At 44.5% G+C, this 115,343-nt stretch carries 96 protein-coding genes and 1 pseudogene (1 of these 97 running past the window's edge); 36 read left to right on the forward strand and 61 right to left on the reverse strand.

The genetic code is table 11. The features are described 5' to 3' along the window. Positions 1 to 436, forward strand: the 3' portion of a protein-coding gene (locus ACXHJ2_RS22195) for a GNAT family N-acetyltransferase (RefSeq protein ID WP_165083217.1). The gene continues 110 nt to the left of window position 1, outside the view; only the last 436 of its 546 coding nucleotides appear in the window; its start codon lies beyond the left edge, outside the window; the stop codon is at positions 434 to 436. Positions 437 to 486: 50 nt separating this feature from the next. On the opposite strand, the gene ACXHJ2_RS22200 is transcribed toward ACXHJ2_RS22195, so the two are convergent. Continuing rightward, the gene (locus tag ACXHJ2_RS22200) at positions 487 to 819 is read right to left on the reverse strand and encodes a hypothetical protein (protein WP_016820215.1); all 333 of its coding nucleotides are present in this window, start codon (positions 817 to 819) and stop codon (positions 487 to 489) included. Between the two features lie 186 nt (positions 820 to 1,005). On the opposite strand from ACXHJ2_RS22200, the gene ACXHJ2_RS22205 reads away from it, so the two are divergent. Continuing rightward, positions 1,006 to 1,830 (forward strand): alpha/beta fold hydrolase, encoded by an 825-nt coding sequence (locus ACXHJ2_RS22205; RefSeq protein WP_017425678.1) that lies wholly within the window; start codon positions 1,006 to 1,008, stop codon positions 1,828 to 1,830. 82 nt (positions 1,831 to 1,912) lie between these two features. Here the strand turns inward: ACXHJ2_RS22205 and ACXHJ2_RS22210 are convergent, their stop codons facing one another. The 3 genes from ACXHJ2_RS22210 to ACXHJ2_RS22220 form a co-directional block, all read right to left on the reverse strand. Then, positions 1,913 to 2,128 (reverse strand): cold-shock protein, encoded by a 216-nt coding sequence (locus ACXHJ2_RS22210; RefSeq protein WP_007428291.1) that lies wholly within the window; start codon positions 2,126 to 2,128, stop codon positions 1,913 to 1,915. Between the two features lie 131 nt (positions 2,129 to 2,259). Then, a complete protein-coding gene (locus tag ACXHJ2_RS22215; RefSeq protein ID WP_007428290.1) occupies positions 2,260 to 2,460 on the reverse strand; it encodes a cold-shock protein in 201 nt (66 codons plus the stop codon). A gap of 384 nt (positions 2,461 to 2,844) precedes the next feature. Then, positions 2,845 to 5,280 (reverse strand): LamG-like jellyroll fold domain-containing protein, encoded by a 2,436-nt coding sequence (locus ACXHJ2_RS22220; RefSeq protein WP_165083219.1) that lies wholly within the window; start codon positions 5,278 to 5,280, stop codon positions 2,845 to 2,847. 429 nt (positions 5,281 to 5,709) lie between these two features. Here ACXHJ2_RS22220 and ACXHJ2_RS22225 point away from each other — a divergent pair, with 429 nt between their 5' ends. Next, a complete protein-coding gene (locus tag ACXHJ2_RS22225; RefSeq protein WP_016820212.1) occupies positions 5,710 to 6,051 on the forward strand; it encodes a DUF805 domain-containing protein in 342 nt (113 codons plus the stop codon). Between the two features lie 291 nt (positions 6,052 to 6,342). Further along, complete coding sequence (locus tag ACXHJ2_RS22230) at positions 6,343 to 6,741, forward strand: hypothetical protein (protein WP_016820211.1); 399 nt, start codon at positions 6,343 to 6,345, stop codon at positions 6,739 to 6,741. 76 nt (positions 6,742 to 6,817) lie between these two features. On the opposite strand, the gene pyk is transcribed toward ACXHJ2_RS22230, so the two are convergent. Beyond that, positions 6,818 to 8,233, reverse strand: a complete 1,416-nt coding sequence (pyk, locus tag ACXHJ2_RS22235; RefSeq protein ID WP_137077650.1) for a pyruvate kinase — start codon at positions 8,231 to 8,233, stop codon at positions 6,818 to 6,820. A 178-nt stretch (positions 8,234 to 8,411) separates the two neighbouring features. Between pyk and ACXHJ2_RS22240 the strand changes: the two genes are divergently transcribed. Then, the gene (locus tag ACXHJ2_RS22240; RefSeq protein WP_165083221.1) at positions 8,412 to 9,200 is read left to right on the forward strand and encodes an AraC family transcriptional regulator; all 789 of its coding nucleotides are present in this window, start codon (positions 8,412 to 8,414) and stop codon (positions 9,198 to 9,200) included. 129 nt (positions 9,201 to 9,329) lie between these two features. On the opposite strand, the gene ACXHJ2_RS22245 is transcribed toward ACXHJ2_RS22240, so the two are convergent. The 5 genes from ACXHJ2_RS22245 to ACXHJ2_RS22265 all read right to left on the reverse strand — a co-directional run bounded on the left by ACXHJ2_RS22245 (position 9,330) and on the right by ACXHJ2_RS22265 (position 15,731). Next, positions 9,330 to 10,748, reverse strand: coding sequence for a sucrose-specific PTS transporter subunit IIBC (locus ACXHJ2_RS22245; protein WP_013368965.1), 1,419 nt, complete (start codon positions 10,746 to 10,748; stop codon positions 9,330 to 9,332). 67 nt (positions 10,749 to 10,815) lie between these two features. Continuing rightward, complete coding sequence (locus ACXHJ2_RS22250; RefSeq protein ID WP_165083223.1) at positions 10,816 to 12,291, reverse strand: glycoside hydrolase family 32 protein; 1,476 nt, start codon at positions 12,289 to 12,291, stop codon at positions 10,816 to 10,818. Positions 12,292 to 12,472: 181 nt separating this feature from the next. Next, positions 12,473 to 13,495: a LacI family DNA-binding transcriptional regulator gene (locus tag ACXHJ2_RS22255; RefSeq protein WP_165083225.1), complete on the reverse strand. Its 1,023-nt coding sequence runs from the start codon at positions 13,493 to 13,495 to the stop codon at positions 12,473 to 12,475. Between the two features lie 165 nt (positions 13,496 to 13,660). Continuing rightward, positions 13,661 to 14,503: an aldo/keto reductase gene (locus ACXHJ2_RS22260; RefSeq protein ID WP_025674348.1), complete on the reverse strand. Its 843-nt coding sequence runs from the start codon at positions 14,501 to 14,503 to the stop codon at positions 13,661 to 13,663. 31 nt (positions 14,504 to 14,534) lie between these two features. Continuing rightward, a complete protein-coding gene (locus tag ACXHJ2_RS22265; protein ID WP_058712124.1) occupies positions 14,535 to 15,731 on the reverse strand; it encodes an MFS transporter in 1,197 nt (398 codons plus the stop codon). A 140-nt stretch (positions 15,732 to 15,871) separates the two neighbouring features. Here ACXHJ2_RS22265 and ACXHJ2_RS22270 point away from each other — a divergent pair, with 140 nt between their 5' ends. Further along, positions 15,872 to 16,237 carry a winged helix-turn-helix transcriptional regulator gene (locus ACXHJ2_RS22270; RefSeq protein WP_013368959.1) on the forward strand — a complete coding sequence of 122 codons (366 nt, stop codon included), beginning with the start codon at positions 15,872 to 15,874 and terminating at the stop codon, positions 16,235 to 16,237. Between the two features lie 77 nt (positions 16,238 to 16,314). Here ACXHJ2_RS22270 and adhP read toward each other — a convergent pair whose 3' ends face one another. Beyond that, positions 16,315 to 17,331 carry an alcohol dehydrogenase AdhP gene (adhP, locus tag ACXHJ2_RS22275; RefSeq protein WP_013368958.1) on the reverse strand — a complete coding sequence of 339 codons (1,017 nt, stop codon included), beginning with the start codon at positions 17,329 to 17,331 and terminating at the stop codon, positions 16,315 to 16,317. A 241-nt stretch (positions 17,332 to 17,572) separates the two neighbouring features. Here adhP and ACXHJ2_RS22280 point away from each other — a divergent pair, with 241 nt between their 5' ends. Beyond that, complete coding sequence (locus ACXHJ2_RS22280; RefSeq protein WP_165083245.1) at positions 17,573 to 18,409, forward strand: carbonic anhydrase; 837 nt, start codon at positions 17,573 to 17,575, stop codon at positions 18,407 to 18,409. 122 nt (positions 18,410 to 18,531) lie between these two features. Here ACXHJ2_RS22280 and ACXHJ2_RS22285 read toward each other — a convergent pair whose 3' ends face one another. Beyond that, positions 18,532 to 19,818: a Gfo/Idh/MocA family protein gene (locus ACXHJ2_RS22285; RefSeq protein ID WP_165083247.1), complete on the reverse strand. Its 1,287-nt coding sequence runs from the start codon at positions 19,816 to 19,818 to the stop codon at positions 18,532 to 18,534. Positions 19,819 to 19,955: 137 nt separating this feature from the next. On the opposite strand from ACXHJ2_RS22285, the gene ACXHJ2_RS22290 reads away from it, so the two are divergent. Beyond that, entirely contained in the window at positions 19,956 to 20,792 is an 837-nt protein-coding gene (locus ACXHJ2_RS22290; protein ID WP_013368955.1) for a helix-turn-helix transcriptional regulator, read from the forward strand. Between the two features lie 10 nt (positions 20,793 to 20,802). Here ACXHJ2_RS22290 and ACXHJ2_RS22295 read toward each other — a convergent pair whose 3' ends face one another. The 10 genes from ACXHJ2_RS22295 to ACXHJ2_RS22340 all read right to left on the reverse strand — a co-directional run bounded on the left by ACXHJ2_RS22295 (position 20,803) and on the right by ACXHJ2_RS22340 (position 30,248). After that, positions 20,803 to 21,633, reverse strand: a complete 831-nt coding sequence (locus ACXHJ2_RS22295; RefSeq protein ID WP_165083248.1) for a carbohydrate ABC transporter permease — start codon at positions 21,631 to 21,633, stop codon at positions 20,803 to 20,805. Beyond that, a complete protein-coding gene (locus tag ACXHJ2_RS22300) occupies positions 21,623 to 22,495 on the reverse strand; it encodes a carbohydrate ABC transporter permease (RefSeq protein WP_165083249.1) in 873 nt (290 codons plus the stop codon). Before ACXHJ2_RS22300 ends, ACXHJ2_RS22295 begins: the two co-directional genes overlap by 11 nt. 38 nt (positions 22,496 to 22,533) lie before the next feature. Beyond that, positions 22,534 to 23,832 (reverse strand): ABC transporter substrate-binding protein, encoded by a 1,299-nt coding sequence (locus tag ACXHJ2_RS22305; protein WP_165083251.1) that lies wholly within the window; start codon positions 23,830 to 23,832, stop codon positions 22,534 to 22,536. A gap of 268 nt (positions 23,833 to 24,100) precedes the next feature. Further along, a complete protein-coding gene (locus ACXHJ2_RS22310; RefSeq protein ID WP_165083253.1) occupies positions 24,101 to 24,658 on the reverse strand; it encodes a GNAT family N-acetyltransferase in 558 nt (185 codons plus the stop codon). 125 nt (positions 24,659 to 24,783) lie between these two features. Further along, on the reverse strand, positions 24,784 to 25,812 hold the full coding sequence (locus ACXHJ2_RS22315; protein WP_165083255.1) for an iron ABC transporter permease: 1,029 nt from the start codon (positions 25,810 to 25,812) through the stop codon (positions 24,784 to 24,786). 276 nt (positions 25,813 to 26,088) lie between these two features. Beyond that, entirely contained in the window at positions 26,089 to 26,538 is a 450-nt protein-coding gene (locus ACXHJ2_RS22320) for a hypothetical protein (RefSeq protein WP_165083334.1), read from the reverse strand. 48 nt (positions 26,539 to 26,586) lie between these two features. Beyond that, positions 26,587 to 26,730 carry a hypothetical protein gene (locus ACXHJ2_RS22325; RefSeq protein WP_013368947.1) on the reverse strand — a complete coding sequence of 48 codons (144 nt, stop codon included), beginning with the start codon at positions 26,728 to 26,730 and terminating at the stop codon, positions 26,587 to 26,589. Further along, positions 26,731 to 27,093: a DUF1304 domain-containing protein gene (locus ACXHJ2_RS22330; RefSeq protein ID WP_165083257.1), complete on the reverse strand. Its 363-nt coding sequence runs from the start codon at positions 27,091 to 27,093 to the stop codon at positions 26,731 to 26,733. A gap of 131 nt (positions 27,094 to 27,224) precedes the next feature. Next, positions 27,225 to 28,736: a methyl-accepting chemotaxis protein gene (locus ACXHJ2_RS22335; RefSeq protein WP_165083259.1), complete on the reverse strand. Its 1,512-nt coding sequence runs from the start codon at positions 28,734 to 28,736 to the stop codon at positions 27,225 to 27,227. Positions 28,737 to 28,994: 258 nt separating this feature from the next. After that, positions 28,995 to 30,248, reverse strand: a complete 1,254-nt coding sequence (locus ACXHJ2_RS22340; RefSeq protein ID WP_013368944.1) for a cation:dicarboxylate symporter family transporter — start codon at positions 30,246 to 30,248, stop codon at positions 28,995 to 28,997. Positions 30,249 to 30,459: 211 nt separating this feature from the next. Between ACXHJ2_RS22340 and ACXHJ2_RS22345 the strand changes: the two genes are divergently transcribed. Together ACXHJ2_RS22345 and ACXHJ2_RS22350 are read left to right on the forward strand one after the other, a co-directional pair. Beyond that, complete coding sequence (locus ACXHJ2_RS22345; RefSeq protein ID WP_165083261.1) at positions 30,460 to 31,764, forward strand: sensor histidine kinase; 1,305 nt, start codon at positions 30,460 to 30,462, stop codon at positions 31,762 to 31,764. A gap of 5 nt (positions 31,765 to 31,769) precedes the next feature. Continuing rightward, positions 31,770 to 32,699 (forward strand): response regulator, encoded by a 930-nt coding sequence (locus ACXHJ2_RS22350; RefSeq protein ID WP_165083263.1) that lies wholly within the window; start codon positions 31,770 to 31,772, stop codon positions 32,697 to 32,699. 102 nt (positions 32,700 to 32,801) lie between these two features. On the opposite strand, the gene ACXHJ2_RS22355 is transcribed toward ACXHJ2_RS22350, so the two are convergent. Together ACXHJ2_RS22355 and ACXHJ2_RS22360 are read right to left on the reverse strand one after the other, a co-directional pair. Further along, the gene (locus ACXHJ2_RS22355; RefSeq protein WP_013368941.1) at positions 32,802 to 33,284 is read right to left on the reverse strand and encodes a MarR family transcriptional regulator; all 483 of its coding nucleotides are present in this window, start codon (positions 33,282 to 33,284) and stop codon (positions 32,802 to 32,804) included. A 97-nt stretch (positions 33,285 to 33,381) separates the two neighbouring features. Next, a complete protein-coding gene (locus ACXHJ2_RS22360) occupies positions 33,382 to 34,881 on the reverse strand; it encodes a monooxygenase (RefSeq protein ID WP_165083265.1) in 1,500 nt (499 codons plus the stop codon). A 309-nt stretch (positions 34,882 to 35,190) separates the two neighbouring features. Between ACXHJ2_RS22360 and ACXHJ2_RS22365 the strand changes: the two genes are divergently transcribed. Together ACXHJ2_RS22365 and ACXHJ2_RS22370 are read left to right on the forward strand one after the other, a co-directional pair. Continuing rightward, positions 35,191 to 35,688 (forward strand): DinB family protein, encoded by a 498-nt coding sequence (locus ACXHJ2_RS22365; protein ID WP_165083267.1) that lies wholly within the window; start codon positions 35,191 to 35,193, stop codon positions 35,686 to 35,688. Positions 35,689 to 35,878: 190 nt separating this feature from the next. Continuing rightward, on the forward strand, positions 35,879 to 37,078 hold the full coding sequence (locus ACXHJ2_RS22370; protein ID WP_165083269.1) for an MFS transporter: 1,200 nt from the start codon (positions 35,879 to 35,881) through the stop codon (positions 37,076 to 37,078). A 25-nt stretch (positions 37,079 to 37,103) separates the two neighbouring features. On the opposite strand, the gene ACXHJ2_RS22375 is transcribed toward ACXHJ2_RS22370, so the two are convergent. Together ACXHJ2_RS22375 and ACXHJ2_RS22380 are read right to left on the reverse strand one after the other, a co-directional pair. Then, a complete protein-coding gene (locus tag ACXHJ2_RS22375) occupies positions 37,104 to 37,925 on the reverse strand; it encodes an endonuclease/exonuclease/phosphatase family protein (protein WP_165083271.1) in 822 nt (273 codons plus the stop codon). Between the two features lie 5 nt (positions 37,926 to 37,930). Further along, positions 37,931 to 39,595, reverse strand: a complete 1,665-nt coding sequence (locus ACXHJ2_RS22380) for a PTS transporter subunit IIBC (RefSeq protein ID WP_165083273.1) — start codon at positions 39,593 to 39,595, stop codon at positions 37,931 to 37,933. 244 nt (positions 39,596 to 39,839) lie between these two features. Between ACXHJ2_RS22380 and ACXHJ2_RS22385 the strand changes: the two genes are divergently transcribed. From ACXHJ2_RS22385 to ACXHJ2_RS22425, 9 genes are all read left to right on the forward strand, one after another. Further along, positions 39,840 to 40,847 (forward strand): LacI family DNA-binding transcriptional regulator, encoded by a 1,008-nt coding sequence (locus tag ACXHJ2_RS22385; RefSeq protein WP_165083275.1) that lies wholly within the window; start codon positions 39,840 to 39,842, stop codon positions 40,845 to 40,847. A gap of 155 nt (positions 40,848 to 41,002) precedes the next feature. Continuing rightward, complete coding sequence (locus tag ACXHJ2_RS22390) at positions 41,003 to 43,285, forward strand: glycoside hydrolase family 65 protein (protein WP_165083277.1); 2,283 nt, start codon at positions 41,003 to 41,005, stop codon at positions 43,283 to 43,285. A gap of 24 nt (positions 43,286 to 43,309) precedes the next feature. Further along, entirely contained in the window at positions 43,310 to 43,975 is a 666-nt protein-coding gene (gene pgmB, locus ACXHJ2_RS22395) for a beta-phosphoglucomutase (RefSeq protein WP_165083279.1), read from the forward strand. 162 nt (positions 43,976 to 44,137) lie between these two features. Beyond that, positions 44,138 to 45,616 carry a spore germination protein gene (locus tag ACXHJ2_RS22400; protein WP_165083281.1) on the forward strand — a complete coding sequence of 493 codons (1,479 nt, stop codon included), beginning with the start codon at positions 44,138 to 44,140 and terminating at the stop codon, positions 45,614 to 45,616. Between the two features lie 4 nt (positions 45,617 to 45,620). Next, on the forward strand, positions 45,621 to 46,775 hold the full coding sequence (locus ACXHJ2_RS22405) for a Ger(x)C family spore germination protein (protein WP_165083283.1): 1,155 nt from the start codon (positions 45,621 to 45,623) through the stop codon (positions 46,773 to 46,775). After that, positions 46,775 to 47,893: a GerAB/ArcD/ProY family transporter gene (locus ACXHJ2_RS22410; RefSeq protein ID WP_165083285.1), complete on the forward strand. Its 1,119-nt coding sequence runs from the start codon at positions 46,775 to 46,777 to the stop codon at positions 47,891 to 47,893. The genes ACXHJ2_RS22405 and ACXHJ2_RS22410 overlap by 1 nt, the downstream gene beginning before the upstream one ends. Positions 47,894 to 48,083: 190 nt before the next feature. Further along, positions 48,084 to 49,739 carry an SWIM zinc finger family protein gene (locus tag ACXHJ2_RS22415; protein WP_165083287.1) on the forward strand — a complete coding sequence of 552 codons (1,656 nt, stop codon included), beginning with the start codon at positions 48,084 to 48,086 and terminating at the stop codon, positions 49,737 to 49,739. Continuing rightward, complete coding sequence (locus tag ACXHJ2_RS22420) at positions 49,736 to 52,699, forward strand: DEAD/DEAH box helicase (protein ID WP_165083289.1); 2,964 nt, start codon at positions 49,736 to 49,738, stop codon at positions 52,697 to 52,699. The genes ACXHJ2_RS22415 and ACXHJ2_RS22420 overlap by 4 nt, the downstream gene beginning before the upstream one ends. A gap of 145 nt (positions 52,700 to 52,844) precedes the next feature. After that, a complete protein-coding gene (locus tag ACXHJ2_RS22425; RefSeq protein ID WP_016820169.1) occupies positions 52,845 to 53,189 on the forward strand; it encodes a hypothetical protein in 345 nt (114 codons plus the stop codon). Between the two features lie 87 nt (positions 53,190 to 53,276). Here the strand turns inward: ACXHJ2_RS22425 and ACXHJ2_RS22430 are convergent, their stop codons facing one another. Then, on the reverse strand, positions 53,277 to 55,370 hold the full coding sequence (locus ACXHJ2_RS22430; protein ID WP_165083291.1) for a pectate lyase family protein: 2,094 nt from the start codon (positions 55,368 to 55,370) through the stop codon (positions 53,277 to 53,279). Between the two features lie 339 nt (positions 55,371 to 55,709). Here ACXHJ2_RS22430 and ACXHJ2_RS22435 point away from each other — a divergent pair, with 339 nt between their 5' ends. The 8 genes from ACXHJ2_RS22435 (at position 55,710) to ACXHJ2_RS22470 (ending at position 67,093) form a co-directional block, all read left to right on the forward strand. Continuing rightward, entirely contained in the window at positions 55,710 to 56,231 is a 522-nt protein-coding gene (locus ACXHJ2_RS22435) for a ClbS/DfsB family four-helix bundle protein (RefSeq protein ID WP_165083293.1), read from the forward strand. Between the two features lie 75 nt (positions 56,232 to 56,306). Next, entirely contained in the window at positions 56,307 to 56,942 is a 636-nt protein-coding gene (gene udk, locus ACXHJ2_RS22440) for a uridine kinase (protein ID WP_013368919.1), read from the forward strand. Between the two features lie 236 nt (positions 56,943 to 57,178). Beyond that, the gene (locus ACXHJ2_RS22445; RefSeq protein ID WP_165083295.1) at positions 57,179 to 58,744 is read left to right on the forward strand and encodes a response regulator transcription factor; all 1,566 of its coding nucleotides are present in this window, start codon (positions 57,179 to 57,181) and stop codon (positions 58,742 to 58,744) included. Between the two features lie 39 nt (positions 58,745 to 58,783). After that, positions 58,784 to 60,598 carry a cache domain-containing sensor histidine kinase gene (locus ACXHJ2_RS22450; RefSeq protein WP_165083296.1) on the forward strand — a complete coding sequence of 605 codons (1,815 nt, stop codon included), beginning with the start codon at positions 58,784 to 58,786 and terminating at the stop codon, positions 60,596 to 60,598. Between the two features lie 290 nt (positions 60,599 to 60,888). Beyond that, a complete protein-coding gene (locus ACXHJ2_RS22455) occupies positions 60,889 to 62,178 on the forward strand; it encodes an ABC transporter substrate-binding protein (protein ID WP_013368916.1) in 1,290 nt (429 codons plus the stop codon). Between the two features lie 101 nt (positions 62,179 to 62,279). Continuing rightward, a complete protein-coding gene (locus ACXHJ2_RS22460) occupies positions 62,280 to 63,176 on the forward strand; it encodes a carbohydrate ABC transporter permease (RefSeq protein WP_165083298.1) in 897 nt (298 codons plus the stop codon). Next, positions 63,173 to 63,997 carry a carbohydrate ABC transporter permease gene (locus ACXHJ2_RS22465; protein WP_013368914.1) on the forward strand — a complete coding sequence of 275 codons (825 nt, stop codon included), beginning with the start codon at positions 63,173 to 63,175 and terminating at the stop codon, positions 63,995 to 63,997. Before ACXHJ2_RS22460 ends, ACXHJ2_RS22465 begins: the two co-directional genes overlap by 4 nt. A gap of 51 nt (positions 63,998 to 64,048) precedes the next feature. Next, positions 64,049 to 67,093: a glycoside hydrolase family 2 TIM barrel-domain containing protein gene (locus ACXHJ2_RS22470; protein ID WP_165083300.1), complete on the forward strand. Its 3,045-nt coding sequence runs from the start codon at positions 64,049 to 64,051 to the stop codon at positions 67,091 to 67,093. Positions 67,094 to 67,210: 117 nt separating this feature from the next. Here the strand turns inward: ACXHJ2_RS22470 and ACXHJ2_RS22475 are convergent, their stop codons facing one another. The 3 genes from ACXHJ2_RS22475 to ACXHJ2_RS22485 all read right to left on the reverse strand — a co-directional run bounded on the left by ACXHJ2_RS22475 (position 67,211) and on the right by ACXHJ2_RS22485 (position 69,533). Continuing rightward, on the reverse strand, positions 67,211 to 67,609 hold the full coding sequence (locus ACXHJ2_RS22475) for a hypothetical protein (RefSeq protein WP_165083336.1): 399 nt from the start codon (positions 67,607 to 67,609) through the stop codon (positions 67,211 to 67,213). After that, on the reverse strand, positions 67,587 to 68,525 hold the full coding sequence (locus ACXHJ2_RS22480) for a YwqG family protein (protein ID WP_165083302.1): 939 nt from the start codon (positions 68,523 to 68,525) through the stop codon (positions 67,587 to 67,589). Before ACXHJ2_RS22480 ends, ACXHJ2_RS22475 begins: the two co-directional genes overlap by 23 nt. Before the next feature lie 114 nt (positions 68,526 to 68,639). After that, entirely contained in the window at positions 68,640 to 69,533 is an 894-nt protein-coding gene (locus tag ACXHJ2_RS22485; protein ID WP_016820157.1) for an AraC family transcriptional regulator, read from the reverse strand. Between the two features lie 130 nt (positions 69,534 to 69,663). On the opposite strand from ACXHJ2_RS22485, the gene ACXHJ2_RS22490 reads away from it, so the two are divergent. Then, positions 69,664 to 71,919: a glycoside hydrolase family 127 protein gene (locus ACXHJ2_RS22490; RefSeq protein WP_165083304.1), complete on the forward strand. Its 2,256-nt coding sequence runs from the start codon at positions 69,664 to 69,666 to the stop codon at positions 71,917 to 71,919. Between the two features lie 117 nt (positions 71,920 to 72,036). Here ACXHJ2_RS22490 and ACXHJ2_RS22495 read toward each other — a convergent pair whose 3' ends face one another. Both ACXHJ2_RS22495 and ACXHJ2_RS22500 read right to left on the reverse strand, forming a co-directional pair. Beyond that, complete coding sequence (locus tag ACXHJ2_RS22495; RefSeq protein ID WP_064962699.1) at positions 72,037 to 73,185, reverse strand: RDD family protein; 1,149 nt, start codon at positions 73,183 to 73,185, stop codon at positions 72,037 to 72,039. Beyond that, a complete protein-coding gene (locus ACXHJ2_RS22500) occupies positions 73,163 to 74,035 on the reverse strand; it encodes a LysR family transcriptional regulator (RefSeq protein WP_165083306.1) in 873 nt (290 codons plus the stop codon). The genes ACXHJ2_RS22495 and ACXHJ2_RS22500 overlap by 23 nt, the downstream gene beginning before the upstream one ends. A gap of 134 nt (positions 74,036 to 74,169) precedes the next feature. Between ACXHJ2_RS22500 and ACXHJ2_RS22505 the strand changes: the two genes are divergently transcribed. Continuing rightward, positions 74,170 to 75,159 (forward strand): zinc-binding dehydrogenase, encoded by a 990-nt coding sequence (locus tag ACXHJ2_RS22505; RefSeq protein ID WP_165083308.1) that lies wholly within the window; start codon positions 74,170 to 74,172, stop codon positions 75,157 to 75,159. Positions 75,160 to 75,245: 86 nt separating this feature from the next. Here ACXHJ2_RS22505 and ACXHJ2_RS22510 read toward each other — a convergent pair whose 3' ends face one another. The 3 genes from ACXHJ2_RS22510 to ACXHJ2_RS22520 form a co-directional block, all read right to left on the reverse strand. Beyond that, positions 75,246 to 76,637: an MATE family efflux transporter gene (locus ACXHJ2_RS22510; RefSeq protein ID WP_025675836.1), complete on the reverse strand. Its 1,392-nt coding sequence runs from the start codon at positions 76,635 to 76,637 to the stop codon at positions 75,246 to 75,248. A 276-nt stretch (positions 76,638 to 76,913) separates the two neighbouring features. Then, a complete protein-coding gene (locus tag ACXHJ2_RS22515; RefSeq protein ID WP_165083310.1) occupies positions 76,914 to 78,284 on the reverse strand; it encodes a glycoside-pentoside-hexuronide (GPH):cation symporter in 1,371 nt (456 codons plus the stop codon). 26 nt (positions 78,285 to 78,310) lie between these two features. After that, positions 78,311 to 80,254: a glycoside hydrolase family 127 protein gene (locus tag ACXHJ2_RS22520; protein ID WP_165083312.1), complete on the reverse strand. Its 1,944-nt coding sequence runs from the start codon at positions 80,252 to 80,254 to the stop codon at positions 78,311 to 78,313. Positions 80,255 to 80,447: 193 nt separating this feature from the next. On the opposite strand from ACXHJ2_RS22520, the gene ACXHJ2_RS22525 reads away from it, so the two are divergent. After that, positions 80,448 to 81,323, forward strand: a complete 876-nt coding sequence (locus tag ACXHJ2_RS22525) for a helix-turn-helix transcriptional regulator (protein WP_040102368.1) — start codon at positions 80,448 to 80,450, stop codon at positions 81,321 to 81,323. A gap of 99 nt (positions 81,324 to 81,422) precedes the next feature. Continuing rightward, positions 81,423 to 82,820, forward strand: a complete 1,398-nt coding sequence (locus ACXHJ2_RS22530; RefSeq protein ID WP_165083314.1) for a phytase — start codon at positions 81,423 to 81,425, stop codon at positions 82,818 to 82,820. Between the two features lie 79 nt (positions 82,821 to 82,899). Here the strand turns inward: ACXHJ2_RS22530 and ACXHJ2_RS22535 are convergent, their stop codons facing one another. From ACXHJ2_RS22535 to ACXHJ2_RS22570, 8 genes are all read right to left on the reverse strand, one after another. Next, positions 82,900 to 86,640, reverse strand: a complete 3,741-nt coding sequence (locus ACXHJ2_RS22535; protein ID WP_165083316.1) for an alpha-L-arabinofuranosidase C-terminal domain-containing protein — start codon at positions 86,638 to 86,640, stop codon at positions 82,900 to 82,902. A gap of 260 nt (positions 86,641 to 86,900) precedes the next feature. Next, entirely contained in the window at positions 86,901 to 87,893 is a 993-nt protein-coding gene (locus ACXHJ2_RS22540) for an SPFH domain-containing protein (protein WP_165083318.1), read from the reverse strand. Between the two features lie 21 nt (positions 87,894 to 87,914). After that, a complete protein-coding gene (locus ACXHJ2_RS22545; RefSeq protein WP_165083320.1) occupies positions 87,915 to 88,709 on the reverse strand; it encodes a TPM domain-containing protein in 795 nt (264 codons plus the stop codon). Continuing rightward, complete coding sequence (locus ACXHJ2_RS22550; RefSeq protein ID WP_165083322.1) at positions 88,706 to 89,740, reverse strand: TFIIB-type zinc ribbon-containing protein; 1,035 nt, start codon at positions 89,738 to 89,740, stop codon at positions 88,706 to 88,708. The genes ACXHJ2_RS22545 and ACXHJ2_RS22550 overlap by 4 nt, the downstream gene beginning before the upstream one ends. Before the next feature lie 26 nt (positions 89,741 to 89,766). Beyond that, on the reverse strand, positions 89,767 to 90,426 hold the full coding sequence (locus ACXHJ2_RS22555; RefSeq protein WP_165083324.1) for a PspA/IM30 family protein: 660 nt from the start codon (positions 90,424 to 90,426) through the stop codon (positions 89,767 to 89,769). A gap of 178 nt (positions 90,427 to 90,604) precedes the next feature. Further along, positions 90,605 to 91,447, reverse strand: coding sequence for an aldo/keto reductase (locus ACXHJ2_RS22560; protein ID WP_165083326.1), 843 nt, complete (start codon positions 91,445 to 91,447; stop codon positions 90,605 to 90,607). Positions 91,448 to 91,716: 269 nt separating this feature from the next. Then, on the reverse strand, positions 91,717 to 94,101 hold the full coding sequence (locus ACXHJ2_RS22565) for a phosphoketolase family protein (protein ID WP_185156544.1): 2,385 nt from the start codon (positions 94,099 to 94,101) through the stop codon (positions 91,717 to 91,719). Between the two features lie 303 nt (positions 94,102 to 94,404). Beyond that, positions 94,405 to 95,127: a GntR family transcriptional regulator gene (locus ACXHJ2_RS22570; protein WP_058711433.1), complete on the reverse strand. Its 723-nt coding sequence runs from the start codon at positions 95,125 to 95,127 to the stop codon at positions 94,405 to 94,407. Positions 95,128 to 95,443: 316 nt separating this feature from the next. Here ACXHJ2_RS22570 and ACXHJ2_RS22575 point away from each other — a divergent pair, with 316 nt between their 5' ends. Together ACXHJ2_RS22575 and ACXHJ2_RS22580 are read left to right on the forward strand one after the other, a co-directional pair. Then, on the forward strand, positions 95,444 to 96,595 hold the full coding sequence (locus ACXHJ2_RS22575; protein WP_040102387.1) for a glycosyltransferase: 1,152 nt from the start codon (positions 95,444 to 95,446) through the stop codon (positions 96,593 to 96,595). A gap of 128 nt (positions 96,596 to 96,723) precedes the next feature. Then, positions 96,724 to 97,487, forward strand: a pseudogene (locus ACXHJ2_RS22580) (IS5 family transposase). Positions 97,488 to 97,639: 152 nt separating this feature from the next. On the opposite strand, the gene ACXHJ2_RS22585 reads toward ACXHJ2_RS22580, so the two are convergent. The 11 genes from ACXHJ2_RS22585 to ACXHJ2_RS22635 form a co-directional block, all read right to left on the reverse strand. Next, complete coding sequence (locus ACXHJ2_RS22585; protein WP_165084553.1) at positions 97,640 to 98,590, reverse strand: ring-cleaving dioxygenase; 951 nt, start codon at positions 98,588 to 98,590, stop codon at positions 97,640 to 97,642. A 75-nt stretch (positions 98,591 to 98,665) separates the two neighbouring features. Then, positions 98,666 to 99,064, reverse strand: a complete 399-nt coding sequence (locus tag ACXHJ2_RS22590; protein WP_165084551.1) for a DoxX family protein — start codon at positions 99,062 to 99,064, stop codon at positions 98,666 to 98,668. A 71-nt stretch (positions 99,065 to 99,135) separates the two neighbouring features. Beyond that, a complete protein-coding gene (locus ACXHJ2_RS22595) occupies positions 99,136 to 99,363 on the reverse strand; it encodes a DUF896 domain-containing protein (protein WP_090737404.1) in 228 nt (75 codons plus the stop codon). 338 nt (positions 99,364 to 99,701) lie between these two features. Next, the gene (locus tag ACXHJ2_RS22600) at positions 99,702 to 100,118 is read right to left on the reverse strand and encodes a DUF4280 domain-containing protein (protein WP_165084549.1); all 417 of its coding nucleotides are present in this window, start codon (positions 100,116 to 100,118) and stop codon (positions 99,702 to 99,704) included. Further along, a complete protein-coding gene (locus ACXHJ2_RS22605; RefSeq protein WP_165084555.1) occupies positions 100,119 to 100,637 on the reverse strand; it encodes a hypothetical protein in 519 nt (172 codons plus the stop codon). It lies immediately after the preceding gene. 14 nt (positions 100,638 to 100,651) lie between these two features. Continuing rightward, positions 100,652 to 101,902, reverse strand: coding sequence for a pentapeptide repeat-containing protein (locus tag ACXHJ2_RS22610; protein ID WP_165084547.1), 1,251 nt, complete (start codon positions 101,900 to 101,902; stop codon positions 100,652 to 100,654). Between the two features lie 77 nt (positions 101,903 to 101,979). Next, a complete protein-coding gene (locus ACXHJ2_RS22615) occupies positions 101,980 to 103,395 on the reverse strand; it encodes a contractile injection system protein, VgrG/Pvc8 family (RefSeq protein ID WP_165084545.1) in 1,416 nt (471 codons plus the stop codon). Next, complete coding sequence (locus ACXHJ2_RS22620) at positions 103,392 to 104,066, reverse strand: hypothetical protein (protein ID WP_165084543.1); 675 nt, start codon at positions 104,064 to 104,066, stop codon at positions 103,392 to 103,394. Before ACXHJ2_RS22620 ends, ACXHJ2_RS22615 begins: the two co-directional genes overlap by 4 nt. Positions 104,067 to 104,620: 554 nt before the next feature. After that, complete coding sequence (locus ACXHJ2_RS22625; protein ID WP_064962682.1) at positions 104,621 to 105,112, reverse strand: GNAT family N-acetyltransferase; 492 nt, start codon at positions 105,110 to 105,112, stop codon at positions 104,621 to 104,623. A gap of 386 nt (positions 105,113 to 105,498) precedes the next feature. Next, positions 105,499 to 106,497 (reverse strand): restriction endonuclease, encoded by a 999-nt coding sequence (locus tag ACXHJ2_RS22630; RefSeq protein WP_165084541.1) that lies wholly within the window; start codon positions 106,495 to 106,497, stop codon positions 105,499 to 105,501. Positions 106,498 to 106,567: 70 nt separating this feature from the next. Next, on the reverse strand, positions 106,568 to 106,894 hold the full coding sequence (locus ACXHJ2_RS22635; protein WP_165084539.1) for a hypothetical protein: 327 nt from the start codon (positions 106,892 to 106,894) through the stop codon (positions 106,568 to 106,570). 61 nt (positions 106,895 to 106,955) lie between these two features. On the opposite strand from ACXHJ2_RS22635, the gene ACXHJ2_RS22640 reads away from it, so the two are divergent. Then, positions 106,956 to 107,600 carry a hypothetical protein gene (locus tag ACXHJ2_RS22640; protein WP_165084537.1) on the forward strand — a complete coding sequence of 215 codons (645 nt, stop codon included), beginning with the start codon at positions 106,956 to 106,958 and terminating at the stop codon, positions 107,598 to 107,600. Between the two features lie 207 nt (positions 107,601 to 107,807). Here the strand turns inward: ACXHJ2_RS22640 and ACXHJ2_RS22645 are convergent, their stop codons facing one another. From ACXHJ2_RS22645 to ACXHJ2_RS22675, 7 genes are all read right to left on the reverse strand, one after another. Next, entirely contained in the window at positions 107,808 to 108,572 is a 765-nt protein-coding gene (locus tag ACXHJ2_RS22645) for a hypothetical protein (protein ID WP_165084535.1), read from the reverse strand. A gap of 181 nt (positions 108,573 to 108,753) precedes the next feature. Further along, entirely contained in the window at positions 108,754 to 109,557 is an 804-nt protein-coding gene (locus ACXHJ2_RS22650; RefSeq protein WP_165084533.1) for a hypothetical protein, read from the reverse strand. Positions 109,558 to 109,834: 277 nt separating this feature from the next. Further along, positions 109,835 to 110,956 carry a PIN-like domain-containing protein gene (locus ACXHJ2_RS22655; RefSeq protein ID WP_165084531.1) on the reverse strand — a complete coding sequence of 374 codons (1,122 nt, stop codon included), beginning with the start codon at positions 110,954 to 110,956 and terminating at the stop codon, positions 109,835 to 109,837. Positions 110,957 to 111,296: 340 nt separating this feature from the next. Further along, a complete protein-coding gene (locus tag ACXHJ2_RS22660; RefSeq protein WP_165084529.1) occupies positions 111,297 to 112,022 on the reverse strand; it encodes a hypothetical protein in 726 nt (241 codons plus the stop codon). A gap of 799 nt (positions 112,023 to 112,821) precedes the next feature. After that, complete coding sequence (locus ACXHJ2_RS22665; RefSeq protein WP_165084527.1) at positions 112,822 to 112,992, reverse strand: hypothetical protein; 171 nt, start codon at positions 112,990 to 112,992, stop codon at positions 112,822 to 112,824. A 162-nt stretch (positions 112,993 to 113,154) separates the two neighbouring features. Continuing rightward, positions 113,155 to 113,829 (reverse strand): hypothetical protein, encoded by a 675-nt coding sequence (locus tag ACXHJ2_RS22670; protein ID WP_165084525.1) that lies wholly within the window; start codon positions 113,827 to 113,829, stop codon positions 113,155 to 113,157. Between the two features lie 172 nt (positions 113,830 to 114,001). Then, positions 114,002 to 114,439 (reverse strand): immunity protein YezG family protein, encoded by a 438-nt coding sequence (locus ACXHJ2_RS22675; protein ID WP_165084523.1) that lies wholly within the window; start codon positions 114,437 to 114,439, stop codon positions 114,002 to 114,004. Positions 114,440 to 115,343 lie beyond the last annotated feature (904 nt).

Raw genomic sequence — 115,343 nt, forward strand, 5'->3', positions numbered from 1 at the left:
AGAGACTGAAAATTTAGACAGAGAAAAGGGAGAAGCATTCATAAGTACATCCGGTTTTGAACAGCTTATTAAAGCCGATACAGAGCACGCCAAAAATCTATTTTTAGTTGCGGTCGTTCATGATAAAGTCGTTGGATTTTCAAGATGTGAAGGTCATGTTCTGCGTCGATTCGCTCATAAAGTTGAATTCGGTGTGTGTGTACAAAAGGATTTCTGGGGGTATGGAATCGGGACGAATCTTCTGAAAGAATCCATTTCCTGGGCAGACTCTAACGGCATCCAGAAAATGAGCCTACAAGTTCTAGAAACCAATAATAAAGCCATTGAACTTTATAAAAAGCATGGATTTGAAATCGAAGGGTTATTAAAAAACGACAAGATTCTCTCAGATGGTCAATACTACAACACCATAATCATGGGAAGATTCCATAACTAAAAAAGATCCTGTTCCACAGGATCTTTCATCATTTCGAGGCGATATTGGCCCTAATAACGATAATCATCGTAGGGATTGCGATTACGATAATGGTCTCGCGGCTGTTGGGCTGCGGTAATCATCAAAAATATGCCTGAGAGCAGGTGCATTAACCAGCCTACAAATGGAATCCACCCAACAACCGAGGTCACAATCCCTAAAATAGATCCATAATAAGTCTCTTTATTAGTTACCGATAGCACCAACGTCACAATGTGGAAAATCAACATAAAGAACAATACAGTATACGCAGAATTTATGACGAGCAGCCCGCCCAAAACAGGAATAGCAAAAAATAGCTCCAATCCGCCCGTAATCCATTTTAATGTTTTTGATGGTGTCATTGTTCCACTCTCCCAATGCTGTTTCATTCCATAAGTATATCCTATCCCCATGCAGGATGACATACATATTTTACTAATTCTATACTTGTATAGCGGCGATCTCACCCCTTTTCCGAATGAGCTAAGCCCTGACTACATATATGTGAGAGAGAACGAAATTTCGTGATTTTTAAAGGGGGGAGCATCATGGGATATTATATTGAAGTGGAACGTGGCGTTAAGCTGTATGTAGAAGATATAGGAGAAGGCATCCCTGTTTTGATGGTGCACGGCTGGCCGCTGGACCATCGAATGTACGAATACCAGGTTGCCCAGTTGCCTGCTTACGGATACCGCTGTATTCAAGTTGATCTTAGGGGGTTCGGGAAGTCTGATCGACCATGGCATGGCTACAATTATGATCGACTGGCAGACGATCTCCTGGCTGTTATACAGGCCCTCCAATTAAGCCATATACGGCTGATCGGTTTTTCTATGGGGGGAGCAATTGTCACGCGCTACATGAGCAGACATAGGGGATGGGGTGTTGATCAGCTAATTTTGATCGGAGCTGCCACGCCTCGGTTTACCCCAACCAGCGACTTTCCTTACGGCACTCCTGTCGCAGAGGTAGATAAACTCATCACACAAGCCTATACAGATCGTCCGCAACTGGTAACATCATTTGGCGAAATGTTGTTCGCCAAACCCGTCAGCCAGAGTTTACGTGACTGGTTACGTGATCAGGGCTTTGCGGCTTCGGTTCATAGCATGGCTTGTACTTTGTATTCACTGCGTGACTCTGATTTACGGCCCGATTTGCCATGTATACACGTGCCTACGTGGATTCTACACGGCAAGCTGGATCGGGTCTGCCCTTTCCCTCTAGCGCTCCAAACTCAAAAAGGAATTGCCGGCTCCAGGCTTATTCCTTTCGAACGAAGTGGTCACGGTGTATTTTATGAGGCACTACCTGAATTTAATTCCACCTTACTGAGCATACTATCCCCATCCTCTATACACCCTAATTGAAAGCCTGTTCTCAGAAAAACAAAAAAGACGCCTCAGCGCCGTTATGGCTATGGGGCATCTTTTACTACAAACATGTATCCGCTTAGGATTGTTTGGTATGATTAAAGCTCGTATTGTTTAAAACAGCCAGCTTTTTCTCGCCCTTCACCATGGCAGAACCGCAAATGGGGCATGTCGGCTCGACAGAAAAAGCGAAGTTATCCCGCATCCAGCCGTTGCATGTATCACTGGCGCAATTCCAAACAGCTGTAATTTCCTCAGGAATTTCATCCATTGGCTTTTTCCGTGAATTGTACATAAACATCCCTCTTTCTTCATGATTTATAAAGCGATAAGATGTAATCAGTTCAAAAACGGTCTTGTGAACAGATAAAAACAAATGCCCCAAACGCTATGTTCGGGGCATCTGAAGTAGGCTGTAATTTAAAATTACAGTTTTACAACGTTCTCAGCTTGTGGTCCACGGTTTCCTTCAACTACGTTGAATTCTACGCGTTGGCCTTCGTCCAAAGATTTGAAACCTTCGCCTTGGATTGCGGAGAAGTGTACGAATACATCGCTTCCACCTTCAACTTCGATGAAACCGAAACCTTTTTCTGCGTTAAACCATTTAACTGTACCTGTTTGCATGGAATTACCTCCAAAATATATTTATATGACCTTTATTTTTTACAAATAAAAATTCACATATTGCACAAGGTTATTTCAACCTAAAACAATAACCCTCTACAATATGTGAATCTCAGGTCACAATTTCAATATACTCATATTACCATAAGTGTATTGAAAACGCAAGCACTGGAGAATTTAATTTATGCAGAGTGCTTATGTCATCTATTGCTGCCTCAAGCTGTCTTCATTAGACAAGAGTGAGTCATTAACGCCTACCTAAAACATTATATCCGCAATTGCTTCCTATTATACCAGTAATCAAGAAATAAATATACACAACGTTGCGCAGGAGATGAACTTCTTGAGAAAAAGTCCATCCCCTGCTTTGTTTGCTCATTTTAATTACAAATCCGCTAGTGCTTTAATTTCCTCTGCTGTCAGCGCTTTGTTATATAACTGTACCTCGTCCATGCTGCCGTTAAAGTAGGCATCAGCGATAAAGCGGCTTTTACCGAGATACGCCTCGTTTGTCAGCAACTCATTAGGGTTAAAGGTAATACCGTCATTTACAGCTACTTCTTCACCATTTACATACAGCCTCCCTGTATTCCCCTCCAGTGTAACCGCCACATGGGTCCACTGGTTTAGAGGTAATGATGATTTGGAGAGCAGGCTCTGATCCGTACCTTCATGGATTGTAAACTGGAGTACACCGCTTCCTTGGGAAGGGGTGAGGAACATATGGCGAGCCTGGCCGTTGCCGAAGTCAAAAATCCGTTGCCAAGCGGCTCCGCCCTTCCAGTTCACCCAAGCGGAAAAGGTAAAGTCCTTCGCATCCGTTACCGTGTTAGGCAGCTGCACGTAACCATCCTTGCCGTTCAGGGCAAGAGCACCGCCAAGCTTCCCATCTTTATCCCATGTGGCACCACCATAGGCCTTACCGTCGAGTTGATTATATGTGCTGTCGACAACCGAAGTTCCTTGGTCCTCACTCCACGAGTAACGTGCGAGCTGAGGGCCTTGAGCCTGCTCGGGAACAATGGCACTAAAACTTTTCTTTGCTGTAGCTTTGTCCTTTTTAATAGTCGCCGTCAATGTAACTGCTGCAGGCTGGGAACCGGCTTCTGGACGGTACACTTCACCAGTGACAGAAATAATCTCAGGACGGGAAGATTCCCACGAAATCGTGGTATCTTGTGCAGCTTGAGTAGGTAGCGTGAGATCATAAAAAACGTTGCTTGTGTCTCCTAGACTCAGATCCTTCTGCACCGCAGCTACAATCTTGCTGGCCTTCAGATCAGGCTTTAGCGAACCCCATACTGCAACACCCTTGGAGGACAGTGCGGTAAAAGCAAGGGTTTTGGCTCCCGTGTCTGGATCACGGTGCCGCAGGAATACCCCTTTGTACTTCGCACCATCTGCTGTAACTTCCAGCTGATTGTCTGCCCCCAGCTTCCATGTACCGTTCACTCCGCCAGACAGTTTGCCACCGTGATCCAGATTGACGGTAACAGCTTGCTTAATATTGGCCGAAATTTCCTTCCCGTGATTTACATACGAGTATTGGCCGATGACATCCTTCTCTGACAGCTTTTTCAGTGAATCCTCATCTCCTGAATAACGATAAGGAGCAACTACAGGCCAACCGTCAGCGTTCATGAACATTTCATGTACACGCACTTCAAACTGCTCACCTCTCCCCGGAAAACGGGAATGAAAAATGACAAAATGCTTTTTCGTCTTGGGATCATAATAAGCCGAGTTGTGTCCGGGCGACACATAGCCTGTACCCAGCCCTGTTCCCGGATCACCAATTTCTCTTGGAATTAGGTAATTACCTATTAACTTGACGCCGTATGGCTCAATGGAAGCGTCATCAAAAAGAGGTTTGTCAGGATTCGCTTTAACCTTGATCATGTCGTTGCCTTCAGCATCGTAGAAAGGACCATCCGGTGTTTTGGACCGAGCCACACGCAAGTTATATCCGCCATCCGCTGACAATCCGCCATAGGACAGGAACAAGTAATAGTAGTCCGTTTGTGGACTGTATTGTATGTACGGCCCCTCCATACGAGCATGGTTACCGCCCGTCAGTTTTTTCCCGTAGCCTTGGCCTGGTAAAGGCTTCCCTGTTTTTTCATCCATCTGCATAATGAAAATGCCTCCGGAGTAGGAGCCATATACCATCCACAGCTTGCCGTTCTTATCATAGAAAGTGTCAGGGTCTACGGCATTGGGATGCTTGGTTGCGTCATAGATCGTCCCATCTTCACTCGGTTGATCCCACATACCGGACTTCAGGAAAATTCCTTTATTCTTATAAGGTCCTTCAATTTTATCAGCAACCGCTAGGCCCATAGCTGAACGCGGGGAGTCTCCTTTACAAGCGTTATAGTACATATAGAACTTGCCATCCGCCAGTTGAATGACATCCGCTGCCCACAGCGTGTCTGTCTGCGCCCAATCCAGCGCTTCCTTTAATTCCTCTTTGACGTTGGGAATCAATGCATTACCATTTGCCACACCTGTCGCAATTGTATCCCAATTCATGAGGTCTTTGGATTTGGCAGCCGCCAGATGTGAACCAAAAATGTAAAATGTATCTTTCACTTTCAGGATGGATGGATCATGTACGGAAGTCTCCTTGAAGGAAACAGCCTTTTTACTTTGGCTTAAAATGTTATCCAGACCTTGAGCTTGAAGGGTGGTTTGCTCCAGACTTTGAATCCCAGCTGTATCTGAATTGAGTGTGGACTCGGCGCCCACCAAAGAAGCAGGCAACAACAGTGCACCTGCCAGAGAAGCAGCCGTTACTTTACGAACAAATAATTGCTTCATAAATCAATCTCCTCTCGTTTTGAACATTCCTGCTAACATAAAACAATAATGAATAAGACGTTCAGGATTATGTTTGTATTAACATCTCCACTCTTAAATTAAATGTTGATCATCCTCCTCTCTGAATTAAAGCGCTTTCAACCAATATGAAAAATAAAACCTCCTTTGTTAAGAAGGACGATTCAAACCTGACGGTTAATCGTATCTCTATATTATTCAATGAATATGGAAAATTCAATATGTAATTTTATATTTTTATGAATTATTCATTTAATTATTAACCTTAATAAATGTGTTGCTTTAATTCCTAGTTTAAAGTTATAATTTGACAAGTAAAATTCTATATGTTACCTGCCGATATATCTAAAAATAATTGTTTTACGATGAATATAATACAAATATTTACATTTTATGAGGAGGTGAAAATATATGCAATGGTATTTAAAAGTGCTTCAAAACTATGTAGGATTTCAAGGTAGAGCAAGACGTACAGAATACTGGATGTTTACTCTGTTCAATGCGATAGCTGGTCTGGTATTATACTTGTTGGATTTCCTCTTGGGACTTCCTTTCGTATTGTCATCTATCTATGGTCTGGCTGTTTTGTTACCGTCTCTGGGAGTACTTTTCCGCAGACTACACGACACCGGCAAAACCGGGTGGTGGATTCTGATCGCATTGGTTCCTTTTGGGAGCATTGTGCTGCTTGTATTCACATGCCTAGACAGTCAGCCTGGCGACAATAAGTATGGGAAAAACCCTAAATTGTAATTTGATGTAGTTGTCTAAAACCTCTTTCACTTTTGTGAAGGAGGTTTTTTTCATATCCTCTTTTTGTCATCTGCGAATTTTTTTAGCGCTACCTGTTTACAATCTTCTCTTTTAGTTTATTTTAAACGAGTATTAAGCTGGCGCTAAGATTGGGCGTGTATGATGTATTTAAGAATCTGGTAACTACATAAGCCGGATGGGCTAAAGGCATAAACATCACTCCCGTTGGATATCCATATACCGTTCCACCCCGTCAGAAATTTAATGAAACACAAAAGGAGATTTACACTTATGAATCGAAAACGAATGTTGGTCATCTGCACACTGTTGCTGGCGTTATCTATTGGGCAGTCATCTACTTGGGGAAGTCGGGCTAATGCTGCTGCACTGGCTCCAGAGAGAGCCCTTCATGTACAGGACAATGAAGCTTCCAAGGATGATGATCTGTTGAAAGCACTGGGTATATCCTCGGATGAGCAATTATATGATGCGTTATATAATGGTCAAACCTTGGCTGATATTGCACAAACCCATAATCAGGATGCTCAGGCTATCGTTGATCTACAGGTAGCTCAGTTGACGGAGCAGTTGGATCAACGACTGGCCAATAAGAGCATTACCCTTGAGCAATACCAAGCCCATAAGGCAGAACTGACACAAGTCGTTGCCAAAAGTGTGTTCGGCCTTTAAGCCTAGGACACGACCGAACATAAAAAAGGCGCTGAAACCATAGAGGATCAGCGCCTTTTTTTGTATTTGATGTAACTTACGCTTGATATACCCGAATCAGATTGGTCGTGCCCGCCTCAGCGACAGGAACACCTGCTGACAGGACTACAGTATCTCCTTTATGGATATAGCCTGCATTCAGCGCGTTACGGATGGAAGATTCGAACATTTCATCCGTTGTGGCTACCTTATCCCCTTTAATCGGGAATACACCGGACAAGAGGCAAATTTTAGCGAATACTGTGTTATTCGGAGTAACCGCAATGATCGGTGCCTTCGGACGATATTTGGACACCATACGAGCCGTGAATCCACTAGCAGTCGAGGTAATAATCGCTTTGGCATCCAGCTCCAGAGACGAACTCACTGCACCTTGACTAATGACTTCGGTAATGTTCGTGCTTTGGCGTGCTCTGCGCTTATCGAACTGCTCCTGGTAATCCAATTGGGATTCTGCACTGGCAGCTACCGCAGCCATGGTCCGTACGGATTCAACAGGGTATTTACCTGCAGCAGATTCGCCCGACAGCATCACTACGTCAGCTCCCTGCATAACGGCATTGAACACGTCACTAACTTCAGCTCTCGTCGGACGCGGGTTCACCTGCATGGACTCCAACATGTGAGTAGCGACAATAACGGGCTTACCGACCAGATTACACTTGTCGATCATTTCTTTTTGCATCACAGGCACGTCTTGAATCGGCACTTCCACGCCCAGGTCGCCACGAGCTACCATAATACCGTCCGAAGCTTCGATGATATCATCCAGGTTTTCCATGCCTTCGGCATTTTCAATTTTGGAATAAATCTGTACGTGCTCGGCATGATGTCCTTTCAAAATCTCACGGATTTCACGGATGTCGTCGCCTTTACGCACAAAAGAAGCCGCAATAAGCTCGATACGCTGCTCCACCCCAAATTGAATGTGCTTCACGTCGCGCTCTGTTACGCCTGGAAGAGTTGTATGAATCCCTGGCAGATTCACACCTTTTCTCGGCTTCAAAATACCGCCGCTTACGATATTACAAATCATCTCGGTTCCTTCGATGGAGGTTACAGTCAGATCAACCAAACCGTCGTCGATGAGAATGCGGTCACCTGTTTTGATATCCTTCGGCATATCTGGGTAATTCACCGAAATACGATGCTCGTCCCCCAAAATCTCTTCCGTGGTCAGAATGAGCTGGCTGCCTGGCTTCAGTAGAACAGATGCCTCTTTCAGCTTGCCAATCCGTATTTCCGGTCCTTTAATATCCATCATGACAGGGATACAGGTATTCATTTCCTTCGCTGCCTGTCTTACATTTTCAATACGTTTAACATGATCCTCCAGCTCCCCATGAGCCATGTTTAAGCGAGCTACCGTCATACCAGCCTGGATCATTTCTTTTAACAAATCAATGGAGTCACAGGCAGGTCCCATAGTACAAATAATTTTCGTTTTAAGCATAGTAATGTCATCCTCCTGAATGTCTTTACTGTATGGTTTCTATTCCACTTTGCTTCTCTATCTACATTAAACTTATATGCTTCTATTCTACCTGTACCCGTGCACCAAGACTATGAACTATAGTATGATGAATGTACTACAGTATAGTGAATATTGAAGACATCGGGGAGTGAGTTTCGTGATTACATTGATGGATATACGGCAGGACAACGGTGTGGACTGGTATGAAAAGGCTGGCACAAATAGCAGCCACGATGACTTACTGTTCATCTTGGTCACCTTTGGCAAATGTGTATATTGGGTGAACGATTGCAAGTTCATTCTTGGCAAGGGTGAAGCACTGCTTTTACCCGCTCATCTGAACTACTATGGAAAGAGTATTCCTACGCTTTTCCATACCAAGTATGTGATACATTGCCGCAAAACATGTACGAACAGTACACTTCCTATACTGAACATAAACAAGCCGTTATTAATCAAACCAGGATGCTACGATATGCTGCATGAACGGATCAAATCGATGTATTATCAATGGACAGAACACCCAAGCTACTATACTCTGATGGCTGACTGTCTGCTGACCGAGGCCATGATTTATATGAACCAGGAATGGGACAAAGGCGCCATTTCTTGCGATAAAGAGCGGCATGTGGAACATATGAAACAGTATATACAGAATCACTACAGGGAAAAGGTAACCAAAGAAGAGCTTGGCGACGCCATCCGCAAAACCCCCAACTATGCGGCGACACTGCTGCGTGAGGTCACACGCCAAACGATTAGTGAGCATGTACATACGCAACGTATTAAAACCGCCATCTACATGCTAACCGAGTCGCGGCTAACGATTCGTGAAATTTCGGAGTATGTGGGCTATAGCGATGTTTCCTATTTTCATCGGATCTTCAAACGCTTAACAGGCTGTTCCCCGTCCGAATTTCTGGATGATCGTTCATCCATCGTCTAATCTGATAGCCTGAAGCGGAATATCATAGATAGAAAAATTGGCCGCCCTACATGGAATTCATGTAAAAGCGACCATTATCATTATACTTACGCGCATGAATCTGCGTGTATTTGGGCTGACTGGATGATATTATTTGGAGGAACCCGCTGTTTTGACTTTATCCAGCATTTTATCGCTAAAGCCAAACATCCAAGTCAGGACAAAAGATACAGCCATAGCAGCCAAGTTCGCCAAAATGTAAAGCGGAAGCTGATGGTTCATGTAGAGCAACGTACCCGGAATAACTGTAACCGCCATCCCTGTAGCCGCCAAATGGAAGACTGAAGCAATAAAACCACCAACCGCTCCGCCGATGAGACCCATGACAAAAGGCTTCATATATCTCAGATTGACTCCGAAGATAGCCGGCTCTGTAATCCCCAGGAAAGCGGAGAACGAAGAAGGAAGGGCCAACGCTTTCAGCTTGCTGTCCTTCGTTTTCAGACCAACCGCCAGGCAGGCAGCTCCCTGTGCAGCCATTGCGCAGGTAATAATAGCATTGAAGGCATTTACGCCGTTCTTTTCAAGCAGTTGGATCTCCAGAAAATTAAATATATGATGCACACCTGTAACGACGATAATCTGATGCAAAAAGCCGATGACGATCCCTGCAATACCGAAAGGCAAATCAAGTACAAATATTGTTCCGTGCAGCACCCATTCTTCAAGTGAATGGAACACTGGACCGATAGCAAACAGTCCCAAAGTGATCATAATCAACAGTGTTAAAAACGGTGTCAGAATCAGATCCAGCGCTTCAGGCACCCGTTTACGCAGCGCCCGCTCCAGTTTGGCTCCGATCAAACCCACGAAGAAGGCTGGCAATACTGAGCCCTGATAGCCCACCACTGGAATGAATCCGAACATCGTCAACGGATGAGCTGAGCCGTCCGCAACACTATACGCGTTAGGGAGAGCCGGGTTTACCAGCATCAGACCGAGAACGATACCCAGCACCGGACTACCGCCGAATACTCTAAAGGCTGACCATGCGACTAACGCAGGCAGAAAGGCAAAAGCCGTATCCGTTAATACCTGTGTATATAATAAAAAGTTAGGTGAAATATCCTGCGGCGTCATACCGAGCAGAGCGAGAATTTGCGGCTGAGTAAGCAAACCGCGCAGTCCCATGAACAACCCCGTAGCGACCAGCACTGGAATAATCGGTACAAACACATCGCCAAAGGTACGAATGGACCGCTGGAAGACGTTGCCCTCCTTTTTCGCCTGACTCTTCACCTCTTCTTTAGATGAACCCGTCACGCCAAGCTTCTCAACCTCTTCAAAAATCCGATTTACCGTTCCTGTACCAAAAATAATCTGATATTGACCTGAATTGAAGAAAGCACCCTTAACCTTGTCGATCTCTTCAACTTTTTTCTGATCAATCTTCTCCTTATCATGCACCATAATTCGTAAGCGCGTTGCACAGTGAGCAAACGAAGCGATATTTTCCTTTCCACCGATCGCCTCGATCACTTCTTTAGCTATCTCTCTGTTTTCCGCCATGATGTTCATCCCCTCGTTCATTCCGTTATGTTTGATGATTAACGATCCACTTGATGAATTAGCCTACTCATGTAAAATTCCATTTTACCGCTTGGAAGAGAGCCTCTCCCTTGTCGGCAAAAAAGCGTATTTCGTCACTCTCTGGGTGCGGAAAAATACGACTGGTGAACACTTCTTCCCCATCATTGATGAAAATCTCAACCGAAGATGTATCCACAAACAGATGAAGTTTGATATGATCCTTATCCCATGCACACTGCCGCACTTCACCATACTCAGCGGCTACAGGCTCACCCGATTGCGAACGGTCCAATACAAGTTTGCGGCTGACGGCGTTATATTTTATCACCGTTTTCTCCGTCTCACTCGCACGGAATTCGATACCAAATGCCTTCGCATCCAAAAGATCTACTTCACAGATCAGCTCATACGCTGTACCTTTAAATCCTTCATAGGTTTTGCTCTCTGAAGACAACGTATCAGCTACCCGATCCTCACTATTTCTACGCAATGTGGTTAGTTCTGGGATTGGCCGCTGCAAGAGTTTTCCCTCATGAAGCGTAAGTTCTCTCGGTAACGTCAGACAATGGGCCCATCCGTTCGGATCTGTCGGGTATTCGATATCCGGCAGCCCCATCCAGGCCACCATAATACGCCGCCCCTGCGGGTCAATCATCGTCTGTGGTGCATAGAAATCAAAGCCTCTATCGAGCTCGTGGAATGCGCCATGCTCCAGTGTTCTTGTCTCTGTATTCAGCAGTTTGCCGATGACGTAGCCCGATTGATAAATGTTGTGGTTTTCGTCCCCTGAAGGCTCCAAGCCCTGTGGAGAAAAGACCAAGACCCCTGCTCCGTTCAGTTCAAAATAATCCGGACATTCCCACATATATCCAAACGATTCCAGCCCGGTGTTCAGTTCCCCCTCGAACTGCCAAGTATGAAGATCGGTTGAACGGTAAAGGACAACGCAGCCTGTTGAATTCGTTCTCTGGGCACCAATCACACAGTAGAAACTATCGCCGTCCTTCCACAGCTTGGGATCACGAAAATGATCTGTATAGCCTTCTGGTACATGATCAATAACAGGATGCTCCCACTTGGTAATGCGACCGCTCTCATCCATTACAGCCATGCATTGATAAGGATGTCTAATCCAGTTTTCGTCTCTTGTATTTCCTGTGTACATCATGTATAACTTGTCCTCATGCTCTAGCGCGCTGCCGGAATAAGCCCCATGCGAGTCGAAATTGTCCCCAGGTGTGATGCCAATGCCTGCACTATGCCATGTGACCAAATCTTTGGATTTCAAATGATACCAATATTTCATCCCATGATCGGTTCCGAGCGGGAACCACTGATAAAATAAATGGTATTCACCTTGATAATATGAAAATCCATTCGGATCATTGAGTAAACCTGTCGGTGGCTGGATATGAAACGACTGTCGCCACTGACATTGCTCCACCTTTTTCTGCAAGCTCGCTATTTCACCGGGCTCTGCCTGCTCGATCAATCGATACTTTTGTTCTTTTGTCATTTTCATAGGTGTACCTCATTTTTTAAAAGCTTAGATTTAGGGAACCGGTTCCAAATTAACGAAAAAATATTATAACGGAACCGGTTCCTATACGATTAAAAAAAATACTCATCCATGGAGTTGCAACCGATTCCAATTGTGCAAGAGTAAAATGGAACCGGTTTCGAAGAAATTATAATCCACTTGTTTAACGTTTGTCAACGCTTTCTCTTTCAATAAGGGAATAATCCATGACTGTTACTTGCTCTACCGTTTTATGTTCTACCAGCCGTACAATATTTTGTGCTGCTACACGTCCAGCCTCCATATACGGATATTGAACAGTTGTTAGCGCAGGGTGAATGACCTCCGTAATATCGTATCCCCCAAAGCCAGTTACCGACAAATCCGACGGAATGGTAATTCCTCTGGAATAAGCCGCGTTGATTACCCCAAGCGCGATATTATCTGTAGCACACACCATTAACGATGGTTTGAATTGGTCCAAAATGGCGGATGCAGCAATCCGTGCATCGGACATTTTAAACCCGGTTTCATAGTATCTGATATCATATCCTGCGGCTCGCATCGCCTCGTCCGTATAACACGCAGCAGGTAATGCATCGCGAACAGCCTCCCTAAAGCCCTCTTTACGCTGCACACCGACAGCAACATCCCTTTCAGTCACACCGACATAGGCAATTTCACGGTGGCCCTGTGACAGGACATATGCGCCGATATCATATCCGGCACGATAATCATCATGGATAAGGCTATGGATCTGCTCATGTTGTTGGCCTACCAGCAATACCGGAATACTGATGTCACGAATCGCGGTCAGATGGTCGTCTGTAATTTGAGCAGCCAGCAGAATGATACCTGAAATTTTTTGCCGTGCGAACTCATAGATCGCTTCGATTTCACGTTTTACATCCTGACTCGTATTAGAGATCAACATCTGGTAATGCTGGGAACGCAGCTCCTCATCAATCCCCATTAACGTATGGGATGTGGCAAAAGAATCCAGCCGTGGCACGACGGTTCCGATAATGTTGGTTCGTTTTGCCTTTAGACTCTGGGCAAAGGTATTGGGCACATACCCCGTGGCTTTGACCACCTTTTCAATTTTACGTCTCGTATCCAGGCTGACAGAGCCACCGTTCAAAAAACGGGATACCGTGCTCTTGGATACACCAGCCATTTGGGCTATATCTGCAATCGTCTTATTCATGAGGTCCCCCGGAGATTTTCATTTTCATAAGTGTCCAAAACTTCTCATTTTACATAAATCTATAATACCATATGGCGGGATTGGATTGCTGTAGCTCCAAACTCATCATACAAAAAAGCCGTTCCTTCCATGAAGAAGGAAACGGCGGTTCATGATGAACTGAATTTAAAAATCGAAGTTATCCGGATCAGGACCTACCCGAAGATTGGCATTTAACGCCTGAATTTGATCCATATCCTCACGCGTCAATTCAAAGTCAAAAATATCGGCATTTTCAACGATTCGATGTGCCTTGGTGGACTTGGGAATAGTGACGACTCCTTGCTGTACATCCCAGCGTAAAATCACTTGGGCCACCGATTTACCGTACTTGTTTGCTATGTCTTGCAGTACCGGATGATCGAGCAATTGGCCTTGCATGAGCGGGGACCAGGCTTCCATTTGGATGTTGTTCTTTTGACAGAATTGCAGCAGCTCGGCTTGAGTTAATTGCGGGTGGAATTCCACCTGATTGACCATTGGCTTGATTTCTGCATCCTTCATGAGATCTTCCAAATGATGAATTTGGAAGTTGCTGACTCCAATTGCCTTAATCCGTCCTTCTTTATACAAGGACTCCAAAGCTCTCCATGCTTCTTTGTACTTCCCTTGAACCGGCCAATGAATCAGATATAGATCCAGATAGTCCAGTCCCAACTTGTCTAGGCTTGCTTCATAAGCGGCTCGTGTCTCTTCATAGCCTAAATCTGCATTCCACACTTTGGACGTGACGAACAGATCTTCTCTGGATAGATTATTCTCCGAGAGGGCTTCCTGAATAGCCTGTCCTACACTGTTTTCATTCGCATAGATTGCCGCTGTATCTATACTGCGGTAGCCATGCTTTACAGCAGCCTTTACAGCATTAACCAGCTCTGAACCTTCCTCCACTTTAAATACTCCGATGCCAAACCAAGGCATACGAACTCCGTTGTGCAATGTTGTTGTGCTTTGTAGGTTTTGTGTCATTGTATATCTTCCTCTCTATTTTTTAAAAGTTTTAGCCTACCAAGGCGGTTGTATCCCTTTTTTCGAGCATACGACTCCAGGCTGTCAGTAGAACCGCAACAAAAACCATTACCCCACCGACCCAAGTCGTATGCATGAGACCCAGTGAATCCGTCACCATTCCTCCCACATATGCTCCAATTGCGATCCCTGCGTTGAAGGCCGCAATATTAACAGCAGAGGCGACATCGACAGCTTTGGGTGCAAAACGTTCGGCTAACATGACTACATATACCTGTAGACCAGGCACATTCATAAACGCAAGCAATCCCATAAAGAAAATCGTTATCAGACCTGCCGTTTGAAATGGCACGGTAAACCACAACAGAAACAGAATTACAGCTTGAATGAGAAACATGTAAAATAAAGCTGAAAGCGGTCTGCGATTCGCAGCTTTTCCACCAATAACATTCCCGATAGCAATGGCGATTCCATACAATAAGAGAATGAACGTTACCGTATTTTGTCCAAAACCGGTTATGTCATGAAGTAATGGAGATAAATAAGTAAACACGACGAATGTGCCACCATATCCCAAGGCAGTAATGATAAATGCAAGTAGCAAGCGACCATTCGTAACCAGTTTGACCTGCTCGCTGAAAGGAGTCTTATTTCCTTTTCGAAGCGTAGAGGGCAGCAGAATCAGATTGGCAATGAGGGCCACAACACCGACGACCACAATGGCCATAAATGCAGCCCGCCAACCCCATTGCTGCCCAACGTAGGTGCCCAACGGTACCCCTGTGACGGTGGCAACGGTCAAGCCAGAGAACATAATAGAAATAGCACTCGCCCGCCGATCATCGGGAACAAGGTCGGCCGCGATGGTGGACCCGATGGACATGAACACCCCATGGGAGAACGCCGAGATTACACGTGCAATCAGCAGCAGGGTGATTCCGCTAGAAACCGCAGCAAGGCTGTTGCCTGCTATAAATACAATCATGATCCACAGCAGCAGCGTTTTACGAGGAACACTCGATGTTAATGAGGTCAACACAGGTGCCCCAATGGTAACCCCTAATGCATACAGCGTTACGGTTAGTGCGGACATCGTTACGGATATGTGCAAGTCTTCAGCGATCAGGGGAAGCAGTCCTACACTGATGAACTCAGTTGTCCCAATGGCAAAGGCGCTTACGGCTAAAGCCAGTAATGGCCAGATACTTCGCTTGGATTCTGGCGACATGTTTTTCACTCCTATCTATAGTAATCTTCGACCAGCAGATGTTATTATGAGTTATTCAATCAATTATGAACAGTACGTACTTTTTAGTGATATAGGTACCAAAAAGTACCCTACTGGTGACATACACGGAGGGATCGGCATTGGGAAAGAAAAAATACAATATCTCTGTTGAGGCGACATTAGAGGTAATCGGGGGAAAATGGAAGTGTGTGATTCTGTGTCATTTGACCCATGGAAAAATGCGGACAAGTGAATTAAAGCGAATGATGCCTTCTATAACACAAAAAATGCTGACTCAACAGCTTCGTGAATTAGAGGAAGACGGCATTGTCAATCGAATTAGCTATAATCAGGTTCCACCCAAAGTGGAGTACGAGCTTAGTGAATATGGATGTAGTTTGAAAAGCATTTTGGATTCACTTTGTGCCTGGGGAGAAAGACATATTATTAAAGAATACGGGGATAAATCGGCGGTTTTAGAGGATAATATTCTGAATAAGCTGTAAAGCAAAAAAAGCGTCTGCAATAGATTAGCAGGCGCTTTCTCTCTTAGAGTTCCAAGAGTTACGAATTGGACATCATTTTATTTTGTGAAATCAATGACCATACGTCCTTGGATTTTGCCATGCTCCATCTCTTCGAAGATCTCATTGATGTCTTCAAGCGGACGTTTTTGTACAAGAGGTACAACTTTACCTTCTGCAGCGAACTGGAATGCTTCTTTAAGGTCTTCACGAGTACCGACCAAGGAGCCGATTACTTGAATGCCGTCCAGAACCAGACGCGGAATGTCGAGATCCATCTTATCAGTTGGAAGACCTACAGCTACAACACGCGCGCCAGCCTTTACAACGTCAATGGCTTGGTTGAAAGGTGTTTTGGCAACAGCAGTAACTACGGTTGCATCCAGACCAGCACCGTTGGTTAATTCCTTAGCTCGGGCGACTGGATCTTCTTTCATGCTGTTAACAATATAGTCAGCACCAATTTTTTTGGCCAGTTCGAGTTTTTCATCACTGATGTCAAAGGCTACAACTTTAGCATTGAACACATTTTTTGCGTATTGTACAGCCAGGTTACCCAAACCGCCAATACCAAAGATACCGATCCATTGTCCTGGTCTGATATCACTCACTTTAACAGCTTTATAGGTTGTAACCCCTGCGCAAGTTACACTGCTTGCAGCAGCAGGATCAAGATTATCTGGTACTTTGACCGCATAGTCAGCTGTGACAATACATTGTTCTGCCATTGCACCATCTACCGTGTATCCGGCATTTTTAACTTCACGACACAAAGTTTCTCGTCCGGTTAAACAATATTCGCAGTGACCGCAGCTTTCGAACATCCAGGCAATACTTACGCGATCGCCAACTTTAAGGCTGGTTACTCCTTCACCTAATTCAATGACTTTCCCAATACCTTCATGTCCCAGAACTCTGCCTGTGACATCACCGAAATCTGCATTTTTTACGTGTAAATCTGTGTGGCAAACCCCGCAATATTCAACTTGGACTAACGCTTCCCCATGTTTCAGGGAGCGCAAAGGTTTCTCTTCTACACTAACTTTCTTGTCTTTTGTAACAATCGCTGCTTTCATGTAGATCTCTCCTTTGAGTGGATATGGAATTATTTTGTAATGCACACCCCACTATTATAGTTACTTCCCCCAAAGAGGACAAACAAATATTTCACCACTCCATTATTCTCTCTACACCCGGTAATAATAAGCAACCAGTTCTACCTTTTTCCTAAGTCCTTGTACCCTTGCAGGAACTTTGTACAATAATTTACAATGTAAAAAGTTTCACATAATCTATTTGGAAGAAGGATAAAGAAACATGAAAAAACACTGGAGAGGTTGCTTGTTCAGCATATTTTCCATAATCTTGGCATTGTCGGTAACAGGATGTACACCATCCGCCACTTCTAGTACTACTAGCGCAACATCATCATCATCCGCTAACAACGTACATGCAGTTGTTCAGAAAAGCCCGCACTGGTCCTACGAAGGGGATGAAGGACCCGAGCATTGGGGGGAGCTGGAAAAGGATTTTGTCGCTTGTGGTAATGGTCAGGAACAGTCTCCCATCAACATAGAGCATTCCCATCTGGAAGCTTCGCATACGCAGCAACCGCTACAGGTTCATTATTCAACCACTAAAGTATCCATACTAAATAATGGACACACCGTCCAAGTCAATGCAGCTAGTCCCAGCAATGATATTGTCGTGGACGGCACAAAATTCACTCTAAAGCAGTTTCATTTTCATCATCCAAGTGAACACCAAATAGATGGTAAAAATGCTGAAATGGAGCTTCATTTTGTTCATCAAAGCGACACTGGAAGCACAGCCGTCTTAGGCGTTCTTATTCAAAGCGGCAAAGAAAACAAGGCTTTCAATCGCATCTGGTCCAAACTGCCAAAAGGTATCTCTCAAGAAACGAACTTGGAGGGAGAAATAAATCTTGCTACGCTGCTGCCAAAAGACCTGCACTCCGTTCGCTACAACGGGTCGCTGACTACCCCGCCATGCACAGAACATGTGAATTGGACGGTATTGGAACAGCCTATTGAAATGTCGGCAGACCAAATTAAACAGTTTGCTGCCATTTTTCCCGATAACCATCGTCCTGTACAACAACTGGGAACCCGTGAGCTGAAGGCCGATAAATAATAAAATATAGTGCCCTAAGATGTAAGGTGCATTTATATCTAATACAAACAACAAGAAGCCTCCTCTGTTCATCTGAATAGAGGGGCTTCTTGTTATTAAAGGTGCTTCCTAGCTTACAATCGTTATAATCGCACCAGTTGCTCCACCTTCACCGGCTGGCCTGTACGCATAGAGCGGTTGGCGGCGATGCCTGTTAAAATGGACCATGCGCCGTCGATATGAGAGGCCGCACGATGGAACCGATCCTCTGCCGGCTTATCGAAAATATCCCGTAGCATGACTGGATCTCCTCCGCCATGTCCCCCCACGCCTTCCTCTACTTCGACCTCGTAAGGTGCTGCAAAGTGAGGATAGATCGTGATGGTTTTCTCTTTTAACGCCCCCTCATCTGCCTTGCTGCCACCGGAATTAACATAGGATTGCTCGGATACCCGAACTTCCATCCGTCCTTTGGTGCCGTTAAATACGATGATAAAGCCCTCCCAAGGCATATAAGCGTTGAGTGAGTAGTTCATTACCGCTTTATTCTGATACTTCACCATGACACTCAGCGTATCCTCGATACTGATATTGTCGCCAAATACGCTTTGGTCCCGCACGTACCCATCCTCATGCTCCGCATCCAGATACATGTTTTTTAGATGTTCGTTACGATCCAAGTGTAAGGCAAATGGGTCATTTTCCGCCGCCTTGCTGCCATAAGCGCGTTGATAGAACTCCGTCACGCCACGCTGCTCCGCATTTTCCCGGCCGTAAAATTTCAAGTCGCCCATCGCATATACCGTCTCCGGCTTTGAGCCAAGCCAGAAGTTCATCAGATCAAAATGATGCGTCGATTTATGCACCAGCAGACCGCCGCTATTGCGCTTGTCCCGGTGCCAGCGGCGGAAATAATCTGCGCCATGCTGGGTATTCAGCAGCCATTCAAAATTGACGGACAAGATGTCACCCAGCGTCCCGTCCATGATAACCTCACGGATTTTCGTATTATGCGGGGCATAGCGATAGTTAAAGGTGACGCGCAGCTTTCGTCCCGTGCGGTCTATGGCATCCAGAATGTCTTGGCATTTGTCTTCGTCGACCGTCATCGGCTTCTCGGAAATGACATCACAGCCCAACTCCATCGCCCGGATAATATACCGATGATGCACCCGGTCAATGGTGGTGACGATGACGATATCCGGCTTCGTCTCCGCGATCATTCGGTCAAATTCGTGGGCTTTATAGGTTGGAATCGGATGGTGTTCGTATTTCTCCTGCAACAGCCGATTGGCATAATCCATTCTCGTCTGATTGACGTCACAGAACGCGACCAGCTCTGATGTATCTTTGAAAACGGTAACAACTTCACCGTAAAAAAATTCAGCTCTTCCTCCGGTGCCCACAAGCGCATATTTGATTTTAGCCAATTGGTTCACACCCTTTACATGAATTACTTATATTTTATAGTATAAGAAAGAGCAAAATCTTCGCTTTTATTGTGAATTCATCCAAAAAGTATGCATATATTATTCTCATGAATGCTTTCATAAAGGAGAACGCTGCTATGATCGCTACACCCCTTTTTGCCATCGAGCAAGCGCTTCGGATGGTGCCTTTTAGCATGTCTGCCGACCATGTCCATCAAGCGCATGAAATCTATTATCTGCTGGCAGGAGAGCGCTACTACTACATTAATCAGCGTGTATACGCGCTACAAAAGGGGGATCTGATCTGGATTAGCAAACATGATTTTCACCGTACGAGTAACAAGGGGAGCGGCAGCCATGAGCGAATTTTAATCAACTTTGATGAAGCGTTTGTAGCCTCGTCCACGTCTGTTACTCCATCCAGCGATCAGAGCCACCTGCTTTTGCCTGAAAAAAGCTTTTTGCTTCGCCCCTCCGCGGAAGAACAACGCGAGCTGGAGCATCTGTTCCAGCAAATGCTGGATGAATACCATCAAGAGCATGCATACCGTCATATGTATCTTCAAAGCCTGTTGCTACAGCTACTGATCCGAATCCGCCGCATACAATCAGCGGCTCCTGACACCATAGCGCCGGAACGCAGCGAGCAGCAGCAACGTGTGTACTCGGTGATTGAGTACCTGCATGCCCACTATGCCGAGAAGCTGTCGTTGGAGCAACTGGCAGGACATTTTTATATTAGCAGCACATATCTGTGCCGCATTTTCAAGCAGACCACAGGCTTTACCCTGGTCGAGTATCTTCAAGATGTACGGGTCCAGCAGGCTCGGGCGTATTTGAAGGAAACGAACTGGAAAGTGACCGCCATTGCTGAAAAAACGGGCTTTGACAGCATTGCTCACTTTGGCCGTGTATTCAAGCATTTCACCGGGCGTACTCCGTTACAGTATCGGAAATCGCACAAAAAGGAGTAGGGAAACGCCCCTACCCCTTGATGCCTGTTAAGGTAATGCCTTCAATAATTTGCTTTTGGGCAATGATATAGACGATGAGCACTGGAACGACAGAGATGGTGGTGCCTGCCATCATCAGTGACCAATCGGCGGTATATAGTCCTTTGAAATTGTTGAGCAAAAGCGGAACTGTAAATTTCTCCGGTGTATTGAGATAGATCAGCGGATCAAGAAAGCTATTCCAGGCACCCAAAAAGGTGAAAATTCCGATCGCCGCCAATGCTGGACGAACGAGTGGCAGAATGACACTCCAGTAAATGCGAATGTATCCCGCCCCGTCCATGACTGCTGCTTCCTCCAGATCACGTGGAATACCCATGACGAATTGACGGAGCAAAAACACCGCGAATGCATTAAACAAGGCTCCAGGTACGATCAGCGACCAATGCGTATCCAGCCAACTGATACGATCCATCACCAAGTATAACGGAATCATCGTTACCTGCTTAGGCACCATCATCGTAGCGAGGAACAAAATAAACAATATATCCGAACCTGGAAAACGGATTTTAGCAAAAGCATACGCCGCCATAGAAGCGCTAATCAACGTTGCTGTCACGATGATAAACGTAATGTAAAAGCTATTCATGTACGCCTGCACGAAGGGCATGGCCTCCAGCGAAGCCGGATAGTTACTCCATACAAACGGATCGGGAATCCATTGCGGCGGAACGACAAAAATTTGAGAGATATCCTTTAGCGAACTGAGGATGGTCCACAGAAATGGAAAAAACATGATTAAAGAGCCGACAGCGAGCAGCACATGGCGCAGGAACATCCTGCCTCTACAACTAATCTCCATAGTGCACCCACCTCTTTTGCATTTTAAATTGCAGCAGTGTAAATATGAGAATGATCACGAACAAAATCATTGCCGCTGCCGCACTTTCTCCCATCGTGAAATCTATGAATGCCTGATCGTAAATGTGATATACAAGCGTATAGCTTGCTTTGGCCGGCCCGCCGTTTGTCATGACGAACGCCTGATCGAACACCTGAAAAGAGCTAATAACCATCATGATGGTGACAAAAAAGGTCGTTGGTGACAATAGCGGCAATGTAATATACCTTAGCTGCTGGAACTTGCTGGCCCCGTCAATTTCGGCTGCCTCGTAATAGCTTTTGGAGATGCCCTGGAGTCCTGCCAAAAAAATGACCATGTTGTATCCCAGTCCCAGCCATATGCTAAGTAGAGCTATCGACGGGATCACCCAATGCGTATCGGTAAGCCACATTGGGCCTGTAACCCCAATCGCTCGCAGCAAGTGGTTTAAAATGCCGAATTCGCCGTTCAGTATCCACATCCAGATGACCCCAACCGATACCGAGCTGGTTACGACAGGCATGAAAAAAAACAAACGATAGATTTCCCTGCCCTTTACTTTATTGAGCACGATGGCTACGAGCAGAGCCAACACAATCCCCACGGGGATGACCAGCACCATATAGTAGACCGTATTGATGAGTGCCTTCCAAAAGTCAGGATCAGATAATTGACCTTTAAAATTGTCCAAGCCGACAAACAAAGGTACCCCGAAACCATCCCAATTGACAAAACTTAAGTAAAACGCATACAGCAAGGGCAGCAGCGAAAAACATAACAGACCAAGAAACTGGGGGCCAATGAACAGATAGCCCCACAGCGCTTGATACTTTTTCTGCATCTTGTCACCTTCCTCCCTGGTCACGGCCCATCCCGTGTTTACTTGACCGCCTTGGATATGATCTGATTCAACTTTTCAATGGTTGTCGCAGCATCCTGCTTGCCCAGGAACATCAGGTCAATGGTTTCCGTGATATCGGAGTTCAACCCCGGCACCTGTGCATCATACGCTAATGCAGAACCATAAGCATGCCCTTTATCTCGTCCCTCAGTCAGATAGCCTGAGTGCTCAATCGTCGCCTTTTTCATGATGCTCTCGTCTGCGGCAGCAAGCGTACCCATGGCATTGCCACCTTCAACCAGCCGCTCCTCCTGCCCTTTCACAGAGACGTAGAATGCTGCCAGTTTCATGGCCTCTTGCACATGCGGACTATTTTTGTTTACAGCTACATATGCAACCGGAATGGCAACAGGTTCATTTTTACCGGTGTTAGAGGGCCAGTAGATATAATCAAAGTCAAGGCTTTTATTTTGGCTAAACAAGGGCTCCAGCCATCTTCCCGCCGCCAGCATGCCGACCTGGTTGGACATGAACATGGCATCTGCCCCCTGCCCTTTCGGAAGCGAACCAAGGTATACCGCATTTCCCTTTTTCACCATATCGTGCATGAAAGCGAAGGCTTCCTTACCCTTTTCATTGTGGTCCAGCACATATTTGCCTTGTTCATCAAAGATCCGGCCACCATTCGACCACACCCATGAATACCAGTGAGCCCACCAGTTTTCCGCAATATAGCCCTGCTTCCCGGCGGCCTTCAGCTTGGATGTAACCTCCTCAAAGGCGTCCCAGTTCCACTTGCCCTCATCATAGTATTCCTGCGGTGTCTTCACGCCTGCTTCCTTAAATACCTTTTTGTTGTAGTACATGACCATCGGATTGGAGTCAGGAGTAACCCCATAGATTTCCCCATCACGCTTGGCCGGACCCCATAATCCTTCCGGAAAATCCTCGGCCTTCACGTCACTTGCGTCACTGTTTAAAAATTCACCCAAAGGCTGCACCTGTTTTGCTCCGATCAAACGCGCAATCGTCGATTCATAGGAATAAAAGACATCTGGTCCGCGACTTCCCTGTAGCTGTGTCAACAGCTTTTGCTCATATTGGTCTCCTGGTACAGGTACCAGCTTAACCTCGATATTCGGGTTCTCTTTTTCAAATGCATCCAGTGCCCGCTGATACACCTTCACCTCCGCAGGATTACCCCAAACCTGCATCGTAAGCCGCACTTTTTGCCCATCTGTGTTCTCTATCTTGGGGGAAGTGCTGCATGCTGCTGCAAGTAAAAACAGAACGCTGAGGAAAAATCCAATCTTTATCCAGCTCATGTAATTGTCCACCTTAACCGCCTCCTGTAGCTTCGCATGGTTGTATATCACCCTTTATTTGAAGCGCTTACAAAACTTTCCCTATCATCATATGTAGAAGGAGAAAGCGCGATATCCCCATTTTCATTTTTATATAATTTTTTTTCTTTTGAGTGGCTCTAATATGACAGCAACCCAGAAGAAAGACATCACGAGGACGTAAAGGTCTGCACAACAAAAAAAGAAGAATGCAGATCACCTGCTTCCTTCTTTTGTATTCCTTCAATTAGGATTCGTTTTTCTATGACTTTATTAGCATCTTTTCAAAAGTGTTATAGCCATTCGTTTCGCCCATATAAGTATAGCCGCATTGTTTGTAAAACCCGCTAAGCTTGTCATTGCCCGCAATACAATCTAGACGGATTCGATCCTTGCCTGCAAAACGGATGCCTTGCTCAATCCACTGCATGAGCTCACGGCCCAGTCCCTTCCCACTATTATCTCGATCTACAACCAAACGATGCAGATATACGGAAGTTCCTTCCTCAGAATCTGTCTCCTCTAATCCCCACAATCTACTATCCCAAGCACTGGGCTGCTGCTGCAAAATTACTGCACCTGCCAATCGATGATCCACTGACGTTCGGAAAATAACCACTTCTCCGCGTGCAATAGCGCCGCCCAGATTGTGATCATCTTCTCCTTTTAGTAATTTGCCCCATTGCGTGGAGCCCTTGCTGTGCAGCCATCTAGCCGTCTTTAAAATTAATTCGTGAACCTCAGCCTGATCTTCAGCACTTGCCTGAAAAGCTGTTAATCCTGGTTTGACGGATGGATCGACAATAGTCATTGATGTCATGCTGCACCTCAACCCTCTGATTATTTTATTAATGTATAAAATATAGCATAAAAAAGAGAGTATGATGAGCTGGCAGAGCAGTATGATAACAGTCTAGCTGTCCGGTAAATATTACGTTTGATAATCTAGTACTTCTCAAGCAGAGAGCTTCTTTTCCATTCTCCCCGCACCATAAAGACCAAGAAGGGTATGCCAACGCAGGCCAGCACCGGGGTTAAGGGCAACCCAACCGGCTCGTTGATTCTAGCGGAAATGACTTTGGCCAGCATTAATAGGCCTCCCCCCCAAAGGATGGAGCCCAAAATGAGAAGCCGCGGACGGTTTCCTATCATACAACGCATGAAATAAGGCACAATAAGTCCTATATATCCGATGGCACCACACGCCCACACCGTAGCGGCGGTCAACACCATTGCAAAGGGAATGTACAGTGGTCTAAGCTGCTTGGGGAATGCGAAGACAGATCCTGCAACGAGAAGTGTAACCAAGGCAAGCCAAAACGTGAATGATCCTTCCCTTATCCCCCATCCTCCCACAGAAATTGCCCACTCTTGCTGATTTTCTCCAAGTAGCACAATAAACCCAGAGATTGAACGAAGGGCAACATCAATAATGAAACCAATCATGAATAAATGAATTCCCGCAGACCGTCCACGAATGAAATGGATTTTATTCAATGTAAATACAATGAATCCCCCAAACACTGCTCCTGCAATACAAAGGGCCATACTGCCAAAGGAATCTATGTTCATTCCAAGTAAAAGGACAACACCTAGCCCCGTCATTGCCCCAGGCATAAGTCCGGTTAAGGTGGGTGATGCAAACCGATTAGCTGTTCGTAATTGTAAGAGAGTTCCTGATACGGCCAGACATCCTCCTAGCAACAACATATCCAAGACAAATGGCATACGAGTTTGGTATACAACTTCCTTTAATATGGGATCGGGATTGGAAGAAAACAAAACTTCCCATAACTCCGCATAGCTGATAGGGAATATACCTGTGATTAGAGAAAGGAAGAAACTAAAGATCAAGAAAGCCAATCCTGCAACCAGGGTCAAAACAATTCTTTGTGGACGTGGTGAAACTGCGTTCGGTTCAGCGACGATCGTCCCACCTCCACATTCACTCCTATGTATTTCTTGTTCACTCATCAGTTTTAAAATATCCCCTTTCCTCATTTTCCATAAAATATAAATACTACTATACTTTTATCGGTCATATATGGTGAAAAATGTAACCTTTCTAATCATTTCAATCGATGATATCCGTATGAGAAAAAATGGAAAGGTTGTGAATGAGGCACCAAGCCGTAACCGTATCTTCTCAAGTATGAAAATGATGAAGAAGAATTGCATTAAAAAACGAGCTGGCCTCCCTGGCCAGCCCGTTTCAATTTCTGGTAAAGTGGGTTACTCCCTCCCCACGATTTAATTCGTCTGTGCAGCAGGCACAATTCGGTATAATCCTGCAGTATCGCCAGTCGCGGGACGTGCTTCCTGAATGATCCAGCCTAACGACAGCACCTGCTCCAGCCGATCATACTCAGCCTGCGTCAGTTCGGATGTTACAGCTTCGCTTCCTTCTTCCAGAGACAGCTCAGGCTCACGCCCGAGCGCCACGGCAATCCACGAGCGAATGCCACGGATCGTATTATATTTGATCTGATACCCGTCTGTTACCGCGTTGACAAACACCTCCGGCTCTTTGGACGCCAGCCCGGTGGCCAGTTCCGTATAATCAAACTGTCCGTCCGTTGGCAGCTCATTTTGCTGCGCCCGATGGATGAGTTCCTCATGGGACCAGCCTAATGAACGTAAAGATTCCAGCATGAGCGCGTCCCACTGGGAAATACGTACTCTTTTCGTCGATTCATTCATCATTTTTTACCTCCTATGGGTTATGTACACCGTACAATCGATCTTAACCTAACGGCCAACCGGGTACGCCACATAATGGCCGGGACTAATTTCTTTCAGCTCGCCGGTATCGCTGCTATCCTTGTCCCATGCCCATTTTAGTGAACGAAATGTGATCGAATGAGCAAAAAAGACACCCGTTAAGAGTGTCATTTAGAAGACCAGCAAACTGATTAATGCCAGAATGGCAGGCAAGCCTTGCTTTAGTAAAATAGATTTATTGGCAGTTAATGCACCATACAACGCAGCCACTACCACACAAATGACAAAAAATAATTGGATTTGCCGCCCGATCACAGGATCGGGATAGAACAAGCCCCACACCAATCCAGCAGCCAGAAATCCGTTATACAGCCCCTGATTGGCTGCCAGAGGTTTGGTCACTCCTGCCAGTTCCTTGGAGGTGCCGAACGTACGCATCGCTCGCGGGGTTGTCCACAGAAACATTTCCAAAACTAAAATGTACACGTGCTCCAGCGCAACAATTCCAACCAATATTGAACTAAGTAGGCTCAAATCGTTTCCTCTTTTCCATATGAAGTTACTATGAGGTCATTTTTAGATCGATCGTCAAAAAGTATAGTTCATCTACCAAAAACAGTAAAGAGACCGAGCCTATGGCTCGGCCTAGTTATTAGCACGAGGTCTTACATCGTTCTCGCAAAATCCAACAAAGCTTTGGACATACTGTTGATCTCGTCCGTAGATGCATTCACTTGCTGCGTTAGCGCGGCTTGTGTTTGTGTCAGCGTAGACATGTTCCCGATGTTGTGCAGAATTCGCTCAATGAGTGTTTTCATTTCATCCAGGCTGGTCTCGATATTCCCGGTCGCATCAGCGCTATGGATGGCCAGTTTTCTCACTTCATCTGCAACGACTGCAAAACCACGTCCCTGCTCGCCTGCTCGCGATGCCTCGATTGCAGCATTCAGACCCAGCAGATTCGTTTGATTTGCAATCTCTTTAATGAAGTTCGAAATGTTTTGCGTCTCTTCTGCACTGACTTTGGCTTGATTCGCTGCCTCTGTCGATTGCTCTTGAGCCGTAGCCAATTCCTGTGCCTGGTTACTAACCGAGTTAACACCGTTCACCATTTCTGTAATGGAATCAGAGAGATGCTGGATTTTGAGCGTAAGCTCATCCGCCACAGCCTGCTTTTCCTTTTCTACTGTGATATCACGGATTGTTCCGGCAATGCGAATAGGTACTCCTCTGCTATCGCGTATGCTTCTTCCACTGTTTTGATACCAGCGATATTCTCCATTTTTACTTTGTAAGCGACATACCATGTCATATGGCGTACGATCTGAATAGTCATTTAAATGATCGACTACAGCCTTAACTGCATGTTCGGCATCGTCAGGATGTATACGCGAACTCCAGCTGCTTAATACACTCGGAAAGTCCTTCTCGTCTGTAAAGCCCAAGGTGTTGCGGAATTGCTGGGACCACCAAAATACATTATCCGGGTGCTCAATGTCTCCATCCACCAGAATGACGTCATAGGGTGCCTCCACCAAAACACGATTGATGAGATCAAATCTTGTAACTAGAGCCTGAAGCTCCTCCGACTTAATCTTCTGATCGTGCACATCCAGCAGAGCGCCCGCAATCCGAAGCGGCACTCCCTTATCGTCGCGGATCGTCGTTCCGGTAGCCCGGAACCAGCGGTATTCTCCATGCTTCAGCTTCAAACGATACTGTACGTCATATGGCGTCTTTCCCGTAAAATCCAGCAAATGATCAGACAATTCTGCCAAAGACCTGTCATAATCTTCGGGGTGCAGTCGAGATGACCAGCTGTCCAATACATTGGGGAATTCCTTTTCGCTCTGATATCCCAGCATAGAACGGAATTCTTCCGACCATGTGAACGTATTATTGGGATTGACAGGATCACCCGCAATGACCTCCATGTCCCATAATCCAATCTCTATCGCCTTGGTAACAAGCTTCAAACGGATATCAACATGCTGAGCATCATTTTTCATGGACTCTATAGCTTGGTTAACATTGTTTGCGATTTCTTGAACCTCAGGAGATGCTAAGGGAACCTGTATTGCAGCAGCATAATCCTTTTGCTGTATTCTCTGTGAAAGTTTGCGGCTTTCTTCTACTAAAGGAGCAAGTGATTGAGACTCATTTTTCTTGAGAAACATGCATGATCTTCCCTTCTAAGCCAATATATAAAACGGTATAATTTAATATCGGTATTTTATTAAGAATCATTATAAATAATTCTATAATCACATAGGTACTAAGGCTTATTTTTCATGCCCATATACCTATATATCCATACAAAAAACATCGAAAAATGTCGAAAAAGGAAGTGTGTTAACAAGTCTGGAAACAACAAGAACACCTCTGCATTACTTCGCAAAGGTGCTCTTGTTATCCACTATACGGGTCAATGTATCTTATTTAATTGAAGCAACGTATTCCTCGCCTTTTTCTTTATCATATTGTCCTTCCCATTTGGACATGACTACAGCCGCAAGCGAGTTCCCTAAAACATTGACTACCGTACGCGCCATATCCAGAATACGATCAATACCAGCGATAAAGGCCAGACCTTCCAACGGGATATTCACTGCTCCCAGCGTAGCGAGCAACACGACAAAGGAAGCACCCGGCACACCAGCAATCCCTTTGGAGGAAATAATCAGTACGAGTACAAGCGTGATTTGGGTCGTGATCGGCATATCAATGCCATACATTTGGGCAATAAAAATGGCAGCTAGTGCCTGATACAGAGTGGAGCCGTCCAGATTAAAAGAATATCCGATCGGAATGACAAAGGACGTGATTCCCTTCGGACATCCGAATTTCTCCATCTTCTCCATGATCTTAGGCAGTACACTTTCCGAGCTGGCCGTCGAATACGCAAGCAACAGTTCACTTTTCAAAATTTTAACCATGGTCCAGAGACGGGTACCGCAAAGCTTGGCGATAATTCCAAAAACAATCACAATGAACAGTAACATGGAGCCGTACACTGACAGGACAAGCTTCAATAACGGCCATAACGAGGCTAATCCAAACTTGGCCACTGTCGTTCCAATCAGTGCAAATACACCAAACGGAGCCAAGCGCATAACCTGATTGGTTACCCAGAACATGGCGTCGGCTACACCTTCAAAGAAGTTCAGCACAGGCTTGCCCTTGTTACCAATCGCAGCTACTCCTAGTCCAAACAACACGGAGAAGAATATAATAGCCAGCATATCTCCTTCGCCCAGAGCTTGAATAACATTGGTAGGTACAATATGCACAATTGTATCTATAAAGTTATGGCCAGACTTTTCTGCAGTCTCCACATAGGAATGGATATCGCTTTTGGCCAGGTGGGACATGTCCACGCCCTCACCGGGTCGAACCAGATTGGCAACAAGCAGACCAAACAGGATTGCAATGGTTGTTACAATTTCAAAGTACAGAATCGACTTCCCGCCGAGTTTCCCCAGTTTCTTCATATCTCCGACGCCGGCTACACCGATAATGAGCGTTGAGATCACAATAGGTACGACAATCATCTTAATTAAGCGGATGAAAATATCACCGATCGGCTTTAAGTAGACTTCCACCCCTGAATTGCCGTAAAATAAGGCACCAACAATAATACCTAAAGCCAGACCGATAAAGATTTGCATTGTTAAATTAATCTTTTTCACTTCATGTCCCCCCTGGCTGGTTTGTATATTTTTGCAGTATGCAGCTCTTAATATTCAAATGATGTTATTTATACTACAATCCGAACTATAAAAACCGACAGTTATCTACACATGTATTTCTTTTTTTCTATAAATTCACAAACATTAATGTTGAGCCTGTGAATTTATCTTACATTGCCTTTCTGAAACAAATATCCGGAGGTGAATTGGGATGAAGCTAAATACCCTTCTTTTCCTGCTGATGCTTATCTTTGTACCACTGGCAGGTGAGTTGAATATTCACCCGTTCGATAATACATTTCGTCTCAGCTTCGGTACGCCTGTGTTTTTTTTCTTTCTGTTATCCATACGTCAAATTCCGCCTGCACTCTCGGGTGTGCTTGTCGGGATCGCAGTAGTCGCTTTTCGCATTTCACTCAATCATTATCTCCATCCCGGGTCTTCCTTTGAAGCGTTGGTGACCTTGCATGGACCTACCTTTTTTTATTACATGGTTTATGGCCTGCTCTTTCAGGTCCTTAACATTAATGCCGAGCCTTACCGCGCACTGCGCGTAGGCCTCCTCTCCGTGGGGATTGAGGTTGCCGCAAGTGTGGCGGAACTTAGTGTCCGGCGAAGCATTGACGGCGATTTCTGGGACATCATGAAGATCAGCAAAGTGGCTTTTATGGCCATGATCCGCAGCTTCTTCGTGCTTGGGTTCTATAACATGATTCGATTAAATCAATCTGTTCAGCATGAAGAGGCACAAAGACAGCAGACGGAGCGAATTTTACTCCTGGTATCGGACTTGTATGAGGAGTCAGTCCAGTTAGGCAAAACCCTGTCGCATGCAGAGCAAATTACCCGTGAAAGCTATGAACTGTACCGTGAGTTGCAGCAGGATGAATCTCTGAAAGATAGAGAGCATTACGCCAGACAGGCACTTCGTATTTCCGGACAAGTCCATGAGATTAAAAAAGACAGCCAGCGGATTTTTGCCGGTTTGTCCAAGCTCATTGATTCGGAAAGCGACGTGCATTATATGACTTCACAGGAACTTGGTGAGCTGATCGTCCGAACAAACAGCAAATACGCCCAATCGCTAGGCAAGTCTATCCGTTTCACGCTGAATTTCGATCCTTTGTTGCCTAAACTGCATGTTTATACAGTTCTCACGCTGATTAACAACCTGACATCCAATTCAGTGGAAGCGATGAAGGACAGCGGAAGGATTGACGTTTCCATTCATTTTCTACCGGGACAAGAGGATATAATATCCTTTAGTGTCACCGATAACGGTCCAGGTATTCCTCAGCGTAAACGTGAAATGATCTTCACACCGGGATACACGACCAAGTATGATGAGGGAGGACAGCCTTCGACCGGCATGGGTTTATTTTATGTGCGTGAAGTCGCGGAGAGCCTTGATGGAACGATTGAACTACTACAAAATGAAGATGAGCACACAGATAGATCACAGACCACTTTTAGAGTCATATTGCCTTTACGGAAACTGACGGAGAAAGGAAGATAGCCCGGATGCGTTTTTATATAGTAGATGACGATCAGGGGATTCGTTCTATGCTGGCAGACATTATTGAAGACGAGGGTTTAGGGGAGGTCGTTGGAGAAGCGGAGGATGGTTCCTACGTGAATAGCGGCCTGCTGGAGCTGAACCGAATTGATGTGTTGCTGATTGACCTGCTAATGCCGCTTCGTGACGGCATTCAGACCGTGCGTGCACTCGGTGATCAATTTAGCGGAAAAATCATTATGATTTCTCGGATTGAATCCAAAAACATGATCGGTGAGGCATACTCGCTAGGTATTGAATATTATATTGCCAAGCCCTTGAATCGACTGGAAATTATTGCAGTTATCCAAAAGGTGACCGAACGCCTGCGCATGCAACAGTCCATTACAGATATCCAGCGCACACTGCAAGGACTGTCGATGTTCACATCGAATAGCCCATCAGCGACACTGGAACCGACCCGAAACATTGTCAGTTCAGGGCAGTTTCTGCTCTCCGAGATGGGAATGATCGGCGAAGCCGGAAGTGTGGATTTACTGGATATGCTCGAATATTTGGAGCAATATGAGGAAGAAACCGGCAATCTATCGCCCTATCTGTTTCCCTCGCTAAAGGATATATTTGCGAATATAGCGTCCAAACGATTAGGAGACTCGGCCTCAGCAATAGAGCTGAGCAAGGAAATCAAGGCATCGGAGCAGCGTGTCCGCCGCGCCATTTTCCAGACATTAAGCCATATAGTATCGCTCGGATTGACCGACTATACTCATCCCAAGTTTGAAAATTATGCATCCAAATTTTTTGATTTTACAGAAATCCGCAAAAAAATGCTGGAGCTGCAAAACAATGTGGAGCCTTCACTGTCCCAAGCCCGCATTAATACGAAAAAGTTCGTGCAGGTGCTCTATATGGAAGCAAAACGACTATTGCATTAAAAGAAAAGCACCTGCATCTCCCCATGTGGCTATCACACAGAGATGAAACAGGTGCACATTGTCGATGATTTAAATGTCCCTTGTTTTAAGATTCTTGTTCTGCTACTCCATAGCTTCCAAGAAACCTACGCCATCGGACAGCAGACGCTTCAAGACATGTAGTTCTTCCGAGCTATAACGATCTAAAAATTGAAATAATTGATGCTGTACCTTAGCATGCAGCCGCTCATGTACAAGAAAGAGCTTTTTCCCTAACGGGGTTAGCCGAAAATAAATTTCTTTCTTGTTGTCGTTCAGCTGGGTTCTACGAATCCAGCCTTCCTTGAGCAGCTTGGTGCTAACTTTCGAAATGGTACCTTTGCTCAGCTCCATTCGTTCCGCTAATGTCGTAACATTGATCGGCTCATGCCTCCCAATACAATCCATAACGTGCACATCCGTCATATTGAGCGAAGTCATTCCGTCAAAGTGCTCGCGGATTTCTTCGAGAAAGGTCATGCTCTCTCTCTGCTGATGCTGCTCCAGCTGGTGATTCATCTTAATAAGCAAATCATAGACATGCTGAACCGATGTCGCCTTCTCCATACTAACAAGTAGTCACTCCTTTGGCATACTCCTCCTTTCATTATAGCCCACATTTGTTTCACAGGAAACAATATGGTCATGATCATACCTTTTTCCTTTATATTAACGTGACAATGCCATCCTTAATAACACTCGCTATATCCGTTTGTTCCACCGAAATGGCCCAGGCGATATACCCATCGGGACGGATGAAAACCGTATGCACACCTCTCCATCCAACGGGCAATTCTTCGGCTATGGCCTCCACATATAAAATATGTGAAAGGGAGATATGGCGAAACTCATTCGATACCTTAGAATCCTGTGCAAGATGGAGAAGTACAAAGCGGCCTTCATGAAGAAGATCGTAAGCATACGATGTCACTCCGTCAGGCAACTTTAATTCAAAATCCGCAAACCGTTTTCCGTTCAGCGGATGCTGCGGTATATTGCCGGCCGCTGGATAACATACATCCAGTGCACTAATCTGCTCTGCCATAGACCGATTAATTTCCGGATGGCGGAACCATTCCTCGTGTAATTGGCGGTGTGCCAATACAGCAGGCGTAAAATCCAATAAGCGAGTCTGAACCTCGGTATTCCGTAAAAACTGCGTATTAACCGGATAACGTTCGTCATGATAACTATTCAGCAGCGTGTCTGGAGCCCAGCCACGAATCACTCCTGCCAGTTTCCATCCCAGATTCGCCGCCTCTTGCAAGCCAACATTCATTCCCTGTCCACCTGCCGGGAAGTGAATATGCGCAGCATCACCTGCTAGCAGGATTCTCCCTTTTTGATATGTCTGCGCTTGCCGCGTTGCATTCCCGAATCGGGATAACCAGCGAGGATTGGTGACGCCAAGATCTGTACCAAACAGATCGCGCAGTTTTGTCCGCACTTCTTCCAGCGTCACAGGTACGTCTTTGGGGACATTTATCAGTCGAGGTGTAGTCAAAATAACCCGATAAATATCTGGAGACACAGGGGCAATCATCACCCCACCTCGTTCACTATATTCGGAATGTACGCCATTTTCAGGCGGATTGGCTAACTCTACATCCGCTAATACAGCGGTCAGAGTCGTATCCGTGCCCGGAAAAGCAATCCCGGCTTGTTTGCGCACGATACTCCCGGCCCCATCCGCTCCTACGACATAGGCAGCAGTCATCACCGATACATTGGCTTGTGCTCCAGATGCACATACACTAACCACCTCTACGCCCTGCTCTTGCTCTCGCACAGATACCACTTCCATACCACGGTGAACGATAACTCCCAGCTTGAGCGCATGCTCCTCGATCACTTGCTCTGTAATCACCTGTGGAATAAACAACGTATAATTGGAGGAACTATCAAGCACAGAAAAGTCCAAGCGGGTATTCAGCATTGAAAAGTGACCTGTACGTATAGGTCTGCCGCGCTTCATAAACCGCTCCTTTAATCCACGCATATCAAACATCTCAAGCGTCCGTGGATGTAGCGTAAGCGCACGCGACTGGCGAATAGGCTCCTCTAAACGTTCAATTACACATACGCTTACCCTTGCCAATGCCAACTCAGCAGCTAACCACATCCCAACAGGTCCGCCGCCTACTACAATCACTTCGTAATCCATGTTCACACCCCTTATTTAAAAACTTCATTCCCACCACCTAATTGTTTCTAAGGAAACAATATACATATACGGAAAGCTCCCCTTAACATTTCCGTATATATTAAACAACATATACAAATGTATTTTATTGTTTCTCTTGAAACAATATTATTGTAATTTAATTGATAACAATTATCAACTACTTTATTAAAATGATTTCTGCCCTTTACTTTAGACCACGCATTTATTTCCATTTCGAAAAATATAATTGTATAATTGCTAAATAAGACTAAGCAAGAAACAAGCTCTCCATAGAAGGGATGATTATACATGTCGGATGCCAACCAATTATTCGCTCAAGCACTGGTTAAATCACTGGTCGGGGAACGTGGGCATATTCGCGTGGCTCGGGCTTTGCCAGACATTGACGTTGAGCTGGCAGGGAAGAAAAACGCGGAAGTGCCCTACAGCATTTATCAACTGCTGAAGCATATGATTTACTGGCAGCAATTTATGCTGGAGCATTTGGAAGGACGGAAGCCCCAGCTTCCAGGCAATGTCATGGAAAGCTGGCCCGAAGAAACTGGACCGCAAAGTGAAGAGGCATGGCAGGCTGTCATTAATGAATTTTTACAGGGCGTAGATCGGGCTGTGCAAATTGCCGAGACCGCGCAACTGGATGAATTACTGGCTCATTTCCCAGGGGAAACAAAAGCGGGATTGCTGCGGAATATCGCTTCCCACAATTCCTATCATTTGGGTGAAATCGTACTACTGCGCCGGATTTATGGAGCTTGGCCACCCCCAGGAGGCGGCTTCCCTGCTTAAAGGCTACACCACTCCCTTGTCATACGTGTCACACCTCCAAAATTGCACTGGGATTTAGGCACAGCGTGGAGTACACCTGCGTATCCTATGAAGGAACCCACTAGCTCGAATGGAAGCCGTTCATTCATAATAAAAAGTCATCGAAAAAAACGGTCCCCATGATGCAAGCTCAAAGAGAGGTTTCGAGGATATGGTAAGAAACTTATATTTAAATCGTAATATTGCCTGTATGATCGTGATCAGCCTTATTGCTAACATGAGTGGAAGTATGATCCTTCCACTCTTTGCTATTTATGTAGAGCAATTCGGGATATCTACACTTGGCATGAGCATTTTATTTTCTTTGTTTTATGTGGGAAGATTTCTTGGCGGAGGCATGGCAGGACGAATCTATGAAAAGATAGGCGCAAAACGCTTGGGGTTAGGCTTACTCATCGCTGAAATCGCTTGTATGCTCCTGTTTCCGATTGCAACAAGCTTCATCATTCTATCCATACTGAGACTTCTTCAAGGCTTGGTGGCTATAGGGCTAACCGTCTTTGTAAGAGTCACGGTCAATCACATGAGCACCGCAGAGAATCGAGGCACGCTAAATGGATATATTAGCAGCAGTGAAGGTGCCGGTATGATTTTAGGCCCTCTTATAAGTGGAGTCATTGTTTCCTATTTTTCTTTATCCGTACCGTTTTACTTTGTTGCTATTTTTGCATGTATATCCTTCATTGCCGTTTCAAGAATGACTTTCGCTAATTCTCCCTTAAAGCCACAGCAACAGCATCCCCCCCTTCAAAAACCGCAAAGAAGAATCATATTAACAAAACAGTTGCTGCTTTATTCCACCGTTCATTTCCTTGAAATGAGTGCATTTGCTATATTTTTAACATACTTCTCTGTGTATGCAACCTACAAGCTTCATTGGAGTCCAGCAGAAATCAGCTTAGCTTTTACAATCATCGGCATATCTACCTTTGTATCAGCACCCTTTATTGGTAAAATATCTGATATGCTCAAGGATCGCTTGCTGCTATGTATCATCGGTCTATTATTAATCATGATGGAAATTATCTTATTTTTATGGTTCACAGAACCGTGGATCGTATACTTGGGGATGTTCATCGGAGGTATAGGAGGAGCCAGCTATCTGGATTCCTTTTACTCACAGCTAGGGGATGCTATTCCTGAAGAAAATAGAAGCTCATTTATCGGCAACGTCGTATCTTTGTCCGAATTGGGGGCCATTGTGTCTCCAATCATTGCAGGCGCGCTCATGGACTGCTTTAGCATCAATACTCCCTTTTATTACAATATGATTTTGGTATTGATTGCGATTGTTATTCAATATACCATTCGATTAAAATCGAAATCCGTAAGAAAAAGGCCAATTGCATAAGCAAATGGCCTCCTTTGTGTGTTCATCACAGTTCCAACTCGACTGCAACGCCAAAATGATCGGATACAACCGGTCCTGTTTTCCCATTCAGTACAACTGCTGAGGATTGAACCTGTGCTGCCTTACTGGAGAAAATATAGTCAATACGGAGCGGCTCCGCATTACTTTCCCAGCCAGCAATAGCTTTGATAACCGTGTGCCCTGCATCACGTACTACTGCGCTCGAATAGGTGTCTGACCAACCGGATTGCATTACATAGTCGTATCCCTCTCCGCGCACTTCAGCCGCGTTGTTGAAATCCCCCATCACAAATACAGGAGCCGGAGCTAAAGGATCGAGCACTTCGGTTGTACGATCCCATAGTCCGCGGAAGGATTCCTCATCATTCCACCAGTTATAATGCCCACTGACAAACCAGGCCTGTACTCCGTCCACCACAGTCTGAATGCCTACAATTTTACGCGAGCGGTAGTTGTCATAATCCTGCATTGAGGAAATATATTCGTTCACCGTCGCTGTAATCGGTGTTTTGGACAGAATCGCCAAACCCTCGTCATATTTGGCAAAACCAATATGCGCGGGAGCCCACGTCCAGTGATAAGTATCGGACAATAGACCGTTCAGCACATAAGCATAGTTATCGCGTTTAATGACAACTTCAGGATCTGCACTATAGTACGCGCCCAAATCGTCCGGTGTCAACGGAGTCTCTTCTAGGGACTGGTTGACTTCCTGCAAAGCAATGACATCAAACTGCTGTTCATCAATAAAAGCAGCCAATTGCTTCAGCTTATCCTGTTGGTTTTCTTCCATCCAAGCATGTGCATTTAAGGTTAATAATTTCAAGCTAATCACCTATTGAGTATGTCTTGTATATCTGATTTAAGCACATCGGCCTTTGGTCCGTAAACCGCCTGTACCCCATTATCTACTTTAATTAAGCCCAAGGCGCCTAACGCTTTCCACGTCTTTTCATCCCCGACGGCTTCTGTATCCTTCACCGTTACACGCAGTCGGGTCATGCAAGCATCCACCTCGACAATGTTCTGCTCACCCCCAAGTGTCTTGATGATATCCGCAGCCAATTGATTTTTAGTTGAAACCGCTGCCAAACCATCGGCTTTTGTACTCTCTCCCTCGGAAGTCGCTTGAGGCTCTTCATCTGTATAATTCCCCAGTCTTCCTGGCGTAGCCATTTTGAATTTGCCGATCATAAAATAAGCGATAAAGTAGGTTGCTACCGCAAACACTACACAAGTCAGCACAAAGTTAATGATATCCTGCACCAACCCTGCATTTATAGACAATGGCAAGCGAGTCAGCAGCTCAATCATACCAAACGAATGTAAACGCAAATGTATAATATCAGCCATTCCGAAAGCAATACCGGTAAGAATAGCATAAACCACATACAATACAGGCGCCACGAACATAAACATGAATTCCAGCGGCTCCGTCACCCCTGTTAAAAAGACGGCTGCTGCTGCAGAGAAAATCATCGACTTGTACTTGCCGCGTTTATCTTTGTCTACACGGCGATACATAGCTACTGCCAGCCCCATAAGGATGCCAGCTCCGCCGATCATTTGTCCTACCTTGAAGCGGGCAGGCGTTACGTCTCCCAGCAAGCTGTTGTAGGCTGCCGGATCCGTACCACGAAGCGCACTGAGATCACTAGCCCAAGCCAGCCACAGCGGGTCTTGCCCAGCAACAACGCTTCCTGCTCCAGAACCCGTGAGCACCGTGTAAACGCCACCAAGTTGAGTATAGTTAATAGGAACGGTCAGCATATGATGAAGACCAAAAGGAATCAACAGTCTTTCTAGTGTACCATAGACAAATGGCGCTATAAAAGGAGCCGACTCTCCTGAAGTCGCCAACCAGACGCCAAATTGGTTAATCCCGCCTTGGACAAATGGCCAGACAGCAGACATGATCAAACTCACGATCACAGACCAGAGAATCACGACAAACGGAACAAAGCGCTTACCGTTAAAAAAAGCTAGAGCATCGGGGAGCTTGCGATAATTATAGTATTTATTAAACACCACGGCCCCGACAAAGCCGGAGATGATACCGACAAACACACCCATATTGAGTGCAGGAGCCCCCAAAATAGAGGTGAAATAACCACTGACCGGAATCGATGCACCGAAAAGAGTATGAGTGGTTGCTCCTTCCTGGGTTAGCATCTTCGAGGATACGCCCAAAATCGTTCCTGTTGATATATTGATGAGAACAAAAGCAATTAAGGCCGCAAAAGCTCCGCCCGCCCGTTCCTTAGCCCAGGAACCACCAATCGCCACGGCAAACAGGATGTGTAAATTGTTGATAATACCCCAACCCAGATTCTCCATGACCCCGCCGACAGTCACCCAGAAATGAATATCGCCAGCCAACATCGCCACTACTTTACCAAGTGAAATCATAATCCCGGCTGCTGGCATGACAGCAACAACCACAAGAAGTGCCTTCCCAAGCTTTTGCCAAAAATCAAATGATAGAAGTTTTTTCATGCTCGTTCAGTCTCCATCCCTTATAGTATGTATAGCATGGGTAGTGCTCAATAAGAAAATTATGCAATCGGTTGCACGATTATTATAATGATATCGCTTTCTATTGGCAATACCCTAGTTATAAATATCTTGGTTAATGCTGATAGAAATACTCGAAAAAGCCGCTAATTTGTTGAAATTGGAGCAATATCGTATGATAGAACATAATATTTTCTGCTTGAGATAGCAAAAGGAGACGAAGACGATGGCAGTAACCATCAAAGATGTCGCAAAACGTGCTAAAGTTGCTACTTCCACCGTATCCCGTGTCATTCAAGACAGCCCTAAAATCAGCGAAGCCACCAAGGCACGCGTTCGCAAAGAAATGAAGGCGCTTGGCTATGAACCCAACTATTCCGCTCAAAGCCTGGCTAACCGTGTCACACAGTCAATAGGCATTATTATGCCTGAATCGGACGTGGCGATCTTTCAGAACCCTTTCTTTCCGGAAAGCCTACGCGGGATCAGCGAATGGGTAAACGAGCACAATTATACACTGTCGATTGTCACAGGCAAAACGAGTGATGAATTGCTATCCCGCGTAAGGCTAATGACCCGGACCGGACGCGTTGACGGCTACATTGTCCTGTACTCCAAGCAAAAGGATAGCATCGTGGAGTATCTTCATAAAGAGAAAATTCCCTATACCGTCATCGGCAAGCCTCAGCAGTTTGTCAGTGAAACTACCCATGTAGACAACGATAACTACCAGGCTGCCAAAGATGTGGTCACTTATTTGACGGGGCTGAACCATGAGCGCATTGCTTATGTTGGCGGTGATCAGGAACACATCGTAAATCTTGAAAGACTCCGAGGCTACCAAGACGCACTACGAGAAGCCGGCTTGCCTCTACCGAAGGAATACGTGGTCAGGGAGCCCTTTAATCTAGAGGACATGCGCACGTTATTGCAGGCTCCCCCGCCTCCTACTGCGATGATCGTTAGCGACGACCTTGTAGCCATGGCCGTACAGAAAATGCTTGCTCAGTTAGGCGTATCCATGCCAGAGCAGCTGTCCATGGTGAGCTTCAATAACTTGATGCTGGCTGAGCTGATGAATCCCCCACTTACTTCCGTGGATATTGATATCTTCAGCCTTGGTTATCAGGCTGCCAAAAGTCTGATCGAAAAAATTGAAGACCCGAAAGAATTGACCAAGCACATCATTGTTCCCCACCGAATTGTAGAGCGCAAATCAAGCCAGACACTATGAATCTCTAAGAAATGAACAAGAACTGATTTTGTGGATATTCATAAAATCAGTTTTTTTTGCGTTGACAGGGCAAACGGTTGCACTATATACTGAACTCGCTCATATATTGGTTCCGTTAAAACAACGATCTCATTTTCCGAGAGGGGTACGCAATCATGGTTTACAACCGATTATTTGACGTAGATAGTTGGAAGCTGACAACACACACTCTACATAGCACACACATGCGATTACAGGAAAGCTTAACGTCCATAGGCAACGGTTATATGGGCATGCGCGGCAATTTTGAAGAAACTTATTCAGGTGATCATCATCAAGGAACGTATATCTCCGGTATATGGTTCCCTGACAAAACAAAGGTAGGCTGGTGGAAGAACGGCTATCCTGAATATTTCGGCAAGGTCATCAATGCCATGAATTTCATCGGCATCCGTCTGATTGTAAACCAAGAGGAAGTGGACTTATTTACGGCACAGATCAGCGATTTTGTGCAGGAACTGGACATGAAGCAGGGAATCCTGCGGCGCGCTTGTACTGTGAACGACCAGGTTCGTATCACTACAGAGCGTTTTCTGAGCATTACTACACGTGAATTATGCCTGATTGATTATCAGGTCGAAAATATAAGCGATCAGCCTTTAAGCATTGAGCTTGTTCCTTATTTGGATGGCAATACGAAAAATGAGGACACAAACTATGACGAGGTATTTTGGCTGGAAGAAGCCCGTGAGGTTCAAGAGCAATTCATCAGCCTGTCCACAACGACGATAGATAATCCCTTCGGTATTCCGCGCTTTACCGTAAACGCTACCATGGGTATTGTAACCGAGGGACAAGATGAGCAGACGACGGAAGAGGGCTTTTTGTATGCTGCACGCCACTATCAATACAACGTCTCGCCAGGTGACCGTATCCAACTGCAAAAAATTGTAGCCGTCACCACTTCACGCGATATGGAAAAGGATGCATTGATTCCGCAAGCTGAACGCATCGCCGTGGAAGCTGTCAACAAAGGCTACACCTCTCTTAAGCAAGAGCATATCGACGCTTGGGCCAGACGCTGGGACAAGGCAGATGTTGAAATTGAGGGGGATACGGAGGCCCAACAGGGAATACGCTTTAACATTTTCCAGCTATTCTCTACGTACTACGGTGAAGATGCCCGTCTGAATATCGGACCGAAGGGCTTTACGGGTGAAAAATATGGCGGTGCCACCTATTGGGATACAGAGGCATATGCCGTACCTATGTATCTGGCGCTTGCCGATCCGGAGGTAACGCGAAATCTGCTGCTGTACCGTCATCAACATCTGGAGGGTGCCAAGCATAACGCAACCCAGCAAGGGCTTCGCGGGGCATTGTATCCTATGGTCACTTTTACAGGCGTGGAATGCCATAACGAATGGGAAATTACCTTCGAAGAAATCCATCGTAACGGTGCAATTGCCTATGCCATTTACAATTACACCAATTATACGGGGGACTTGACCTATCTGCATGACTACGGGATCGATGTACTGGTCGAAATTAGCCGTTTCTGGGCCGATCGAGTTCATTTCTCCAAGAGCCGTCAGCAGTATATGATCCACGGGGTTACCGGGCCAAACGAATACGAAAATAACGTTAATAACAACTGGTATACCAATACACTGGCTGCATGGGTTCTAAAATATACTTTGTCAGTCTTGCCTCAAATTTCGACTGAGAAATCGCAGCGCCTGGCCGTAACAGCTGATGAGCGTGCACATTGGCAAGATATCATTAACAACATGTACTATCCTTATGATGAAGAGCGGGGCGTCTTCGTACAGCACGATACCTTTATGGATAAGGATTTGCAGCCTGTATCCACTTTGCATCCTAGCAATCTGCCACTTAATCAGAAATGGTCATGGGATAAAATCCTGCGTTCCTGCTTCATTAAGCAAGCGGATGTACTGCAAGGGCTCTATTTCTTTGGAGACCAGTTCACGCTGGAGGAAAAAGCGCGCAATTTTGCATTTTACGAGCCAATGACCGTTCATGAATCCAGTCTGTCTCCTTCGATTCATGCCGTGCTGGCTGCTGAACTCAAAATGGAGGATAAGGCAGTCGAAATGTATAAACGGACGGCCCGTCTGGATCTGGATAACTATAATAATGACACCGAAGACGGACTTCATATCACCTCTATGACAGGAAGCTGGCTGGCGATTGTACAGGGATTTGCCGGGATGAGAACCTATAATGAAACATTAAGCTTCTCCCCTTTTCTGCCAAAGGACTGGAACAAATATACGTTTAAAATCAACTATCGCGGCCGCTTGCTAAGTATTCTCGTACAGGAGGGTGAAGTAGTCATTACCCTGCTGGACGGAGAACCGCTCACGCTGGAGCTGTATGGACAGCCAACGCATATTACCAGTGGGCAGTCGTTAATGGCGAGCAGTGCTTCATAAATGGACCAGACAGGGGGAAAGCAAATGAAAGCAGTTATTTTTGATCTGGACGGAGTCATTACAGATACCGCCGAATATCATTTTCAGGCATGGGGTAGCCTGGCGGCAGCGCTCAGCATCCCTTTTGATCGGGAATTTAATGAACAGTTAAAAGGAATCAGCCGTACGGAATCGCTCGACAAAATACTGGCACGCGGTAACCTGTCCGATACGTTATCAGAAGAAGGCAAGCAAGAACTGGCTATACAAAAAAACACCGAGTATCAGCGGCTCATCTCAGCCTTGACTCCCTCAGACGTTCTTCCGGGCATTCAAGCGCTTTTGAAGGAGCTGCGTGAAGCCCGAGTTGGCATCGCGCTGGCCTCTGCGAGCAAAAATGCAGCGTTTATACTGGATCGGCTGGAGCTAGCGCACTATTTTGACAGTGTGGTGGATGTTACTGCCATTCGGCATGGAAAGCCTGACCCGGAAATTTTCCTCGCCGGAGCTGCGAATCTAGGCGTTCAGCCTGCCGACTGTATCGGCATAGAAGACGCACAGGCTGGCATACAGGCGATCAAGGGTGCCGGGATGTTCGCGGTCGGTGTAGGAACACCTTCGCAAATGCAAGGTGCGGATATCGTGGTAGCCACTACAGCCGAGCTTTCCTTGAGCATGCTGGAGGAACATTTTTACGAGTTCAAAAAATGATCCCATTCTGATTAAGTTCATATAGCGTTATGTATGACTAAAGACGAACACCATTAGGTGTTCGTTTTTGCTTTTGCCGAAAAAGGATTCATGAATATTTATCACTATTTTACACATATTACATGCATATCATGCTTAAGTTTTTTGAAGGGGGAAACGTCATTGGCAAGACCACTCGAGGCAAAATTAGATTATCTTGAAAAGACTCTGGGTCATCTTCCTGATGTCGTCTTCAAAAAAATGAATGTAGGCCAAACGGGAATTCATGTCATTATGATCTATCTCTCCGGTATTGCGGATACAAGTATGATTAACGAACAAATCGTCAAGCCGCTCATTTTAACTGGAATCCGTGAAAACCACTCCCCAGTTAATCCTGACAAAATAAAGGAGGAGTTGATACAGCAGACAGCATTTACGATCGATATGAAAGAAGGGACAGACCTTGAAACGTGTGTAAGCAAAGTGTTATCGGGCAATACTTGTCTGCTGATCGAAGGGACTGATGATGTTTTTTTTGCTTCTACAGGCAAATTTCCTTCGCGAAGTGTTGAGGAACCCAGCACCGAAACTTTGGTTAGAGGACCAAGGGAAGGTTTTATTGAGGATTTGGAAAGCAACCTGGCAATGGTTAGAAGGCACATCAAAGATATTAGTTTCAGAATAGACAAAATAACCATAGGAAGGAGATCTTCCCGTAAATTAGCGATCTTGTACATATCGGATATCGCAAATCCGGAGCTAGTTCAGGAAGTTAAGCGAAGAGTCGAAACGATTGATGTGGATGATGCTTCCGATACCGGGGTTATTGAACAATGGATCGAGGAACATCCATGGTCTCCGTTTCCCCAGATTCAAGCCTCTGAACGCTCGGATAAAGCTATAACGGCCTTAATGTCAGGGAGGGTTGTCATTATGCTAGATGGCACCCCTTTTGTCCTAATTGCTCCCATGACCTTCTGGATGCTGGCTCAATCGCCAGAAGATTATTATGAGCGTTTCCCCTTAGGGACATTTTTCCGCATGCTTCGTTTAATGGCTTTGTTCATTGCAACATTCCTGCCTTCGTTGTACGTTGCACTGATTTCTTTCCATCCTGGATTAATCCCGCCTGAGCTGGTCATATCTATCGTTGCCTCAAGGGAGGGAATCCCTTTTCCCGTTTTTGTGGAGGCTTTAATTATGGAATTGGCATTGGAAATATTGCGCGAGGCCAGTCTGCGGCTACCCAAAGGGATAGGACAGGTCATCGGTATTGTAGGCGGTCTTGTTATTGGACAAGCAGCTGTCGAGGCGGCGGTTGTAAGTGCTTTTCTGATTATTATTGTTGGTCTTACTGCCATTGCGTCCTTTGCAAGCCCTCAGTACAGCGGCAGTATCGGAATCCGGCTTCTTCGTTTTCCCATTATGATGATCGCAGGGGTTTTTGGGCTTTATGGAGTAATTTTAGCCTTTATTTGTTTAGGTGTACACATGGTCCAGATCAAGAGCTTTGGTGTTCCTTACATGTCACCCCTAGCCCCTGTTCGGCTAAGAGATCAACAAGACACTTTTATTCGGGCTCCTTTTAAATACCTCAGAAAACGTCCTATGATGCTAAAGACGCAGGATGAAACACAATCTAACAGGAAAAGGAAGTAAGCCAATGATCTCTTACATCTTTCTGTTTCGTCGAACCCTATGGGTGCAAAAATGCTTTGCCGCATGGATCGTGTGTACTCTCCTCACCGGTTGTTGGGATAGCAGAGAGATCGATAACTTGAGTATTATTCAAGGTGTCGCCATTGATATGGATCAGCAGGATATGCTGGAACTTACCTACCAGCACTTAATCGCGCAGAAATCCAGAAAAAATATGTACAGCAACGTAACAACCTTTAACAAAGATTCCATCCAATCTGCTTCCAGGGAACAGGCCAAGCAGGTATCCCGTGCTCCTTTATATAGTTTTATTCGCCTGATTTTGATTAGTGATCAAGCTATACAAAAAAGAAGAATCGACCAGTTGTTAGATACGTTTACTCGCTCCTATAAACCAAGTCGAAAATCACTTGTTATGATCATAAAAGGCAATGCAAAAGAAGCGCTCAATAAGATCGGTAAACATCAAGAGATACCTTCTATTGACCTTGAAGCAATGGCTAAAAACAGCAATTTAAACTCAAAAATACCTTATAGAATAACCTTAGGAGAAATTTCTACGCATATCTCACAAGGAGCTGACTTCCTCATTCAATGTCTAGAAACCAATGGAGGCAACCACTTCTCAGGCGCAGCTCTGGTCAGCGGCAAAACGAAGAAATTTGCTTATTGGCTGGACGAAGAGGATGTCATCGGAATCAACTGGATGCTGGGAAAAACGAAGGGCTCAATTATTAGAATTGAGAGCTCAAAGTCAAATCAATCCGTGGTGTTTGAAGTTGAGGATGTCCACACAAAACTTATTCCCCACCTCAACGGGCAGGACCTCTCATTCACAGTTCGAATTAAATCAGATATTAAACTAAACGAAAGCACGGTTAGTTCTGAAGACTTCCTGAAGGAATCATTCATTCAAACTGCTAAACAAGAGGCACAGGATGAAATCAAACAGACCGTATCCCAATCGCTAAACACACTCCAGAAAGAAATGAGAGCAGATGTGGTCGGTTTTGGCACAAAAGTAAAAGTGAAATATCCCGCTTACTGGGATCGGGTAAAGGAAAATTGGCAAGATACATTCAGTGAAATACCGATCAATGTTAAGGCTAAGGTACAGATAGAGCGAACTGGCGCTTATACAAAAGGAGAGGGTGAATAATGTCTAACATACCTTCCATGAAACAGGAAAAAATATCTACCCTGCAAGCCTTATTTACCGTCACTTCGACCGTGTATGCTGTGGGTATTGTCAGTTTACCAAGAACCATTGCGGAGAAGACGCAAACACCCGACGTGTGGCAGGGACTTTTGCTGGCAACTCTGCTTGGGATCGTCGTCATTTTTATCCACGTTAAATTGTGCCATAGATTTCCAGGGAAGACGTTCTATGAGTTCAATCCTGTGATTGCAGGTAAATTCATCGGCTTTCTGATCAATATCGCATTTATTGTATTTTGCACGATGATCTGCTCTCTTGTATGTAGAATGATGGCGGAATTCCTCAAAGGTCTTGCACTGGAGAGAACCCCGATAAGCATGATTCTCTTGCCGTTTCTTCTGCTTATTGGGTATTTGACCTGGGGCGGTCTCCATGCAATGGTGCGATTGATCGAGCTTTTTTTTCCTTTAACCTTTATTGTTTTTTTATTGTTGATCATTCTTAATATCAACCATTTTAATCTTGATAATTTGCGCCCTGTTTTCCATAAAGGTTGGCGTCCGATCTTTGAATCACTTAAAGTTATACCTTTCTCTACAATGGGTTTTGAATCGATCCTTATATTAACTAATGTGATGACCCACCCACAAAAAGCATGGAAGGCCGGGTGGATTGGCTACTCGATTGCAATGGGTTTGTATATTTTAATGGTAACGATGGTCATTGGCTGTATGTCAGTAGAAGAAGTTTCCCGATTGCAGTGGCCCGTCGTTTCTTTTGCACAGCAAATTGAATTCCCCGGTGCGTTCCTGGAACGATTTGAAATATTATTTATCATTTTGTGGACGATCAAAATCTTCATGACCGCCTCAAATTATTATTTCTATATTGTTACTGGAATCAGCCAGCTCACCCAGAAGTGGAACAAGTATATCTGTTATCTCCCGTTAATTATATTATTTTGCCTGAGCATGTATCCCCAAAATTTTATTGAAATAGGCAACTTCGATAAAATAATAGGTTATGTTGGAATTGTTGTATGTGCAGCAGTACCTTCGGTGCTTCTTGTCATCTCTATGGTCTTCCATCGAACAGAAAAAACGGATGGAAAACAGTAAAGGGTATCTCCTCGCTCTTGCCAATGACTCCCCCCTTATGCTATAGCGTAAGGGGTTTTACTTTTTAACCAGCGTTTATTCCTCGAAATTTTCCAACTGCTCCCTCCACTCAATTACATTCGTGAACTGATATAATGGAAGAGTTAAGCTACTTCCAGATCAACTATTCTCTCTTAGGAGACTATTGCATATGAAACCAACCTATCTTATGGATGATATACAGTGGCAGCAGCTCATTCAAAACGTGGCTGACCATTTTAATGATGTGACAATCAAACGAGGTTTTCAGTACTTTAAGCAGGGAAAGGTAAAAGAATTCGCAATGCCTGATGCTGACCATATTGCGGCTGTCGTGGATGGGAATGAGCTCTACGAAGTGGATCTCCACTTGAGTGCTTTTGCTGCCAGCAGATGTACATGTCCTGTTCGCACCAACTGCAAGCATATGATCGCCGTATTGCTGAACTACGCGAATGAACAGGAACGTTCCGTCCATGCATTAGTGAACGCTCATTCGGCGGGATTCACTCGGCTGGCTGCAAAAGCAGACACCCGTACCCCACCTACTTTCCGGTCGAACCTTTCGCTGGAGCACAAGGAAACAACACGAGATGCTCTCAGTAAAACAGCAAGCAACATACCGGACATGCCCGTTTCCGAATGGCATGATCTGTTTGATCAGTGTATCGCCCTTAACCATGTGCACACACAAAATTCTCAATATGTCCAAAGTGCTTTATCTTCGATCTACGCTGTGAAGCCGCCGCTCTCACCTGGCATGCAGCAGCTATATGGACTGCATGCTCATCTGCGTGTGCTGGAAAAGCTGGTACCTCAGGCCCCCATGACGGGTTATCCCACTCATACCTATATGGGTTACTACACCCAAATCGCCGCAGATGAGCTGAAAGAGGCGATCGAGCGTGATTTTGAGCGTCCACTGGAGCTGACTGATGAACCGATGCATGAAGCTCGTATGGCAGAAACTTTAGCTTATTTGCGCCGAAAAATGCTGACAGAGTCGCGGAACGGTACCTATTTTTCAGACGCGTATTATCAGTTTTGGCTGTACTGGGTGCATCCTGCAAGGCAGGACTCCAACATATATACGGAGGAATTGCAGCATTTACATGCAGCTGAGGAGGAGCATGGTGCAAGGTTGGCACGGCTTCCGTGGATGCTGGCTCAGAGCTGGATGTATGTTTACCAAGCGCAGGATCATAAAGCCTGGGAACTACTACAGGAGGCTGAACGGGCTTTTCCACTAAAAATCTCCTCCAGCCAATTGCTGTTGTTCCTACATGCGTTGCGACAGGCCGAAGATTGGGTACGTCTCAAAAACGGACTGCGACATATCGGCCCCCTCCTTCACAGTCATCGGGATGATCATTTACAGGATTATATGCATGATTGGGAGCTGGTTTTGCAGCACCTTCCAGAAGCAGAGGAGGACATGTGGGACACGCTGAAGGGTATGCTTCCATTTGCGGGTGGAATGTATGAAGAGGCTCTACTTGCTCATGAAAAATGGCGGCAATGGATCGACTATCAGCTAAGCATACGCAGTGAACCTTTAAGTTTTCGGGTGAGCGTGCTGCAACCTATTGAAAAGAACGCGCCTGAGTTGTTGCTGCCCTTTTACCATCAAGCGGTAGAACGTTATGTGCTGGAAAAAAACAGATCTAGCTATAAAGCAGCGGTTAAGCTGTTAAAGCGATTGTTCAAGCTGTACAAGAAAATGAAGCAAGAAACACGCTGGGAGCTGTTCTTCACGACCTTTACCAGCCGTCACAGCCGCCTGCGGGCGCTGCAGGAGGAATTGCGGAAAGGGAAATTGTTATCATGAGCCAATATACCGAAACGATTACGGTGCATATTCAATTAACTACCTATGGGGACGCGCTGATCTATGGCGATTCCTCCATGAACTATAGCATTTCCGGTCAAATGTTGAAGCAGCGTTTGTTTGCTTGGCATGAGGCTTCATTTTATGGCACCGAGCTGGAGATTCAGCATGTTCAAGACACAGATATTATCGTGTTGCCCTCGGAGCAAGTAATTCCTTTTCTGGCAGAGCAGGAGCTTCTACAGCATATCGAATGGATCTGGGACGAGGCCAATGCCCCGTGGCTTCGGCTGATCCCTCTATTGGCTCACTGTATTGAAACGAAAGCCTATGTGCCCAACTTCACGTCGTTCCAAGCAGGGAAGCTGCAATGGAAGTGGGATGCAGAAGCATTGGAAAACATCCAACCGGCAGAGCTTGCTTTGCTGGACAACCTGGATGAAAACGAGCGCGAAGGGCTGGTAGCGGCGTTCTCGGCCGCTGTTTTCCAGCGCTGGTACGGCACTGAAGCGGAAGCCGCTGATTTGCGAAGAGAGTATCCGGTTCTCTTCGCCCCCAATCGACAGGCTGCGGCGGGCCTGGATGCCCAAGTCTGGCTTATCGCCATTGGATGGAAGGCCGATACCGCGCCATTTCGCCCGCTTCTACAACTGCTGGAGCCAGAGCTGGAGGACGACGAGCCATCTTGGAAGCTCAAGCTTGTGTTGCAGGACAAGCAGGACCCAGCCTTGCTGGTGCCTGTACAGCTCGCCGATGATGGATATGCATCCGGCTCATGGCCCGATGCGTGGACGGTGCATGTGCGTGAGCGCTCAGGCGGATGGCTGGAACGCTTGACCGCTATTTTGCCCGCAGGGCAGCGTGCCGGAAGCCGCGATGACATACTGAGTCGCCCGCTCTCCGACGAAGCAGCGTGGCAATTCCTGACGACCGACAGCCAACGTCTGCTGGAAAGTGGTTGGCAAGTGCTGCTCCCGGCCTGGTGGGAGGCAGCTACCCGCAAGAAGCCGAAGCTGCGGGCCAAGGTACGCCCGGGCGAAGGAGCGGGAGAGCGCACGAAGGGCAGCTCGCTGTTCGGACTGGACTCGATTGTCCAGTTCGATTGGCGCGTTGCCATTGGCGATGCCGATCTGAGCGAGTCGGAATTCGCCGAGCTGGTCGCTCGCAACGAGCGCTTGGTGCGCTTCCGCGGGCAATGGATCGCGCTCGACCCTGCGCTGCTGGCGCAAATCCGCCGCGCCATGGACGGAATCGACAGCGCTCAGGGATTGTCCTTTCAGGACATTCTGCAGCTGCATCTGCTTGGCAACACCGACGAGCCTGAAGGCGATGCCTCGGGCGAGCAGCCGGAGGACCCGGCACGCTTCCGACTGGAAGTAGAGCTGAACGCTCATCTACTGAAGCTGATCAGCCAGCTCGGACGGCAATCGGAATGGCCCGCTCTGGACGTGCCGGATGGACTGCAAGCCGAGCTGCGGACATATCAGCGGGACGGATACGCATGGCTGGCCTTTTTACGGCGCTTTGGATTGGGCGCCTGTCTGGCCGATGATATGGGGCTCGGCAAAACGGTGCAGTTTATTACTTATTTACTGCACCTACAGGAAATTGCCGCCGAGACGGGTGTGCGCTCCAGTTCGTTGCTGATTTGCCCGACTTCGGTGCTGGGCAACTGGCAGAAGGAGCTCAGCCGCTTCGCTCCTTCATTAAGAGTCATGCTGCACTATGGAGGCAAGCGAGAGCAGGGAGACTTGTTCCGCGAAAAAGTCGAGCAGGCCGATGTCATCCTGACCTCCTTCGCTACAGCAACTCTGGATCAAGAGCTGCTGCAAAGCATGACTTGGGATTCGATCTGTCTGGATGAAGCGCAAAACATTAAAAATGCGCAAACCAAGCAATCCACAGCTGTGCGCAGCTTCCCTGCACGTCATCGTATCGCGTTGACAGGAACACCTATTGAAAATCGGCTGTCCGAGCTATGGTCCATTTATGATTTTATCAATCCAGGTTATCTGGGCAGCTCACGCGCCTTTAGCAATCGCTTCATGAATGCTATTGAAAAAGAACATAATGAGCAGCGCACGTTGGATTTGCAAAAGCTGGTTCAGCCCTTCATGCTACGTCGCAAAAAGAAGGACCCTGCGATACAGCTTGATTTACCTGACAAGAATGAGATGAAAACGTACATTCACCTCACCTCCGAGCAGGGTGCGCTCTATGATCAGATTGTTAAAGAGCTGATGGAACGGATGCAGAAGCTGGAGGGGATCGAGCGTAAAGGAGCTATTTTGTCAGCTCTGACCCAGTTGAAGCAGCTTTGTGACCACCCTGCTCTTTTAACCAAGGAGGCGCTTCTGGATGCAGCAGCTTCTGGTTACAGTCAGCCCGATCTTGAGGCGATCATTAGCCGTTCATCCAAACTGGAGCGCATTCTGGCTATGGTCAAGGAGCTGCGGGAAGAGGGCGAGCGCTGTCTTATTTTTACACAGTATATTGGTATGGGTCAGATGCTTCAGCAGGTACTCACTCAGGAACTTCAAGAACCCGTGCTCTATTTGAACGGTAGTACATCCAAAACTGCGCGTGACCGAATGATTGATCAATTCCAATCGCACACGCTTCCCCCTGACGAGCAACCGTCCGTGTTTATTTTATCGCTCAAGGCCGGAGGGGTGGGTCTCAATCTGACAGCTGCCAACCATGTCTTTCACTTTGATCGCTGGTGGAATCCAGCTGTTGAAAATCAGGCCACAGACCGAGCCTACCGGATGGGACAAACCAAAGATGTACAGGTTCACAAATTTATCTCGCTCGGCACGCTGGAGGAACGCATTGACGAGATGCTGGAGAGCAAGCAGCAGCTCAGCGACCAAATTATTACCAGCACCGAGGGCTGGATTACGGAACTGTCTACAGAAGCGTTGAAGGACCTCTTTACGCTACGGCGCGAGTGGGCATAATGTGTCTCATATCGGACTATAGTGTATACGGAGTACCCGTTTGAGTTCGTTATACGCCTATTTTAAGGAAGAGTAGTTTATAGCACGGTCCAACACTCCTTTGTATGCATTTAATATCTCATCACAACAAAGGAGTTGATTTTTAGTGGCCATTCGTCCTCCACAAACGCTGAAATCTACGGGCAGAAAGGTTCCTGTTACGAGATATCGCAATGTGAGTCCAACACAAACCCTTCGTAGATTTACAGTTATCTGGGCTAATAATGATGGTGTACCTTTTAACACGTCTGGATTTTTTGCAACACTCCGGCGTTTAGATGGAACCTTTGTCCAAGCTGCAGGCTTCGACCGCTTTGGTACTGCCCGTTTCAACAGAGTCCGCACACCTACGAACCAGCCTTATATTCTGCGTACTTTTAGAGATGATGGAGTATTATTCCGCGTTAGATCCGTACCTGCTGGCGTATCCTCATTTGTCGTTATTGGTTAAGTTCGTACCGAACGCAGCCTAAACATGTTTAACAACAAAAGCAGTCAGAACAGAGCGCATCTGTCCTGACTGCTTTTTTCAAACTACCTACTCGGAATCTTCTTCTACTTGTACGTCTTTCGTAGCGGCTGTATTGTACACCGTTTTGAGCCAGTTCTCACTCGACCAGTTCAGCTTGCCTGCGCCCGCTCCATCCTTGGCCTGCAATTGAGCAACCAAGTTGGCAGGGTCTTCGGCTGTATAGCTGTATGGCAACGTTGTGAACCCATTCCAAGAGAAGCTCTTAGCCTTTGCTGGATAAGGAGCTAATGGGCTATTCGCAGCGTCACTGCCGCCTCTGAACACGGCACCGTTGTCCGAAAAGATAACATCCTCGGCTTTGATTTTACCTGTATAATCCGCTTTGTTAGGGTCTTTTTGATTATTACGTACTGGAGAAAATACATCTATTAAATACGATTTTTCTAGCAAAACCGCGCCGTTTTCTGTTGAAATCGCACCATTACCCACGACGTCAAAATGGTACCCTTTGGCAGCGATCGCTTTGGCCATGTCGGACGTAATTCTTTTTTTAGCTCTGGCCAATCCAGCATCATCCATAACAATGTTATATGCATGAGCATTACCACCACGCAAACGTGGCATACGGTCTTGAATATCCAGATAGTAATTATGGTGCAGCGTCACTTCCAAATCCGCATTGTCGCCTGCCATTTCCGTGGCACCCACCAGATGCGCTTTCTTTTGTCCTGCTGCAATATCAATGATATCTTCTTTACTCATGCCCACTGCACTGCTTCTCAAATAAGCGTACATAGGATAGGAGGACTTATCTGCTTCCATGGCATTGACTTGTTGGGTTACCCAGCTGTTGGAGCTGCGGTCATCTCCTTTGAACAAGGACCAGGAAATCGTAACTCCGTTACTGCCCTTTTTCACATCTACCAGGCCATCATAGGCTTTGTTAAATGTACAATGGTCGATCCATACCTTAGAGCTTGCACCTTCGATGGTAATATAATCCCAGTCATTCTTGTCATAGTTTCCTTTGGTTGCTTCATCCCATTCCCACAGTTCATCAAATTCAAGGTTACGAAAAATCAAATTAGAGCTTCGTTTGATGACAAAACCGGCATGCTTGATTTTCGCACCATTGGCCGAGAAAATCGTAACTCCATTCATATTCTCGATATAGACTTTGCTCACCCCTGTCTTTTTCAGAACAGGATGTGTTTGTACAGGATTGTTGGCGCTAAATGGCATTGCCTTCGCAGCGCTAGGGATTTCATTCCAGCCAAGGTCCAGATCGTTCATAATTTCAATCACTTTAACTTTGCTGCCTTTTTTCAGTGCTTCGTTGAGATCTACAGCATTGTACACCTTTTTGTAATTAGCATCGGTATCGGTAATGTTCCCACCACCTGTATTACCATACGAAAAGCCAGTCAAATTATAATTATTTTTGGAGGTTACACCGGGGTCCATCCCTGGAGTTGGTTGTTCTGTACCCGGTGTCGGCTTCACAGGTGGTGTACTTGCATTCCCTTCTGAAGAAGCACCCGATACAATCACATTGTCGAACTGGGCAACTGCTTTAGACGTTACCAGACCCATAGCTCCAGCAGTGAGACTAGTGTCTGTGGCGGACAACTCCAGCTGATCATTAACATACATTTTGATTTCCGAACCGGATAGCTCCAGCTTAACTCTGTACCATGTATTGGTGTCTAGTTTGTATTTTTTATTGGTAGCCAATGTCTTCATAGAGCCATTAACCTTTTTACGAATCTCAAGGGCTCCGCCTTTCTTATTGTACAACGATGCTGCATAGAAATTGTTTGAATCTGTGTATCTACCTGCCACATATACTCGATTAGAGCCATTAAAATCATTTACATATACATCTGCTTGCACACTATAATTCGTCCATAAGGTATTGCCTTTAACGGAATGGCTTTCGCTTCGACTAGATTGTTGGTATGTAGAACCATTCCCGTCCTTGACCACAGACCAGTTCCCTGAACCTGCAGACCATCCTTGAGCTTCTCCTTGTTCAAAATCATCACTTACCTGTACATTCTCATCAGCCTGTGCATGGCCTAAAAGCGGTAGTGATAAAGACAGTGCCAACGTACTGCTTAACATTACACTTGCACATTTTTTTAACAAACTCGATTTCATATCACAATTCCCTTCTCAATTAGATTCATGAATACTAAAGCAAACGGTATATAACGTACTGATGGATGGAATCATATCCACACACCAATGAGGGCCTAATCGCTATACTCCAATAATTATAGGCACTTAAATAAATATTAAAATATGTCTAATTACTTATCTTTTGTCTTAATTTTTCTATTAATTTTTCGTTCTTTTTCGCGAACACGCCAAATGATGTTTCATAAAATCACAAAAAACGGGATTTTTTTATTTTTGAATAAGACATACGGTTGTCATGTTGAGAATGATACATATAAAGGGGTGAGTATCATCAATATCATGTAAAGGAGCGATTAGATGTCTAGCTACGAATATGCTTCCAAATCAGAGTTAAAAGAAGCCATTCATACCTCTTACTTACGGTTTGACAGTGAGTTCCAAGAGATCGACGAAAGCCACAAGGATACTCGAATCGACGAAGTCGATAAAACACCCGCAGAGATGATTGCCTACCAGCTCGGATGGCTTCATCTTGTCATGAGTTGGGACAAAGACGAACGGGAGGGAAAAACCGTCATCATGCCCGCCCCGAATTATAAGTGGAATAGACTAGGCGAACTATACCAATCATTCTACAAGACCTATTCAGACCACTCTCTATATGAATTACGAAATATGCTCAAGCTGGCTGAGCAAACGTGGCTGGATTGGGTGGACACACTCAGTCATGAAGAACTCTTCACCCAGGGCGTTCACAAGTGGACAGGCACCAATCCGAACTGGCCTATGGCGAGATGGATTCACATCAACTCTGTAGCACCGTTTAAAACATTCAGAGCCAAGATACGGAAATGGAAGAAATACAACGCGCAACAGTGATGAAAAAAAGTGTGCATTGTGCTACAATACTTTAGTTGTATCGGGATACATTTAGGGAAGGGTAAGTGAAACGCCATGCTTATTATTGGTATTGCCGGCGGTACAGGTTCCGGTAAATCGACGGTCGCACGCGCTGTCGTTGAGCGTCTGGGATCTAATAAAGTGACTTTCATATCTCAGGATAACTACTATAAAGACCATTCACATCTGAGTTATGACGAACGTGCTTTGGTCAACTATGATCATCCGTTTGCCTTTGACAACGACTTGCTGATTGAGCATCTCCAATGTCTAAAAAAAGGACAAGCGACTCAAGCGCCCGTGTATGACTTTACGGTTCATGCCCGCTCCACGGACGAGACGGTAGAGCTTTTGCCGAATCATATCGTTATGTTGGAAGGTCTGCACGTACTGTCAGACGAAAAACTCCGCAGCCTGCTTGATATTAAGGTATTTGTGGATACGGATCCTGATGTGCGCATTCTTCGTCGGGTTCTTCGTGATATTGAGGAACGCGGTCGCACCATCCATTCGATCCATGATCACTATTTGACGACGGTTAAGCCAATGCACGAGGCATTTATTGAGCCTTCCAAGAAATACGCCGACCTGATCCTTCCTGAGGGAGGACACAACGAGGTTGGTATTCAACTGCTGTCTATTTTGACTGAAAAATATTTGGCAGGAGATCGGACATGGGGTACTGTATAAAGTAATCCCGGTTGTTCAGGCTGTCGAGATTTTCTCGGCAGCCTTTTTTGTCTTTTATATGCCATTTGAACTAAATTATCTTTGGAATCACCGTGTCGTTTATGTTAGCATGTAAAGATTAAATGCATTCGTCTTTAGTTAAAGTTGGAAGCGTTATCAACTATGTCCGTCAGATGATTAGGCCCTCGCCTTAATGGCGTCTTTTTTGAATAGATATAATTATGGAGAGTGCTGTCATGAATGAGCTATGCAACATTTTGATTGTAGATGATGAGATATTGGTACGACAAGGGATCAAGCATCATTTGTCGTGGGAACAATACGGATTTCGAATTGTAGGTGAGGCCTCCAACGGGAAAGAGGCGCTGGAGCTGATTGAAGCCTTACGTCCTCATATTATCATTACGGATATCGTGATGCCGATCATGGACGGCGAGGAGCTGACACGCATAGTCAGACAGAACTATCCAGATATCGAGGTCATTGTGCTCAGCAGCTACGGCGAGTTTAATTACGTACGCTCCACCTTTCAGCAAGGTGTGGCTGACTATATTTTGAAGCCGAAGCTGGACACAGATGAGCTGCTTCAAGTGCTTCAGCGAACGGCCCGCAAAATCCCATCCATTCAGTATCAGGAAGATGCCGGGAATAATCGAATTACGATAGATCATGTGATCGAAAAATTGATCTCCGGCTATAGCATAGATTATGACGCTGAACTGCTGAAGCAAGCATTTCCTTATCCCCGTTTTGCGCTCATAGGTATAGAACAGTCGGTACAGCAAGATAAGGGGCGCTCTACTACTACCTCTGCTTCGGACCTATTTTCCAAGCTTACAGATCGGTTAGCCTCTGCTTGTGAACACATGGTTCTGCGACAACTGCCATCTGATGTCTATACAGCTGTTTTTTTAGCCAATTTGGAGCCACGGGAATTAGACGCCTGGATGGTTGCGGTTAGGGAAGTTGCTCAAGAAACGAAGCAGGTCGAGCCACAGACAGGCTGGGCGGTCAGTCATCTATTTGATGATTTTAATCAGATTAGCAGTGTCTATCAGGATGAACTGCCCAAATTACTAAGTTACCGCTTTTATTTCCCAGAGACAGCGCTGCTGATCGAAGATGAACTCCCTCAGCCTGTTCAGGTGAATCGTTCGTTTAACTTAAAACAGTTTACGGAAGAGATGAAGCGTGAGCATTTTGATACAGCTTTTCAGGATTTGAGGTCCTATGTAGCCGCCATGTCCGGCAACTACACATCGACCGCTTTTGAATTCAAATCGCTGCTCGGAAATATCGTGTTCAACATTACAATTTTGCTCGGGAATCAGGGGTATGATATGAAGGAGCTGGATGCGGCGAAATATTCGTATTTCAAAACAATTAATGATGCCCCTCATGTACATGAAGCCGTACGGTTGCTGGAGACTTTTTTGGAGGAAGCGAACCGACAGATCCTGGCTAAGACGCAGCAAGGAAGTAGTGCAAGCATGAAAAAATTGCTGGAGTATATTGAGGAACATCATGCTGAAACACTCAATTTGACGACCCTTGGGCAATATTTTCATTTTAACCCCTCTTATTTGTCCAGTTATTTTACGGCACACCATACAGAGGGATTTAGCGAGTACCTGAACAAAATTCGGGTTGAAAAGGCTGCTGAATTACTGCGATCGGGGACGCTGCCCATTTCAGATATTAGCAGTACAGTAGGCTATTCGGACCCCAGCTATTTTACTAAAGTGTTCAAAAAAGTGAAGGGCTACTCGCCCAGCCAGTACCGCCGGGAGCATCTCCATTAGAGAGCAAGCGCATATCTGCCAGCAGAAAAGAGATTAAATATGAAAAGATATATCCACAAGATCAAATATCAAGGTCTGTTCTTCAAAATCTTTATTGTTATGGTGGTCAGCATCACTGCGGTGTCCTTGCTGACCTCTTTGGTGACGATTCGAATGTCTGAACGACTATTCGCTGAGACATTCAGTATTACGAATGCCAAGGTGCTTAGCCAGATTCAATCCGGCTTTGAATCCTTCAATGACTCTATCGTGAATGCTGTAACCCATGCTTCGGAAAATGGAACCGTCAAAAACTATTTGACTGGCGGCCAATCTGACTCGATTAACTCGGCAAGGATTTACTTTGGTATGGCACAGCAAATGAAGCAAATTAAATCGAACGTCGATGCTTATGATGTCGGTGTCGCTGTAACAGGGATGAACGGTCGGAGCTTTTACTCCGACTCGTCCTATTGGCCTGTAACTGCGGAACAGCTTAAGAGCAGTGCCATTACAGCCCGAAGCGTGGCACGACCAGCACAGCTTATGTATCAAATGGATACGGAGTTGTTTCATCAACAAATGAATAGCACTGCACAGAAGCCAACTCCCTATATTATTGCCTCCAAAGTATTTATGGAGCGAACGAGCGGCACCATGTACGGTATGATCTACATCGCTATCCGAGAGCCGGAATTTCGGCGTTTTTATAACAATTTCACGAGTAATGGTAATGATGTGCTGATTTTGGACAAATCAGGACTGATTGTATCAAGCAACCGCCAGGACCTGATCGGACAACGCTCCAGTGAACTGCTGGGCTATGCCACCAAAATCAATGAACAGGGACTGAACTATATTAATGCCGATGTGATGAATAAGGAGAGTATCGTTCTTTCCAACTATATTCCTTCATTTGATTTTTATCTGGTGAACATGATCGATAGACAAACGGCGGTTGGGCAAATTATTGACGTTAAATCTGTTGTATGGATCTGTATCGCCATCGTACTGATTGCTTTGGTGATTGTTTTCCTCATTTCCCGTCGCCTGATCCGTTCACTGACTCGGCTGGTCAAGCAAATGTCGACGATACGCGAGAAAAATTTTGATAATTATATCCCGGTCACAGGCAGCTACGAGGTCAGACAATTAAGTCATGCTTACAACTACATGCTCGATGAACTAAATGATTATATTCATAAGCTTTTAGAAACGCAAAAAGGCCAACGAAATGCAGAGCTTGCTGCACTACAACGGCAGATCAATCCACATTTTCTGTACAATACATTGGCTTCCATCAAAATGCTAGTGCTCAAAGGAAACAAGGAAACCGCCGCCGAGACGATTAATGCGCTCATTTCCCTGCTGCAAAATACAATCAGCAATGTGAGCGAAACGATCACCATCGAGCAGGAAATGGCCAACATGCAAAATTATGTATTTATTAATCATGTACGTTACGGGCAGCGGGTACAAGTGAATTATTTTGTATCCCCCGATTGTCTGGAGTACCATGTGCCCAAGCTCATCATTCAGCCTTTTATCGAAAACTCCTTTTTCCATGCCTTTAATGAGAAAAATGCAGGGCACATCTATATATTGGTGTCCAAAACAGAGGATACATTGATCTGTGAGGTGGTCGACGATGGAGACGGTATGGATTTGGATGGGCATACAGCGCAGGACGGACTGCCGAATCCTAAGAGCAAACGCCAACTATTTACGGGCATCGGCATCCAGAATGTTCACAATCGCATTACCCTTCTGTATGGAGAAGATTATGGAGTGACCATCTCCAGCAAGAAGGGCGAAGGCACCAAAGTTAGAATGACCCTACCACTGATCATAAAACCCGCCCCTCCTACCTCATAAAAAATATAGGCTGAACTAAACAAGAAGGTGAAACAAGAACGGAGCGGGCGGAATGACGCTTCGTGAAGAACTTTAGTTCAGTCTATAAAAAGTACCTAAAACTAAAGAAAGTACAAATGTAAGCGGTGCCTTTTTAGATAAATCATAATAATAAGACCAATCTGTATAAAGATATTCCTAACTGCCAGCAAAGCAAGGATGATAAACTAAATTCATAAACAAGGTAACCGCTTTCAAAAAAAGTTTTACATGATTAGCAACATATAAAAAAAGAGTAGGGGTTGAACAAAATGAAAAAAATGTCTTTCCTTCTGCTGATCGCAAGCTTGATCTTGCTATCCGCGTGCTCCAGCAATTCCGAGAAAGCAGCTACGACCACAGATTCAGGCAAGAAAGAAATCACAGTTTGGGCTTGGGACCCGAACTTTAATATCGCAGCCCTGAAGCTGGCAAAAGATCGCTATGTTGCCAAACATCCAGATGTAACCGTAAACATTGTTGAATATGCTCAAAACGATATCGTACAAAAAATGAATGCCGGCCTCAACTCCGGTTCTACTAAAGGATTGCCGAACGTGGTTCTAATTGAGGATTACCGGGCACAGAACTTCCTGCAAGCCTATCCCGATTCTTTCCATGATATGACTAATTCGATCAAAGCATCCGACTTCGCGGATTATAAAATCGGGCCGACCAGCTACAACGGCAAGCAGTATGGAGTTCCTTTCGACTCCGGCGTTATGGGATTGTATGTAAGAACGGATTATCTGGAACAAGCCGGCTACAAAGTAGCGGACTTGACCAATATTGATTGGGACAAATTTATTGAAATCGGTAAAGCTGTAAAACAAAAAACAGGCAAAGATATGCTGACTCAAGATCCGAATGACCTGGGTCTGATCCGTGGCATGATCCAAACTGCAGGTTCTTGGTACCTGAAAGAAGACGGTAAAACACCAAACCTGGCTGGTAACCCAGCTCTGAAGGAAGCACTCTTGACGTACAAATCCTTGTTCGACGCTAACATTGTTAAAATGAATGCCGACTGGAGTCAATTCTTGGCCGCGTTCAACAGCGGTGCAGTTGCTTCCGTACCAACAGGTAACTGGATTACGCCTTCGATTAAAGCTGAAGCTTCGCAATCCGGTAAATGGGCTGTAGTTCCTTTCCCTAAGCTGAAAAATATACCTGAATCCGTGAATGCTTCCAGCCTCGGCGGCAGCTCCTGGTATGTCCTCAACTCGGACGGTCAAGATACCGCTGCTGATTTCCTGAAAGAAACATTCGGTTCAGATCCAGAGCTGTATCAAGATATGCTGAGCAAAATCGGAATTGTCGGTTCATTGAACGCTGCTTCCAGCGGTAAAGCTTATGACGTGGAAGATGCTTACTTCGGTGGCGACAAAGTATACAAGAAGTTTGCTGATTGGACTAAGCAAGTTCCAAAAGTCAATTATGGCCTGCACACTTATGCGATTGAAGACATCATGACCGTTGAAATTCAAAACTACCTGAACGGGAAAGATGTAGACACAGTTCTGAAGGACGCTCAAGGACAAGCGGAAGCACAGCTTAAATAAGACAGTCCATCTAGCCAAGGCTAAACAATAAAACGATAAGCACTTAAAACCTTGGGCTTGCGAGTTCAAGGTTTTATTGCTGCATAGGGAGTTGACATGGTATGAAGACAGCCGCGCCCAAAATGACTACAACACGTCTCAAAGCAGGTATGACAGGATGGTTGTTCATATCCATCGCAGTGATCATGATTGCCGCCTTTTATTTTTATCCGATGATTCAGGCGCTGATCTTATCCTTTAAAACGGGTACAGGGTCTAATCTGAGTTTTAACGGCATTGATAACTATAAGCGCCTGTTCACCGACAAAATGTTCATCACCGCCGTAAAGAATACGTTTGTCTACTTAATTTTCCAGGTACCTTTAATGGTCATTCTGGCTCTGTTCATTTCCGTATTGTTGAACGATAAAAACCTGAAATTCAAGGGCTTTTTCCGCACCGCCATCTTCTTGCCGTGTATCACATCTCTTGTAGCCTATTCGGTTGTTTTCAAGTATCTGTTCTCATCTGACGGTTTGGTAAACTCCTTGTTGCTGAATCTGCATGTGATTGGTACGCCAATCCAATGGATTACAGATCCTTTCTGGGCCAAAGTAACAATTATTATCGCGATCACATGGCGCTGGACCGGGTACAACATGATCTTTTATCTGTCGGGTCTTCAGAACATTGACAGCTCTATCTACGAAGCAGCCCGCATTGACGGAGCTTCCCCGATTCGGCAGTTTTTCAGCATTACCGTTCCACTGCTTAAGCCGATTATCCTGTTCACCTCGATTACATCGACGATTGGTACACTCCAGCTCTTCGATGAAATTATGAATATTACGAAGGGTGGGCCCGGTAACGCGACATCTTCTATTTCGCAATATATCTATAATCTGTCCTTCAAGTATTCATCCGACTTTGGTTATGCGGCGACCGTATCTTATTCCATCGTCATTATGATCATTATCTTGTCGATTATCCAGTTTAAAGTGGCAGGTGAGAAAAAATGATGAAAACAAAAAGAGCATTTACGTACGCCTTTCTGATTCTTGTATCATTCATTTCGATTTTCCCGTTCCTGTGGATGCTATCCAGCTCCACAAACCTGTCAGTCGATGTGACCAAAGGCAAACTTCTGCCTGGCTCCCATCTGATGGATAACATGCACAATCTGCTGGAACAAGTAGACATCGTTACTGCACTCAGTAATTCTGCAAAGGTTTCCATCTCAACGACGCTGCTAGCTATGCTCATTGCATCACTGGCTGGCTATGGCTTTGAAATTTACAGAAGCAAAGCGAAAGACGTTGTCTTCAATATCCTGCTGATGTCGATGATGATTCCGTTTGCGGCAATCATGATCCCGCTTTACCGGATGTTCGGCAGCATTTCTAATGTCATACCATGGATCGGCATTGATACGCTCTCTTCTGTCGTTATTCCGACCGTAACTACGGCGTTCCTGATCTTCTTTTTCCGTCAAAGCACCAAGATGTTTCCCAAGGATCTGCTGGAAGCTGGCCGGATGGATGGATTATCCGAGCTAGGTCTGTTCTTCCGGGTGTATATGCCTACGATGAAAACAACCTATGCCGCTGCCGCAATCATCACATTCATGTCCAGCTGGAACAACTACCTCTGGCCTCTGATTGTACTGCAAACGCCAGAAAATCAAACCATCCCGCTGTTGATCTCGAACCTCGGCTCCAGCTATGCACCGGACTACGGCGTTATCATGATCGCCATTGTCCTGTCCACACTGCCGACTGCACTGGTATTCTTCCTAATGCAGAAGCACTTTGTCGCAGGTATGGTCGGCTCGGTAAAATAATAGATTTCTGTGTACGGTCTTCATTCAATTTAAAAATAAGGAGTGTTCGCCTTGACCATTCATACCCCTAGTCTGGACTGGCTCACCGATGTGACCAAGTTCGCGGTAAATCGCTTGCCTGCCTATTCCGACCATAAGTATTACGCCACGCTTCAGGAAGCAGAGCACCAGGCCGATATGGCCTGGCGTCACAGCCTGAATGGGAGCTGGAAGTTCAACTATGCGACGAATCCGGCCACTCGCCCAGTAGAATTCTATGCCCCTGACTTTGAGTATGGCGGCTGGAGCGATATTCAGGTACCAGGTCATATTCAGACACAAGGCTTCGGCCAAATGCAGTACGCCAATACGATGTACCCGTGGGACGGACATTCAGACGTTCGTCCACCCCATATTCCAGAAGACCACAATCCGGTCGGTAGCTATATCAAAAGATTTGTTTTGCCCGAAAATATGGCTTCTGACGCGCAACCTGTGTTCATCTCTTTTCAAGGTGTCGAGTCGGCCTTCTATGTATGGCTGAACGGACAATTTGTCGGTTACAGCGAGGACAGTTTTACACCGTCTGACTTTGAGCTAACACCCTACCTGCAAACTGGTGAAAACAAGCTGGCGGTAGAGGTATATCAAAGAAGTACAGGAGCTTGGCTGGAGGATCAGGATTTTTGGCGTTTTTCCGGCATTTTCAGAGACGTATATCTGTACACGATCCCTACTGTTCACGTACGCGACCTGCATGCCAAGGCGGATCTGGATGCTACCTACACGCAGGGCCTGCTGGAATTGAAACTGACTTTGGAACAACCGGCAACGGCCCATACAACTGTCGATGTGAAGGATGCCGCCGGTCATATCGTAGCTTGTTTAAAAGCTGACTTTACAGACGGCATCGCCTCGCTGTCGGCAACCTTGGAGCAAGTAGAGCGCTGGAGCGCGGAGAAACCTTATTTGTACACGTTGTTCATTCAAATTTATGATGCCAATGGAACACTCGTCGAGGTGATCCCACAAAAGGTTGGTTTCCGCAAATTCGAGATGGTGAACAAGGTCATGCATCTGAACGGCAAGCGCATCATCTTTAAGGGTGTGAACCGCCATGAATTTAACGCTCGTACCGGACGTGCAATTTCCCGTGAAGATATGCTGTGGGATATTCGGACGCTCAAGCAGAACAATATGAACGCTGTCCGTACCTCTCATTATCCGAATCAGACACTGTGGTATGAACTGTGCGATGAGTACGGGGTATACGTGATTGACGAAATGAACCTGGAAACACACGGTTCCTGGCAAAAACTCGGCGCAGTCGAGCCTTCGTGGAATATTCCGGCCAATCTGCCTGAGTGGCAGGATATCGTTATGGATCGCGCCATTTCCATGCTGGAACGGGACAAAAACCATGCATCCATTCTGATCTGGTCTTGCGGAAATGAGTCGTATGCAGGCGAAGTGCTACGCAATGTCGCTAACTATTTCCGGTCCACCGACCCGAGCCGTCTGGTACATTACGAAGGCGTGTTTCACAATCGTACGTACGATGATACCAGCGATATGGAGAGCCGGATGTACGCCAAGCCCGCTGATATCGAGCAATACCTGAACGACAATCCACAAAAGCCATATATCAGTTGCGAATACATGCATGCGATGGGCAATTCCGTGGGCGGCATGCACAAGTATACCGAGCTAGAGAACAAATACGAGCTGTATCAAGGCGGTTTTATTTGGGATTACATCGACCAAGCGGTCATGAAAAAAGATCGTTACGGACGCGAGTACCTCGCGATCGGCGGCGACTTTGACGACCGTCCAACAGACTATGGTTTCTGTACGGACGGAATTGTCTATGCGGACCGGAAGGTTTCACCAAAGATGCAGGAGGTCAAATTCCTGTATCAAAATCTGAAGCTCATCCCGGATACCCAAGGTGTGACCATTCGCAACGAAAACCTGTTCGAGGGAACAGGGGACTATGAGCTGGTATACAGCCTGTTGCATGAAGGCCAAGAGATCACGCGAAATGTGAGTCATGTGGATGTGGCGGCTCAGACCGAAGCCTATATTCCATTGACGTTCCCAAGCACAGACGGGAAGCCTGGGGAATATGTCATTCACACGGCGCTTGTATTGAAGGAAGCGACGATTTGGGCTGAGGCTGGGCATGAAGTAGCCTTCGGACAGCATATTTTCATTGTGGAAAATCCAAATCCGCTGAAAGCTCCTACAGGTGGAGCCCTACGAGTGGTGCATGGCGATGTAAATATTGGCGTTCACGGTACAGATTTCAGCATCATGTTCTCCAAAGGAGCAGGCAGCCTGACTTCACTTCGCTACGCGGGACGTGAGATGATCGCTACGCCTCCTGCCCCGTTGTTCTGGCGGGCGACCACAGACAATGATCGGGGAACCGCACTCGGTTTTGAAGCTGGTGGCTGGTTCGCTGCAAGTCTGACGCGTAAATGTGTGGACATCGAGGTCACGGAAGAGCAGGCAGACCGTGTGACCATTACGTTCCGCTACACGCTGAGCATTCATGCAGACGTACAGGTAACGGTAGCCTATACCGTCTTGGCGGACGGCAGTCTGAACGTAAAATCCACCTATGAAGGTGTATCGGGACTGCCTAACCTGCCGATCTTTGCCCTTTCGTTCAAGGTTCCAGCGGACTATCGTCATCTGGACTGGTATGCGATGGGACCAGAGGAGAATTACATCGACCGGGCCTTCGGTGCTAGACTTGGCGTATTCCGCAACGAAGCTGCGGATAACGTGTCCGGGTATGTCGTGCCACAGGAATCCGGCAATCGTACAGGCGTGCGCCGTGTCGATATTACTGACGATTCCCAGCGGGGCATCCGCATTACCGCACCTGCCACCGCGCCGGTGGAATGCAATATTTCGCCGTATACAGCGTTCGAGCTGGAAAGTGCATACCATGTGTATGAGTTACCGAACGTGTATTACACCGTTGTCACCGTAGCTGGCAAGCAAATGGGCGTAGGCGGCGACGACAGCTGGGGTGCTCCAGTACATGAGGAATATCAAATTCCAGCCGATCAAAAGCTGGAATTCGAGTTCACCGTGCAGCGGATATAAATAAACTCCCCCCATAGGCAAGTATATATAACAAAAGCCCTTCCGCTGCTTCCCTCATGGAAAGCCGGAAGGGCTTTTGTATTTACGTAATTGTAGAATAGGCGGCGAACGCCCTATCTATTCCAAAACAACTTCAATATCACGTCCAGGATCACTGTACTTGTAGATGCCAGGATTTAGTTCCAATCTTCCATCTAATTTAATATCTTTATAACGGTCAACATTAACGCTTGTGGATACCATACCCTTCGCAATGATCTCAGGTACTACTTCTTTGCCGTTAATTCGCATCGTTGTTTGGCTGACACCTTTGAAGCCAGGGGAACCGGATTTCGATTCGACAATCAAATCTTTTCCCTCTGTATAGTATGCAAAATCAATTTGATAACCGTCCGCTTTAAGGCCAGCGAACTGTTTCTCTTCTTTAGGTTTATGAAGTGTGACCCAATTTTTAGACGTATCACGTTTCTCAATGACAGCATCGGCGCCCCGGCTAGCTCGTAGCCAGATTGACATACGTTCGCGTGAAATCAAGGTTTTTCAAATCCCTTTGATCTATAAAAAACTCCAAATACCCTGCGTCCCACCAGCACATACCGACCTCATTCAAGGATGATACAGAGAGCAAAACATGCCAATTTTCCGAAGCTTGATCGTGCTTTTCCCGATTCGCCTGGTATTCTTGCAGCTGAGGCAGCACTTCAGATCGTAACTGCTCCGCATACTCCATACTTCCCCTATGCATAGCTTGCTCGGCTTCCTGGTGGATCTGACTCTCACTCTTATGCCAGTTAAATAGAAGACCCTCCAGCCCGTTTCGGCGTAGATAAGCATCCCGACGAGTATTCCCGGCAAAAGACTGATGCTGTCCCCACACCGTGTCGCTATGTTCATATAGAAGCTCATAAAGCTCTTCGTACTGATCTAAAAGGATATCTCCCAGCTCACCCTCCGATGGCAGCGTCAAGATCGGCTGAAAAGAAATTGCATACGAGGTGAAATCCCTGTTCTCGGCACATACTTCAACCTTCCCATTCGGCGGCAAAGTTTTCTTCAAAGCGCTGCTGTCACCGTTATAGTAAAAGACTTTATGGTCAATATCATAAGCTGGCTCATCCAGCCCAAGAAAAAAGTATAATATGCCCTGATGAGGCAATCCCTCGAATGGTGAAAAAGGCAACTCGCTTAGATTGATCTGAGCAATAAACGTATAATATTCTCCATTTGAATTACACGGCCACTCGATCGAGGGGGGCAAATCCGGGTAGCCAGCAATTCGACTATTGCCAACACGCTCGTAATTTTCTTTATGATCTAGATGAAATTGTATAGCAGCTTGAGCTTCCTGATTGATTTCTTTTTTTAATTCTTCATCAAGTGAATGCTCTTCGAGTATTCGAGTCAGTTCTTCCTTTAATGGTGGTTGTAGCATCTCACTCGCCCCTTTTATCAAAGTATTATGTATTGCACTCTCATTCAATCTCTCTTAAATCAGATTATCAAATTATAGTCTGATAAGCCATGCCTGCTGTAAAGCGGAAATGGACTAGACATTGTTCATAAATGTTTTGTGATAGGCATTCCGGTATTGCGAGGGAGTCATATGGACTCGCTTTTTGAACAATCGCATAAAATACTTCTCATCCGTGTATCCCGCTTCCTCCGCAACCTGCTTAATGCTCATATCTGTACGGGAAATTAGTTCCTTCGCTTTGTTGATTCGAATACTGTGAATGAACTCCAAGGGGCGCATGCCCGTATTTTGCTTGAATAAACGAGATATATAATCCTTGTTGTAATTGAACTTCCGAGCCAGATCGGTCACGGTCAGCGGTTCCTCAGCATGAATTCGAGTCCACTCGATAATCTTGTTCATACTCACGTTCCCCTGTGAATGGACAGGATTGGAGATCAAGCGACTGAGGGCCAGTTCAGATATCTCAATCAGCAGTGAGGTGAACAAATAGTTAGCACTGTGATATGTAAGATAATGTGAGTTGGCGACATGCAAAATTTGATTGACAATAATATGAATCCGATCTCCATTATCTGCCTGTACGCTTTGCGGTAAATAGATATCGCGCATTACGCCATGACGCTGCAAAAGCCCGTCCATAGCACTTGTTTCCTGCTTCATTTCCTCACTAGATAATACATTCGGGGTCGCAGGCACATCGAAGTGAAACCAATAAAATTTAACCCCCGGCAATGATTCCCGGTATCCTCGGTGCGTACGACCAGGGTACAGCAATAGAATATCTCCTTCCCCTATTTCAAAATCCTCCTGTTCCTCCCGTATATATACCGTTTCTTGGACACCCAGGATCAACTCAAAGTTCTCAATGGAACGGCTCATATGCTTCCATGGCACCTCGGAAACAAACTCGCCTGCCGAGATTAGTTGGATCGGAGTATCTACATTTACTTTCAGATAGGTCATGTTATCGCCTCTTTAGATTCATGTTCGGATTTGTCCACCCATTGTATGGTTAAGCTACTGACATACCGCGGTTGCAATGCTAATGTAGTGGAGAAATATACACTTTCATCTTAGCTAAGGAGCGATGATTTTGAAAGCACAAGCTTTTGACTTGAATAAAGTAAGCATTGATTCCGGCCCACTTTACCACGCCATGGAGCTAAATACGACCTATCTGCTGAGTTTGGAACCCGACCGTTTATTGTCACGTTTTCGTGAATATGCGGGACTGGAGCCCAAAGCGGCTCATTATGAGGGCTGGGAGGCGCGCGGCATCAGTGGACATACACTTGGTCACTACCTGTCTGGCTGTGCACTAATGTTTGCCTCCACAGGCGACAAAAGACTACTGGAACGAGTAAACTATGTGATCGACGAGTTGGAAATATGCCAAAACAGTCATGGAAACGGATACATTTCCGGCATCCCGCGTGGGAAAGAGATTTTTGAAGAAGTCAAAGCCGGAGATATTCGTTCCCAGGGCTTTGATCTTAACGGAGGCTGGGTTCCGCTATATACGATGCACAAGCTCTTCGCAGGCTTGCGTGATGCCCACCTGCTCGCTCATCATCCCAAGGCTTTAGCGATGGAAATCCAACTCGGCGACTGGCTGGAGGATGTATTCCAAGGACTGAGCGATGAGCAGGTGCAACAGGTACTCCATTGCGAATTTGGCGGTATGAACGAGGTGCTGACCGATCTGGCGGAACATTCCGGAGAAAAACGCTTTTTGAACCTGGCGGAACGCTTTTATCATGGAGAGGTGCTGAATGATCTGGCAGACAGTCGCGATACGCTGGCAGGACGACATGCTAATACGCAAATTCCTAAGATCATTGGTGCAGCACGGCAGTTCGAAGTGACAGACAAACCTCTATATGCGGACCTTTCCCGCTTTTTCTGGGATCGGGTGGTTCACAAGCATTCCTACGTAATCGGCGGCAATAGCTATAATGAACATTTTGGTGAACCCGGCAAGCTGAATGATCGTTTGGGCGAAGGCACCTGTGAAACCTGCAACACCTACAATATGCTGAAATTAACAAGACATATGTTCGAATGGGACGCGTACGCAGCCTATGCCGACTACTATGAACGAGCAATGTTCAATCATATTCTGGCTTCACAGCAGCCTGTAGATGGACGTGTATGCTATTTTGTATCGCTGGAAATGGGAGGACACAAGTCCTTCAATTCTCAATATGAGGATTTTACATGCTGTGTCGGGTCCGGTATGGAGAGTCACTCTATGTACGGCACGGCGATTTATTTTCACACGGCAAACACAATCTATGTCAACCAATATGTCCCTTCTACCGTGACGTGGGATGAGATGGACATACAGCTCAAACAAGAAACCCTCTTTCCGCAAAATGGGCGGGGAACGCTTCATGTCATAAGCAAGGAGCCCAAGTTCTTCACGATCAAACTAAGATGCCCGCACTGGGCGGAGCAGGGGATGAAGATTATAATCAACGGAGAAGAGTATGCCGCTGAGGCTTGTCCTACCAGCTATATTGTAATTGAACGGGAATGGAAAGATGGAGATACGGTCGAATACGATATTCCTATGACAGTAAGAGTTGAGGAAATGCCGGATAATCCGCGTCGGATTTCATTCATGTACGGCCCACTTGTGCTGGCTGGAGATCTGGGTCCTGTTGTACAGGAGTCCAACGAGGAACGTCTGCTGGCATCTGTTCTGATTGGATCGGCCGATTCCCTGACAACCAAGCTGATTGCTGATGAGAAGGAGCCGAACACATTCCATCTAGACGACCTGGGCTATATCGGAGACTTGCAGCTTCGTCCGTTTTATCAGATCTATGATCGTTCTTATACCGTCTACTGGGATCTCTTTTCCAAGGAGGAATGGGTATCAACAGAGGCAGAATACCGTACCGCGTTAGCGTACCAGCTAGAGCTGGAACGACTTACAGTGGATGTTGTGCAGCCTGCCGAAATGCAGCCTGAACGGGATCATGCCTTCACTGGAGAACACGTTGGCCTGGGGTCCATTTATAATCGCAAATATCGCGACACATGGTCTGGGGGCTGGTTCTCTTTTGTCATGAAGGTGCTCCCTGATAAGCCTGTCCAATTAGCAGTGACCTATCTGAAGGACTCCGACCGCTCTCATCGTGACTTTGACATCACTGCAGATGGTCAGAACTTAGGAGAAGGCAAGATGGAATCCGAGGAAATGAATAAATTCGAGACGTTTATCTATGAGCTGCCTCTGTCTGTGACGAATGAAAAGAATGAAGTTACGATTCGATTCACAGCCCAGCCACAAGGCAAGGTGGCGAGGGTGGCTGGATTGCGAGTGATCAAGAGTCATCTATAGCACCATTCCGTAGCACTATCCCGCCTATATAACAACAAGCAGACGCTTCTATAAGCTGTCTGCTTGTTCTGCTTACCGTCTTATAATTTGAATCATCGTTATTGCTCCATGTTCACTTTACATCATGTTCATTTCACGGAAACTGTCTCTAATCTTGCGCAGCTCTTGCTGTGCCCTGCTGTATCGCGAGGCGTAGGTCCAGGCAAGCACCTGATGATAATGCGAAGGTGTTTCAATTGTGGTCACGTTATACATGGCCAGATTCCCGTCTATTTCTCCTTTTAGGGTAAACTCAATGGCAGGATATCCGTTCACCACCATATCTGAAGCGGTCCCCAATTCAGGGTCCGTAATTCCTGACACCAAATGATCCTCAATGATTCCTTTATATTCTTGAAGGGTCATACTGCTGTCAAAGTCGCTTTTCGGTTCAGACAATACAATCAAATATCTATCGGTAAATTCATTTTTAATGGAAATATCCGCTTCCTCATTAATCCTATTATCTCGTGACCAATTCCACGGAGCCGTAACCGCAAACTGGTTATCTTTACTGGTAAATACCTCAGGCTTCACGATTTGAGTAATGAGCGTAGAAATTAAGGATACAGCCAAGACAATCGAAGTGATCGTCATCAGGATGATTGCTCCTGCAATAATCCCGGTTTTCTTTTTGCTCACCTTCCCCAAATCCCGTGTCCTAACTACATATGTATTGGCGGCCATATCTCCAATTCGTTGTTTCCGAGGTGTCACCAGCACACATATACCGGCGGGCAGCCCCCAGAAAAGCAGCGGGTTCGTATCCACCAGATGTATGAGCGTACGGATCAACGATTTAATCATGCCTGGCGGCATTCCTTCTCCATTCACGACCTGAATGCGAAGTACAAACTTGCCCAGCGTATAGCCTGTAAGTCCTTCCAGCAACAGATAATAGCAGAAAGAGCCAATCAAGAAGAGTATCACTACCATACCCATATTTGGGATTTCAGCTTCAGCTACTTTTTTCGCTATAAAATAGACAAGCCCACCATACCCAAAGACGATAAGAATGAAGTCAATCATCCAGGCGGCCCATCTCCTGAAAAAGATAGAGGCTCCGTATGTTTCTGATAATACCGCCATCCTATCTGGTTCTCGTCGTTGATAACCGCCATTCCTCACAAATTCTCCCGGAGCTACTGTAGATGGATTTTTCGATAAATTATGTTCTTCCAAATGATACACCCCTGATGTCAATTTAATCCCAGTTAAGTATAACATCCTTTTTCATCCAGTGGAGCAATCCTGACAGCGCACTGGAGTAAACCGAATCCCGCCGATGAACAAACCACACCTCTAATTTACGATATGTTTCGGGTAAACGATGCGAAGCAATACTTCCCTCCTTCTTCGCCTTTACAATTGACGAGTGTGGCAGCATGGACACCCCCAGACCAGAGGCTACACCGCCTAAAATGACTTCCAATGTTCCGAATTCCATAATCTGATACGCATCCACACCTGCATCACTCAGAAAACTTTCCGCTCTTGCCCGATGTGTGCAGCCTACATCGAAGAACAGCATAGGCTTGGCAAGCAACTTGCTCATATCACTTTCTCCCGGTTCCGAAATAAGCACCAACTCCTCTTCAAACGCCGCAACATGCTCTATATTCGGATTATCGACAGGGCCATAGACGAATGCCCCATCTAATTCGTAATTTAATACCTTTTGTACAAGGGTATGCGTCCCCCCGGTCATCAGCGATAGCTGCACATTAGGGTATTCAGCGTAATATCCCGTCAATAAAGTCGTTAGATGCGTAACCGCAGTCGTCTCAATCGAGCCCAATCGCAGCGGTCCCGCAGGCTGGTCCGAATATTGAGTAGACTTCTCTGCCTCGTCGAGCAAAGTCAATATGGATTCCGCATACTCCAGCAGATTCTCTCCTGCCGACGTTAGTGTCATTCCGCGATTAGATCTGCGAAATAGCGGTACGTTCAATTGTGCCTCAAGCTGCTGAATCCGCGAGGTCACATTCGACTGTACATAGTTCAACACTTGCGCAGCCCTTGTGACACTGCCCTCGCGAGCAACCGCCCGAAAAATTTTCAAATCACTGCTTTCCATATATACATCACCTGCTTGGTATGATCATTTATGATACTGACGTTCGATTTTGTTCATTTTACCGGATGCTTGCCGCTCTGTACAATTCAAAGTACATGCAAATGCATCTAAAATCGACCACAGGAGGCTTTAAAATGAAAGCTGTAATACATACCGGCAAAAATGGCCTTGAGGGCCTGATGTATAAGGACGTTACGGACAGACAGCCGGGGCACAGCGAAGTGAAGGTCAGACTCAAAGCCGCAGGCTTGAACCATCGAGATCTGTTCCTCATGGCGGATCGAACCGCCAACGATGCTCCACTCATTCTCGGATCGGATGGAGCAGGCGTGATCGAGGCTGTGGGCGCTGGCGTCCCAACCTCACTGGTAGGCACTGACGTAATCATCAATCCATGTATCGGATGGGAGAAGACGCACCACGTTCCCTTGGTTCCTGCCATTCTGGGCGTTCCTTCAGACGGGACATTGGCCGAATCGGTTATCATTCCCGTTCAAAATGCCGTCAGCAAGCCAGCTTACCTGTCCTGGGAAGAAGCAGGGGTACTGTCTTTGTCTGCCTTGACCGCTTACCGCGCTCTCTTCACTAGAGGCCAATTACAGCAGGGGGTCCATGTCCTTATTCCCGGTATTGGCGGTGGGGTAGCCACGTATGCCATGTTAATGGCTTTAGCGGCGGGCGCACGGGTCAGCGTCACATCACGTAGCGAAGCAAAAAAACAAGCTGCCCTCGCCCATGGCGCTCATCATGCATTCGACAGTGATAGCGATTGGAAAGAAAGCATGAACGGAGACACCGTGGATCTGATCCTTGACAGCATCGGACCCGCTACGTTCGACAAATATCTGGATGTCATCAAACCGGATGGCCGGATCATTACATTTGGCGCAAGCTCAGGAGATCACATAGAGATTCCGCTGCGTTCTATATTTTTCCCACAGATTAGCATCATCGGTACCTCTATGGGGAGCGGTGAGGAATTCGCAGATATGCTCCAATTCATGGAGCGCCATTCCCTTCATCCCATTATAGATAGCGTCTTCCCTCTACAAGATACAGCGCAAGCCTTTTACCGTATGCAGCAGGGAGTGCAGTTAGGCAATATAGGGATCAGAATGGAATAAGGCGTACGTAACCATATGTGTCTAGAAAAAAATCCACTACTATAAAATGCCTCATTCCGAGGTCAATTTTATAGTAGTGGACCTATTCAGTCGATCAAACGATGCTGGACCCATTTGTTGCCACGGAAGCGCCAGAGGAAAACGATCCCCCGCACACCCCATTCAATATCCATGGCCAGCCAGACACCAACAATCCCCAAGTTGAACACAATGCCCAAAACATACCCGAGCACTACCCGACACAACCACATGGACAGCATCGAGGTGAGGGACGTAAATTTGGAATCACCTGCTGCCCTAAGCGCAGAGGGTGTAATAAAGGCGATGGACCAGAGTGGAATCTGGGCCAGCGTATTAATCAGCATGACCATAAAAATGTCATCTACAATTTCAGCAGGTGGATGAAACAACCCCACCATCGGCTTAAACAAAGGCATTAGGATTAGCCCCATTACAATAAACGAACCGGACGACAGCCAAATAAACGATTTGGTAAACTTGCGGGCATCGTGTACATTTCGCCGTCCCATGCATTGACCAACCACGGTCACAATCGTAAGAGCCAAAGCATTCGCAGGAATTTGGAACACGTTAGCTAGGGATGAGCAAATGGCATTCGTCGCCAATGCATTGGTCCCCAGGTTCACAATGAAGATTTGCGTTAAAATTTTACCTCCATTAAAAAACATCTGTTCCGCTGCAAAAGGAAGACCAATAAACAGGATCTTTTTAAGCATGGCTAGATTAAAATAAAGCATATCTCTAAGCTGAACACGCAAGTCGTCATCTACCCTAACCAAATAAATCAACGCGCAGGCAGCCCCTGCATATCTGGACACATTGACTGCAATCGTCATGCCCAGTACACCCATATCTAACAAGTTAATAAATACGACATTCAGCAGCACATACGAAAGGTTCATGATGAGCGAAAGAGCCAGCGACGCCCTCGTCTTGCCGATCCCTCTCAGCGCTCCACATACGGCCTCAACGATCGCAATCCCCACGAAAGACATACAGCTTCCCAGCAGGTACACCTTGCCGTTAGCCAATACATCAGCCGAGGCAGAGCCAAACAGGACGCTTAAAATGGGATTGTACAACAGGATCATAAACAGACTGATACATAAGGCCAGCAAGGAAACGGAGGATATCGTACCGGATGTTGCTTTAGAGACCATAAGATCGTTGCCGCTCCCCTTATACTGCGCTACAACAACCGTACCCCCGGTAGACACTGCCACAAACACATTAATTAGGAAAATATTTAATGAATCAATCATATTTACGGCACTGACCGCCGCCATCCCTGACGAGCTAATCATTGCTGTGTTCACCAAATTAAGACCCACGATAAAAGCCTGATCAATTAGAAGCGGGATAAACAAGGCAATCATCTGCCGATAATCAATAGACTCTCCAGAAAAATGTCTATTCAGAAAGCCGTGCGTTCTCATCCTTACACTCAGTTGACTCATATCATCACATTCTTTTTATCAAATTGAAAAAAACCCTTCAACAGAAGAGTCTTTCATGGCGAAAAAATGTATAAAGTTGCAAGGCTAGATGTCTCTGGCTCTTGATTCTGTACACTTTTCTCTACATAGAAGTATCACTCCAAAAGAAAATTCTGTCAATGCGTTTGCTCACATTTGAATAGAAAAAAGGTGAAAAACCTGCTCAGCTCGGTGAACAGGTTTTGAAACAGGATTATACCATCCCTCGGTATGCATAACATCTTGTTAAGAGAATATCTATGATCTTCTCGCAATTAAGTCTTGTTGAATAGAAGCTTCATTCTTTTCGAATTTCTTATAGAAAAACATAGGGATAATTCCGATCAAGAAGACGATAAACGGCAGCCAGATGAAGCTGAACTGAATGCCAGACAAAGCAGTCGGGGTCTGAACCTTTCCAGCAATATAGCCCGTGCTACCCATAACCCATGCTGGCAATAATCCGCCAATTCCGCTACCTGCTTTAATACAGAATGCGCTTCCAATAGAAGTCAGGAATCCACTTGCCCGAATTCCATTTTTCCATTCCCCATAATCAACCGTATCGGACAACATGGCAAATGGCATAGAACACGCAAAGCCTGATCCTAATGCACCAATGATCCAGCCAGCAATAATAAGGGTTAAGTTTGTACTTCCCATTAAAATCACAACTTGACCTAATGCAGCTAATATCAATCCGATAATCATGATCGTATTTTTAGTTAATTTTCTGGCAAACAACGGAATCAGAACCATAGAGATTAATTGCAAAGAGGTCAGTCCGTTGATTAAAGGCACCAAGTCCTTACTGTCCAGATTGTAGTGCAGATAAAAGATAAGCGTGGCAGAACGAATATTCAAACCGATCCAGTAACACAGGTTAGCAGCTACAACGAGCATCCAGGGCCAGTTTCGCTTGATGGCTGTAAAGCTTTTAGCAATGGGAACAGATTTCGTTTTCACTGCCGCATTTTCACGCAAATCGGCGAACGCTATGAAAAACATAATAATCGCCATAATTCCAAATAAAACGAGCGTTAGAGAAAATCCTTTTTGGTCATTCCCCTGTCCAAAGAAGGCGACCAGAGGTAAGGTGAACGTGGTGGCGATGAAGAAGCCCACGTTTCCCCCGACCATACGGAAAGAGTTCAAGACCACGCGTTCATTGGAGTTGGTGCTCAGGTTAGGCAGAATAGACGTAATCGGTGTACTGATTCCCGTATACAAAATACCCGCTATGATATAAGTGATGGCCGCATATGCAATTTTCCCCGATTCACTCCAATTGGGCGTCGTAAACGTAAGGACCATGAACACGGCAAACGGAACAGCTAGCCATAGAAAATAAGGTCTGCTCTGGCCGTATTTTGATTTGGTTCGGTCAATCAGGATACCCCAGATCGGGGCATCAATGGCATCGATAAAACGGGTGATAAATAGTAATGTTCCGGCAATCCCGATAGAAAGACCGAATACATCCGTATAAAAATATAATAGATAACTGGAAATAACACAGTATAGTAGATTGCCTGCCGTATCCGTTAACGAATAGCTGATTTTACGATGAAAAGGAACGGTACTGGCTGCTTTCTCGGGTGGTTCCGTACTCACAATTCTCGTACTCATGATCTTTCCTCTCCCCATGCGATGAATTATGATTCATAAACCCATATACGCATTTCCCCTTTGGCCCGATTGCACCAGGCATAGTAAGGAATGGCGGTAATTTGTTGAGGAACAAGTTCAGGGGGCTCCGAGCTGTATAATGCATTTGAACCTTTTACCCGATATCCCTCTATGGTCAGCTTTACAATGCCACCCAGCAGATGTTCGCTAAATTCTTCTGTAACGGGGTTATCCTTTGGTAATCTTAATCCTGCCAGGTTCGCCCCATTATCCGCTTCTTCCAGACAGTACACAACTGGACCACGTTGAAGAGCAACTTGCTGCTGGTTCATGGAGACAAGTGGGTTGCTCCGAATGCGCTCCACCGGCATAGCCAAGTGCAAAGTTACCATATCGCCATCCTTCCAAGTGCGCTGAATCTCGACATAGCCTTTTTCAAGATGGTCTAGTGATATGACTTCCCCATTCACCTTGACCTCTGCCTGCTTGCACCACCCTGGAATTCGCAGTGCCCATTTAAATGCAGTTGGCTCTGTTACATGGATCGAAAGAGCAAGATCCGCATCCCACGGATAATGATGGGTTTGTGTAATTTCAATCTCTTGTCCAGATAAAGTCATGTTCACCTTGCTGGCAATATACAGATGCGTATACAACGTATCCTCGGTCTGGGTGTACATATTGTCCTCCACCGATGCAATCATTCGCGCCAAATTGGGTGGACAGCAGGCGCAGAAGAACCATTTTTGCCGCTCTGTTTTTACATGTTCCTGATCTTTTCTCGATTTTTGGAAAGGATTGACTTCCAGCGGATTCACGTAGAAAAACCGTTTCCCATCCAGATCCATCCCACTGATCGTTCCATTGTAGAGCGCACGCTCCAGAACATCGGCATATTTCCGGTCCGGCGCTAAGCGCAGCATACGATTGGCCCAGAAAGCCAGCCCTACAGAGGCGCAAGTTTCGCAGTACATGCTGTCATTGGGAAGATCATGATGGCAAGTGAATGCTTCCGCGTTCACCGTAGATCCGATTCCGGCAGTAATGTACATTTTGTGGTTCGTGACATCATCCCACAGCGTTTCACAGGTTTGTAGCAGAGAAGCATCTCCCGTTTTTGCAGCTAGGTCCGCCATCGCAATATACAGATACACTGCTCTTACCGCATGACCAACGGCCTCTTTTTGTTCTCGCACAGGTTGGTGTGCCTGCTGATATTCGAAGCCTAGGCCAAAATTAATATTGTTATCATCATTCCAGGTGGGCTCTGTTTGAATATGCTTTCTCTTTTCTTGCTCCTCCACAAAATAAATAGGATGCTGTCCCCGCTGTTCGATAAAATATTGCGCTAATTTGAGGTATTGATCCTTAGCCGTTACGTCGTATAATTTGATCAAGGCCAACTCAATTTCTTCATGCCCCGGATAGCCTTTCCGCTTCCCTTCTTCTGTACCAAATATCTGCTGAATCAGGTCTACGTATTTCTCCATAATGTTGAGGAATTTCGTCTTACCCGTCGTTTCGTAATAAGCAACAGCCGCTTCTATAAAGTGTCCCGCACAATACAGCTCATGATTGTCCCTTAAGTTTGTCCAACGATTGTCAGGTTCCTTCAGCAAATAGTACGTATTCAGATATCCATCCTCAGCTTGTGCTCTTCCCAATAGATCAATGACTTCATCAGCCCGCTCTTCAAGCGCAGAATTTGGATGATCCCTTAAACTAAAAGCAACCGTCTCCAACCATTTGGCAAGATCACTATCTTGGAAAACGGTTCCATAATACTCTCCACTAGATTCCCCGGCCGCAATTCTAAAGTTCTCAATCGCATGGCTGGGTTCTGTATCTGGTAATTCATCATTTAATGCTTTCCACTGATAAGGAATAACCTCTTCCGCCACAACCTGCTTATACTTTTTCCAAAATGAATCATCGACGATGACATGCTTCACTGGTTTTGCCGTTTTCATTGGATAAACATCCCTTCCTGGAAATAGAACGCTTTCATTTTTGAAAAAATAAGGATAAAGTAATGATAATATCGAACAAGCTAACCTGAACTCCCCTTGCTACAGTCCTTATTTTATCAACCTGAATTTATAAAAAAAATCGCGATCTTTAACTAAAACTTATACGATTTCACACACAAAGGAGCTGACTTCCATGAGCAAAACAGACTTTCTATCTTTCCTTGTCCCTCCATTGCCTTATTTCATTGAGGGGAATTTTACTACATACCAAAAAGGGGACTGGCATCCGAATCGCTATAACTTGGGATATTTTGACGTAATTATTATTAAAGAAGGACTACTGCACATCGGTGAGGAGGATGAGTCGTGGAAGATAACTGAAAATCATGCACTTATTCTTGAGCCGGATAAGCACCATTTCCCCATAGAGGCATGTACAGAACAAACCTCCTTTTACTGGTTTCATTTTCAAACTAATAGTATGTGGTGCGCCCAATCCTCGCCGAATCTTATTATCCCTAGCACCCCCATTCCTGAGCTGCATTTTCACTCAGAACATACCACCATCCATCTACCCAAATATCAAAAACTAATTAATCCCCATGAGCTGTTCTCCAAATTGGACTATTTACTAGCCTCTACTTTAAAAACTCGAAAGCTGGCTCTATGGGAGACTCAACAAACATTTGTGAATATTTTTCAGAGTTTGGAATATGATGAGAATTACAAAAGCAGTTCCTCCAAGTTAGCTGAACAAATCGAAATATTCTTAAAACAAAACTACAGAAATGCCATCACGAATAAAGACCTGGAGGCACATTTTCACGTACATCAAAACTATCTTGCCAGATGCATGAAGGCCGCCTTCCAGCGCACACCACTTGAATATTTGATGGACTATCGTCTGGATCAGGGACGCAGTCTTTTGCTGCAAACCGACTGGTCCATCCAGCAAATTACGGAGGAAACAGGATTTTCTCAAGCCAGCTATTTTTCAAAGTGTTTCAAGGAGAGATTTGGAATGTCACCGAAAAATTACAGACAACAATACTGGAAACCAGCCAATTGAATGTTTACGTCTCTTTTACATTTTGATTGTATTCTTTTGATATTGTCACTTTATACTGAGTCGGTTATATCATTTTCGCTTCAGAAAAGGGGCATACATATGAAGGTAAATAAACTAGCATTATTAACCATGTTAACAGGGATTCTGGTATCACCAGAACTGACCCATGCGGCAAACACTCAGCCATCCGGGTACGCATCACTACGAACACAAGCAGATAAAATGGGGGCAACCATTACATGGGACAGTGATGACCATTCAGTGTTGATCAAGCTGAAAAATGGCATTGTCGGGACTTTTACAGTCGGTGAGAAGCAATATCGTCTAGCTGGCCAAAGCGGAAAAGCAGACCGAGAAATTAAGATGATCAATGGAAATGTATATCTTCCTACAAAAGTGATTACTACGCTTGAAGCAGAGAACAGCAAATATACAGATCCCAAGGACGCAGTCCCCACCTATAAAGTGCTCCCCTCTGTCGAAACAGAAGCCGTGGAGGATGGAGAAGATGCAGCTGACGACCCTGCAATCTGGCTTAATCCGGTTGATCCGGATAAAAGCAGAATTTTAGCTACCAATAAGGGCGGCGGAATTTTAGTCTATGACCTGGATGGCAAGCAACTGCAAAACATGAAAGTCGGAAAAATGAACAACGTGGATCTTCGTTACGGTTTCACATTGGGCGGTAAAAAAGTCGATATCGCAGGTGCAACCAATCGAACCAACAACACAATCGATATCTTTACCATTGATGGTGTATCAGGAACGTTGACCAATGTGGTTGACAAACCTATTAAAGCAACCATGAAAGAAGTATATGGATTCAGTTTGTACCATAGCCTCAAGACAGATAAGTTTTATGCGCTCGTTTTGGGCAAAGAGGGTGAATTTGAGCAATATGAGCTGATTGACAATGGAAACGGTAAAATTGCCGGCAAGCTTGTCCGCCAATTTAAGCTGGCTACGCAATCCGAGGGCATGGTCGCTGATGATGAATATGGTACGCTCTACATTGCTGAAGAGGATTACGCCATTTGGAAATATAGTGCCGAGCCAGACGGTTCATCCAAGCCGCTGCGACGTGTTGATATTGCAGATGGACGTAGACTTCACGATGACATAGAGGGGCTCACATTGTATTACGGCAAAGACGGCAAGGGGTATCTCATGGCCTCCAGCCAAGGCAACAGCAGCTATGCGATCTATGAACGACAAGGCGACAATGCGTATATAAGCAACTTCACAATCGGCGACAGCCCTACCGTAGATGGTACGTCTGTCACAGACGGTATTGATGTTCTGGGTTACGGATTAGGCAAGAATTTCCCCCATGGTATCTTCGTTGCACAAGATGACGAAAATCTCCAAAACGGCAAGAAGTTAAATCAGAACTTTAAAATGGTACCTTGGGAGCGAATTGCTACAGGTGCGGCTACCCCGCTAACGATAGACGATGGCACCAATCCGCGTGAACTGGTGAACAGAAGCACGAAGTAATGCCCGTCAGGGAAATAAAATCAACAACATTCTGACTTGATCCATAGAAAAACCCGCTCAATGAGCGGGTTTTAATTGTTTACGCTTTAAGATCCAGTACCAATACATTTACCGAGTTAGCCGGTAATTGTAAGAGGAGAGAATCCGTATGAAGTGTGACCTGCTGTTCGGTAGGCACTACCTTTTCATCATTTTTCTTATTCACGTTAGGTACATGAACAAGCGAGGAATCGCCGGTTAGTGTAATCAGCTTCGCACTGGATTCAACATTCAAATCTTCCAGGTTCAGCTGTGTTGCCTTATCTACGTTATCGGCATTCACAAGCTTCACATATACATGTTCAGCATCTTGGGTCACCGAATTAAACACGTCTCTGTTGTAAGCCTCCAACTTGTAGTCCAGCACTTTACTGGTAGTTTTGCCGTCGGTGTAGGAGCAAATCAGGTTGTTGCCCGTTTCTCCCCCATAGTTCACCGTGATGGTGTAGTCGGTGTTGTCGGCCAACTCTTCATAGCTCGCCGCTCTCAGGTTGCCCGCCGCTGTACTGGAAGAGTAGTCACCCATGGTATAGCCTTCTATACCTTGTTTGTAAACCTTCACGCCGGTAGCATTGCCGCCATAGCCAATCGCGTATTCGATAACGTTCTTTTTCTCAGTGGTAATATCCGTGAGGCCTGCACCCACATAAAAACCATCCGTGCCGGAAAGGCGAGAAGCAACCACCTCTACCTTGTAGTTGTTCCAGCTGTCGTTCAAGATGTACAAGCCATTCAGACCGCTATCTTGGGGTTTGAGGACAAGCCCCTTGCCTTCCTCCAACGTAGATCCTACAGAGCCAGGAATAACTTTCCATAATGAATTCAATTCCTTAGTAAAATCTTGATCCAGCAGTACACTGCCGTCCTTATTGGAGGTAACGGTCACACGCTTAACTACAACCTCGGCGTTGCCTGTCGCGATTTCGATTCCACCCTGAGGAATGAGGTCGATCGGCTTGCCATTTTTGTAAGTAGAGAACGAAGTGGCCAATACTTTATCACCCAAATATTGGACATACATTTGCTGCACATAATAGTTTGGTGTAAACCACACGGTTTCGTCGTCGAACCAGATACAATCCGGTGTCCATCTGTAAGTTCCGTCCGTCAGGACTTTGTTAAACAGCGGCGCATAGGCAGCCAACCGGACGACATCGGCATTATTTTCGAAGCCCGTCATCACTGCTGCTTCTGCTACTGCGCCTGCCAATGTATTTTTATCTGTCGAGGCATATTCCCCAACAAAAACCTTCGACGTTTCTTTCCAGTTGACACTGCCATCCGCGTTATAAGCTCTATAGTAGTAATTATAGCGGTCCACATTATTCAACAGATACTCATTAGAACGGTAATAGTGTTCATCGGCAATGGTGTCCATATAGTCTTTTTGCTTTTCATACCAGGTTACAGTCTCTTCCGTCACCTGGTTACCGTCTGCAAAAGCAACCTTGGCTGAGCCCTTCATATTACCGCTCAGGAACTTCCAGCCCTGCTGATAAGCATCGTCGTCTGCTTGAGCGCCAACCGTGGAGATGATATGCAGTTCATATCCCGGATAATTTTTCTCCATGTACTCATCAATTGATGTCTTGAACACCTCAAAGTTGGCGAAGAACTCTGTACCCCAGTTTTCGTTGCCCACGCCCAGATAACGCAGATCGAACGGTGCTTCGTGGCCCATTTTTTTACGCATGGTGGCCCATTCATTATGTTCAAAATCAACGCTGATCGCAAAGTCGATCAGATCCGTAAAATTCTTGATATAGTATTCTCTTAGTGCGCCTCCAGCCGGATGAGCATAATCCGAGCGGGCTTGGCAAAGCACACCACAGGCCATAACCGGAAGCGGAGCTGCATTCAGGTCTTCTGCCAACTGGAAGTATTCCATATAACCAAGACCCATGGTCATCATATAGCCCCATACATTAAAGTTTTCCTTGCGCAGCTCGATATCCCCAATGGATTCCTTCCAGTCGTATACATTTTCCCATATAAATGATCCTTCGGAAATACAACCACCTGGAAAACGCAAAAACTTCGGATGCATGCCGACCAGTGCGTTCACCAGATCTTTTCTCAATCGGTAGTTCGGATTGCCCTGATAGTTGGCGTGTGCCGACGGGGATTGCTCTTCCTCTCCTGCTCCCCATACATCTTGTGGGAATAAGGAAACCATATCAATGGAAATGTCCCCTTCAAATGTAAGTGCCAGCTGTCCCAGCACCGTAGCTGTACCTGTCAGCACCAGCTTGGAGTCGACACCGTATTTTTTCCACGTGCTGCCACCTTCCACCTGTACGGTTACCGGATCACTGATGTCCTTTTCCTTCGAGTCTTGAAGTTGCAGTGTGATGGTACCCGTCGAATCGGCCTTTGCCCAGATGGTGAACTCATACTTGGCACCCTCTTGGATGGACATGGCACAATTCTGGTTAGAATCGGAGAAGCCTTTGTTCCGGATCGTTGCCCCATCCGCTACCGTCACATAATAAGAGTTCACATCCTTATCCTTTGCGCCCAAAAACTCATTCAATCCACCGCTATGTTGTGGAGTCATCTTGTCCGTATCACCAGACCAGGCGAACAGCGGATTGCGATTCCGTCCTGTAGAGCATCCACATTCACCCGAAGCATGGGAATACGTATCAAACTCGAAGGATTCGAATGAGCGATTTTGTACAAGTTCTGCATACATCCCGCCATCTGCGGCGTTATTGATATCCTCATAGAATAAGCCGTACATCACTTCGCTGACATCCACAACTTCTTTATTCCCATGAATAGTCAGCGTGTATGGAGGCAGTTGTTCTGGGAGAACGGATACTTCAAAGCTTTCTTCAATCCGACTTGAACCTCTGGTCAAGAGAGCCGTAACGGTGACTCCCTGTGCGGAAGTAATCGCCTGAACCTGTCCATTGTCAGAGAGTATGCTAGGTTGGCTGGATTTCCAGGTCACTTCTACTCTTCCACCCATCAGAACCGTTGGTAGAGATATGTCTTTGGTTATAATTGTCGTCGGAAATGATAAATACTTATCGCGGGCAAGCTTCACAATCTCCTCATCTGTCAATGAATCGCACATGACCTCAATGACTTCATCCGCCGTCAAGCCTGCTTTATAAATTCGGAAATCCGAAACCAAGCCAGCAAAGTCAACATCCGCTGCATGTTGGGAACGACCAATAAAATTGTTGCTATAGTTGGTCGAATCTGCAAACGTTTCGAACCATTTGCGCAGCTTGGCATAGTTGCCGCTGGAGGTTTGGCTGATGGAACCGTCTGCTGCCACTTCACCATTGACATATACCACCGGGCCCGCACTACTTAATGTGCCCCCCTCCGTGCCGATTACAGACAGGGCTATGTGCATCCATTCATCTCTGACAAAACCTCTTCCTGGGTCTACGGATAAGTCAGTCTCAGTGAAAAGAGTTCCACGCAGATTCCGTGTCATAAACATATAAGGACCCGTGTGGGATTTACCAAAGTCAAAAACACGTTCCCACATATCCGTGAATCTGCCGAAATTTACCCAAGCCGTCACTGTAACACCAGTGTTATCGCTTACATCTTTAAACAGATCAGAAGGTAGCTGAATATAAGATGTTCCGTTGGGACCTCCCTCAAGTGCCAAAGCCGCTCTTCCGGTAGTATGGGAGATCGTAGGTGCTGCTGTGCCTGAAGCAATCCCGTCATTACCTTGTCCGGAGCTATCCTTGCCGACATTCTCTGCATCATCAAACTTGTACCGCGCAATGATTTGATCTTGGAATTTGGTCATCTTTATGGCTCCTATATCTATAGTTTATTAATGTAATACCTAATTAGTTAATATAAATACGTACTATATAGCTATAGTACCTTATCTTGTGTACCTTTTTCAATCCAATAAATCGGATTTATAAAGAAAATGCTTGAACAATCTACATTAAAAAAGCAGTCATCACAGAGAATACTCTGCAACAACTGCTGTTTGGTTCATAGAATTACTTAGCCAGTCGGCAATTTCCTGAAAGGAAACAGTTCAGCGGTTAGCTATGGCTACCCGTTCAATTTCTGTCCACAATTCGGACAAAAGTTAGCTCCCTCGTTTTTTGTGCCACAATTCGGACAAAAATTAGGTCTTTTACCTTCACCAGAAGGAGTGGGAGCATCGGATGCAGGCTGAGTCTCAGCCGGGGGCTTCTGGCTTGGGTTCAAGTTTTTCATCATTTCATTCGCTATATTCATGCCCATCATCATACTCGCCATATCCGAAGCAGCACCGCCGCCTTTTACATTCCCCGATGCAACACCGTCGGTCATCGTCACTTGTTGGTACTTTTGTAGATTACCGATCATTTCATGAGAAGCTGTCTTTGTAATCATATCCTGGATTTCTTGAGGATAATTGAAGCTCATCACATGAAACCCTGTAATCGTCATACCGTTGTCCATCACTTGCATATCCAGATCTTCCTGAATGCCCTTCGAAATATCAGAAGCATTTGCCTGTAGATTAAACATATCCTTGCCTTCTCGGCTGATCCACTTCATCAATAACTGATCCAACACCGAAGTAATCCGTATTTTCACATCCTCAACAAGATAACTGTCCTTTACCCCGGCAAACTTATCAATAAGCGTAACATAATCGTTTACTTTAAAATTAAATGTGCCGTTGGCACGAATCGGCATCCCGCCTGGCAGTTGGGGAGTAGGGATCAAAACCGGGTTTTGTGTTCCCCATTTGACCGTAAACTCCTTCGTATTAACGAATAAGACCTCCACCCGCATGCCACTGTTAAAGCCGAATTTAAATCCTTTTAATGTCGTTAGAAATGGAATAATATCCGAGTCCATGTTATATGACCCTTCATTCTCAAAAATGCCCTCGATCTTGCCGTTATTTACAAAAATGGCGTCCTGACCGGAGCGAATAATCAATTTACTGCCTTTTTTAATTTCACGATTGCTCCACTTCCAAAAAATCATATCATCCCTAAATTCTTCCCATTCAACAACATTTGCAAATTGATTCCTGAAGAACCCCATGTGCTGTATCCATCCCTTCCATTAAAATGATCCTCTGCTGCCGCTATGCGAATGACCGCCGCTGGTGGTTCCGCCTCCTCCGCCTGATGAGCTGCTGCTACTGCTCTTTTCAATCTTCCGCTTCGTTGTCGTTGTGTGAGTGTACAGATCTTGATGTGCCAGAACCCCTGACGTGCTTGCATCCTCGTAGGTCTGCCGATTTACCGTAACCCGACCGCCGGAATTAGAAACCATCTTACCTACAATAATAGACGCCAATCCCAGCGCAACCGCCAAATGAATCCAGCCTTTGAAAAATATGCTGTCCGGATTCACGCCTGGGCGGATGGCCAAATATTTGTGCGCGCCCAGAATATACTTTTGAAATGCAAGCCCATAGTTACCGTTCGTCAGATCCGGGGTAATCTCATGGCGGATTTTAGTAAGCCTGTCGTCATCCAGATACCGTTCTGCTTTGTAAAAGCCAGCTAAATAAACCTCTCTATTCCTCATATCCATCGTTAAAATGACTGCATTCCCATGGGACCTGTCATACCCCGGGCCATGATCATCATAAAAATCCTGCGTCATTTTCATAACATCCATATTGTCGGGGTTGTTGGTCGTATAAACAATAATGTCTGTTTCTCTTTCGGCTCCGTATTGGTTAGCCATAGTGTTCAACACATCATACTCTTCCTGATTAAGCAGCCCCGCCTCATCAAAAATCAATGGCTTCATTTCTGTCGTTGCTGCTTCGCCCTTCATTTCCATAGGAACCGCTAGAAAGGCGGCAAAGAACAACAAAACAGCCACAATGGCTCTATATTTTTTCAATAGAATTCTCCTCCCATGATTAGCCAAGTGATTAACCTTAATGAAAAGAGAGTTATGCCGAAAATGCCTGCAAACCAAGCTGTCACTTTGAACTTGCTAATCGGAGGTTTACCAACTACCTTGCCCGTCTGACCGTTCATCGCAAACGTATGCTCCAATTGATTGTAGTCATAGTGTATGACCCATACCGGGAGCAGGACATAATCCGCTTGTTTTAATGTAGTATCAATTTGCTTTTCCGTGTAACTCACGGACGTATACTCTGACACCGTAGACTGAATATAAGCATCAATATATTCCTTCACTTTGTCTTTTACTCGCGGGAAAAGCTCTTCTTCGTTATAACTATACTTTTCCGCAATATAACCCGCTAGATATGGCGTTTTAAAAGGCTTGAGCTGATCATAGGCAAAAGGCTCCAATTTATCCATCAGCTCGTCATTCATTTTCTCCGCAGCATCAATCGGAACCTTCACATAATTCAAACGGATTTTCCGATATACATCAAAATGCTTCGTTTCTGTATATTCGTAATCTCCGCTTGTATAGGTTCTCACTTGGATACCTTCACCTTGAACCTCAATATGATTATGTAATTCATATAACCAGAAGGGGACATACATACCGGTTATTCCCTTGATTCGGTCGGCCATCATGAATCGTTTCGGTGTCAGACGGCCATTCTTGCACCATTTTTTGAATGCAGCTATGGCTTCTTCCTTGCTGATCGAAAAAGGAATAACCTGCGCCGGAGCTAGCTCTCCAGTCAGTCGATCACCCAGCACCACGGCAGAACCACAAAAGCTGCACACCGTTGCACTCGTCTCCACTTCTGTCATAATCACTGCTCCACAGTTATTGCAATGAAACTCATGGGCCTCATCTTCTGTAAAAATACGATTAGTCAGAGGATCAGGAATCGTATCGATGTTGTCCTCTCTTCCGCAGCTATGGCAAGATAACATTCCTGTCTCACTGTCAAAGACCATGCCGCTGCCGCAGTTGGGGCATTTGTATTCGATAACCGGCATCTGCTCACCTCTTCATGTAGAAACTATTATGATTCTTTGGGATTGATTTTCTTCTTGATTGCAGCCAGCTCATCTTCTGGATTGGTACTCTTCTCATATTGTGCGAATAACGCATCCAGGTCGTCCTTCGTTCCTGTTCGGAGCTCGGCTATCGCCATCGCTTCATCATATGCCCTGTTCACCTTTTCTTCCAAGGCCTCGAAAACAGAATCATGGTCGCCCATAGAATTCAATGTTTGCTGTGCTTTGGCGATCGCCAGCTTCCCTTTAAGTTCGGCACACCGCAACTCCAGTTGCCCTATATCGGACACCAATTTCTCCTGCATTTGTTTCATATGTACGGCGTTTGCCGAAGCTAAGTCATAGGATGTCTGTAACGATTCCAATTTCTCCTCCTGCAAAATTTTACGTTCCAGAAACTTTCGGGCTTCCTCTTCATCGCCTGCTTCTACAGACTTACTTGCATAATGCTGGAGCTTTTTGATCTCAGCTCTACATTCATCCAGTGCTCTTTTCGCTCTTTTCTCATCAGCCAGCACTGAGGCCGTTTCCGCTTTCGCCTTGCCCAGATCACTATTTAGATTTTGCATATAATCATCAATCGTCTTCTCCGGATCACTCGCCTTATCCATTAAGGCGTTGATATTCATCTTCATAATATCCCTAAACCTTGACAAAATCCCCATGATGACCTCCTTCGAAAGGACTACATTCCCCCATATCATACATCAAATCCTATTAAAAATGTTCATCATTCATCATAGCTATATATGGACCCTATCGCATGCTTTCGGTTATCACTAAAAGCGAAGGGTTCAAAAACCTTCCACAGATTTTTGAACCCTTCTCATTCATTCTTGTAGATCATAGCTCTTCATAGGAATTGGGGTCCTGCCCCCATAGCCGTCCATCTTCCCTGCTGAGCGCCGAAATCACGTTCATTTCCTCAGGCGACAACTCAAAATCAAAAATATTCAGGTTTTCCTTCTGGTGTTTTACAGAAGAGGCCTTAGGAATCGGGATCGCTCCTAGTTGAATATGCCACCGTAAAATCGCTTGTGTCGCGGTTTTGCCATGAGCAGCAGCAATTTTCCCAATCTCTTCGTTTTCCATTATGCTGTGACCGCGACCCAAAGGGCTCCACGATTCCGTCACAATGCCCTGTTCAGCATCTTTTGCACGCTGATGCTCCTGGTTAAACAATGGATGCAATTCAACCTGATTGATGCTCGGCGTGATACCTGTTTCCCGAATCAAACGTTCATTATACTCAGGCAGAAAATTGCAGACCCCGATGGAACGAATATAGCCCCGCTTCTTCGCCTCAATCAACGCCTGCCAGGCTTCAACATAACGATCAATTTGGGGATTCGGCCAATGGATCAAATACAGATCATAATAGTCCAAACCGCCTCTATATAATGACTCTTCGATCGTGACAATGGCTTCCTGATACGCATGTCGACGACCCGGTAGTTTGGAGCAAATCAACAATTCTTCTCTGGGTACAGAACTCTGCCGGACAGCTTTCCCGACAGCACCCTCATTTTCATAGTTGAAAGCTGTGTCAATCAGACGGTAACCTGCATCAATCGCGCTAGCTATCGCTGTTACTCCATCTGCCCCCTTCAATCCAGCAGTTCCAAACCCAATGACAGGCACCTTAGTGCCATCATTCAATACCTTCTCCGGAATTGGATGGTTCATATTAACAGCCTCCTCTCCTATGCTCTTATACCATAACACCTCTTCAATATTCAGACAAAATGCAGCGAACCATTCAGTTCCCCATATACTTATTACCCACTTGCTCGTGACTTCCCTATTAAATTCTCTGTGTGCTACATCAAAAAATGCCTGATCCCCGTTGAAATCAAGGAGGTCAGGCACTTCTATTCTACTACCAAATCATATATTTCACTTCATGCTAGACTGCTTGGTTGTCCAACACAAAGCTGAAATGTACTGTACTTTTTTTATTTCAGGCCTTCCCATACCCAGTTCTCTACTTCTGGCAAGTCAATGCCTTCTTCGCGAATGAATTGATGATGCTTCTTAACCATTGCATCCATTTCATCCGCAATATTCGCGTACTTACCAGCGTCAGGTAAGTTTAGAACAGCTTCCTTCACTAAATCAAAACGGTCCATTTGATTCAATACACGCATATCAAATGGTGTCGTAATATCGCCATTTTCACGGTAACCATGTACATGCAGGTTATGGTTGTGACGATCAAAGAACAGATCTTTGATCAGACCTTCGTAACCATGGAAAGCGAATACGACTGGTTTGTCCTTTGTGAAAAATTGATCAAACTCAGCGTCAGATAATCCACGAGGATCTAACTTTTGGCTTCTCAGCTTCAGTAAGTCTACTACGTTGATGTAACGAATCTTCAAATCAGGCAGTTTTTTATGCAAGATAGAGATCGCAGCTAAGCTTTCAATCGTTGGCTCTGTACCGGCAGAAGCGATAACAATATCAGGCTCTCCACCTTGATCTGTACTTGCCCAGTCAATAATCTTCAATCCTTTGTCCACCAATTCCTTCGCTTCATCAGCAGAAAACCATTGTGGGCGTGGGTGTTTGGAGGAAACAACCAAATTGATCTTTTGACGGTCATTTAAAATGGTGTCAAAAACAGCTAGCAGAGAGTTGGCGTCAGCTGGCAGATACTCACGAATAAATTCTGGTTTCTTATCAGCCAAATGACCTAACAAACCTGGATCTTGGTGTGTATACCCATTATGATCCTGTTGGAAGACCGTTGAAGTAGCTACAACATTCAATGATGGGATGTCTGCACGCCATCCTTGATCCGTTGCTTTACGCAACCATTTGAAGTGTTGAGTGATCATCGAGTCAACCACACGCAGGAAGGCTTCGTAACTTGCGAAGAAACCATGACGGCCTGTTAACACATAACCTTCCAGCAATCCTTCAGCTTGGTGTTCAGACAATTGGGAATCAATGACACGACCATAAGATGACAAGAATTCATCATTAGGCTCAATAATTTGATCCATCCATTGGCGTTTGGTTACTTCAAAAACAGGAGCCAAGCGGTTAGACATCGTTTCGTCAGGTCCGAAGATTCTGAAATTGCGATTCTCTTCATTTAATACAACCACATCTTTAACGTATTTGCCCAAAACCGACATATCTTGCGCAATCACTTTACCAGGCGTGGAGTTATCCAGCGCATAGTTACGGAAATCTGGCAATTTCAGGTCTTTAATAAGGTTACCCGCATTCGCAACAGGGTTCATTCCCATTCGTTTATCGCCTGTAGGCAGAATTTTAGCAATCTCAGCTTTTAAACGACCGTTTTCGTCGAACAATTCCTCTGGTCTATAGCTATTCAGCCATTCTAATAAGGCAGGTGCGTGCTGCATATTTTTTTGATCAACCGGAATTGGAACCTGATGGGCACGGAACGAATTTGTATTCGGCACTCCGTCCCATTCCTTTGGACCCGTCCAGCCTTTAGGTGAACGGAAGATAAGTACTGGCCACGCCGGACGAGTAAGGTCATTATTTTCACGTGCATTCTTCTGGATAGCTTCGATCTTCTCGATGGCAGTATCCAATACTTTCGCCATTTCTGGATGCATGTGATCAGGGTCTTCACCTTCAACAAAAAACGGTTCCCAACCCAAACCTTTAAAGAACGAAGTTAACTCTTCTTTCGATTGGCGAGACATAATCGTTGGGTTACTAATTTTGAAGCCATTCAAGTGTAAGATTGGCAGCACTGCGCCATCCGTGATTGGATTGATAAATCTGTTAGAGAACCACGAAGCGGCTAATGGTCCCGTTTCAGCTTCACCATCCCCAATAACAACAGCCGAAATCAGATTCGGATTATCTAAAATAGCACCTACACCATGAGAAAGGGAATAGCCCAGCTCTCCACCTTCATGGATAGATCCAGGTGTTTCAGGAGCAGCATGCGAAGCAATACCGCCAGGGAACGAAAATTGTTTGAACAGTTTCTTCATGCCTGGGATATCTTGAGTGATTTGTGGATAGATTTCAGTGTAGCTTCCATCAAGATATGAATTTGAAACCATAACCTGGCCGCCGTGACCAGGACCTTCAATGTAAAGCATGTTCAAATCATATTTATTAATAACACGATTAAGATGAGCATAAATAAAGTTTTGGCCTGGAATCGTGCCCCAGTGTCCAATAGGCTTCACCTTTACATCCGAATCTTTCAAAGGTTCTCTCAACAAAGGATTGTCTTTTAAATAAAGCTGACCTACTGAAATGTAGTTGGTTGCACGCCAGTATGCATCAAGTTTTTTCAAATATGTTTGAGATGAGTATTCTGCTAACACGGGTGTTAAGGCCATGGTGTCCACTCCCTAGTAATTTGGTTTGTAATTTTGTTTGTAATTTATTTCCGGAAATTTCATCTACATGTACATCATAACGCTACGCTAAATTAATTCAACCTTTTTCACAAGTGATACGGTCCAATTTTGTGAAATCTTGAACATACTATGAAATATAAATTAAAAAGACAGTAAAAAAGCTCTTACATTAAAATATATAGAAAGATAAACCAATAAAATTTGTGATAAATGAAAGGTTTGCAGACTCTAATTCTTTTTCAAAACCATAAAAAAAGACCGGAGAATTCTCCAGTCTTTTCGTTAGTGTACCGATACAAAGGTATTAAATTTCAAATATTTGTAATGAAACCGCATATGTGAAAATTCAAATGGCGTGCCGTTATCTAAAAAGAAAACCCCCTCCATAATGCCTACCGGTTCATTTTCTTTCAATTCTAGTAGCTTTTGGTCATTCTCTTGGGACGGTTCTGCAAAAATGGATAAAAAAGATTTGGTGACGGCCAGGTTCCGCGAGTCTTCCAAATAATTAAAAATGGAACCCTCAATAATCGTCTGATTTAAATCTTGGACAATTTTAATGGGGATGTAGCCCGTTTCAATCATAAAGGGATCGTCATCAAACAGGCGTAAGCGAACGATTTTATAAACAAAATCATGGGTATCCAAGAACAAATCGCGCTGTAGTTCTTCTGTCGGTGGAATGACCTCGAAACTCAATACTTTGATTTTTGGCTTTTTGCCATGCATTTGAAAATTATCAGTAACTCCTAGATTAGAGCCTTCATAGTTAAAGATAGATTCATTTCTTATGTATAAGGGATTAATAAATGTCCCGGAGCCTTGTTTTTTGAAAATAATTCCGACACTCTCCATTTTAGTCAGAGCGCGTTTAATGGAACTACGACTAACCTGGTAAGTCTCACTAAGACTACGTTCATCTGGCAATCTCATATCTGCAAACTTTCCAGCGAAAATTTTCATTTTAAGATCGTCAATAATTTGCTTATAGACAAATTGTGTCATATAGTACTCCTCTTTCAGGTCTTCTATAACTCCATATAGTTTACCATAAACATGTCCATTTCATCTCATGTTTGTTTGTATCTCTTTTACTTTACATCCTTATGCGTAATGCTGCCATGACATATACATCACACCACTGAAAATACCTGCAAAATAGCAAAAAATACAGAACCTCCACCTTAACATTCTCAATATGACCAAGCCTGTTTCGCACCTTGAGGGGTGTTTGACCAGACCAGGCTAAAATCCTTGAATACATTGTTATTATTTATCTTGTTCAAACGTGTTCTAATAAAAGTGGTGGGGGGAGATCACATTGGCTATCCGCTACAGCGTCATCATTCCAACCTATAATCGAGCCCAGCAGCTGCTGCTCACACTCGCCTCATTTGAAGCGCAAACCTATTCCAAGCAACTATTCGAAGTGATTGTAGCTGATGACGGCTCTACAGATGGAACGAAAGAAATGGTTGAAGACTTCAAAGCATCCTATCCTCTTATCTATGTGTCACACCCGGAACAACGTGGTCGATCTGCCGTTCGAAATTTGGGACTGCGCCAGGCAAAAGGGATATATATCATTTTCTGCGACGCTGACTTTTTGGTGCTACCTCATTTCATTAAAACCGTGAGTCGTTATCACCGCAAGTATCCCAAATCCGTGCTTTCAGGCATTCCTCACTCGTGGGACGATGCATTTACCCATTATCACCCTGACTTTTCTGTGGAAGAAAAAGAACATTGTCGGAGCATACTTACACAATCAGGCTTATGGAATCCCGACTTTGAAACAGCGAATGAAATTATCCCGATCATCACCCCTCATGATGTCCTGCATCAAACGGGTGCATTGTCTAAAGTCGTTAGCCCCACCAGGGTTCCGCCCAGTACTCAAAAACAATTTGCCTCAACGGACGTAGCTCCCTGGATGATGCTAGTAACTCGTTGTGTAGCCATCAGACGCAACCACTTGATTCGTATTGGAGGTTTCAATGAACGGTTTGTGCTGTACGGACTCGAAGACTGGGACTTGGGCTATAGACTGCATCGCTTAAAAATCCCTTTTTATTGCATCAAAGAGGTGGTCGGATATCATCAGGAACATCCAACCCATCTTAGAGGTAACGTTTTAAATACGGAAAATCTGAGAATCATGTATGAAACTTACGGGTTCAATGACTCCTCGTTAAATTTATTCGCTCTAATTCCTCCATCCGAGGATTTTGAGACCTACAAAAATACGCTGCGCGTATTACGCAGGGGACTCCGTTCTAGGTTAACACGTTCATCGGCTATGTTGTTGAGAAGGACATTACGCATTGCTGCCAAGCAGTTTTATTATCAAAACAACAACCCAGCATACCAGCAAGCATTACGGGTGATAAAAAAGAAAGCAGAGAACCGGAAAAGCCGAGTCGCCCACGTGTTACGAGAAATGCTGGTAAAGTCTGAAAAGCTGTTGGAATAACAAGAGGACGGTAGCACACGAGACACATACCTGGAAGCAGATTCTGTCCTGGATAGATAATGTCGTATATTAGATTAGGGCCTGTACGCAAACTGTACAACTCGTAGAAATCTAGTAAAATAAGGCACATGAGACGAAGATACGAGTTAACGGATGAAGAATGGAATATAGTTGACCCCCTGTTGCCCCCAGCCCGAAAAAAACAGGGAGGACGTCCGCCCAAGGATCGGCGCCAGATGCTCAATGCCGTGCTTTGGGTTGCTCGAACGGGCGCGCCATGGCGGGATTTACCGAGTTACTATGGCCCTTGGTCTTCAGCCTACAGCTTTTTCTGGCGGCTACAAAAAGCGAATATTTGGGGTGAAATACTGAAGCATGTCGCCATCGAGCCGGATTGGGAGCAGGTCATGGTCGATGCCACCATCGTCCGCGTCCATCAACATGGAGCGGGCGCAAAAGGGGGCAGGACCGGCAAGCAATCGGACGTTCGCGCGGAGGATTAACTACCAAAATTCATGCGATGGTGGATGCGCTCGGCTATCCGCTGCGTTTCGAATTGACGCCAGGACAAGACCACGATTCTGTCACCGGCTATCGCCTTCTTCATGAACTGGACTTCTGCCCGGGCGAAGTGTTGGCTGATCGCGCCTACGATACCAATGCCATTCTGGAGCTTTTGCAAAGCCGAGCGATCACTCCGGTTATCCCAAGCAAACGCAATCGGCGGGTAAAGCGCCCGTTAGATTCTGAAACGTATAAAGAGCGACACTTAATTGAATGCTTTTTCAACAAAGTAAAAAACTATCGACGCTTGGCCACTCGCTATGAAAAAACAGCGAACATGTTCATGGCTTTTTTGACGCTGCTTTCAATTCGTTTATGGCTCAAATAGGTTTGCGTACAGGCCCTAGTCAAATCATAAATATAGGTTAATTGCGGAGGATTTCATTTTCAGGTGGTAACCTATCAAATGAAAAATCCACAATCGAATGAGATTGTGGATTTACGTGACTTCATCTGGATGCAAAACAGCAGCCATTTCATTTACTTTTGTTTATCTGTTAATGTTCTCACTTCAATAGGATGCAGGTTTGCCTCGATCTGAGCCCGCTGTGGTTCATACCACTCTGGCAGCATTAATTTCTGCCCCAAAGATTCAGCAGGCTCATCGTTAGCAAATCCCGGTGGATCAGTAGCAATTTCAAACAGTATGCCGCCCGCTTCTCTGAAATATATTGCATTAAAATATTGGCGGTCGATGATTGGAGTTGGCTGATAGCCATAATGCTGAACTGCGCTTCTCCACTCTTCATGTTGCTCGAAATCTTTTGCGCGCCATGCAATGTGATGTACCGTACCTGCTCCACCAAAGCCTAAGCCCATTTTGACGAGCGGAACATCCACAATGTTGCCGATTTCTCCAGCAGATTGATAACGAGCATATTCGGCGTCTTCGTAGATTTTCGTAAATCCGAGTATGCTCTCCAATGCATCCATCGTTTTCTGTGGATTGACGCTAAATAGTACGGCGCCTCCGAACCCTTTAATGGCGTTATCAGCCGAAATGCCATCGTAAGACCAAGTACTGCTCGCTCCCTCCGCACGTTCAACAAGCTCAAGACGTAGGCCCTCATTATCCTCGAATTGAAGATATTGTTCATTAAACCGGCTTGTTTTCGTAACTTGAATACCAAAGCTTTGCAAACGATGCTGCCAAAAATCAAGCGAACCTGGCGGTACCACATACGAGGTTATGCCCACCTGGCCGCCTCCGATTCGCCCTTTGGGAGTTCCCGGTGCAGGGAAAAAAGTAATGATCGTTCCTGGGCTCCCTGCCTCGTTACCAAAGTACAAGTGGTAAACCTCGGGGGCATCGAAGTTGATGGTTTTCTTCACTAACCGAAGTCCAAGAATACCTGCATAGAAATCGACATTAGCCTGCGGATTACCGGCAAAAGCTGTAATATGATGGATACCTGTCGTTTGAAGTGACATATAAAACCCTCCTTTTAATCGTAGAAATCCTTATTTTTCATTATCGTTCAATTTTTAATGATCTAAGTTCATGTATTAATGAAGTATTGCATCAATGGAATATGAACCTGCACCTGTCAACGCAATCCCGATTACGACAGCAATAAGAACCAGTGGATATTCATAGCCATTAGCGGTTGCCCAGATTCCGTTTTGACCATGCACTTTGACAATCGCTCCGATCATCGCCATCGTAATCAACAATGCTGCCAGTGGAGTGAGCAGTCCTACAGTAAATAGAGCCCCTCCCAGCAATTCCATCAATCCAGCGGCCACAGCCATCAATACCCCAGGCTTGATCCCGATGGATTCCATCCAACCACCGGTACCTTTTGGGCCATAGCCGCCAAACCAGCCAAAAAGCTTCTGAGCCCCGTGCCCCACGAATAACAATCCAACCACCAAACGTATCAATAACAATCCACTCGCCAACATAAAATCACTCTCCATAGTTATTATTTATTAATTAAAGATTTTTAAATTAGAGATATTAGACAAAATTAAATTCATGGCTTAACGATTTGAGCCTGTTCTTTTCTTAATTTTTCAGGAGTAACATCATCTCCATTCGGATCATAAATCGTAGCATTCAAAAGTATGCTTTTGATAGAACCTCGAAAGATTTGAAGGTATTCTTTGCGAAGATCCATTTGTTCCGTTTTTTCAATTTCAGTTAATCCAACTTCTTTTGCTTTTTTTGCCAACTGGTTAATTCTTTCTAAAATCGCAAGCATGTGTATACCTCCCTATTCAAAATTTGTTGTTGTTTTATCTTTAATTTATTTATCTTGATATAAAGATATAATATTTTATTGTTCTTGTCAACACTTTATTAAAGAGAGGAGAAAATGAATCCTTGAGTTGCTTCTCCCCCTAATATCAATGCTATCTCCATGCTGGTAATACTGGTATTTTTGTACCATCGCAGTGACCAGATCATCGTAGGTACAATGGATATCCTGATAAGATCGTCTCTTCATCTGGATATCCATCTAGTACGAATGCGAAGCACCCTTCAGTTCAACTGTATACACGTCCCGAATCCAAAACCCAACGGCTTTGAAACAGACTCTTAGTCCAGCTCCTGTCCATCATTTTCAATTTGGATATGACCACAATACAGACACTGATGGGTACAGTTTTGTGTCAAGGCCGGCTGTCCCTCGATCTTCACATCACTTTTCCCATTCAACCACGGCATGGTCAGGACCGGAACACACGGAGCCTTTTTCACGCCATAGATGTCCACCATTTCACTGGCCTGCACGGCCGGATTTAAAGGACTGGAGCAATTCCCAAAAGACTGAATGTTCACTCCTGGAACGTAATCTCCAATGTTCATTTGTGCTTTGTTTTTTACGTAGACGCCATGGCTAAAAGGTCTTTTCAAACGGGCAGGTTGTGTGCCATAACTACAACTTAAGATCGCTCCTGCCACGACATAGCCTTTTTTTGCACCCGTTCCCGGTCTCACTTGCGCTTCTTCCACTTACCCCATCCTCCTTAGTGCTTCTATCTCAACTCTTTGCACTCGAATACCTGTAAAAGATCGGCGCAGCAGGCTTTCTGCAACGGCCAAATGAATATAGATATGAGGTTCGATCAGTCCCTCAATCCGAAAAACAGGGGGCTCTATCTCCCCCTGTCTCAGTATCAAATGCTTCAATGTACCACTGGGGTACCATTCCGTTTGTGCGGACAAACAGTCCACCAGCGGCGGACGAAGCACCCAGTATACCTCCTGTCTAGCCTGCTGGAAATCGGTAAGGATGGCCGCTTTCCATTTCAGTCCTGGCATATATTTCTCCAATAATACTTTCAACCGGTCGGACACCAGGGGTAGGGGAAATTCCAGAAAATCCGGGTACACTGTTTGTGGATCGGTATGTACAGCCAAAAAAAGAGGATCATCCTGCTGCTCTCCCTCGGCCTCCGTCAGGATATCTTCTACTTGCAAAGGAGACAGCGCAGCAGGCTCCACCCGATGTTTTACCCGCTCGTCTATCATCAGTCGAAAATATCTCAATGCAGCCACTCCCTTTTGCTAACAGCATCCCTTACCTGTGTAGACCACTCCAAACCAATGGCTCCTCTACGCTGTTCATCGGTAAAAATGACTCCTTGTACGTTTGCACCCGTAAAATCGGTTCCGATCAAACAGGCCCCTTTAAAGGATGCACCTGTCACATCTGCTCCAACAAAGCAGGCATCCGTGAGGTCTGCCCCGTCCAAGGACGCTTTTTGTAGTAACGCCTCTTGAAAAATGGCTCCTCGTAACTGTGCATCATGAAAACGGGCTCCCTGCAAGCTCGCCCCTGTGAAATCTACGCCAGCAAAACCCAATGCCTCCCAACCCAATGAAGCATCTGATCCATATCCGGCGTTACCCATAACGACATCCAATATGGCCCCTTTCATCGAGCATCCGCTAAAATTGGCTCCATGAAGCAAGCTGTATGTCAAATCGATTCCATTTAACTGACTTTCCTGCCACACCGTTCCTACCAGGACACAGCCATACAAGCGACTATGTTCCATTCCGATTTGGTGAAAAGCCGTATAGCGGAAATCCAACTGACTATAATCTCCGTCCGACAGTTGAACTTGGGTCAACGCCTGATAGCTGTACGCATGTTCTTCTTTTTCATCCAACCACGACCGAATCTCATTCGCCTCCATGGCTCTGCGATCTTCTCGATATACCGATACACTATGATCCAAATATTCACCCACACGAATCTCGAACGTCTCTTCTCGCTCCATCTCTTGAAACTCCGGTAAGCACACAGCCTGTTTCATCGCCAAGCGAACCACGTTCACAACGAGCGCATGAATGTGTACCGCTGCCTCCAGCATAACCTGCTCCCATTCAAGCTCTGATAGAGAAACTTGCTGCTGCTCTACCTCCCTTCGAAATTGCTGCTGCAAATCGGTCCAGTAGGAATATGCCCAGCTTGTGTTCCATTCAAAATGGATCGGCTGTGGATCAAGCATCCATAAAGCATCGGAAGCCTCTACGAGATAAGCAGGCCGTTCTTCCAGCCATGTGGTACGTAGCATGGAGTATGTGATATAACCGATCCTTTCCTTTCTTCCTTGAAGCTGCTCTTGCCGAATGTGCTGGCAATATCCCCGAAACTCTTCGACACAGGCTTGAATCCGTTGCTCCTGCGTTACCTTGAACTTCAGCGCCCAGTCTCTGCGGATGAGAAACCACGCCTGATTCAAAATGGCTTGCCATTGCGGTTCTAACTCATCCATAGACTTCTCCATTTGTACCCAACCACCACCTAAAGCTCTTCATAAATTTATGTCTTCAGGCTGACGCCATTCACCCGCTGCCCTATAGCCTAATTCGACTTCACTTCACTGCCTTTCATGTCCGCTGATCCACTCAATTGAATATGACTGCCATTGCAATCCATACGCAGCTCGCTGCCTGCCGACAAACTCATCGTTTTCCCTGCCGACAAGCTCAGATTGCCACCCGCCGAGATACTTACCTGTTTATTGCTCACAATATGAATACCTTCCTTGTCGTCCAGCTTAATAAAAATAGCACCATCTTTACCCGTCACGACCAGTTCATCCGGTCCCAAACGAATTTCTTTTCCATGAGGCGTTCGCCATATTTTCATCTGCGGATTGGAAAACTTGTTATGCCCGCTTCCTCTGTCTGCACGTCGGACTGCACTGCCTGCTACCCCATCTTCTTCACGGCTGCCCGGAAAATAGAGTGAAACTGGATCCCCTTTTTCCGGCATTACGTACCAGCCTGTATGTCCCCCGCCGCTATATACCGTCGAATAATTGAACCAATGCGCCTGATCGACCGCCTGCTTCTCGTCGCAATCCAGATGGATACGTACCTGATCCTGACGTACGTCTACGACCACCCCGCCTAATGAAGCACCCACCAGCTTTTCCTGATAATAGCCTTTCTGCCGTAAGCCTTTGTACGAGGCAAGCACATATTGATGCCGCAACAGCCCTTGCCTCATCTCCGTATAAGCCTCAATGACATACAAACTGTGTCCCTGAAAGGTCAACTGAGCGCCCAGATCCAGCACCTCGTCTGTCTCCACCTCATAAAAAATAAAATCATTTTCGTTCACCTTCGCCTGCTCATTTTCCTGAAAGTAGCGAAAAGGCAGCATCTGCTTGCATACCGTATAACGGGTATGATCTAGCACGGTCTGTGCAGGGCTGTCTTCAATGCCAAAATAAAGTTTAGGACTGTCAAAACGCGCCACAGGCATCAGACTCGTATGATAGCGGGAAGCCATGCGTCTTAAAAAAGCCCAATCCGTTTCCTGATACTGAATGGCAATCCGTCCAATGGGCTCTCCACCTGTCGCTCCATCAATCACATCCAACCCTTCATAATCCTTACCAATCTGCTCCAGCATCTGAGGAATCGTCATTTTGGTATATTGAAAAGAACGGGTGCGTTGCTGAATATCCATCCGATAAGTATGGGATATCGCCTCTACCTCCAGATAGTACACATCCCGCACAACCTTCACTTCGACCGATAGCGCAATCCCGCTGAATAGCGGCTTACTTTCACCCAATTCATTCTGCTGGCTTACCTCAATCACCGTGTTCTTTTCCGTCGTTTCCACATAGCTGTCTTGCATCTCTTCCGGGATGATCCCTGTAAAATAGAGCCGAGTATGCTCGTTGATTTTCTTCGTGAGGGTAAGCTGCTCCAGCTCAACCAGCTCGTAAGGCTGGATTTGGATATTATCGTAGCCCAGACTCATAGCGAATCCGCTCCTTTCTCAAGCGTAGTTTGTAAGGGCAATGAAACTGCATGAAGCGACTGCACTGTGTTTTCCGCTACAGGTATCCATACCTCCATTTCCGATTCCGTACAGTTAAACGTCCCCATCATCACCTGTCCTGCATGGGTGAACAGTAGAATTTCGTTGTACAAATTCGTATCCACGCCTGCAGCTATAAAACGGATCATGCCAATGGACAGACCGCAATGATTCACGATCAATTGAGTGCCCAGCCAGTTACGGATTGGTTGTACAGCTCGCAAAGTGTCCGCCATTTGCTCCACAAACTCAGAAAGTTCCTCGTCTGCCAAAGTGGACTCTGTCCGATTAAAGGTGATATTCACCGTTCCATCCTCCGAGGTATAAATGACCTCTGGACGATATTCCGAAGGATACTTAAATTGGGCCTGCTCCAGTGGCATCAAGCTAAAAGATTTTGGGACGCTAACCTCCATTTGTCCGTCCAAAATCATCCACCATTCCAACGTAATGAACTCATCACCTAACCGCAACGCCTGATTTTTCCCGAAAACGGATTGATCCCGTTCGGATATAGCAGTTTGAGAAAGACTCGTATTTACGTTATTAGATGCAACATCATAATTAAGCCTATTTTTGAGACTTAAAATATGCTCGTCCATATAGCTCATAGGGTTAGTCCCTTCTTCGTAAAAAAGATAAGTATTTAATTCAAAATATAAAAGCAAAAGGGCATATTTAACAATAACCCATCTTATGTATGTATCGGCCAGAATAGAGAGTTTGTTTACAGAAAGAACCATCCCATGTGTTATTTTCAATGTATATTTCTGAAATTAATATTGAGAAGGGGATTGATATCGGAACGGACAATGGATCGAATTGAATCCTTCCTTGCTCAGAATAAAAGCAGTTATTATGACTTGGAAAGGCCGCTCCCATAATAAAAATGATTTTATCAAATGATTTGGATAATCGGAGTTTGTAGAGTTGGAATATACTTAGTCCGCAATCGATCCTACTAAAAAGCAAAAACCCGCTCATAGAGCGGGGAAGTGGCGACGGATCTAAACTGAAACTAATGCAATTAAATGAGAGAGTAGCCCTTCAAACCAAAAAAAAGCCAGTGCCGACGAAAGCATCATTCAACGCGAAGTCCGTACCACCTCTATTCAAGAATACTACACAAAATAATTTTAGTTAATTCAAATTGTCCTTGTAATATTCATAATATGCTTTTCTCAAATAGAATTTCATCACGAATTGTAATACCATTATTTGATATTTTTGGTGTATTAGGTTTTATAATCCTTGCCTTTTCAACAGAGTTTGGGAATATTTTCGCAATTTGATAACCCTTTTTTTGATAAAATAAAAAAGCATGCAAGTTATCATTAGTTGTTACTAATTTTATTTTGCAACATCCGCTCTTTTTTGATACTGCTTCCACCTCATTCAATAACGCAGTACCAATTCCCTTATTTTCATCTTTGCTATCTAAAGAAATGATTTCACATTCATTATCACTTATAACATAAGTGATTAATCCCATAATCTTTTCTTTATGATCTACGACAGCAAATCCATCTAACTCATCACATTGATAGATCCCGCTAGAAATCACCATTTGTGGAGTTCCCCAATTACAAATAAAAAAATCGGTTATCATTTTTTTATCAAATTCTTTTGTATCAACTACGCAAGATTTCCCCTCCATCTTATAACTTTATAAATTGTCATTTTTCATCTAAGTATTATATCTAAAATAGGCCAAATACAAGCTTTGGATGTGAATGCAATAGAATAAAAGCTATTAAAAGAAAAAGCAGCCATCAACGGAAGAAAATCTGTGATGGCTGCTTTTTGTCTTTCAGGACCACATCACCAGCTGGAACCATCTTGAGATCAAGTAGTTCATCGGCGGCTATGTATAAAAGCTGACCGCTACAAGGAAAACATAGAAGTCATCTTTAAGCTACAAAGTTGTGGATTTGATCGATGGAGGCGAACCGTGGCACGGTAAATCCACAATTCGGCGTGTTGTAATGTTGAGGATATTTGGGGAAGTAGCTTAACTTCATTGTCTATTTCGCTACATTATTATTATACATTCGGGATATATACCCTTTTTAAGGGTAATAAAGACTGCCTCTCTAATGACATTTTTTCATACCACTCCCCAACCAGCTCAACTAATTCAGATAGATCTACAAGTTTTACACCATGCTGTTTGGCAACATTCTTAGCTTGCGAGGTAAAACCGCCAGTAGATACAAACAAACTGCTTGCCCCCATAGGGTTAGAACCTAGTAGTTGTTGTATTTCTGGACTACCAGCAGATGCCTTACGATGCTTCACTTGAACTTTTATTATCGGTTTTTCAAATCCAAATGCATCCCGGTGCGCAATAATATCAACACCACCGTCGGGGCCCTTGGGGCTAATTCGGACTTGATAACCCATACCTTCAAGTAAACCTCCAAACAAATCTTGCATTTGCCATTCATCAAGTCTATCTATTGCATCTTCTAGCAATGTTATTGCTTGCTGGATAAAATCCGAATTATCAATGTACTCATCATTTACTGCATTAGGTAACGCCGTTGAAAAAGATGGGACTACTGAATCTCCCGACAGTAAACGCTCAAATTCATCACCCCAGGTATCAACACGAAATACAGTGGATATTCCCCCGAGAGAGTTTTTAGCTCCTTGAGATAATTGATCTCGCGAGATACGTTTGGATTCCCACTTAACTCCAATCACATTTGGATAGTAATCATTGACCATCACTGGGTCATATAAGTAAGGCTTGTTTACTCTTCCTATTATGTATTCCCGCTTTTCTTTTGAATAGGTAATTATGTTATCGTTAACGGATATTTCTCTACTAAACTTCCATACTTGGTGTCCCCACCCAATACGTGCTTTAGGCTTTTCCTTAGAATATACAACATGCGCCTTTTCAATCAGCTTATCTCTATTTAAAAATTGCATTGGGTTACCAAGAGAACTCCAGCCAATTGTTGCAACCTGCTTTTCAAGCCACTCAGGCACCAACTCATTGTTATCTCCTGCCCTTACCATCCACCATTTCTCCATTAAGTCCCCTCCTAAAGTATTTACAATTTGATTGTGGTTCCACGATAATCAACATTGAATTCTGACAGGTTTATTGATTTAGTAATCTTATTAACTCTTGCGCTCTATTCCTTATTTCTTCTGTAATTTCTGAATGGTTAGACTCAATTACGGCTTGTAGCATGTCTTTTTCCCACTTGTTCTTAAAAATTTCGACCGCATAACTAACTCTAGTCTTCTGGGCACCCAAAGATCTAGCTCTGGGGTTATTGTCTAGTAACTTCTGGGCAAGTTTACTTGTATCTTTAGCATTAGACAATATATTCTGCTTATAAAAGTCTTGATAGTCGTCAAAAAATAGCACAAAATTAGATAGACCCACAGAAGTCTTAGCACGATCAAATTGTATTGAAGACACAGACTAACCTCCTCATTGATCAGATATTTTAATTATACTAACTTGATTGGGAGTCATCTATATGAAAAACAAAGACCGTATCATTGCCCAGTTATCCAATGTTGAGTTATGTGATGATTGTCTCTCTATCGCTTCGGGAGTCACCCCAAGGCAAACTGTATATTCCATATGCAGAGCTTTATTTGAGGCATCCTATATTATTCGAAAACCGAGTAAATGTGAGTATTGCCATAGATCCAAGATCACTAGTAAACTTCTTGATACGAAGTATCAGAAAGAGGGAGCCCCGCTTCCCTCCTCCGCCAATTTTGCCATTAAACCTTGGTATTGGGAAGGAAATGTGCAGGGCCATGTAGTGAGTTACCTTGTTCAGAATAAATATCAAATTCGAAGTGTCGCTGATACTGCGTCCCGAACTACTGGCAAAGACATAATTGCACTTACACCTGACGGTAAAGAGTTATGGGTAAGTGTTAAGGGATATCCTGAAAAAAGTTCTAATGTCCAAGCACGTCATTGGTTTTCTGGAGCTTTATTTGACCTCATTTTATATCATGGAGAAAATGCACAGGTAAAACTCGGCATAGCCCTTCCAGGAGATTTTTCCACATATACTAATTTGCTTCCACGCATCAAATGGCTTAAAGATCTGATGCAATTTGAAGTCTATTGGGTCACTGAAGAAGGGATTGTTACAGTAGAATAAAAAGTTTGTGACAAGAAAAACGAACCCTGTCTTAACCATTGTGGTTTTATATGAACATGGGTTCATTTTTCCTATCCGTGACTCAGCAAATGCATAACTAGCCGCTGTGTCATGCTGAGGATGTTTGGAAAGGCGGCGAGGGTAACATACTTTCCAAGTGACGTTTGGGAAGCTGCATAACGATTATCATATTTTAGACCTTGTCGGCTAAATTTTATTGGTTTCAATTGCGTGTTTGGTAATTAGAGAAAATGTATCTACAAATTTATCAATCTCCTCGAGAATTTCTTCAAAACTGTAGCTTCTTCCCCCAATTATATAAGATTCCTGTGTATGCCCAATTGTATTTCTAAGCCAAGAGTAAATAGTTTCCTTAGCGTTAGCTCCTTTTTTGGTAGTCGTACGATCTAAGGTAGCGTTATACCAAGTTGTTGTTCTAATAAAATCGTCCACTTCTCTTTGACTATTAGCATCTAGAGCAAGCTGAATCAAACTATATAGAAGCACAAATCGGGCGATTGGATCTGCTATTTGGAGGACATTTCGGTATAAGCGTTTATATTCATTATAACTTTGATTTTGAACAGCTACGCATATTTGTTTGAGTAATAATTCTTCATCAGGTTTTGTTAACGTTACCGATTCATTAATTATCCCCCGATGTGTAGCTGGTTGTCTTTTTCCATCTAAATATAATCCTAAAAAATGTGGGTGATGTAGCTTTATTCCGTATGAAAATGATAGCTCATCCTCAATAATGGCAAGTAGCATATTGCATTTTTGCTTAAGTTGGACCTGACTTTGATTAATTGCATTATCCCTCAATACAAATCTAAGGTTAAAATGAAACTGTTCCGACATGCTCCTTATATTTATCTCTTCAATCCATTCATCATTAGGGTCAAACTCAATACTTGAAACCATGAGAAGATTAGCAGGGGTTAGTAAATATTCAAGATAGTTGTTACTCATTGCTCCTCCTTTTGTATATGATTAAAGAAATCCATGATTTTAAAAAATAAGTAACCAAATAATTAAGCTCTGATGAGAAATGTATTGAACTCTACTCAGCACCTTCTGTTGTGGTTTTGCATGGTTAAGGGTTCATATAAGCGATCCGTCATAATTCGCCGCTGCGTGATGCTGAAGATGTTTAGAAAGGTGGCTTAACAAGAATCCCCTCATTTCCATCACTCGACTCATCAAAAATGCGAGAGAGCACTTTAACTGCTTCATCATGGTCGCAAATAATTTCAAGCCCCTCCCTCAAGAAGTTTGAGGAATATTGGTAATCATCATTAAAAGGATCATAGTGCTTTAGTACAGATTTACATGTGGATCTTAAATTATGGTGCCCTACATTATCCCACTCTAAAATTGTCCACGCTTCATCTAGCCTATATAGTCCCTTAATTTTAACAATTGCACCAACTAATGAAACCATTACCTTACAGACTAAAATCTCATTGAGAAGAAACCTACCTAAGTCCCTTTCATTTTTTAGAATTGTCTTTTCGGAGTAATCCAAAAATATATATGCCATAATGATTTTACAGTACAAAGTCTCAGTATCATACTCATCAGAATGTTCATCGCAAGATTTCGAGATAAAATGAGTATGTAGATATTCTGTATTTCTCAAGGCTTGCAATGCAGCTATTAATTCTGAATTGCAGTACTTCAAATTCTTCTCAATATGTGGAATCAATAAATCATTAAAGAAGTGTTCTTCATTCATCCCAAAATGATTTTTTGTTTCATCATCCTCATCAGGGTTAATTGCGTTATGATTAATGAAATTACTTACTGTTAGTAACACGGGAGAAATAAAATTTTGAAAAACTTCATAAGTATACTTTTGTTTTTCTCGTTTAGAAGTGAATATATGAGTCAATAATGTACCCACACATACACCTATTAGCCCTGACACAGGAGCAAAAACAAGTGTCCAGTTCAATTAAACACCTTCCCTCTCTAACGTGAAATTTCCATACATGTCGTCTATCATTATCCATTGTAGTTTTGTATGAGCAAGGATTCTATTTTCTGAACCCTGCCACGTAAAATCTACAACTCGGCGTGTTATAATATTTAGGCGGTTTAATGAGGTGGTATAAACGCAATAACCGTATCAATAACAACCCAACTGTGACACTTATTAGCCAACTTTATTCTAATTTGTTGTTAAATAATCAACTGAAAAAAACGTGTTCTTATATCTCAATATTCGTCGCCTAAGAGTCAAATAAATCAAACCTACTGTCCCACCTCTCTTGCAGACCAATATATGATAAATTCATTAAATTCTGAAAATCAGTTTTATCAGCCGTGCCTTCCACATAAGAAATGCACATTTCAGCAAAAGAGTATTTTACACCCTGGGCATAGACTTCATCTAATCTCATTACGTCATTCATAATATGAACTAATCCTTTTTCGTCTTGAAAGTTTTTAACTACCCATTGGTATAATTCCTCAGCCTTATCATAAAAAGTTTCAATCTTATAACCATCACCAACAATTTTTAAAATTTCAACTTGCAACTCGTTTGGGAAATCCCTTAGCCCAATAAGATTCTTTGCAGCAATAGCTCTAAATTGAAATCCGGTAATATTGTAAAATTCTTCAAATAATTCTCTTCTTTGTATTAGAGATCTTCCATTTCCACCTTTTATAAACCAATCATTTTTCTCGTCATAAGTAATAAAGAGAACATCCGCATCTATTTTTAAAATATGCGCCCAAATTTTAAAGTCACCGTATGGATCAGAATCGGCTCCATCTTTCAACTTTCCTTTGTCTTTTAAACCAGGAGGAATATTCTTGCTAAACCTTTCCTTACCCTCTCGTTCTAATGCTTCCTCAGATCCTAAACTGTCTGGGAGGAAGTAGGATTTATTAATCAAGCGCTGAATTCTTTCGAGAATCCTATCTTCATCAAATAAATCGACCACTTTATTATGTAGCGAAGACAGCAAGTCCTTATAATTATTAAGTTCATCCAATATTTTGTCCTTTGTTTCTACTGCCTTTTTAAACTCTTCCGTTTGAGTAAACAAAGGACATATTTCTTTTAAAGATTGGTTTGGGTAAATTTTAACTTTATCTACTTCATTAGTTATATTAAACAGGGAATTTTCAATCTTTTTTATAAGCCCCTCCCTTCTTTTTGTAAACTCAGTAACTACTTGTGAAGGAATAATTAGTCTATCATGACGTAAAAACCATTCTAATTGTTCCAAAACCTTTTCTATCTCTATGCCCTTATATTGATACGCCTGTAATAATACATTGGTATCTATAACTATTTTTGCTTTCTTTATAAAATACTCCAATGGCTTGGGTTGTACAATCAATTTGATACGCTCCTACCTGTTATTTTTTTGTAATGAAATCACAAATTATACCATAATATTATAGAAATGATCATATACTACAACCGACTTCTAATTCCCTTCAGAAAGAACATCACCGCCTTTATTCAAGAGGGGCTGTTTCATCAATTTCATCTTGCTCGATTACATTGATTTGAAACAACCCGACTTAACTATTAGAAATTTACAATGAACAGAGTACGGACATATCCCTTCATAGTCAATGATTCATCTGTAAAGAATTGCATAATCATTATATTAGGAAAAGTTTAAAAAACCGCTTCAATGCGCGGCTACTAGAAGAGATACTCCCTTTCACGCATTAGAAACGCCGTGGGTTGGCGCTTTTTTTTGGGGCTTGTCTTTCTGTAGCTTTTTCAGGAAGGTTCATATAAATATCTTCGAGGTGCCCATTTAATTGCTTATATTTTTGATTCTTTTGACCAAACAGTACTCTAAAAGCAGAAATATAGTATGAACAGATAAAGGTCATAGTTATAATAATAATAAAAAGTGTAATAAATAAAGTGACTATCTCAGTAGTACCCGATACGTTCTTAAAAAGAGAAATAGCTGTTTGGTTCCAGATTGGCACGGTTAATGCAGCAAAAATTCCTGGGATGAAGAATTGCTTTATAGATTTTTCTTCTGCTTTACTCTTCGAACGTTCAACTAACAACTTTAATTTCTTTTCTGTGTACAAATCTTTACTCTTAATATATTTAACAAGCTCATTGTTTATATAATTATGGTAATTTTTTCCTGAGTAAGAAAATCTACTAGTCAGTATGATTCCGTATTTTTGTAATAGCACCTTCTTACCAGCCCTATAATAAAAGTAAATAAATACTAAGAAGATTACTATTCCTAGTATTAGAGTGGACATCGCTATGTACCACGTGCTAATAAAAAACAATGCTATCACATCAGCCACAATGGTAATAAATAGACCAATGCTAACAAACCACCTAGTTAACCATGGCATGAAGGCGTGAATTTTCTTACCATGGCCTAGTTCATTCACAAAGTATTGATATATTTCTTCCAAATATTATTACACCCTTTCTATAAAACAAAACTATAGCTTATAAATTACAACGAGATTAGATATCACTTCGTAAGATGATGTGCAAATATCCATTAACCACCAACATGCCATTATTGCTCGTAAAATAAGTGGGTTAGGATTGAACACGAACAATCATTTCCATAATAAAGAGTGTAAAATTTAGAGCGTTAACACTTTTAGATAATTACTATTCGTCTCCACCTTACAATTTCCCCTTAAATAAACTCCATCTTCTGTGATTATAGATTGGTGGGAAAATCCAGTAATCTTACCCTCATAATCAAGTTCATTTTCTACATACAACTGAATAGTTACTCTAGAATTTACACAGTTTTGTAGCTGTTCATCGGTAAAAATAGATAATATCCTCACTTTAGATTTCAAGCTAATCACCTTTTCATGATAAGTATAAATAAACTTTTATTCATATGAAAATTAATAAATAAAAGCCTTTCATATCTCACTATCTTTAGTCCTATATATGATTTAATCATAAAGGACCACCTTTATGTAGAATAAAGCAACAATAATAATACCATAGACCCAAATAAAAGTTTGTCGGTTTATGTCGGTTTACTTGGATTATTTCAAGGTGAGAAAATAAGCCCAAAATTGGACAGTAGAAAACGGCGATTAAGACAGAATTACTTCTGTTTCAACCGCCGCTTTTATTTGAATCAGCGTACCAATCAGTTAAATTCATTTCGCTTACAATAAAACATACAAACTACTCTCTGTCCTCCACACATATAAAATTTACTAACCCTCTATTAAAAAGTTACTTTTCCTTCCTAACACCCTTAAAGGGCGTGTTATCAGATGTTTTAGCATCTAAAAACCTTCCGTTACTTGCATCCCTTTTAACCCACGTGTCATTTTTAGGATTGTAAGTTTGAGATCTATCTCTTACAGCTCCTTTTCTGTAGTCGTTCCCAGTATTTTTCGCCATGTTATTCCAGTCCCTTCCTTTTTATATTGTAAATTATATGTACTAATTCAATATCTATCAATAACATTTAGCGACGATACCGACGAAAGCGCCAAACTACGCCAAAGTCAGTATCGTCGCTATCACTCAGATAAAGCAAGACAATAACATCTATTATCCAGGTTACTTGCTCCAACCTATTCCAATTTCTCCAAAGGAAGTCTCGCTTTCATTCAATCCCTCAGGATCACTCGTTCCAATTGCTTCAATTTCTTTCTTGGTTAATATTATGTCATTACTTAAATCTTTAATCTTTCTCGTGTATATTGATTTAAGAAGTTCAACTTGTTCGTCCGTCATCTCATAATAATCTCGCCAAGATTCAACCGCTGAATCATATTCCATTAACTGGATTTCCAAAAGATAGCCACCATTTAAAACGATTCTTACTACGTTATCTATAGAGATCATATTATCCTGATCCCCCCAGAAAGCTGTAGTAATGGAAGGAACGGGCACACCATCTTCCCCTTCTTCCAGCAGATACTCCAAAGTTTCGTTTTTGGCTAGTTCCAAAACTTCATTGGGTGCTCCTTCAAAAAAATCAATAGCAGCTGTCACATCAGAACGAGTAACATTGTCATTTCGGAATGCTGCAACACAATACTTTTCACTGAATGTAATTGTTGCTCTCCCACCTGTTCCGTCAATAACACTATAGTTCATTCCATCCCAAGAATGTTCATAGGACAGTTCAGGGTAATGGGCCACCATAATTGCGTTCGCAATAGATGAAAGTATACATCCCTTCCAAAGATCGTGTTTACTCCATCCTTTAGTTATCATTATAGGCTTCATTATGGTCTCCCTTTTTTAGGTTTAGAAGGAGGATTCGCTTTATTTATTCTGCTTCATCCTATTCATATCCCCTCCTGCCCAGCATGTAGCGCTCTTTCATCGCCAGGTTATAGGAAAGCCGAGTGCATTATAAAAACCCAAAATGACAAATTATGTCAAAGCGGGTTTGGCTCTACTGATACTTATCTTGATTATTTAAATATTCCTCTAAAAACTGTCTGTTTCTCTCACTTATAGGTAACAATCCTAAATGTTGATATTCAAAAATCATTTGTCGTTGAGTTGGTGTTACTTTTAAAGCTATTATATCTTCATAATTATATTGAATATTTAATTTACCAGGATACTTCAGTACTAAGGTTAAATTCGGCCACGCCTCTTGATCATTATCAATAAATATTTTTCTTAGCTTTTCAAATTTGGATTGTAACCCTAATAGCAAGTCATCATAAATTTTCTCACTTACACCATATCTTTCAGGAATATCATGAGAGTATATAAAATCTCCGTTCTCAGACGTATTAAAATAAAAGTATACGTTACTAGAGTCACCTAGTATTTCAGCATACACCTTCTTTAATAAGAATGTGGACAATAATTCGGCATTCATCTCCGAACCATTCAGTAAACATTTCCAAGGAAATCCAAACAATCACATCATCACCGCATGTAAAAAAAGTATTGGATTTTCATCACCCCTAAGATATTCTCGAACTGATTGCGAACTGTTAAACCAAAAAATGTTTCCATTATTAAAAGCTTAACGAACCCCTGTCCTGAATTATCAATTGTGGTTTTATCTGGATAAGGGTTCATAAATGCGAACCGTGGCTCAGCAAATCCACAATCCGTCGTCGAGTAATGTTGAGATTGTTTGGTGAGGTGGCATAATTATTTACGAAATTGAATTCAACAAATTAAGTGCACCCGAGCATAAAGCTTGAGCATTATTGTAAAATGAAAATAATGTGTTTATCTTGCTCATAAGCCCAATTGAACTATTTATGTACTCTTTTCCGTCCTGTGTCTCTTTAAGTTTTTCCTGATTTAGAACCACAAAATTGGTTGGGCATATCCTAAAATTACTGACAAAACAAAGCGAATCATCGACACGTTCTTGATTAACTGGGATGTGTCTCCAATCGCTAGAAAAACGGTTGGATTCATTGAAGAGTCGCCGGCTGATATGAACAGAGATGCCGATCGAGGTGGATCAACTGGGAGGAAAAAACACATATCATTAAAGAGTTTTTCCTAGCTGTGAGGACGTCTGTTCGATCATTAAAACAGGTGCGAATCATTTTCGGAGACTGTAAGGAACACTTTATTGAAGAGCCAGCTTAGGAAAGAAAGACGTTGAAAAGTTATGGATAAATAGAAATTTAATTGGTAATATATACCTGTACAAATTCATATAACAGGAATAAAATTACTGTATTAACAGCTAGTGCCCATCAAGTAACGGTGGATAAGTTTGGTGAGCACCCGCTCTATTTAATAATAAGGAGCTTTAA

The organism is Paenibacillus sp. ALE3 (genome assembly GCF_054113405.1).

Bases quoted from the DNA above. Each gene is read 5' to 3' on its own strand.
- ACXHJ2_RS22200 (WP_016820215.1), bottom strand. From the start codon at position 819: ATGACACCATCAAAAACATTAAAATGGATTACGGGCGGATTGGAGCTA.
- ACXHJ2_RS22205 (WP_017425678.1), top strand. From the start codon at position 1,006: ATGGGATATTATATTGAAGTGGAACGTGGCGTTAAGCTGTATGTAGAA.
- ACXHJ2_RS22210 (WP_007428291.1), bottom strand. From the start codon at position 2,128: ATGTACAATTCACGGAAAAAGCCAATGGATGAAATTCCTGAGGAAATT.
- ACXHJ2_RS22215 (WP_007428290.1), bottom strand. From the start codon at position 2,460: ATGCAAACAGGTACAGTTAAATGGTTTAACGCAGAAAAAGGTTTCGGT.
- ACXHJ2_RS22220 (WP_165083219.1), bottom strand. From the start codon at position 5,280: ATGAAGCAATTATTTGTTCGTAAAGTAACGGCTGCTTCTCTGGCAGGT.
- ACXHJ2_RS22225 (WP_016820212.1), top strand. From the start codon at position 5,710: ATGCAATGGTATTTAAAAGTGCTTCAAAACTATGTAGGATTTCAAGGT.
- ACXHJ2_RS22230 (WP_016820211.1), top strand. From the start codon at position 6,343: ATGAATCGAAAACGAATGTTGGTCATCTGCACACTGTTGCTGGCGTTA.
- pyk (WP_137077650.1), bottom strand. From the start codon at position 8,233: ATGCTTAAAACGAAAATTATTTGTACTATGGGACCTGCCTGTGACTCC.
- ACXHJ2_RS22245 (WP_013368965.1), bottom strand. From the start codon at position 10,748: ATGGCGGAAAACAGAGAGATAGCTAAAGAAGTGATCGAGGCGATCGGT.
- ACXHJ2_RS22250 (WP_165083223.1), bottom strand. From the start codon at position 12,291: ATGAAAATGACAAAAGAACAAAAGTATCGATTGATCGAGCAGGCAGAG.
- ACXHJ2_RS22255 (WP_165083225.1), bottom strand. From the start codon at position 13,495: ATGAATAAGACGATTGCAGATATAGCCCAAATGGCTGGTGTATCCAAG.
- ACXHJ2_RS22260 (WP_025674348.1), bottom strand. From the start codon at position 14,503: ATGACACAAAACCTACAAAGCACAACAACATTGCACAACGGAGTTCGT.
- ACXHJ2_RS22265 (WP_058712124.1), bottom strand. From the start codon at position 15,731: ATGTCGCCAGAATCCAAGCGAAGTATCTGGCCATTACTGGCTTTAGCC.
- adhP (WP_013368958.1), bottom strand. From the start codon at position 17,331: ATGAAAGCAGCGATTGTTACAAAAGACAAGAAAGTTAGTGTAGAAGAG.
- ACXHJ2_RS22280 (WP_165083245.1), top strand. From the start codon at position 17,573: ATGAAAAAACACTGGAGAGGTTGCTTGTTCAGCATATTTTCCATAATC.
- ACXHJ2_RS22290 (WP_013368955.1), top strand. From the start codon at position 19,956: ATGATCGCTACACCCCTTTTTGCCATCGAGCAAGCGCTTCGGATGGTG.
- ACXHJ2_RS22295 (WP_165083248.1), bottom strand. From the start codon at position 21,633: ATGGAGATTAGTTGTAGAGGCAGGATGTTCCTGCGCCATGTGCTGCTC.
- ACXHJ2_RS22300 (WP_165083249.1), bottom strand. From the start codon at position 22,495: ATGCAGAAAAAGTATCAAGCGCTGTGGGGCTATCTGTTCATTGGCCCC.
- ACXHJ2_RS22310 (WP_165083253.1), bottom strand. From the start codon at position 24,658: ATGACATCAATGACTATTGTCGATCCATCCGTCAAACCAGGATTAACA.
- ACXHJ2_RS22315 (WP_165083255.1), bottom strand. From the start codon at position 25,812: ATGAGTGAACAAGAAATACATAGGAGTGAATGTGGAGGTGGGACGATC.
- ACXHJ2_RS22320 (WP_165083334.1), bottom strand. From the start codon at position 26,538: ATGAATGAATCGACGAAAAGAGTACGTATTTCCCAGTGGGACGCGCTC.
- ACXHJ2_RS22325 (WP_013368947.1), bottom strand. From the start codon at position 26,730: ATGACACTCTTAACGGGTGTCTTTTTTGCTCATTCGATCACATTTCGT.
- ACXHJ2_RS22335 (WP_165083259.1), bottom strand. From the start codon at position 28,736: ATGTTTCTCAAGAAAAATGAGTCTCAATCACTTGCTCCTTTAGTAGAA.
- ACXHJ2_RS22345 (WP_165083261.1), top strand. From the start codon at position 30,460: ATGAAGCTAAATACCCTTCTTTTCCTGCTGATGCTTATCTTTGTACCA.
- ACXHJ2_RS22350 (WP_165083263.1), top strand. From the start codon at position 31,770: ATGCGTTTTTATATAGTAGATGACGATCAGGGGATTCGTTCTATGCTG.
- ACXHJ2_RS22355 (WP_013368941.1), bottom strand. From the start codon at position 33,284: ATGGAGAAGGCGACATCGGTTCAGCATGTCTATGATTTGCTTATTAAG.
- ACXHJ2_RS22360 (WP_165083265.1), bottom strand. From the start codon at position 34,881: ATGGATTACGAAGTGATTGTAGTAGGCGGCGGACCTGTTGGGATGTGG.
- ACXHJ2_RS22365 (WP_165083267.1), top strand. From the start codon at position 35,191: ATGTCGGATGCCAACCAATTATTCGCTCAAGCACTGGTTAAATCACTG.
- ACXHJ2_RS22370 (WP_165083269.1), top strand. From the start codon at position 35,879: ATGGTAAGAAACTTATATTTAAATCGTAATATTGCCTGTATGATCGTG.
- ACXHJ2_RS22380 (WP_165083273.1), bottom strand. From the start codon at position 39,595: ATGAAAAAACTTCTATCATTTGATTTTTGGCAAAAGCTTGGGAAGGCA.
- ACXHJ2_RS22385 (WP_165083275.1), top strand. From the start codon at position 39,840: ATGGCAGTAACCATCAAAGATGTCGCAAAACGTGCTAAAGTTGCTACT.
- ACXHJ2_RS22390 (WP_165083277.1), top strand. From the start codon at position 41,003: ATGGTTTACAACCGATTATTTGACGTAGATAGTTGGAAGCTGACAACA.
- pgmB (WP_165083279.1), top strand. From the start codon at position 43,310: ATGAAAGCAGTTATTTTTGATCTGGACGGAGTCATTACAGATACCGCC.
- ACXHJ2_RS22405 (WP_165083283.1), top strand. From the start codon at position 45,621: ATGATCTCTTACATCTTTCTGTTTCGTCGAACCCTATGGGTGCAAAAA.
- ACXHJ2_RS22410 (WP_165083285.1), top strand. From the start codon at position 46,775: ATGTCTAACATACCTTCCATGAAACAGGAAAAAATATCTACCCTGCAA.
- ACXHJ2_RS22415 (WP_165083287.1), top strand. From the start codon at position 48,084: ATGAAACCAACCTATCTTATGGATGATATACAGTGGCAGCAGCTCATT.
- ACXHJ2_RS22420 (WP_165083289.1), top strand. From the start codon at position 49,736: ATGAGCCAATATACCGAAACGATTACGGTGCATATTCAATTAACTACC.
- ACXHJ2_RS22430 (WP_165083291.1), bottom strand. From the start codon at position 55,370: ATGAAATCGAGTTTGTTAAAAAAATGTGCAAGTGTAATGTTAAGCAGT.
- ACXHJ2_RS22435 (WP_165083293.1), top strand. From the start codon at position 55,710: ATGTCTAGCTACGAATATGCTTCCAAATCAGAGTTAAAAGAAGCCATT.
- udk (WP_013368919.1), top strand. From the start codon at position 56,307: ATGCTTATTATTGGTATTGCCGGCGGTACAGGTTCCGGTAAATCGACG.
- ACXHJ2_RS22445 (WP_165083295.1), top strand. From the start codon at position 57,179: ATGAATGAGCTATGCAACATTTTGATTGTAGATGATGAGATATTGGTA.
- ACXHJ2_RS22450 (WP_165083296.1), top strand. From the start codon at position 58,784: ATGAAAAGATATATCCACAAGATCAAATATCAAGGTCTGTTCTTCAAA.
- ACXHJ2_RS22455 (WP_013368916.1), top strand. From the start codon at position 60,889: ATGAAAAAAATGTCTTTCCTTCTGCTGATCGCAAGCTTGATCTTGCTA.
- ACXHJ2_RS22460 (WP_165083298.1), top strand. From the start codon at position 62,280: ATGAAGACAGCCGCGCCCAAAATGACTACAACACGTCTCAAAGCAGGT.
- ACXHJ2_RS22465 (WP_013368914.1), top strand. From the start codon at position 63,173: ATGATGAAAACAAAAAGAGCATTTACGTACGCCTTTCTGATTCTTGTA.
- ACXHJ2_RS22475 (WP_165083336.1), bottom strand. From the start codon at position 67,609: ATGTCAATCTGGCTACGAGCTAGCCGGGGCGCCGATGCTGTCATTGAG.
- ACXHJ2_RS22480 (WP_165083302.1), bottom strand. From the start codon at position 68,525: ATGCTACAACCACCATTAAAGGAAGAACTGACTCGAATACTCGAAGAG.
- ACXHJ2_RS22485 (WP_016820157.1), bottom strand. From the start codon at position 69,533: ATGACCTATCTGAAAGTAAATGTAGATACTCCGATCCAACTAATCTCG.
- ACXHJ2_RS22495 (WP_064962699.1), bottom strand. From the start codon at position 73,185: ATGTTATACTTAACTGGGATTAAATTGACATCAGGGGTGTATCATTTG.
- ACXHJ2_RS22500 (WP_165083306.1), bottom strand. From the start codon at position 74,035: ATGGAAAGCAGTGATTTGAAAATTTTTCGGGCGGTTGCTCGCGAGGGC.
- ACXHJ2_RS22505 (WP_165083308.1), top strand. From the start codon at position 74,170: ATGAAAGCTGTAATACATACCGGCAAAAATGGCCTTGAGGGCCTGATG.
- ACXHJ2_RS22510 (WP_025675836.1), bottom strand. From the start codon at position 76,637: ATGAGTCAACTGAGTGTAAGGATGAGAACGCACGGCTTTCTGAATAGA.
- ACXHJ2_RS22515 (WP_165083310.1), bottom strand. From the start codon at position 78,284: ATGAGTACGAGAATTGTGAGTACGGAACCACCCGAGAAAGCAGCCAGT.
- ACXHJ2_RS22520 (WP_165083312.1), bottom strand. From the start codon at position 80,254: ATGAAAACGGCAAAACCAGTGAAGCATGTCATCGTCGATGATTCATTT.
- ACXHJ2_RS22525 (WP_040102368.1), top strand. From the start codon at position 80,448: ATGAGCAAAACAGACTTTCTATCTTTCCTTGTCCCTCCATTGCCTTAT.
- ACXHJ2_RS22530 (WP_165083314.1), top strand. From the start codon at position 81,423: ATGAAGGTAAATAAACTAGCATTATTAACCATGTTAACAGGGATTCTG.
- ACXHJ2_RS22535 (WP_165083316.1), bottom strand. From the start codon at position 86,640: ATGACCAAATTCCAAGATCAAATCATTGCGCGGTACAAGTTTGATGAT.
- ACXHJ2_RS22540 (WP_165083318.1), bottom strand. From the start codon at position 87,893: ATGGGGTTCTTCAGGAATCAATTTGCAAATGTTGTTGAATGGGAAGAA.
- ACXHJ2_RS22550 (WP_165083322.1), bottom strand. From the start codon at position 89,740: ATGCCGGTTATCGAATACAAATGCCCCAACTGCGGCAGCGGCATGGTC.
- ACXHJ2_RS22555 (WP_165083324.1), bottom strand. From the start codon at position 90,426: ATGGGGATTTTGTCAAGGTTTAGGGATATTATGAAGATGAATATCAAC.
- ACXHJ2_RS22560 (WP_165083326.1), bottom strand. From the start codon at position 91,447: ATGAACCATCCAATTCCGGAGAAGGTATTGAATGATGGCACTAAGGTG.
- ACXHJ2_RS22565 (WP_185156544.1), bottom strand. From the start codon at position 94,101: ATGGCCTTAACACCCGTGTTAGCAGAATACTCATCTCAAACATATTTG.
- ACXHJ2_RS22570 (WP_058711433.1), bottom strand. From the start codon at position 95,127: ATGACACAATTTGTCTATAAGCAAATTATTGACGATCTTAAAATGAAA.
- ACXHJ2_RS22585 (WP_165084553.1), bottom strand. From the start codon at position 98,590: ATGTCACTTCAAACGACAGGTATCCATCATATTACAGCTTTTGCCGGT.
- ACXHJ2_RS22590 (WP_165084551.1), bottom strand. From the start codon at position 99,064: ATGTTGGCGAGTGGATTGTTATTGATACGTTTGGTGGTTGGATTGTTA.
- ACXHJ2_RS22595 (WP_090737404.1), bottom strand. From the start codon at position 99,363: ATGCTTGCGATTTTAGAAAGAATTAACCAGTTGGCAAAAAAAGCAAAA.
- ACXHJ2_RS22605 (WP_165084555.1), bottom strand. From the start codon at position 100,637: ATGATAGACGAGCGGGTAAAACATCGGGTGGAGCCTGCTGCGCTGTCT.
- ACXHJ2_RS22610 (WP_165084547.1), bottom strand. From the start codon at position 101,902: ATGGAGAAGTCTATGGATGAGTTAGAACCGCAATGGCAAGCCATTTTG.
- ACXHJ2_RS22615 (WP_165084545.1), bottom strand. From the start codon at position 103,395: ATGAGTCTGGGCTACGATAATATCCAAATCCAGCCTTACGAGCTGGTT.
- ACXHJ2_RS22620 (WP_165084543.1), bottom strand. From the start codon at position 104,066: ATGAGCTATATGGACGAGCATATTTTAAGTCTCAAAAATAGGCTTAAT.
- ACXHJ2_RS22625 (WP_064962682.1), bottom strand. From the start codon at position 105,112: ATGGAGGGGAAATCTTGCGTAGTTGATACAAAAGAATTTGATAAAAAA.
- ACXHJ2_RS22630 (WP_165084541.1), bottom strand. From the start codon at position 106,497: ATGGAGAAATGGTGGATGGTAAGGGCAGGAGATAACAATGAGTTGGTG.
- ACXHJ2_RS22640 (WP_165084537.1), top strand. From the start codon at position 106,956: ATGAAAAACAAAGACCGTATCATTGCCCAGTTATCCAATGTTGAGTTA.
- ACXHJ2_RS22645 (WP_165084535.1), bottom strand. From the start codon at position 108,572: ATGAGTAACAACTATCTTGAATATTTACTAACCCCTGCTAATCTTCTC.
- ACXHJ2_RS22665 (WP_165084527.1), bottom strand. From the start codon at position 112,992: ATGGCGAAAAATACTGGGAACGACTACAGAAAAGGAGCTGTAAGAGAT.
- ACXHJ2_RS22670 (WP_165084525.1), bottom strand. From the start codon at position 113,829: ATGAAGCCTATAATGATAACTAAAGGATGGAGTAAACACGATCTTTGG.
- ACXHJ2_RS22675 (WP_165084523.1), bottom strand. From the start codon at position 114,439: ATGAATGCCGAATTATTGTCCACATTCTTATTAAAGAAGGTGTATGCT.